Here is a 110,388-nt window from a genome sequence, read left to right as displayed (position 1 = left end):
AGGTTCATTCTCGTGCTCCACGCAAGGCGGGGCGGCGGGGCCGCCCCGGGAGAAGGCTCAGAGGGCTTTCCTGAGCTGGTCCACCGGCTGGTCGGCCAGGTAGGCCTCCAGCGAATCGTCCAGGGCCTGCAGCCAGGGCGTGTGGTGCGGCGTGGCGAGGGTGCCGGTGATCAGCGAGCGGTGGCACTTGTCGCGGTAGCCCATGATGTTTTCGTACTTGTCCTGCTTCCATTGCAGGAAGGTGTTGTTCACCTCGGCGATGTCGAAGCTGGGGTAGTCGGTGGCCTCGATCAGCTGGCGGATGTACTCGCCCTGGAACTCGAACATCTGCCGGGCGTTCTCCAGGGTTTCCTCCTCCTGGCGCCAGGCCAGGTCCTCGGCGCGCATCAGCGCCGGGCTCGGCAGGGCGATGCGCCCGAGGATCACGTCGCGGGCGTACCAGGCCTGGGCGTCGAACATGTTGAAGCTGTACCACTGGTCCTGCATGCCGAGGTAGACCAGCCGCGGGTTCTGTTCCCAGAACACGCCCTTGTAGAGGTTCAGCGGCCACAGGCGGTTGTCGGTCTTCAGCCGCAGCTCCTCGGGCAGGAAGGGGAAGTGGTGCTTGTAGCCGGTGCACAGGATGATGGCGTCGACGCGCTTGCTGCTGCCGTCGGCGAAGAAGGCGGTGCTGCCCTTGACCTGGGTGAGCAGCGGTTTCTCTTCCCAGTTCTCCGGCCACTTGTAGCCCATGGGCGCGCTGCGGTAGCAGCTGGTGATGCTGCGCGCGCCGTACTTGAAGCACTGCGAGCCGATGTCCTCGGCCGAGTAGCTGCCGCCGACGATGAGCACGTCCTTGCCCTGGAATTCCAGGGCGTCGCGGAAGTCGTGGGCGTGCAGCACGCGCCCGGCGAAGCTCTCGAAGCCGTCGAAGTAGGGCACGTTGGGCGTGGAGAAGTGGCCGCTGGCGACCACCACGTAGTCGAAGGTTTCGCTGTAGGTGCGGTCGTCGTCGTAGCTGTGGGCGGTGACTTCGAAGGTGCCGCCGGCCTCGTCCCAGGTGACGTTGCGCACCGTGGTGTTGAAGCGGATGTAGGGGCGCACGCCGGCCTTGACCACGCGGCCCTTGATGTAGTCCCAGAGCACCTCGCGCGGCGGGTAGGAGCCCATGGGCCGGCCGAAGTGCTCGTCGAAGCTGTAGTCGGCGAACTCCAGGCATTCCTTCGGCCCGTTGGACCAGAGGTAGCGGTACATGCTGCCGTGCACCGGCTCGCCGTGCTCGTCCAGGCCGGTGCGCCAGGTGTAGTTCCACATGCCGCCCCAGTCGGCCTGCTTCTCGAAGCAGACCAGTTCGGGGATGTCGGCGCCCTTGTCGCGCGCCGACTGGAAGGCCCGCAGCTGGGCCAGGCCGCTGGGGCCGGCGCCGATGATGGCGACTCTTTGCTTCATGTCCGGTGCTCCACGTTCGTAGTTGTCAGGAGAAGATCACGGTCTTGTCGCGGTTGATGAACACGCGGTGTTGCAGGTGGTACTTGAGCGCCCGCGACAGGGCCACGGTCTCGGTGTCGCGGCCGATGGCGACCAGCGCCTCGGGGCTGTAGGCGTGGTCCACGCGCTGCACTTCCTGCTCGATGATCGGGCCCTCGTCGAGATCGGAGGTCACGTAATGCGCGGTGGCGCCGATCAGCTTCACGCCGCGCTCGTAGGCCTGGTGGTAGGGCTTGGCGCCCTTGAAGCCGGGGAGGAACGAGTGGTGGATGTTGATGGCCTTGCCGGAGAGCTGTTTGCAGAGGTCGTCGGAGAGAATCTGCATGTAGCGGGCGAGCACCACCAGTTCGGTGCCGGTCTCGGCGACTATCTTCAGCAGCTCGGCTTCCTGCTGGGCCTTGGTGTCCCTGGTGACCGGCAGGTAGATGAAGCGGATGCCTTCGCGCTCGGCCATGGGGCGCAGGTCGAGGTGGTTGGAGACGATGGCGGTGATCTGCATCTCCAGCTCACCCTTGGCGTGGCGGTACAGCAGGTCGGCCAGGCAATGGTCGAACTTGCTGACCATCAGCAGCACGCGCATCGGCCGCTGGCCGTCGAACAGCTGCCAGTGCATGTCGAAGGGCACGGCGACGTCCTCGAAGCCGTCGCGCAGGGCCTGGATGTCGCCCTTGGCGTCGGCGTCGAAGCGGAACACGGCGCGCATGAAGAAGCGCCCGGTGATCTCGTCGTCGAACTGCGACAGCTCGCTGATGTAGCACTGCCGCCCGGCCAGGTAGGTGCTGACGGCGGCGACTATCCCGGAACGCGCCGGGCAGTCGATGGTGAGGATGTAGTGGGTGTCCATGTTCGGTCTCGCAGCGGGGTGGAAGGCCGCCCGGCGCGCCGGGCGGGCAGGGCTCAGCCCTTGGCGGTGCGCTTCTTCTTCTCGGGGTCGTCGAAGGGCAGGGTGTGGGCGATGGCGCCGGCCTGCAGGCTGCCGCGCACCTGCAGCGGCACGCCCTGTTCGGCGCAGTCGGTGCTCAGCCGGGCGATGGCCATGGAGCGGCCGGTCAGCCGCGAGTACATGGCGCAGGTGATGAGGCCGACCTCCTGGCCGGCGTGCCACAGGGTGTCGCCGGCCTGGGCGGCCTGCTCGCCGTCGAGCAGCACGCCGAAGATGCGGAAGCGCTCCTGGCCCTTGAGCCGGTAGTGCTCGCCGGCGCCGCGGAAGTCCTGCTTGCCGGGCGATACGGTGAAGTCCAGGCCCAGCTCCCAGAGGCTGTCGCCGGCCTTCTCGTCGGCGAAGGGGTACATCTGCGAGTTGTCGTAGGGGTAGAACAGCAGGTAGCTCTCCACCCGCAGCCAGTCCAGGGCGGTGAAGGCGCAGGGGATGATGCCCAGGTCCTCGCCCTGTTCGAGGATGCCGTCCCAGATGGCCGGGGCGTCGGCGGCCTTGCAGAAGATCTCGTAGCCGCGCTCGCCGGTGTAGCCGGTGCGCGAGATCATCACCGGATGCCCGAACAGCTTGCCCTGCAGGTGGTGGAAGTAGGGCAGCTCGCGGATGCCCGGCACGTGCCTGGCGAGGAAGTCCACCGCCAGCGGGCCCTGCAGCGACAGGTCGTGCAGGTCGTCGTCGAACAGCACCGCCACCTGCCGGCCCTGGGCCGAGCGAATGAGCATCTCGTGGCCGACGCCGGCGCCGTGCACCACCATGAAGGCGTTGGGGCCGGTGCGGTAGACGATGCAGTCGTCGGCGAACTTGCCGTCCTCGTCGAGCATGCAGGCGTACACCGACTTGCCCGGGTAGAGCTTGGAGATGTCGCGGGTGGTGGCCCAGTCCAGCAGGCTCTCGGCGTGGGGGCCGACGTAGTGCACCTTCTTCAGCCCGGACACGTCCATCAGCCCTGCGCGGGTGCGGATCGCCTCGTGGTGGTCGGCGAGGTCGCTGGCGTAGGTCCAGGCGGTGCCCATGCCGTTCCAGTCCTCGAGTTTGGAGCCAAGCGCCAGGTGGCGTTCACGCAGGGCGCTGATGCGCCAGGAATTGGCCATGGGGTAATCCTCTTGTAGTGGGTGGCGGTTCTTCAGGCTTGCGGATCGAACGGCCGCAGCCAGTCGAGCAGGGCGCCGCGGTAGCGGCTCAGGCCCTTGTAGTCGGCGATCGGCTCGGGCAGGTCGCGCAGCACGCGGTACAGGCGCCGGGCCCAGTGCGGCTGGGTGGCCAGCTCGTTCATGCTGATCAGGTAGGTGCGGATGCTGAACATCAGCGCGTGGCTGCGCGGCAGGCGCGCCATCACCTGCAGCTCCACGCGCAGGTGCACCAGCTCACCGGCGTTCTGCGCGGTGACTGTGCCGCGGTCGGCGCCCCACTCGTGGTAGGTCTCCGGCGAGGTGTCCAGGCGCGGGTTGATGGTCATGGTCCAGTTCAGCCGGCGCATCGGCTGGCCCACCTGCAGGTTCAGCAGGTACTTCAGGGCGCGGTCGAACACGCCCATCTGGTGCGCCATGGGCACCGGCGAGTGCCATTGCTTGAAGCTCATGCCGGCGTCGAAGGCCAGCGACCAGTCGGCCGGGCCGGTGACCATGCCGGCGTCCATGAACAGGTCGCCGTCGCGCTGGTCGAGCAGGGCGAAGTCGCCCTGCACCTGGCGGGTGATGTATTCCAGCGGCTCGCAGGGCAGGCTGCTGGCGTCGCCGTAGGTGAAGCGCTGGTGGATGCCCAGCACCAGGTTGCGCCACTCCCACTGCGCGCCCTCGCGGTGCAGTTGGAAGTACTGCGGGTAGTCGGTGGAAAGGCGCTCCATCAGCAGCGCCAGGGCGTCCCAGGCGGCCGGCTGCATGTGCGGCATCACCAGGCAGCGCGTCGGGTCGCGCTGCAGCACCAGGGCGCGCTCGGCCACCTCGGAGCGGTAGTGCTCGTCGATGTCGAACAGGTGCTCGAACACCGAACCCGGCTCGCGCGGCACGGCCGGCTCGATGTTCACCGAGTACTGGTACTGGTCTTCCGGGAAGGGGAACGGGAAGCGGCGGATGGCCTCCGCGCTGTTGGCGAAGCTGAAGGCCTCGCGGTAGCGCTCCACCGGCTTGAGGGTCGTGGGCATCGTGGTTCTCCTAGAGGTCGAGCAGGATCGGGCCGCAGCCGCGGGATACGCAGGGCATCAGGCTGCCGGCGCGTTCGCCGGCGTCGAGGAAGTGGTCGCGGTGTTCCACCTCGCCCTTGAGGTAGCGCGTCTGGCACTGCCCGCAGACCCCGCCGCGGCACAGGCTGGGCACCTCCACGCCGGCGCCTTCCAGGGCTTCGAGCAGGCTCTGCTCGGCGCCCACTTCCAGCTGGCGGCCGCTGCGCGCCAGTTCCACGCGGAACGGCTGGCCCGGTTCCGGCGCGGCGAAGGCTTCCCAGTGCACCCGCGAATCGCTCCAGCCCAGCGCCGCGGCCTGCTCGCGCAGGGCCAGCAGCAGGCGCTGCGGGCCGCAGGCGTAGACGTGGCTGCCCAGCGGGCGGTGGCGCAGCAGCTGGTTGAGGTCCAGCGCGCGCTGGGCGCCGTCGTATTCGTGCAGGCGCTCGCCGAGCAGCTCGCGCAACTCGCCCAGGTAGGCGTCGCTGATCCCGCTGCGGTAGGCGTAGTGCAGTTCGAAATCCGCGCCGCGGCGCAGCAGCTCGCGGCAGTGGGCGAGGAAGGGCGTGATGCCGATGCCGCCGGCCACCAGGATGTGCCGGCGCGCCTCGCCGTGCAGGGCGAACAGGTTGGCCGGGGCGCCGACGCGCAGCCGGTCGCCGACCTGCAGTTGCTCGTGCAGGTAGCGCGAGCCGCCGCGGGACTTTTCCTGGCGGCGCACGGCGATGCGGTAGTGGCTGGCGTCGGCCGGGTCGCCGAGCAGCGAGTAGGCGTTGCGCAGGCCGTTGGGCAGGCACAGCTGCACGTGGCTGCCGGCGGAGAAGCCGGGCAGCGCGCCGTCCACGGCCTCGAAGGTGAATTCGCGGATCACCGGGGTGAGGGCGCGCACGGCGCTCACCCGCACGTCGAAGAAGGCGCTCATGGGCGGGCCTCCGCATAGGGTTGGTCGGCGTCGGCGCACACGCCCAGGTAGGCGCCCAGGCGCTGGGAGAAATGCCGCCGCACTTCCAGGCGCACGCCGCACTGGCGGCAGTCGTGATGGTCGGCGGCGCCGGCGCTCTGCAAGGTGCCGCAGTGCACGCAGTACAGCGTGCGGGCGGCCCCGCCCTGGCGCAGCAGGTGGATCTCGTCGGGGCGCAGGCCGGCCTGGCGGGCCAGGGCATGCAGCGGCCAGAGGAAGGCCTCGTCGCCCCACAGCAGCAGCTGCAGGCCGACGCTGGCGCTGGCCAGGCGTTCCTGCAGGGCGCGCTGGGCGTTCTGCGCGTCGGTGGCCAGCAGTTCCAGTTCGCCGGCGGCCAGCCCGAGGCGGGCGGCCAGGGCGCGGGCCTGGTCGGCGTCGGCCTGTTGCATCACCAGCAGCGCCTGGCCGCCGGCCAGGCGCGGCGGGGCGTCGTAGCGGGGCAGGCTGGGCAGCGGCGGGGCGCTGGCGCAGAGAGCGGTATCGGTCATGGCTTCCTCGCTGGGTGGGTCGCCGCCGTGCCCGATCCTGAGGCGCGGGGCCTTGTGTTGGTGCGCATCCGGGCGCTGGCGGCGGCGAACTTTCGTGTTTCGCGTTGGGGAAAATATTTTCCTGTTGCGAATAACCGCTCAATCCGCAGGAGGTGATATCTCCAAAGGGGTAAGGGCCGCGGGGAGGCCCCGCCGAGGGCATGAAAGTTGCTGCCGCTAGCGCAATTGCGAACGAGGGCTGGGCATGGGCGCACGGCGTGCGGGGTGGCTGGATCGCTGGCGGCAACGATGGCTCGCAGGGGCCGTCGCGTCCGCGCCACGGCGCGCCGAGGCCGAGCTGCTGCGCGGGCTGCTGGAGGAACCGGGCAGCTGGGCGCCGCTGGCGCGCCTGCTCGCCGACCTGGCGGCGGCCCACCCCGCTGCCGCGCCCTGCCTGCTGCTGGACGAGCCCGGCCTGGCGGAGCCGCTGCGCCGTCCGGCGGCCTTCTGCGCCGAGCCCGACTGCCCATTGCGCGACCTGCCGGCCCTGCGCGCCGGCCCCTGCCGGCCCTGCCGGGCGCGTGGCGAGCCAAGGCAGCTGTGGCCGCTGGAGCCGGGCGGCCACGCTGCGCTGGCGCTGCAGGACTTCACCGGCCGCCAGCACCGGGCGCTGCTGGCCTGGCTGCCGCTGCTGGCCGCCAGCGCCCACGGCATCGCCCGCCAGCGCGCGCGGCTGCGCCTGGAGCGCCACGGCCAGGACACCCTGCTGGCCCGCGAACTGCACGACTCGGTGGCCCAGCAGCTGGGCTTCCTGGCCTTCCAGGCGAACCGCCTGCAGGGCCAGTTGCAGCGCCCGCAGCAGGCCGCGCCGCTGCTGGAGGAATTGCGCCACGGCCTGCAGGCGGTGCAGCGCCAGGTCCGCGAGCTGATCGGCAATGCCCGGCTGAGCCTGGACGGGCGCAGCCTGCGCCAGTCGCTGCTGGATTCGGTGGAGGAGTTCGGCCGGCGCAGCACCATCGTCTTCGAGCTGGACAACCGCCTGCCCGACGGCCTGCTCGACGACGAGCAGGCCCTGCAGGTATTGCAGATCGTCCGCGAGGCGCTGGCCAACATCGTCCGCCACTCCCACGCGCGCACCGCGCGCATCGACCTGCGCCTGGCCCGGGACGAGCTGCGGGTGACGGTCGAGGACGACGGCGTCGGCCTGCAGGCCTGCGGCGAGACCGGCCACTTCGGCCTGTCGATCATGCGCGAACGGGCCCTGGCCATTGGCGCCGGCCTGAGCGTGAAGACCATCCCGCCACGGGGCACGCGGGTCGCGTTGCGGCTGCCCGGCGTGGCCCTCGACCCGGAGGAGAAAGCCGATGCACAGCGCCACCTTGCTGCTGATCGATGACCACCCGCTGTTCCGCCGCGGCCTGGCCGAGCTGCTCAGCGAAAGCGGCGAGTTCACCGTGGTCGGCCAGGCCTCCAGCGGCCGCGAGGGCATCAGCCTGGCCTGCCAGCTGAGCCCGGAGCTGATCCTGCTGGACCTGCACATGCCCGGCCTGGGCGGTCTGCAGGTGCTCGACGAGCTGCGCCAGCTGGAGCTGGACAGCCAGGTGATAGTGCTCACCGCCTCGGCCGACCGCGCCGAGCTGGCCGCCGCCCTGCGCCTGGGCGCCGAGGGCTACCTGCTCAAGGACACCGAGCCTGAGGCGCTGCTGGACTACGTGCGCGGCTGCGGCCGCGGCTCGGTGCAGCTGGACGGCAGCCTGGTGGCGCTGCTCGCCGAGCCCGGTCCGGCCGCGCCGCCGGACGAGCTCACCGCCCGCGAGGGCCAGACCCTGGCGCTGATCGCCCAGGGCCTGAGCAACAAGCGCATCGCCCGCGAGCTGGGCATCAGCGACGGCACCGTGAAAATCTACGTGAAGAACCTGCTGCGCAAGTTCCACCTGGGCTCGCGCCTGGAACTGGCCGCCTGGGTCCACCGCGGCGGCGGCCCGCACTGAGGAGGACGGCACATGGCAACCCCTTTCGCCGATGGCCGCGACGACGGCGACCGCTACCCGGTGGCGCTGCTGCGCCTGGACGGCCGCGGCCGCATCCGCCGGGCCAACCGCGCCTGGCGCCTGTTGATGGGCGACAGCGGCCTGGGCGAGGAACTGGCCGCCTGCCTGCACCAGGAGGACCTGCCCGGCTGGCGCGCGGTGCTGCGCCAGGCCCGCCAGGGCGACGGCGCGCGGCAGTGCCTGCGCTTCATCGATGCCCACGGGCGCCTGCGCTGGTTCGACGTGCAGCTGGACGGCGACGCCGAGACGCTCTACCTGTCGCTCAGCGACGCCACCAGCCAGCGCCGCCAGGACGCCCGCCTGGAGGCCAGCCGGCGCGGCGCCGCCAGCCTGCTCGACGGCCTGCCCGGGCTGATCTACCGCGGGCGCAACAACCGCCAGTGGACCATGGAATTCGTCAGCGCCGGCTGCCTGCAGCTCACCGGCTACCCGGCGCACTACCTCACCGACACCTACGAACACAGCTACAGCACGCTGATCCTCGAGGAATACGCCGAATACGTCTGGGCCGGCGTGCAGCAGGCCCTGCTGCGCCGCGAGCCCTACGAGCTGACCTACCGCATCCGCTGCGCCGACGGGCGGATCAAGAACGTCTGGGAAAAGGGCGTGGGCATCTATGCCGACACCGGCGAGGTGCTCGGCATCGAGGGGGCCATCTTCGAGGTGGGAGCACCGCCGCCGACGTGACGATTTCGCCTGCCGCGGGCCCGTACCTGGTCGATACTCAAGCGGTCATGCCGGCGGCCGCCGGCGCGCGCGAGGACGAATGCGATGAGCGAAGACAAGCCTGTGGCGGCGGACGACGCCAGCGCCCTGATCAGCGCGCGGATCGCCGAGCTGGGCGACTGGCGCGGCGAGGTGCTGGCGCGGGTGCGGGCGCTGGTGCGCGAGGCCGAGCCGGAGGTGGTCGAGCAGTGGAAGTGGCGGGGCGTGCCGGTGTGGTCGCGGGGCGGCATCCTCTGCACCGGCGAGACCTACAAGCAGGTGGTGAAGTTGACCTTCGCCAGGGGCGCGGCGCTGGAGGACCCGGCGGGGTTGTTCAATGCCAGCCTCGAAGGTACGACGCGGCGGGCCATCGATATCCATGAGGGCGACGCGCTGGACGAGGCGGCGTTTCGCGCGCTGATCCGCGCGGCCGTGGCGGCGAACCTGGCGAAGCGCCGCGGCTAGCGGCGCGTCAGTGAGTCTTGAGGCCGGCGGCGGCCATGGCCAGGCGGATCGCCTCGGCGGCCAGCAGCACGCTGCCGACGCCGCCCAGCCACAGGGTGAGCAGCCACAGCAGTTGCTTGCGCAGGGGCTGGCTCGGCTGCTGCGGCGCGGGGTTCGGGGTAGGGCTCATGTGGGCTCCGTGGCTGGGTTTCAGTGGCTCATTCGGCCGGGCTTTCGCCGGCGAGGATGGTGCGCGCCTCGGCGAAGCATTTCTCCGCCAGGGCCGAGCGCGGCTCGGTGCGCCGCTGCAGCAGGCCGATGGGGCTGTGGATGCTGGCGCCGGCGATGGGGGTGATGCGCAGGTGCTCGCTGAGGGTTTCCAGGCCGCAGTTCAGCGGCATGATGGCGCAGCACATGCCTTCGCCGATGGCCTGGATCAGCTGGAAGGTGGAGTCGCTCTCCAGCACCGGCAGCGGGTCCATGCCGCGGCTGCGGAAGCTCAGGTCGACGGACTGGCGGTAGTGCATGCCCTTGCTCAGCAGCCCCAGGGGCAGGTCGTTGAGCTTGTCCCACTTGAGCTCGCCGTCCTCGAACTGGAAGTGCCGCACGTCGTGCAGCAGGCCCATGGTGGTGGTGGCCAGTTCCAGCACTTCGAAGTAGGTGGTGTTGACCTGGTCGAGGTAGCAGATGCCCAGGTCCAGCTGGTTGCGGCTGAGGCCGTCGATGATCTGCTCCGAGCTCATCGACGATAGCTGGAACTGCAGCTCCGGGTAGCGCTGGGACAGCGGCTTGAGCACCTGCATCGGGTTGAAGCTGGACAGCGGCACCAGGCCCAGGCGCAGGCTGCCCACCAGTTGCCCGCGGCAGCTGGCGGCCTCGGCCTGCAGGCCGTCGTAGGCGGCCAGCAGGGTGCGGGCCCAGGCCAGGATGCGCTCGCCGGCCTCGGTGAAGCCCTCGAAGCGCTGGCCGCGGGTCACCAGCATCAGGTCCAGCTCGTCTTCGAGATTGCGCAGGCGCATGGACAGCGTGGGCTGGGTGATGTGGCAGAGCGCGGCAGCCTGCCCGAAGTGGCGGGTCTGGTCCAGGGCGATGAGGAACTTGAGCTGCTTGATGTCCATGGGAGCTGCCTGTCGGGTAGTGGGGGCCAAGGCCTGGCCGGCGTCATTTATCAGTATGTAGCCGAACGTGCGGCGCGGCGCCGTCGGTCTTGTCGTGGGAACGCGGATGAGCGGCACGTTACCGGGCGCGGCGGGCGGCGTCCAATCGTTGCTGCCGACCGCCCGATAGGCCGGCCTTATCGCGCCGCGAAAGGTCGCCGGCGCCGATAGAGGGCGTCGATCACCCGGTCTGCCATATCGATTGGACGGGGTAGGGGTTTGTCTCTAGCGTGGCTGCGAGTTCAATTTCGCGGAGACAAGGGCGTGAGCGTCAAACCCAATGCGGAATTCGTTCCGCTGAATATTGCCGTGCTGACCGTCAGCGATACCCGGACCTTCGACAACGACACGTCCGGCGAACTGCTGGCCAGCCGCAGCGTGGAGATCGGCCACCGCCTGGCGGCCCGCGTGCTGCTCAAGGACGACCTCTACAGGATCCGCGCCCAGGTCGCCGCCTGGATCGCCGACGACGACGTCCAGGTGGTGCTGGTGACCGGCGGCACCGGCTTCACCGCCCGCGACAGCACCCCCGAGGCGGTCGCCTGCCTGCTGGACAAGCAGGTCGAGGGCTTCGGCGAGCTGTTCCGCGCCCTCTCGATCCTCGACATCGGCACCTCCACCGTGCAGACCCGCGCCCTGGCCGGCCTGGCCAACGGCACCCTGGTGTGCTGCCTGCCGGGCTCCACCAACGCCTGCCGCACCGCCTGGGAAGGCATCCTCGCCGAACAGCTCGACGCCCGCCACCGCCCCTGCAACTTCGTCGCCCACCTCAAGCCCGGCCAGCGCTGCGAATCGCGGCAGTGAGCCCTCGTCGCCCGGCGCACTCTGCGCCGGGCGCCGCCGTCTTCAGCTGAGGATGCAGTCCACAGGCTCCAGCGGCCGCGGCAGCGCGCGCTCGCCGAGGGCGCCGAGGATGTCGCGCTCGATGACGCGGACCACGGCGTCCAGGGGCAGGTCGTTCTCGTCGCGGCCGAAGGGGTCTTCCAGCTCGTTGCCGATGGCGTCCAGGCCGAAGAAGGTGTAGCTGACGATGGTGGTGAACAGCGGCGCCATCCAGCCCAGCGGCTCGGCCATGGCGAAGGGCAGCAGGATGCAGAAGATGTAGATGGTGCGGTGCAGCAGCAGGGTGTAGGGGAAGGGCAGCGGCGTGCTCTTGATCCGCTCGCACACCGCCTGCGCCTCGCTGAGCCCGACCAGGCGCTGCTCCAGGGTGACGTAGCGCCACTCGCCCAGGGCGTTGCGCCGGGCCTGCGCCGAGCAGGCCGCGCCGATCTGCTGGAGGATGCCGTCGCTGACGTTGTGCAGCGCCACCGGCGCATCGGCCGCCAGCCAGGGCCGCGCCGCCTGCAGTTCGTCCTCGTTGCGCAGCCGCGCGTTGAGCGCGTGGGCATAGCCGCAGAGCGCCCGCAGCAGGCGTTCGCGCAGGGCGGCGTCGGTGATGGCGACGCTTTCTCGGATGAACGAGCGCATCTCGACGACCACCTGGCCCCAGGCCTTGCGGCCCTCCCACCAGCGGTCGTAGCAGGCGTTGTTGCGGAAGCTCATGAAGATCGACAGCGACAGCCCCAGCAGGGTGAAGGGCGTGGCGCTGACCCGCGCGAAGAGTGCCGGATGGCGGCTTTCGACCAGCACGATCAGCGAGGCCAGCAGGGTGACCAGCAGGCTGCGCCAGGCGATGCGTTTGGCGATGGAGCCCTTGAGCGTGAACAGCACGCTGAACACGTTGGGCTGGGGGTGAACGATCATGGTACTTCCGTGGACAGGGGGCGGTCGGCCGCCGGGTTCATGCAGCGTCGCCGGCCGCGCGGCGGTGGCGTTCGCCTTCGCGCCCGGGCATGGCCGGTCGAGGGCTTGCGGCGTATTCGGAGGAGCTGTCTTCACAGCCTTGCGCCGAGGCTAGAGAGACGCCCCGGGAGCGTCAAATCGCTTTTGGTTACCAGCCGATAAGTGTGCTCTATCGGCCTCTTGCGACCAGGCTCCGGGCGCTTTGCCACGGGCTTTTCAGGACGATGGCCGACAGGGGGGGCGTGGTCGGAAGTTCCGCGGATGACGGCGTTCTTTCAATTGCAGCGGGCCCTGGAAAGTTCGCCTGGAATAACGTTTAGCGAACTATCCCGGCGGGACTTTCCCGGCCCGGGAACTGGCAGCGGCGGCTAGTCGCCGGCCAGGCACACGCGGTCGCGGCCCTGTTGCTTGGCCTGGTAGAGCAGGCGGTCGCAGCGGTCGAGCAGCTCGCCCGCTTCGGCGGCGCCGTCGGACAGCCCGCCGCCCAGGCTGATGGTCAGGTGGCAGAGGCGGTCGGGGCGCTTCAGGTGCTCGATGTCCAGTTCCGCCACGCGCTCGCGCAGGCGCTCGGCGACCTGGCGCAGCTCCAGCGGGCTGGCCACCTGCAGGAGGATGACGAATTCCTCGCCGCCGTAGCGGAACACCCGGGCCTGGCCGCTGCGCAGGGTGTCGGCCATGCAGTTCGCCACCTCGCACAGGCAGCGGTCGCCGGCGGGGTGGCCGTAGTGGTCGTTGAACGGCTTGAAGTAGTCGATGTCGGCCAGCAGCAGGGCGAAGGGCCGGCCGTGGCTGCGCATCTGCCGCCAGCTCTGTTCCAGGTGCAGGTCGAAGGCGCGGCGGTTGCCCACGCCGGTCAGCGCGTCGGTGGCGGCCAGGGCCTGCAGGCGCTGGTTCAGCTCGGCCAGTTCGGCGCGCTGGCGCTGGCCTTCCAGGTCGGCGAGGAAGGCCCGGCGCACGCCGTTGATGTTGGTCCAGCTGATGAACAGGCTGAAGGCCAGCACCGGCAGGTAGACCAGGGTGAACACCAGCAGCGCCTTGGGTTCGCCGGCGTGGATCAGCGCCACGTTGCCGAGGATCACCGCCGAGATGGCGATGGAGCAGGCCAGGATGCCGGCGAAGGAATAGCGCACGCCGAGGTTGCCCAGGACGATGAACACCACCGAGGCGTAGAGGAAGGTGGGCACCTCCGGCGAGGCGCTGCGCTTGAGCAGTTCGAACCAGGCGATGGCCGAGACGATGTCGTGCAGCGGCATCAGCAGGTCCATCAGCAGCACGCTGCGGCTGTGGCGGAACACCAGGTAGATGTTCAGCAGGCCGACCAGGCTGAGCGCCCCGCGCAGCAGCAGCGACTGCAGGGCCATGTCCGGGATCAGCGCGGCGTCGGCGAGGACATAGGCGTCGTAGGCCGCCATGGCGATGAAGTTGATCGCCAGCAGGAAGCCGCGGTAGTGCTGCAGCACGTAGGCGCGCAGGGCCGGCTGCAGGTGCGCGGGGATGTGCCGCTCGCTGCTGGCCAGGGGGTGCTCGGGTAAGCTCATGACGCCCGCCTCATCGGGATGCCGCGCGCAGGCCCACGCCAGGCACGCTACTGCAGGAGTGTGTCGGCAACATGTCCGCCGGCTTGAGCGGACGCCGGCCATGCCCGCCGCGCGGCTCACAGCTCATCGAGCATCTCCCGGCCCACCTGCAGCGCGCCCTTGAAGTCCAGGGCCTGGACCAGGTCGTTGAAGCGCAGGAACTGCCGCGGCCAGGCGTGCTGGTGGCGGGCCAGCGCGTCCAGGCGGTCGAGGGCGTCGAGGTTGCCCGACTCCAGCAGGGCGAGGATTTCCCCCACCCGCTCGCGCACCTGCGGGCGGCTGAGCTGCGTGGCCGTGCCCGGGGCCAGGCTGGGCGGTTCGGCGAACAGCGTCTGCAGCTCGGCCAGTGTCACCGCCAGCAATTGACGCAGTTCGTCCACCGGCAGCGCGGCGAGGGCATCGGCCTGCGCCTCGGCCGGGGTGCGCAGCAGCTCGGCTTCCAGGGCCGCGCAGCGCGCGGCCAGGGCACGGGCGCCCATGGTGCCGGCGCTGCCCTTGAGGGTGTGCAGCAGGCCGGCGCTGGCGCTCACGTCGCCGCTGCCGCGCAGGCTGTCGAGGCGCCCCAGCAGCTTGTCCATCTCCGGCTCGAAGCTGCGCAGCACGCGGTGGATCAGCTTCTCGTCGCCGCCGAAGCGGCCCAGCACGCTGTCGCGGCTCTCGACGATGGCGTCCTCCTCCGGCAGCTGCGGCGGCGCTTCGCGGGTGCGCTGCGGCGATTCCAGGTGGGCCAGCAGGCGGTTGACCATGTGCTCCTTGTCGATCGGCTTGGCGATGTGGTCGTTCATCCCCGCCAGCAGGCAGGCCTCGCGGTCGGCCTGGGCGGCGTTGGCGGTCATGGCGAGGATCGGCAGGGCGGCGAAGCGGCCGTCGGCGCGGATCCGCCGGGTGGCCTCCAGGCCGTCGATGTCCGGCATCTGTACGTCCATCAGCACGGCGTCCAGGGGCACGCCGCCGTGGCACACCTGCTCGACGCCTTCCAGGCCGCCCTCGGCCAGCAGCACCTCGGCGCCCTCGCTGGCCAGCAGTTCGGCGGCCACCTGGCGGTTCAGCGCGTTGTCCTCCACCACCAGCAGGCGCCGCCCGGCCAGGCGCCGGGGGCCGGCGGCGGGCGTCGCGGCCGGCTCGGCTGGTTCGCCGGCTAGGGCCTGCTGCACGCTGTCGGCCAGTTGCCGCGGGGTGACCGGCTTGGTCAGGAAGTCGATGAAGGGCGGGGTGTCGCCGTCGCGCACGTCGGCCAGCACCTCGCGGCCGTAGGCGGTGATCATGATGATGGTCGGCGGCGTGTGCGCCCCGGCCTCGCGCTGGATCAGCCGCGCGGCGCGCAGGCCGTCGAGGTCGGGCATGCGCCAGTCCATCAGCACCACGTCGTAGCTCAGGCCCTGGCCTGTGGCCTCGCGGTAGCGCGCCACCGCCTGCATGCCGCCGCTGACCTGGTCGGCCTGCCAGCCCAGGGACTCGCAGGTGCGCAGCAGCAGTTCGGCGGCGCTGGGGTTGTCGTCCACCACCAGCAGCCGCAGCGGCCGGTCGATGACGGCGCAGCCGGCCTTCAGCGGACGCTCGCCGACCACCGCCAGGTCCAGGTCGAACCAGAAGCGGCTGCCGAAGCCCAACTGGCTTTCCACCTGCAACCGGCCGCCCATCAACTCCACCAGGCGCTTGCAGATGAACAGGCCCAGGCCGGTGCCGCCGAAGCGCCGGGTGGTGGAGGCCTCGGCCTGGGTGAAGCTGTCGAAGATGCTCTGCAGCTGCGCCGGGCCGATGCCGATGCCGCTGTCGCGCACGCCGATGCGCAGGCGCAGGCGGTCGCCCTCGCGGCCCAGCTGTTTGACGCTGACCACCACCTGGCCGTGGTCGGTGAACTTGATGGCGTTGCCGGCCAGGTTGATGAGGATCTGCTGCAGGCGCAGGGCGTCGCCCAGCAGGCTGCCGGGCAGGTTGGGGTCGATGTCGAAGAGCATCTCGACGTCCTTGCTGCCGAGGTTGCCGGAGAGCACCACGGCGAGGTCGCGCATCAGCGTCTCCAGCTCGAAGGGGTGTTCCTCCAGCAGCAGCTTGCCGGCCTCGATCTTGGAGTAGTCGAGGATGTCGTTGAGCAGGCCGAGCAGGGCGGTGGCGGCGGAATGGGCCTTGTCGACGTAGTCGCGCTGGCGCGGGTTCAGCTCGGTCTGGCGGGCCAGGAAGAGCATGCCCAGCACGGCGTTCATCGGCGTGCGGATCTCGTGGCTCATGTTGGCCAGGAAGCTGGACTTGGCCGCGTTGGCGGCGTCGGCCTGCTCCTTGGCCTGGCGCAGCGAGGCCTGCATCTCGCGCTCGCGGGTGATGTCCAGGTTGATGCCGGTGACGCGCAGCGGCGTGCCGTCGGCGTCGCGCTCGACGCGGGCGGCGGCCTGGATGTAGCGCACCTGGCCGTCGGGGCGGACGATGCGGAAGGTCGGCTCGTAGTTGCCCTGGCCCTGCACCGCGGAGTTCAGGCTGGCGAGGGTGGCCGGGGCGTCGTCCGGGTGCAGGCGCTCGCGCCAGTGGCCGATGTTCAGGCCGTTGCCGTTGAGTTCCGGCGGCTGCTGGTAGAGCTCGAACATGCGCTCGTTCCAGTGCAGGGTGTCGTCGGCCGGGCGCCACCACCAGATGCCCAGACCGGCCGCCTCGGCGGCCAGGGCCAGTTGGTCGTGGGCCAGGCGCAGGCGGTCCTCGGCGGCCTTGCGCTCGGTGATGTCGACGGCGATGCCCAGGTAGCCGCTGACCTGGCCGGCCTCGTCGCGCATGGCGGTGACCACCAGGCTCATCGGCACGCGGCTGCCGTCCTTGCGCAGGTAGGTCCATTCGCGGGTCTCGGCGCCTTCGTCCTCGGCCTTCTGCACCAGGGCGCGGAAGCCCGGCACCGGGCGGCCGTATTCCTCGCTCAGCTGGACGGCGCGGGCGGCCACTTCGTCCTCCGGGTGCAGGCGTTGCGGGGTGGCCTGGCCGACCAGTTCCTCGGCGCGGTAGCCCAGCAGGCGCTCGGCGCCGCGGTTGAAGATGCGGATGATGCCGCCGGCGTCGGTGGCGATGATCGACACTTCCGAGGCCGAATGCAGCACGCCGGTCAGCAGGCGGTTGGCCGCGGCGAGTTCGGCGGTGCGCTCGGCCACCTGGCGCTCCAGGCCGCTGTTGAGCTCGTGGATGCGCGCCTCGGCGGCCTTCTGCGCGGAGATGTCGCGCACCGTGGTCGAGGTGCCCACCACTTCGCCATGGGGGCCGAGGATGGGCGAGGCGCTCAGCGACACGTCGATCAGCCGGCCGTCCTTGTGCCGGCGCTGGGTGTCGAAGGGCGGCAGGCGCTCGCCCTGGGCCACGCGGCGCAGCAGCGGTTCCTCTTCGACCACCCGTTCGGCGGGCACCAGCAGCCCGTTGGCCTGGCGCCCGAGGACTTCCTCGGCGGCGTAGCCGAGCAGCTTCTGCGCGCCGGCGTTCCAGCTGGTGATCTCGCCCTGCAGGTTCTTGCCGGCGATGGCGTCGGCGGAGGACTCGACGATCGCCGCCAGCCGCGCCTGCTGCTCCAGCACCTGGGCGCGACGCTGGCGGCTGACCGCGGTGGCCGCGAGCAGGGCGGCCAGCAGCAGGCTGCCCAGGCAGCCGGCGCCGAACACCAGGGGCGGGGAGAGCGGGTGCAGGCGCTGGACGAACGCCGGGTGGGCGCTGAAGTCGATCTGCCAGCGGCGGCCGAACACGTCGCGCTGCAGGCTCTGCGGGTACAGCCGCGGTGCCTTGGAGTCGTCGGCGCTGCTGTAGAAGGTGTCGCCGGGCTCGCCGTCGGTCACGTCGGCGAGCTGGAAGTGCACGGCGGCGTCGTCCAGGCGCAGGTCGTCGAGCACCTCGCCCATCAGCAGCGGCGCGTAGCTCAGGCCGATGGCCTGGGCCTCGCGCTGTTCGATGCTGGCCGGGGTGACGCCGCCGCGGTAGATGGGCAGCAGCATCAGGAAGGACTGCTGGGATGCGCCGGAAGCCTGCACCAGGGTGATGGGCGCGGAGAGCCGCGGCAGCCCGGTGCGCAGCGCCGCCTGGGCGGCCTGCTGGCGGCGCGGCTCGGAGGCCACGTCCAGGCCGATGGCGGCCAGGTTGGGCTGTTCCGGTTCGATGTACTGGATGACGTAGCGCTCGCCGGGGTTGGGCCTCACCTCGTGCACGGCGAAGTCCGGCCGGCCTTCGGCGCGGGCGTTGCGCAGGAAGTCGTCGAGCGCCCCGGCCGGCACCCGGCGGACGAAGCCGAAGCCGCGGGCGCCGGGAAACTCCCGGGCGACGTCGCGGGTCTGGCTGTAGCGGTGGAAGACCTCGCGGCTGATGTGCGCCTCGCCGGCGGTCAGCACCGCGCCGCGGGCGCCGCGCAGGCCGTACTGGTACAGCTCGATGCGCGCCAGCACGGTGTCGGCCAGGCGGTTGGCCTCCTGGGCCACGGCGGCGCGCGCCTGCTGTTCGTTGCCGCGCTGCACCAGGGCGGCGCCGAGGGCCGAGCAGAGCACGCCCAGGGCCAGGACGGCCCAGGACCAGCGGTTGAACCTGAGGTTGCCCGGTGTCGTCTTCACCCGATCCTTCCCGTTGCGGTGGTGCCCGTGGCACGGAGGGTCATGCTTGCAGGCCGTCGGCCAGCAGGCGGCTCATGTCGTCGCGCGGCACCGGGCGGCAGTAGAGGTAGCCCTGCATCACCGGGCAGCCCAGCGCCGCCAGCGCGCTTTCCTGGTTCGGGCATTCCACCCCTTCGGCCACCAGCTCCAGGCCCAGGGCCTGGGCGAGCTTGATGATGGCCTCGATGATCGCCGCGTCGCTGCGGTCCTGGAGCATGTCGCGGACGAAGCTCTGGTCGATCTTCAACACGTCCACCGGGAAGCGCTTGAGGTAGGCCAGGCTGGAGTAGCCGGTGCCGAAGTCGTCGATGGCGATGCGCACCCCCAGTTCGCGCAGCGCCGCCAGGGTCTGGCGCGAGGCGTAGCGGTCGCTGGCCAGCACGCCCTCGGTGATCTCCAGTTCCAGGTTGCCCGGCTGCATGCCGGTCTGGGCGAGGATCTCGGCCACCTGGTCGACGAAGCTCTCGCTGCGGAACTGCACCGCCGAGATGTTCACGCTGACCGTCAGCGCGTGCCCGGCATCGTTCCAGGCGCGGGCGTCCTGGCAGGCGCGCAGGAGGATCTGCTGGCCGATGGGCACGATCAGCCCGGTTTCCTCGGCCAGCGGGATGAACTCCGCCGGCGGCACCAGGCGGCCCTCGCCGTCGCGCCAGCGGATCAGCGCCTCGACGCCGACGATGGCGCGCGTGGCGGCGTGCACCTTGGCCTGGTAGAACACCTCGAACACACCCAGCTCCAGGGCCAGGCGCATGTGCCGTTCGAGCAGGTGGCGGGCGCGCATGCGCGCCTCGATGTCCGCCGAGAAGAAGCTGTAGCCGTTGCGCCCGGCGGCCTTGGCCTGGTACATGGCGGCGTCGGCGTGGCGGTAGAGGTCCTCGGCGCCGTCGCTGTCGTCGGGGTAGAGGCTGATGCCGATGCTGGCGGTGAGGTGGTAGCTGGTGCCGCGGATGACGTAGGGCTCGCCCAGGGCCGCCTGCACCCGCGCGGCGAAGTCGCCGATGGCCTCCAGGCTGTGCACCTCCGGCAGCAGCACGGCGAACTCGTCGCCGCCCGGCCGGCACACGGTGTCCATGGCCCGGCACTGCCGGCTGAGGCGCAGGGCGGTCTCCTGCAGGATGGCGTCGCCCAGGGAGTGGCCCTCGGCGTCGTTGACCGCCTTGAAGTTGTCCAGGTCCAGCAGCAACAGGCCGACGCGCTGCTGGTTGCGCCGCGCGCCCTCGATGGCCTGGGCCATGCGGTCGCCGAGCAGGGCGCGGTTGGGCAGGTTGGTCAGCGGGTCCTGGTTGGCGAGGATCTTCGCCATGTGCCGCAGGCGCGCGTGGGTGCGGATGCGCGCGCGGGCCACCGGCAGGTTCATCGGCTTGGTGATGAAGTCCACGCCGCCCATCTGCAGGGCGCGCAGCTCGTGGGCCACCTGGTCGTAGGCGGTGACGAAGATCACCGCGGCGTCGTTGAGCTTGGCGTCGGCCATCAGCGCCTGGCACACCGCGAAGCCATCCATGCCGGGCATCTCGATGTCCAGCAGGACCACGTCCGGGCGGATGCGCCGGGCCAGTTCCAGGGCCTGGCGGCCGTCCGAGGCGAAGTGCGTCACGCCCAGCCCCCTGGCCGCCTCGCCCAGCAGCTGTATGTCGCTGACCTGGTCGTCGACGATCAGGATGACCGAGTCGAAATTGCGCGGATCTTCCGGCATTCCCTTGCTCCAGCGGAAAACTTCTGTAGGAGAATTCTGGCATGAGGCTAGCCTAGATCATGAGGGTCTACCCCTGCATGATGTCAAACTGACATGTTTTTGTCGGGAATGCCGTGCGGCCGGCGGGCGATGAGCTGTGGCTGCCAGCCGATGGGCAGCCATGACGTCAGAACGCCATTATGGATAGACTCGGGGCAATGTCCGACTTTCCTGGCGGCATCCCTGGATGCCTGAGCGAGCAGTGTGCAGATGCAGTCCGTGAGTACTGGGTGCGCGATGGAGAGTGTGGGCGAGCGACATCATGCCGGGCTGTTGCGCCTGGCGCTGGGGCACCTGGCCCTGGACGCGGCAGCGCTGACCTGCGATGACGGCGGCGCCTGGCGGCTGTGCGCCTGCCTGGGGCTGAGCGCCGACGAAAGAACCTGGCTCGAGCGCCTGGGCGGGCCCTTCGAGGCCTGCGTGGCGGCGCTGGCCGCGCGCTGGGTGTTCCAGCGCATCTGCCCGGTGCGCTCGGCCGACGGCCAATTGCTGGGGCAGCTCTGGCTGCTGGGCGAACGCCCGCGCGAACTGGACGCCCGCCAGGGCGAGGTCCTCGCCGAGTACGCCGGCATGGCCGCCGCGCTGCTGGAGCTGGAGCGCGGCGCCGAGCGCACCCGCATCACCGAGCGGCGCCTGGCGCTGGCGGTGGAGGGCAGCGGCACGGGCATCTGGGACCGCCACGTGCCCAGCGGCGTCATCCATTACTCCTCCGGCTGGAAGGCCCTGTTGGGCTACACCGAGGACGAGATCGGCGAGCGCATCGAGGAAAGCTACGCCCGCGTGCACCCGGACGACCTGGCCTACGTCAGGGCGACCATGGAGGCGCACTTCGCCGGGCAGACCCTGGCCTACGAGGTGGAGCACCGCATCCGCCGCAAGGACGGCAGCTACATGTGGGTGTGCAGCCGCGGCAAGGTGGTCGAGCGCGACGAGCAGGGGCGGGCGTTGCGCATGCTCGGCACCACCACCGACATCACCGCCCAGCGCGTGCTGGCCGAGAAGCTGCGGCAGAACCTCGAACTGCTCACCGACCTGACCAACGAGATTCCCGGCATGGTCTTCCAGTACCGCCGCCTGCCCGACGGCTCGGCGCGCTTCCCCTACGTCAGCGCCGGCAGCCGGGAAATCTACGGCATGGCCCCGGAGGAACTGGCCGACGGCCCCACCGAGCGCATCCGCGCGATCATCCACGACGAGGACATGCCGCGCTACCTGGCCGCGCTGGAGGCCTCGGCGCGGACCCTGGTGCCCTGGGAGCTGGAGTACCGCGTGCAACTGCCGGAGCAGGGCGTGCGCTGGCGCCAGGGCCACGCCCACCCGCGCCGCCAGGCCGATGGCAGCGTGCTCTGGCACGGTTTCATCACCGACATCACCGAGCGCAAGCGCATCGAGGCCGAGCTGCAGGTGCTGGCCACCACCGACTTCCTCACCCAGTTGCCCAACCGGCGCTGCTTCATGCACCAGCTGCAGGCCGAGCTGGGCCGCGTGCAGCGCGGCGGCGAGCGCAGCGCCGCGGTGCTGATGTGCGACCTGGACCACTTCAAGGCGATCAACGACCGCTGGGGCCACGCGGTGGGCGACCTGGCGCTGCGCCACTTCGCCGACGTCCTCGCCGGCCTGGTGCGGCGCAGCGACTGCGTCGGGCGCATGGGCGGCGAGGAGTTCGCCGTGCTGCTCAGCGACGCCAGCCGCGACAACGCCGTGGCCTTCGCCCAGCGCCTGCAGGAGCACCTGGCGCAGACCCCGCTGGTGCACGCCGGCGAGCGCATCCCGCTGACGCTGAGCATCGGCGTCGCCGACATGCTCGCCGGCGACGCCACGGCCGAGGCGGTGCTGTCGCGCAGCGACCTGGCGCTGTACCGCGCCAAGCAGGCCGGGCGCAACCGCATCGAGTACCTCTGAACGGGCCGGATGGCCTGCCTTGGGCTATGGTGCAGGGAGCACCGCCCAAGGGAGGCCACCGTGAACCCGCAAGTCGAAGTGCAGGTCGCCGGCCCGGACGAGGAGCCGCTGCTGGCGGCCATGCTGCCGGGCTACCTGCGCGAGCTCGGCGTCGAGTCGGACCTGTACCCGTACCTGGCGCTGTACTGGCTGGAGCCCGGGCGCCGGCCCTACCTGATCCGCGTCGGCGGCCAGGTGGCCGGCTTCGCCCTGGTGCGCGCCCTGGAGCGGCCGGGGCTGCACGAGCTGGCCGAGTTCTACGTCGGCCAGGCGTTCCGCCGCCAGGGCGTGGGCCGCGCCGCGGCCTGGGCGTTGTTCGAAGGGCAGCCCGGCGACTGGCAGCTCAACGTGCTGACCGGCAATTGCAACGCCCTGGCGTTCTGGCTGCGGGTGGTGCCGCGCGGCACCGTGCCGCTGCCGGTGGACGATCCCGAGGCCTGGCCGCACCTGCGCTTTCGCTTTCACGTCGGCTGACCCTTGCCAGGCGCCGCCGCGCCGGGCAGATTGGCGCCCGCATTCATTCCCCCAAGCCCTGGAGCACCCCCATGCCGCACTTCACCGCCATCGTCACCGTCAGCGCCGAGCACCGGGGGCGCGAAACCGAGGCCGTGGACAATCCGGCCATTGCCGTCGAGCTGCGTACCCTGGAGCCGGGTGTGATGGAGCTGCTGTTCCAGGGGCAGCTGGATGCGCCGGACGAGCCGAGTCACGTTTGCGTGAGTCTGGACAACGGCCTCAACTACTACGGGCCGATCACTGGCGGCAGTGCGGACGAGAAGGGTGGGCGGATCAGTTTCGAATGCGACATGGTCGAGCCGGAATTGCTGGTCTGATCGCCCGGCCCCTGTAGGAGCGAGCTTGCTCGCGAACGGAGTTTCCTGGCGGAGTAGGTGCTGGGTTCAAGAGCGCCCTCTCCCCAACCCTCTCCCTGAAGGGAGAGGGGGCTGTCCTGAGCGGCTTGTCGGTCAGGCGCCATCCTCACACCTTCGTCATTCCCGCGAACGCGGGAACCCAGTGGCTTGGGGGCTTGGTGTAGCGCGCCGCACCGAGTCTGCGGAGGTTTTTTGTTTCGCCCCCTCGGGCGAGTCCCTTTTGTCAAACGGTGGAAGGCCACCCCCGCAAAAAGGAACCAAAAAGGCTTGCCCCAACATACGGGCCCGATAAAGCCGGGCTACCCTCGCGAACTCCCCCGCCACGGAGGCCCGCCCCGAGGGTACGTCCCTGTAGCCCGCGGGGCTCTCGCGACATCCATGTCGCATGACCTACTGAGCGCCGGTTTCGCTCGGCCTTCTGAAGGGGCGTTTCGGTGCGCTCGGAGGTTTCTCTGGAAGTCCGAATCGCGGACAGAGTCCGCTCCTACAGTTACAGGGAAGCACGGGCGTAGGAGCGGACTCCGTCCGCGATTGGACTCAACGCCCCCGCTGGACATCCCGGTGGCACGAATGGCCCCCTCTCCCGCTTGCGGGAGAGGGCTGGGGAGAGGGCGCTCTTAACCCCAGGTGCATAGGGCTCCGGTGCCTCCGACGAACGGCCGAAAAACCGTCGCGCGCACCGAATAACGCCCCACCCTTGGGTGTTCACTCCTGGCCACCCCCGCCGTTGCCAGGAGATTCCGCCATGACCCCGCGCCCCGCCTTCCGCCTCCCGTCGCTGCTGTTGCTGGCCTGCCTGGGCGCCGTGCTTTCCGGCGGCCCGCTGCGGGCCGACGGGGGCGGCGGCAACGATGACGACCGCTCCCAGGCCGCGCCCGACTGCCCGGCCGGACAGGTCCGCGAGCGCGCCGAGCAGCGCTGCGTCGAGCAGACCAGCGCCAGCCTGGGCGACGCCGACCGCACCGCCTACGCCTACCGCCTGGCCAAGGCCGGGCGCTACCAGGAGGCCCTGGCGCTGCTGGACAGCCTGCGCCAGCCGAACACCGCCGAGGCGCTCAACTACCGCGGCTATGCCACGCGCAAGCTGGGTCGCGTGGATGAAGGCATCGGCTACTATCTGCAATCAGTACGCCTCGATCCGCAGTACGCCAAGGTGCGCGAGTACCTGGGCGAAGCCTACGTGACCCAGGGGCGCCTGGACCTGGCCCGCGAGCAGTTGCGCAGCATCCAGGGGCTCTGCGGCACGGGCTGCGAGGAATACCGTGACCTGGCGCAGGCGATAGCCGCGTCCGCGACCCTATGAACGAGCGCAGCCAGACGCTGTGGCCGCCGGCATGGGAGCACTCGCGGACGCCGGCCGTGGTGCCCGAGCGTCATCCACCCGGCCCGCCGTCGCGGCGGCCGCGCAGCCCAGCGGAGGCGGCCATCGCACAACCTGCGGATATTCGCGCCGAGATCGGCCAGTACCTGGCGCGCCTGTGGCGCTACGCCCTGGTTCTGGCGCACCAGCCCCACGTCGCCGACGACCTGGTGCAGGCCACCTGCGTGAGGGCGCTGGAACGCGCCGCCCAGTTCAGCGCCGGTAGCCGCCTGGACCGCTGGCTGTTCTCCATCCTGCGCTCCATCTGGCTCAACGAGGTGCGCGCGCAGCGGGTGCGCAGCGGCCACGGGGTGGTGGACGCGGAAAGCGAACTGGTCTTCGACGGCGAGCGCCAGGCCCAGGCCGAGGTGCTCGCCAGCCAGGTGCTGCGGCGCGTGGCGGCGCTGCCGGAGGCGCAGCGCGAGACGCTGTTCCTGGCCTATGTCGAGGGGCTCAGCTACCGCGAGGTGGCGGACATCCTCGGGGTGCCGCTGGGCACGGTGATGAGCCGCCTGGCGGCGGCCCGCTTGAAACTGGCCGAAGCCGCGGCGCCGGACGACGCGGAAGCGGCCAGGGGAGGACGGCGATGAACGAACATGGCACAGGCCCGCGGGTTTCCGACGAGACCCTGGTCGCCTTCATCGACGGCGAACTGGACGCCGCGCAGGCCCGCGAAGTGGAGGCGCGGATCGCCGCCGACGCCGAGTTGGCCCAGCGTTTCGACACCCTCTGCTGCGGCGGCCAGGGCCTGGGCGAGGCCTTCGACGCGCTGCTCGACCAAGCCCCGCTGCAGCGCCTGGGCGCCGGCCTGGCCAGCCTGCCCCTGGCGCAACCGCGGGCCCCGCGCCGGCGTGCCCTGGCGCTGGCCGCGGCGGCCTGCCTGGTGCTGGGCATGGCCCTGGACCGCCTGCTGCTCGGCGGCCTGCCGCTGCACCACGAAGAGGACTTCAACTGGCGCCAGCGGGTGGCCGACTACATGTCGCTGTACACCGTGCAGACCCTCGACCACCTGCCGGGCGATGTGGCCATCCACCAGGCCCAGCTGGCCACGGTGGGCGAGCGCCTGGGCTTGGCCCTGCCGGCACCGGACCTGGCCCTGGAAGGCGCCCAGCTGCGCCGCGCGCAGATCCTCGAATACGACGGCATCCCCATCGCCCAGCTCACCTACCTGGACGAGCGCTACGGCCCCATGGCGCTGTGCATCACCCGCAGCGACGGCCGCGCCGCCGCGCCGCAGCAGGAGCGCCGCGAGGGCATGAACCTGGTGTACTGGCAGGACGCCGGCCACGCCTACCTGCTGATCGGCCACAACCCGCCGCAGGACCTGCAGTCCATGGCCGCCGGCCTGCGCCAGCGCCTGGGAGGCGGGGGTGGGGTGTGAAGGCCTGGCTGGCGGGGTTGCTGCTGGCCACCGCCGCGTCGTTGCAGGCGGCGCCCCAGGAACACTGGCGCCTGGCCCGTGACGAGGATGGCATCCGCGTCTACCTGACCGCGGTGCCCGGCTCGCGCTACCAGAGCTACCGCGGCGTGGCCGACATGCGCGCCGACGTGGCCACCCTGGCCGACCTGCAGGAGAACCTGCGGGTGGCCTGCAAGTGGCTGTACGCCTGCGCCGAACTGCGCCTGCTGAAGGCCAGCGGCGACGACGTGTGGCTGTACATGAGCACCCAGCTGCCCTGGCCGGTGCAGCCGCGTGACATGGTGCTGCTGGTGACTACCCGGCGCACTGCCGATGGTGGCCTGCTGCGGGATATCCGCGCGTTGCCGGACTACCTGCCGGTGGTGCCGGGGCAGATTCGCGTGCGTGAGTTGAGCGGTATCTGGAGCCTGGCGCCGTTGGGGGATGGGCGTACAAGGGTGACTTACCAGATGCGTGCGGAGCCTGGCGGGAGTGTGCCGTCCTGGTTGGCGGATAGTTTTGTTGTCGATGCGCCGTTGGATACCCTGAGGACCCTGCGGGCGGTGGCGGAACGGCAGGCGCCGCGGCGGCCGTAGTTTTTAGCTTTGGCTTTTCGTAGGAGCGAGCTTGCTCGCGAATGGGGAGCTGTTCGTGCCACCGGAGCATCCGGCGTGGCCAGTGAGTCCAATCGCGGACGGAGTCCGCTCCTACGCCCGTGCTTCCCGCAACTGTCTACCGGCTGCGCCGAGGTGCTTTTCGTAGGATGGGTTGAGCTTGCGATACCCATGCTGCCGGGGTGATGGGTATCGCTCCGCTCAACGCCATCCTACGAAAAGCCGTGCTTCCTGGAACCGTAGGAGCGGACTCTATCCGCCCTACGATGAAACATCCGATCAGGATGACCCCGAACTCCCCATTCACTCCGAACGGCTCCCTCTCCCTCCGGGAGAGGGCTGGGGTGAGGGGGCTCTGCACGAACGCAAAAAAAGACCGGCCCTAGGGCCGGTCGAGGGTGACACCGGAGTAGGAGAGATCAACCGCGCTTGAGCACCAACGTCAGGATGTCGTAGCTGGCCACCAGCTCGCCATTCTGGTTGGTGACTTCCACGTCCCAGGCCACCACGCCTTGCGGCTCGCCCTTGGGGCTCTTCTTGCCCTGGTCGATCTTGCGCTTGCAGGTCAGGCGGGCCTGGATGGTGTCGCCGATGCCCACCGGGTTGATGAAACGCAGGGTGTCCAGGCCGTAGTTGGCCAGCACCGGGCCGACGCCGGGGGAGACGAACAGGCCGGCGGCCGCCGAGAGCACGAAGTAGCCGTGGGCGATGCGCTTGCCGAACTGCGAGTCTTTCGCCGCCAGCTCGTCGAAGTGCATGTAGAAGTGGTCGCCGGACAGGCAGCCGAAGTTCACCAGGTCGGCCTCGGTGACGGTGCGCCGGTGGGTCAGCAGCGACTCGCCGATCTTCAGCTCGTCGAAGTAGCGGCGGAACGGGTGCACGTCGGTCTCGTAGACCTTGGCGCCGCGCACGTATTCGCCGGTGACCGCCATCAGCATGGTCGGCGAGCCCTGTACCGCGGTGCGCTGCAGGTAGTGCTTGACCGCGCGCACGCCGCCCAGCTCTTCGCCGCCGCCGGCGCGGCCCGGGCCGCCGTGCTTGAGCACCGGCAGCGGCGAGCCGTGGCCGGTGGATTCGGCCGCCGACTCGCGGTCGAGGATGTGCAGGCGGCCGTGCAGGGCGCCCATCACCGGCACCACCTTGGCCGCGACCTGCGGATCACGGGTGATCAGGCTGGCCACCAGGCTGCCCTTGCCGCGGGCGGCCAGGGCGATGGCTTCGTCGAGGTCGTCGTAGGCCATCAGGGTGCTGACCGGACCGAAGGCCTCGATGTCGTGGGCGCCACCTTCGGCGTGCGGGTCGCGGCTGCGCAGCAGGGTCGGGGCGAAGAACGCGCCTTCGTCGACACCTTCGCCGCGCGGGGCGAAGCCGTCCTTCGCGCCGAAGACCAACTCGCTGGATTTCAGCAGCGCTTCCACGCGCTCGGCCACGTCGGCCTGCTGGGCGTGGGAGGCGAGGGCGCCCATCTTCACGCCTTCCACCGACGGGTCGCCGACCACGACTTTGGCCAGGCGTTCGCGCAGGCGTTCGGCCACGGCGTCGATGTGCTTGGCGGGGACGATGGCGCGGCGGATGGCGGTGCATTTCTGCCCGGCCTTGACGGTCATCTCGCGGGCCACTTCCTTGACGAAGAGGTCGAATTCCTCGTCGTCCGGGGTGACGTCCGGGGCCAGGATGGCGCAGTTCAGCGAGTCGGCCTCGGCGTTGAAGGGCACCGAGTTGCGGATCAGGTTGGGGTTCACCCGCAGCTTGGCGGCGGTGTCGGCGGAGCCGGTGAAGGTGACGATGTCCTGGCCCAGCAGGCGGTCGAGCAGGTCGCCGGTGCCGCCGATGATCAGTTGCAGGCTGCCGGCCGGCAGCAGGCCGGATTCGTGCATCAGGCGCACGGCGGCTTCGGTCACGTAGCTGGTGGCGGTGGCCGGCTTGACGATGCACGGCATGCCCGCGAGGAAGCTGGGCGCGAACTTTTCCAGCATGCCCCAGATCGGGAAGTTGAAGGCGTTGATGTGCACGGCGATGCCGCCGCGCGGCACCAGGATGTGGCTGCCGGCGAACTTGCCGGTCTTGCCCAGGGGGATCGCCGGGCCTTCGTGGACCACGTTGCCCGAAGGCAGCTCGCGGCCGCCGACGCCGGCGTAGGCGAACAGGGTGCCGGCGCCGCCCTCGATGTCGATCCAGCTGTCGGCGCGGGTGGCGCCGGTGTGGCGGGAAATCTCGTAGAGCTGTTCCTTGCGCTCGGTCAGGTACAGGGCCAGGGCCTTCAGGCGCTGGGCGCGCTGCTGGAAGTCCATGGCCATGAGTGCGGTCAGGCCGCTCTGACGGGCGTGGGCCACGGCTTCGGCGAAGTCCGGGGCCTCTTCGTGGGTGCGTGCCACGAGCTGGCCGTTCAGTGCGCTACGCAGCGCCTGGGCGCCATGCTGGCCGATCCAGCGGCCGCCGATGAAACTCTGCAGGGTGGGCTCTTGGGCCATCACTCTATCCTCTAAAAGGTACGCAAGGGTTCCGGCCGCGGCCGGTGACCGCCGTAGCCGGGTGGGCTGCGGCGGCGCGTTGGAACGGTGGCGGGGAAAGGCCGCCGGGTCAGGGACGCCAGGGGCCTTTTGGGCCCGGGGCGGTGAAACCTGGCTCTTTGTAGGAGCGGGCCCTGCCCGCGATTCGCGCGCAGGGCGCGCTCCTACATGGAGACCGCGTAGGATGGGTTGAGCGAAGCGATACCCATCATCGTGGCCTACGAAGAGCAGTCAGAGCTGGTCGAAGTCGAGGACCACCTTGTCGCTCAGCGGGAAGGCCTGGCAGCTCAGCACGTAACCGGCGGCCACTTCGTAGTCTTCCAGGGCGAAGTTGCTGTCCATCTCCACTTCGCCTTCGATCACCTTGCACTTGCAGGTCGAGCACACGCCGGCCTTGCAGGAGTAGGGCAGCTCGGCGCCCTGGGCGTTGCCGGCGTCGAGCACGCTGACGCTGTTGCGCGCCAGTTCGAAGGACAGTTCGCGGCCGTCGCTGATCACCGTGACCTGGCTCTTGCCGCTGTCGCTCGCGGCGGCGGCCTGGCGGGCTTCGCGCCTGCTTTCGCTGCCGGTGGCGGCGAACAGCTCGAAGTGGATGCGCTCGGTCGGCATGCCGTTGGCCTTGAGCTGGTCGCGCACGGTCTCGGTCATCGCCTGCGGGCCGCAGATGAAGGCGGCGTCGAGGTTCTTCACGTCCAGCCAGCGGCTGAACAGCTGGCCGCACTTGTCGGCGTCGATGCGGCCGTTGTACAGGTCCACGTCCTGCTGCTCGCGGCTGAACACGAAGATCAGGTTGAGGCGCTGCAGGTAGCGGTTCTTCAGGTCTTCCAGCTGTTCGCGGAACATCGCGGCGTTGCTGGAGCGGTTGCCGTAGAGCACGGTGACGCGGCTGTGCGGCTCGCTTTCCAGGGTGGTCTTGACGATCGACAGGATAGGCGTGATGCCGCTGCCGGCGGCCACCGCCAGGTAGTTGCCGTGGCGCGTGGCGTCCAGCTGCACGTTGAAGTGGCCGGCCGGCGGCATCACTTCCAGGCTGGCGCCGGCCTTCAGCGCCTCGTTGGCGTAGGCCGAGAAGCGCCCGCCGGGCACGCGCTTGATCGCCACGCGCAGCTCGCCGTCGTTGACGCCGCTGCAGATGGAGTAGGAGCGGCGCACTTCCTCGCCGTCCAGCTGGGCGCGCACCACCAGGTGCTGGCCCTGCTCGAAGCGGAAGCTGTCCTGCAGGTCCTGGGGGATGTCGAAGGCGATGGACACGGCGTCGCGGGTCTCCGGGCGCACTTCGCGGATCTTCAGGCTGTGGAATTTGCTCATTGTTCTTCTCCGGCGGCGGCGCCGCTCAGATGCACTTGAAATAGTCGAAGGGTTCGCGGCAATCGACGCAGCGGTACAGCGCCTTGCAGGCCGTGGAGCCGAACTGGCTGAGCTGCTCGGTGTGCAGGCTGCCGCACTGCGGGCAGCGCACTTCCGGGGTCTCGCCGAGCAGGCTGCGCTTGCTGGTGCTGCCGGCCGGCGGGGCGATGCCGTATTCGCGCAGCGCCTGGCGGCCGGCGTCGCTGATCCAGTCGGTGGTCCAGGCCGGGTCCAGGCGCCGCTCCAGTTGCGGCGCGGCGAAGCCGGCGTGTTCCAGGGCGTGCTGGATGTCCTGCTCGATGACCTCGGTGGCCGGGCAGCCGGAGTAGGTGGGGGTGACCACTACGTGCAGGTGCCCGCCGTGCCAGTCCAGGCCGCGGACGATGCCCAGGTCGACCACGCTGACCACTGGCACTTCCGGGTCCATCACCTGGCCCAGCACGTTCCAGGCATGGCTGAGGTCGTCGGCGGAGCCTGCGCGCGCGCCGCGGTCGCTGGCGATCAGTTCACCAGGTCGCATCGGGGTAGGCCCGCTGGAGGAACTGCATCTCGGCCAGGAGGATGCCCAGGTGCTCGGTGTGCAGGCCGCGGCGGCCGCTGAGGTAGAAGTTCACCGCGGGCTCGGGCAGCGGCAGGGTGGCGCTGGCGAAGATGTCGGCGACCTTGGCGCGCCAGGCGGCGGCCAGCTCTTCCGGGTTGGGCGCCACGCCTTCGGCGAACAGGCGCTGCTCGATGTCATCGGCGTTGCACAGTTCGACGGTGAAGCGCCATACCTGCGGAATCGCCGCCAGCATGCGCGCATGGCTTTCCTCGGTGCCGTCGCCCAGGCGCTCGACCCACTCGCCGGAGCGGCGCAGGTGGTAGGTGACTTCCTTTAGGCCCTTGGCGGCGATGGCGGCGATGCGCGCGTCGCTGGAGTCGCTTAGTTGGCGCAGCGCGTGGAAGTGCCAGGCGTCGTAGAGGAACTGCTTGGCCATGGTCACGGCGAAGTCGCCGTTGGGCTGCTCGACCAGCAGCAGGTTGCGGAAGGCGCGCTCGTCGCGGCGGAACGCCAGGTGGTCGGCGTCGCGGCCGTCGTCCAGCAGTTCGGCTGCATACTCGTACCAGTTGCGTGCCTGGCCGACCAGGTCGAGGCCGACGTTCATCAGCGCCAGCTCTTCTTCCAGCGCCGGGGCGCGGCCGCACCATTCGCACAGGCGCTGGCCCTGGATCAGGGCGCTGTCGGCGAGGCGCAGCAGGTATTCGATCTTGTCGTTGTTCGGGTTCATGCAGGCGATCTCACATGTGGCCGACTTCGGGCGGCAGCTCGTAGAAGCTGGCGTGGCGGTAGACCTTGTCCTGCGCCGGGTCGAACAGCGGGTCCTTCTCGTCGGGCGAGGAGGCGGTGATCAGCGCCGAGGGCACTACCCAGAGGCTCACGCCTTCGTTGCGGCGGGTGTAGAGCTCGCGGGCGTTCTCGATGGCCATCGCGGCATCGGCGGCATGCACGCTGCCGACGTGCTTGTGGTTGAGGCCGTGCTTGCTGCGCACGAAGACTTCAAAAAGGGTCCATTCGCTCATGGTGTTCTCCTCGCGGCTCAGGCGGCGTCGCGTTTGCGTTGTTGTTTTTTACGGGCATGGGCGACCGCGGCTTCGCGGACCCAGGCGCCGCTCTCGATGGCGTTGCGGCGGGTGGCGACGCGCTCGGCGTTGCACGGGCCGTTGCCCTTGAGCACTTCGTAGAACTCTTCCCACTGGATTTCGCCGAAGTCGTAGTGGCCGCGCTCCTCGTTCCACTTCAGGTGCGGGTCGGGGGCGGTGCAGCCGAGCAGTTCCAGCTGCGGCACGGTCTGGTCGACGAAGCGCTGGCGCAGTTCGTCGTTGCTCTGCCGCTTGATCTTCCAGGCCATGGACTGGGCGCTGTTGGGCGAGTGTTCGTCGCTGGGGCCGAACATCATCAGCGCCGGCCACCAGAGGCGGTCGATGGCGTCCTGGACCATGTCCTTCTGCGCCTGGGTGCCGTGGCGCATCATGGTCAGGAGGATTTCGTAGCCCTGGCGCTGGTGGAAGCTCTCTTCCTTGCAGATGCGGATCATCGCGCGCGAATAGGGGCCGTAGGAGGTGCGCTGCAGCACCACCTGGTTGACGATGGCGGCGCCGTCCACCAGCCAGCCCACCGCGCCCATGTCGGCCCAGTTCAGCGTCGGGTAGTTGAAGATGCTGGAGTACTTGGCGCGGCCGGAATGCAGCTTGGCGACTTCCTCGTCACGGTCGGCGCCGAGGGTTTCCATGGCGCTGTACAGGTACAGGCCGTGGCCGGCTTCGTCCTGGATCTTCGCCATCAGCTGCAGCTTGCGCTTGAGCGTCGGCGCGCGGGTCACCCAGTTGCCCTCCGGCAGCATGCCGACGATTTCCGAGTGGGCGTGCTGGGAAATCTGCCGGATCAGGGTCTGGCGGTAGGCGTCGGGCATCCAGTTCTTCGCCTCGATCTTGATCTCGGCGTCGATCTTCTCCTGGAAGGCACGCTCCTCGGGGGACATGTCCTCGAGCGACTTGACGCGCTTTACGCCAGTCTCGACCAGTTGTGCATACATGCTGTGTCTCCAGCCTTTGTTCTGTTGTGGGGAGGCCTTGGCCATGGCGCTATTTTTAAATGATACAGAAAGCAATGTCTAACACTAAATAGTGTGTCGTATGTGTTTTTTGTATCGCTTTGGGGGTAGGCGCGGGTGGGGCGTTGGGCGCCAGTGGAAGACTTGTGGTGCCTGGTTGCGGGAGTTTGCGGCTATCTGGCGGTGAACGTGATGATAAAGGAGGGGGTGGATCAGGCGGATGGTCGCGGCTCCGGCGCGATACCGGAGTGACGAATGGAGGGGTTAAAGCGATACGTAAAATTATAGTGTGGCTGGTGTGCGTGTTTCTGATGTGGCGCCCGCCGGGGCGGGCGCCGGTATCGGTTCAGGCGTCGACGATCACCTGGAAGCCGCCGAAGATCATGCGCTGGCCGTCGAAGGGCATGGACTGGAAGTTGTCCTTCAGGCGTGGGTCCTCCATGACCTTCTTCATTCCGGCGTCGCGTACCTCGCGGGACGGCCAGGTGATCCAGGAGAACACCACGGCCTCGTCCTCCTTGCGTTTCACGGCCATGGGGAAGGAGGTCACCTTGCCTTCGGGGACGTCGTCGCCCCAGCACTCGACCACGCTGAGCGCGCCGTGCTCCTTGAAGACCACCGCCGCCTTGCTGGCCAGCTCGGTGTAGGCCTCGCGGTTGGCGGTGGGGACGGGGACGATGAAGCCGTCGATGTAGTTCATGGTGGGGCTCCCTTTGCTGTTTTGGGGGGGGGAGTGGGTCTCCCGTGGGGTCGATTGCTAGTCGTTCAGGGTGGGGGAGGATCGACAGGGGTGAGGCGGAAGGTGATGGGCGGTCGGGGAATGGGCTGGATGTTTTTGGTGTGGGGGTGAGTTGGGTTCCCTCTCCCCAGCCCTCTCCCTGAAGGGAGAGGGGGCTTGTCCGTGCCGAGAAAGGTGATGGTTTCCGCCGGCAGCCACTGCGCTAGCCGGCTAACGCCATAACACCAAACCCTGCCCAACGGTCCCCTCTCCCTTCAGGGAGAGGGTTAGGGAGAGGGAGCGGAGGTCCGCTTGACGATGAAGCCAAGCCTTACCTCTCAATGCCGACTGGCCACAGCCGCCCCAATCCCCGTCATCGACCGGATGAACTGCCCCAGGTACCGCCCACGCTCCGCCTCCGCCCTCGCCGAGCGGTCGCTCACCGAGAACCCCCAGGCCGCCAGGAAGGCCGCGCTCATGGAGAACAGCGCCGGGTTGCTGTAGGGGAACACCGCCTCGGCGTTGCCCAGCACCGCCACCCACACCGGCGGGCCGAGCACCAGCAGGGCGATGGCGGTCAGCAGCCCGGCCAGGCTGCCGGCCACCGCGCCGCGGGTGGTCAGGCCGCGCCAGAACATCGAGAGGAACAGCACCGGGAAGTTCACCGAGGCGGCGATGGCCAGCACCAGGCCGGAGAGGAAGGCGATGTTCTGCGACTCGAAGAGCACGCCGAGGATCACCGCCAGCACGCCGATGCCCAGGGTGGCCAGGCGCGATACGCGCATTTCCTCGGCTTCGCTGGCCTGGCCCTTGCGCAGCACGCAGGCGTAGAGGTCGTGGGATACCGCCGAGGCGGCCGACAGCGCCAGGCCCGCCACCACCGCGAGGATGGTGGCGAAGGTCACCGCGCAGATGAAGCCGAGGAACAGGTTGCCGCCCACCGCCTGGGCCAGGTGCACGGCGACCATGTTGCCGCCGCCGATCAGCGCGCCCTCGGCGGTGCGGAAGGCCGGGTCGTTGCCGACCATGACGATGGCGCCGAAGCCCACGGCGATCAGCAGCAGGTAGAAGTAGCCGATGAAGCCGGTGGCGTAGAACACGCTCTTGCGCGCCTCGCGGGCGTCGCTGACGGTGAAGAAGCGCATCAGGATGTGCGGCAGGCCGGCGGTGCCGAACATCATGCCCAGGGCCAGGGAGATGGCGTCTACCGGGTTCGCCAGCAGGCCGCCGGGGGCCATGATCGCCACGCCCTTGGCGTGCACTTCGGTGGCCGCGGCGAACATCGCCTCGCTGCTGAAGCCGAAGTGGCGCAGCACCATGAAGGCCATGAAGCTGGTGCCCGAGAGCAGCAGCACGGCCTTGATGATCTGCACCCAGGTGGTGGCCAGCATGCCGCCGAAGGTCACGTAGCAGACCATCAGCGCGCCCACCACCAGCACCGCCTGCAGGTAGCTCAGGCCGAACAGCAGCTCGATCAGCTTGCCGGCGCCGACCATCTGCGCCACCAGGTACAGCAGCGCCACGATCAGCGTGCCGAGGGCCGCGGTGATGCGGATCGGCGCCTGCTCCAGGCGGTAGGAGACCACGTCGGCGAAGGTGTACTTGCCCAGGTTGCGCAGGCGCTCGGCGATCAGGAACAGGATGATCGGCCAGCCGGCGAGCACGCCCAGAGCGTAGAGCAAGCCGTCGTAGCCGCTGGCGAACATCATCGCCGAGATGCCCAGGAAGGACGCCGCGGAGATCATGTCGCCGGCGATCGCCAGGCCGTTCTGCATGCCGGTGAGGCCGCCGCCGGCGGTGTAGAAGTCCGCCGCCGAGCGGGTGCGCAGGGCGGCCCAGCGGGTGATGGCCAGGGTGGACAGGACGAAGGCCAGGAACAGGCCGATGGCGTGCCAGTTCAGCGGGCGTTCGGCGCCGGCGGCCAGGGCCGGCTCGGACAGCGCCAGGCCGGCGAGCAGGAACAGGGCCTTCATGCCTGGGCCTCCTGCTTGAGCCGGTCGTTCAGCGGGTCCAGCACCTTGTTGGTCTGGTGCACGTAGAGGCCGGTGAGCAGTACCGAGAGCAGGATCAGGCCGACACCGGCGAGCATGCCGACGCTGGTCACCCCGCCGGCGAGCGGGCGGCCCAGCAGGCCGGGGGCGAAGGCCACCAGCAGGACGAAGCCGTAGTAGGCCAGCAGCAGGGTGGCGGTGAGGGACCAGGTGAGGCGTTGCTTGCGGCGGACGAGAAGGAGGAAGTCCGGGTGTTCCCGGAGGCGTTCCAGGGGCAGGGTCATGGCGCGCTCTCTGTTGTTGTGAGGTTGTCGAGGCGGTTTGTTTGATACGTAAATGTATTTTTAGTTTGTAATTGAGTATCGGAATTGATTGTCACCCAGGAGGCACAGGCCGGGGAGGGGGATGCAGGCGAAAGTCGTGTCGGGATGTTGCCGGGAGAGGGCTTTTCGTAGGAGCGAGCTTGCTCGCGAACCGCCCAGCGCAAGAGCGTTCGCGAGCAAGCTCGCTCCTACAGGGTGTGGGGTCGCGTGCCAACGAGAAACTCCCCGTCGCAACCCATCCTACGAAAAGCAACTCGGCGCAATCGCCTGCGGGGAAAATGAAAAACCCCGCCGAGGCGGGGTTTTCGTGGCGCGGGGCGATCAGCCCTGGTTGCGCTTGTCGAACACGTGGCAGGCCTTGCCTTCGGAGCGCTTGAGGCTGTGGAACGGCTGGATCAGGATGCGCGCGCTGATGCCGATGTGCGTCTTGACCTGCTTGCTCAGCTCGTTGGCCACCTGTTTCTGCTGCTCGGCGTCCAGGTGCTGCAGTTCGTGCTTGAGCTCGACGTGCACGTCCATGCTGTCCATGTTGCCGTTGCGATACAGGTGGATTTCGTAGACTTCGGCCAGCTGTTTCACTTTCAGTACCTGCTCCTCGATCTGCGTGGGGAACACGTTCACCCCGCGGATGATCAGCATGTCGTCGCTGCGCCCGGTGATCTTGTCGATGCGCCGCATCGGCCGCGCGGTGCCCGGCAGCAGGCGGGTGAGGTCGCGGGTGCGGTAGCGGATCATCGGCAGCGCTTCCTTGGACAGCGAGGTGAACACCAGCTCGCCGTATTCGCCGTCGGGCAGCACCGCGCCGGTGGCCGGGTCGATGATCTCCGGGTAGAAGTGGTCTTCCCAGACGGTCGGGCCGTCCTTGGTCTCGGCGCATTCCATGGCCACGCCCGGGCCCATGATCTCGGACAGCCCGTAGATGTCCAGGGCGGTGATGCCCAGGCGCTCTTCCACGGCGCGGCGCAGTTCGGCGGTCCACGGCTCGGCGCCGAAGATGCCCAGGCGCAGCCTGAGGCTGTGCGGGTCGATGCCCTGGCGCTCGATCTCGTCGGCCAGGTTGAGCATGTAGGAGGGGGTAACCATGATGATGTCCGGCTGGAAGTCGCGGATCAGCTGGACCTGCTTCTCGGTCTGGCCGCCGGACATCGGGATCACCGTGCAACCCAGGCGCTCGGCGCCGTAGTGGGCGCCCAGGCCGCCGGTGAACAGGCCGTAGCCGTAGGACACGTGGACCTTGTCGCCCTTGCGCCCGCCGGCGGCGCGGATCGAGCGCGCCACCACGTTGGCCCAGGTGTCGATGTCGTTCTGCGTGTAGCCGACCACCGTGGGCTTGCCGGTGGTACCGCTGGAGGCGTGCAGGCGCACGATCTCGCTCTGCGGCACGGCGAACATGCCGTAGGGGTAGTTGTCGCGCAGGTCGTTCTTGCCGGTGAAGGGGAACTTCGCCAGGTCGTCGAGGGATTTCAGGTCGTCCGGGTGCACGCCGGCTTCGGCGAAGCGCTTGCGGTACAGCGGGACGTTGTCGTAGGCGTGCTTGAGGCTCCAGCGCAGACGGTCCAGCTGGTGCTGGCGCAGTTCATCGACGCTGGCGGTCTCCAGCGGGTCGAGCAGGGCACGTTCGGCATCATGGTACATATTCATGGGTTCACTCGATTTGTTCTTGTACGCCAGCCCGCGTGCGGGCTGCGAGTGTCATGGGGGGAGGATACGCCCCCCGCGGAATCCGGTCTTTGCGCTTCTGGCCAGGGTCTTTGGCGTCCCTGCCAGAGTTATTGCGGCAGGCGCTCGATGACCATGGCGATGCCCTGGCCGACGCCGATGCACATGGTGCACAGGGCGTAGCGGCCGCCGCGCTCTTCCAGCTCGTGCAGCGCGGTGGTGACCAGGCGCGCGCCGCTCATGCCCAGCGGGTGGCCCAGGGCGATGGCGCCGCCGTTGGGGTTGACCCGTTCGTCGTCGTCGGCCAGGCCCAGCTCGCGCAGCACGGCCAGGCCCTGGGCGGCGAAGGCTTCGTTGAGTTCGATCACGTCCATGTCGTTGAGGCTCAGGCCGGTCAGCTCCAGCACCTTGCGCGTCGCCGGCACCGGGCCGATGCCCATGATCCGCGGCTCGACGCCGGCCACCGCCATGCCGACCACCCGGCCGCGGGCCTTCAGGCCGTGGCGCTGGGCCGCTTGCGGGCTGGCCAGCAGCAGCGCGCAGGCGCCGTCGTTGACCCCCGAGGCGTTGCCGGCGGTGACGCTGCCTCCCTCGCGGAACGGCGTGCCGAGCCTGGCCAGCTGTTCCAGGGTGGTGTCGCCGCGCGGGTGCTCGTCATGCTCGACCACCTTGGCCGGGCCCTTGCGCTGGGGGATTTCCACCGGGACGATTTCCTTCGCCAGGCGGCCGCGGGCCTGGGCGGCGGCGGCCTTGTGCTGGCTGCGCAGGGCGAAGGCGTCCTGGTCGGCGCGGGAGATGCCGAACTGTTCGGCGACGTTCTCCGCGGTTTCCGGCATGGAGTCGATGCCGAACTGCGCCTTCATCAGCTTGTTGACGAAGCGCCAGCCGATGGTGGTGTCGAAGATCTCCGCCGTGCGGCCGAAGGCCTGCTCGGACTTGCCCATGACGAAGGGCGCGCGGGACATGGATTCGACGCCGCCGGCGAGCATCAGCCCGGCCTCGCCGCAGCGCAGGGCGCGGGCGGCGTTGCCGATGGCGTCCAGGCCCGAGCCGCACAGGCGGTTGATGGTGGTGCCGGGCACTTCCTGGGGCAGGCCGGCCAGCAGCGAGGCCATGTGCGCGACGTTGCGGTTGTCCTCGCCGGCCTGGTTGGCGCAGCCGAGGATGACGTCGTCGATGGCGTTCCAGTCCAGCTGCGGGTGGCGCTGCACCAGGGCCTTGAGCGGGATGGCGGCGAGGTCGTCGGCGCGCACGCTGCTGAGGGCGCCGGCGTAGCGGCCGATGGGCGTGCGCACGGCGTCGATGATCAGGGCGTCGCTGAGGGTGGCGTTGGTCATTCGGGGGTCTCCTGCGTCAGCACGGTGCCGCGCACTTTGTAGGATTTGCCGTGGAACAGGGCGATCAGCTGTCCGTGCTGGTTTTCGATGCGCACGTCGTAGTTGCCGGTGCGGCCGCTGCGGCTCTGCTCGCTGGCCGTGGCGGTCAGTTCGTCGCCCAGGCGCGCCGGGGCCACGTAGTCGATGCTGCAGCCGATGGCCACGGTGGCTTCGTCATAGCTGTTGCAGGCGAAGGCGAAGGCCGAGTCGGCCAGGGCGAAGAGGAAGCCGCCGTGGCAGGTGCCGTGGCCCTGGATCATGTCCTCGCGCACCGGCATGCTCACCTGCGCGCTGCCGGGGCCGGCGTCGAGCAGGGCGATGCCCAGGCGCTGGGTGGCCAGGTCGCGGCTGAACATGGCGTCGGCGCAGGCGCGGGCCAGTTGTTCGGGGGTGCGCTCAGTCATGCAGGCGGCTCCCTTCGGCGTGCTTGCGGCGCAGCAGCAGGGACGGGCGGTAGCGCTCCTCGCCGTAGCTGCGTTGCAGGTTGTCCAGGGTGTTCAGCACGTAGCCGACGCCGATGGCCTCGGCCCAGGCCAGCGGGCCGCGCGGGTAGTTGACGCCGGCGCGCATGGCCAGGTCGATGTCGGTGGCCGAGCCCACGCCCTGCAGCACAGCGTCTGCCGCTTCGTTGGAGAGCATGGCCACGGTGCGCAGTACGGCAAGGCCGGGCAGGTCGGCCAGCGCGGTGACCTTCAGGCCGGCGCGGCGCAGCAGGGCCACGGCCTGGTCGCGGGCTTCGGCGCTGGTGTCGGCGGACCAGCCGATGGCGATGCGCGAGGCCTTGGCGTAGTCCAGCGTCAGGTCGAACAGCACCAGGTTGCGCAGGCCGTCGTCCTTGGCGCGCTGGCTGGCCAGGCGGCCGTCGGAGAGTGCCAGTACCGCGTCGCCGACGCGCAGCAGGCCGCCGCCGGCGCGCTCGATCACTTGCACGCCGGCGTCCTTCAGGCGCTGCACCATCGGCTGGGCGACGCCCAGGTCGCCTTCGACCACGCAACCGGCCACTTCGGCTGCGCTGGTCAGCTCGGCCGCCTGCGGGCGCTCGGCGCCTTCGGCATAGTCGTAGAAGCCGCGGCCGCTCTTGCGGCCCAGGCGGCCGGCGTCCACCAGCTCCTTCTGGATCAGCGAGGGCTGGAAGCGGAAGTCGCCGTAGTAGGCGGCGAACACCGAGCAGGTCACCGCGTAGTTGACGTCGTGGCCGATCAGGTCAGTCAGCTCGAAGGCGCCCATGCGGAAGCCGCCGGCGTCGCGCAGCAGGGCGTCGAGGCTGGCGCAGTCGGCGGCGCCTTCCTGCAGCAGGCGCAGGCTTTCGGCGTAGAAGGGGCGGGCCACGCGGTTGACGATGAAGCCGGGGGTGGAGCGGGTGTACACCGGCTGCTTGCCCCAGTGCTTTGCGGTGGCGTGCAGGGCCTTGGCCAGCTCCGGGCAGGTCGCAAGGCCCGAGACGATCTCCACCAGGGCCATCAGCGGCGCCGGGTTGAAGAAGTGCATGCCGATCACCCGCTGGGGGTGCTGCAGGCCGGCGGCGAGGCTGGTGATGGACAGCGAGGAGGTGTTGCTGGCGAGGATGCAGTCGGCCGCGCACAGCGCTTCCAGCTGGTTCAGCAGGCCGCGCTTGACCTCCAGGTTCTCGACGATGGCCTCGATCACCAGGCGCGCATCGGCCAGGGCCTCGATGGCTTCCACCGGTTGCAGGCGCGCGACTATGGCGCTGCGCTGCTCGGCGTCGAGCTTGCCTTTCTCGACCAGGCGGCCGAGCTGGCGGTCGATGCCGTCGATGGCCTGGGCGGCGGCGCCCGGGCGGTTGTCGTAGAGCTTCACCGGGTGGCCGGCCTGGGCCGCCACCTGGGCGATGCCGGCGCCCATGGCGCCTGCGCCGATCACCGCGACCTGGGCATTGATATCCAGTGCTTGCATGTCAGCGGCCCTTGAAGCTGGGGGTGCGTTTTTCCATGAAGGCGCCGACGCCTTCGCGGTAGTCCTCGCTGCGCCCGGCCAGGCGCTGCAGGTCGCGCTCCAGCTCCAGCTGCTCGTCGAAGCTGTTGTTCAGGCTGGCGTTGAGGCTGCGCTTGATCAGCGCCAGGCCGTAGGTCGGCTGGGTGGCCAGGTGGCGGGCCAGCTTGAGGGCTTCCTCGCGCAGGTTGGCGTCGTCCACCACCTGGTAGATCAGGCCCCATTGCTCGGCCTGCTCGGCGGACAGGCGGTTGCCCAGCAGGGCCAGGGCCTTGGCGCGGGCCAGACCGACCAGCCGCGGCAGCGTCCAGGTGCCGCCGGAATCGGGGATCAGGCCGATCTTGCAGAAGGCCTGGATGAAGCTGGCCGAGCGCGCCGCCAGCACCAGGTCGCAGGCCAGCGGGATGTTCGCCCCGGCGCCGGCGGCCACGCCGTTGACCGCGCAGATGACCGGCAGCGGCAGGTCGCGCAGGGCGCGGATCAGCGGGTTGTAGAACTTCTCGATGGACTCGCCCAGGTCGGGCATCTCGGCGCCCGGGGCGACGTTGCGGTCGGACAGGTCCTGGCCTGCGCAGAAGCCGCGGCCTTCGCCGGTCAGCAGCAGCACGCGGGCCTCTTCGCTCTGGCGCACCTGCTTGAGCGCTTCGCGCACCTCGCCGTGCATCCTGGCGTTGAAGCTGTTCAGCTGCTCCGGGCGGTTCAGGCTGAGGAGGGCGACGCCGTCCTCGATGGAAAACAGGATGTGCTCGAAGGTCATGGGCGGGCTCGCTCCATCAATCGGTATAGAAGGAAGAAAGGGGCTTCAGCGGCCGAGGAAGCGCGCCGGGCGCTTTTCCTGGAAGGCGCGGATGCCTTCCTCGCGGTCGGCGGTGCCGGCCAGCAGGGTGAAGGCGTGGCGCTCGAAGCGCAGGCCGCTGGCCAGGTCGGTGTCCTGGGCCTTGAGCAGCGCTTCCTTGGCCATGCGCACGGCCAGCGGCGCCTTGCGCGCGATGACGCGGGCGACCTGCAGGGCGCGCTCGACGGTGAACTCGGGTTGGGTGACTTCGCTGACCAGGCCGGCGCGCAGGGCGTGGCGGGCGTCTATGGCCTCGCCGGTGAGGACCATCTGCATGGCCAGGGATTTGCCCACCGCGCGCAGCAGGCGCTGGGTGCCGCCGGCGCCGGGGATGATGCAGAGGTTGATTTCCGGCTGGCCGAAGCGGGCGTCCTCGCCGGCGATGAGGATGTCGGCGTGCATCGCCAGTTCGCAGCCGCCGCCCAGGGCGAAGCCGTTGACCGCGGCGATCAGCGGCTTGGCGAAGGCGGTGATGCGCTGCCAGTGGGCCACGCGCGGGTCGTTGAGGATGCCGACCAGGTCGCGCTCGGCCATCTCCTTGATGTCGGCGCCGGCGGCGAAGGCCTTGCGGCTGCCGGTGATGACCACCACGCGGGTCTCGGCGTCGCGCTCGGCGGCGTCCAGTTCCGCGGCCAGTTCGCCCAGCAGTTCGGTGTTCAGGGCGTTGAGCGCCTCGGGGCGCTGCAGGGTGATCAGGCGGACGCCGTCCTCGGGCGCCTGTACGGCGAGGGTACGAGGCATGTAAAGCTCCTCAGGCTGCACGCACGGCCTGAGGCCGGCTCATTGGAATTGTTCTGCGGGCCCGTCGCGCCTCTGTGGGTGCGGACGGGCCCTGGCTGGCATCCAGTATATGCCTTAAGTGATACAAAACAACAATATCAAAATTGATTTATGTGTCTCGTATGTCGAGCGAACTGCCAGGTTCGGGCTTCCGCAAGGGGCTGCGAAGCCCGTTGGACAAGGGCTGAGAGCTATAGGGTTTGCGGGTTGGCAGGCGCGTCGGTGGTCGCTCGGGAAAGCGATACAGCATCGGGTGCATTGACGATCGGATTTGTTGTGATACAAGATTTTCCAAACAACGAATCACGACGGGTCGCTTTCCCGTCCCGCCTTGCCGGCGCCCCTGGCGCCGCCGTGCCCAAGGAGCCACCCCGATGCCGTCCGTCGCCTGCGCGCTGGAACCCTTCGCCGAAGCTGGATGCCCGTTCAGGGTGCAGCGCCACCTCAACCTGCCCGAAGAGGAGGCCTGAGATGCCCTGCTACAGCCTTGAAGGTCTGACCCCGGTGGTCGATCCGACCGCCTACGTGCACCCCACGGCGGTGCTGATCGGCGACGTCATCGTCGGCCCCGGCTGCTACGTGGGGCCGCTGGCGGCGCTGCGCGGCGACTTCGGGCGGATCATCCTGGAGGAGGGCGCCAACCTGCAGGACACCTGCGTCATGCACGGCTTCCCGGACAGCGACACCGTGGTCGAGCGCAACGGCCACATCGGCCATGGCGCGGTGCTGCACGGCTGCCGCATCGGCGCCGACGCCCTGGTGGGGATGAACGCGGTGGTGATGGACAAGGCGCACATCGGCGAGCGCTGCATCGTCGCCGCCACCGCCTTCGTCAAGGCCGGTTTCGAATGCCCGCCGCAGCGCCTGGTGATGGGCTCGCCGGCCACGGTCAAGCGCGAACTGAGCGAGCAGGAAATCGCCTGGAAGCAGCGCGGCACCGCCGAATACCAGCAATTGAGCAAGCGCTGCCTGGCCAGCCTGGTGGAATGCCAGCCGCTGGCCGCGGTGGAGGCCGACCGCCCGCGTCTGGGCGATTCCGGGTTCCGCCCGAAGGGGCAGGGCGCATGAGCCTCATTGGGGTTCGCTCCAATGGCCAGGCGGCCCGGCGGGCAGGTATAGTCGGCGCTTTATCCGCGCCCGACCGAGCCATGAGCAGTCTCGCCCCGCTGAACCAACTGATCGCCCGCTTCCAGGAACAGACGCCGATCCGCGCCAGTTCGCTGATCATCACCCTCTATGGCGACGCCATCGAACCCCACGGCGGCACCGTCTGGCTGGGCAGCCTGATCGGCCTGCTGGAGCCCATGGGGATCAACGAACGGCTGATCCGCACTTCGATCTTCCGCCTGACCAAGGAAGGCTGGCTGACCGCCGAGAAGGTCGGCCGGCGCAGCTACTACAGCCTCACCGGCACCGGCCGGCGGCGTTTCGAGAAGGCCTTCAAGCGCGTGTACAGCCCCGGCCTGCCGGCCTGGGACGGCGCCTGGACGCTGGTGCTGCTGTCGCAGTTGGCGGCGGACAAGCGCAAGCAGGTGCGCGAGGAGCTGGAATGGCAGGGCTTCGGCGCCATCGCCCCGAGCGTGCTGGCCTGCCCGCGCTGCGACCGCGCCGACCTCACCGCGACCCTGCTGGACCTGGACGCGCTGGACGACAGCATCGTCTTCGAGACCCACGCCCAGGAGGTGCTCGCCTCCAAGGCCATGCGCCTGCAGGTGCGCGAGAGTTGGAAGATCGACGAGCTGGGCCAGCACTACAGCGAATTCATCCGCCTGTTCCGCCCGTTGTGGCAGGCGCTGCGCGAGCAGGGCGAGCCGGATGCCCGGGACTGTTTCCTGGCGCGCACCCTGCTGATCCACGAATATCGCAAATTGCTACTGCGCGACCCGCAACTGCCGGACGAACTGCTCCCCGGCGACTGGGAAGGGCGCGCGGCGCGGCAGCTGTGCCGCAACCTCTACCGCCTGGTGTACGCCAGGGCCGAGGTGTGGCTGAACAGCGCCCTGGAGACCGCCGACGGCCCCTTGCCGGATGCCGGCGAGAGCTTCTACCGGCGCTTCGGAGGGCTGAACTGAGCCGGTTGGCTCGAAACATGCTTCACAAGCGCCGTACCGAGGCGGCGCTGCGGGACCACCGGCCGGACGGCCGGACCATGACGGGCGCCTGCCTGAGCGTCCGCTGATAAAAACAATGCGTGCATGAGGCTTTAGGTCATGAACCCTTCATCGATTTCCAGGGATGAGGCTTTCGAAGCGTGGTTGGGCCAGGTCAACCAGGCGTGCGGGCGTTTCGACGCGCGCACCCTGGGGCCGTCCTTCCACGGGAAGCTGCGGGAGTACCAGGGCGGTGCCATCAAGCTCAGCGTGGTCGACATGTCCCAGGTGCACCTGTACCGCACCAGCAAGGAGGTGAGCGCCAGCGGCAACGGCCACTTCTACGCGGTGTTCCAGCTCGACGGGCGCTCGCGCCTGGAGCAGGACGGCAGCCGCGTGCAGCTGGCCCGCGGCGACATCACCCTGGTGGACGCCAACCGCCCCTGCGACATGACCTACGAGGAGGACTCGCGGCAGCTGTCGCTGATCCTCCCGCGCCAGGTGCTGGAGCGTGGCCTGCGCTTCTCCGGCATCGACTGCGCGCGGCGCATCCCGGCCAGCTCGCCGGTGGCGGTGCTGGCCAACACCCTGATCCTCGAGACCACCCGCCAGAACGGCCTGGGCATGCAGGAAAGCGAGGCCACCCTCGACGCCCTGGTCAGCCTGCTGCGCCCGGCGCTGGCCGGCGCGGAAGCCGAGGGCGACAGCCATGAAAGGCTGTTCCGCAAGGCGCTGGCCTTCATCGACGAGCACATCGGCGCCGAGGAACTCTGCCCGGAACTGATCGCCCGCGAAGTGGGCGTGTCGGTGCGCGGCCTGTACCGCATGTTCGCCAAGAAGGGCCTGGTGGTGGCGCAGTACATCAAGAACCGCCGCCTGGACTTCTGCGCCGAATCCCTGCGCAACGCGGCGGGCGAGCAGAAGCTGTCGGCGCTGGGGTATGCCTGGGGGTTCTCGGATTCCAGCTACTTCTCCACGGCGTTCAAGTCGCGCTTCGGGGTTTCGCCGGGGGAGTATCGGAAGCGGTATGTGCATTGAGAGCGGCTGCAGGCGGTAGGCGGCAGGCTGCAGGCAAGAGCGTGAAGAGCCCCTCACCCCAACCCTCTCCCGCAAGCGGGAGAGGGGGCTGTCCGTGCCGAGAGGAAGAATGGTTTCAGCCGGAAATCTTCGGTGCTGCCGGCTGACTCAGAAATACCCACGCACTCCGAACGGTCCCCTCTCCCTTCAGGGAGAGGGTGCTCTCAAACCCCGTACCATAGCCTCCCAGCTCCGTAGGATGGGTTGAGAGAAGCGATACCCATCACCGCAACCGCATGGGTTTCGCAAGGCTCAACCCATCCTACGAAAAGCACATCAGCACGACCGGCGAGATTGCCCCTACCGCTCTTGCTTCCAGCCTACAGCCTCCAGCGGCTCTTCTGGCACTCCTGCCAACACGACTGGCACACAGAAAAACACCCGCACTCGCGCCCCTGGCGACAATCGTCCTCGACCGGCACCTGCCTTGTGCCCGGCCGACAAGAATCGATCGAGAGTGCCCCCTGCATGCTTTTCACCGTGAAATCCCGAATCAAGACCGGCCTCTGCGGCCTGCTGCTGGCCGTGGCCGGTGCCCAGTCCGGGCTGGCCCTGGCCGATGACCTGGCCGCCAAGGGCCAGGCCGTTTTCGAGCGCGACTGCTCCGTTTGCCACACCGCCAATGCCGGCGGCGCCAACATCATGGGGCCGAACCTGCATGGGGTGATCGGCCGCAATGCCGGTTCCCTGGCCGGTTTCAGCTATTCCCAGGCGATGAAGGACAAGGGCGCGGCCTGGAGCCGCGAGAGCCTCGAAGCCTTCGTCACCCAGCCCCAGGCCGCCGTGCCGGGCACCTACATGCCCTACCAGGGCCTGGCCGACGCCGACGAGCGCAAGGCCCTGAGCCTGTGGCTGAGCCAGCAGCACTGACCTTTCCCGGCCGCTCCCGGCGAGCGGTTCCCTGCCTGGCCCGCGGGCCGCAAGAACAGGAGTCACCATGAGCATCACCGCAACCCTGCCGCAGGTCGCCGAGTTCCTCCAGCGCCGCCACGGCTGCTTCATCGACGGCGCCTGGGTGGCCTACGACGGCCCCACCAGCGACGTGCTCAACCCGGCCACCGGCGAAACCATCGCGCAGATCGCCGACATCGATACCGACATGCTCGACCGCGCCGTGAAATCCGCCCACGCTGCCTTCAAGGCGCGCGTCTGGTCCGACCTGCGCCCGGCCGACCGCGAGCGCATCCTGCTGCGCTTCGCCGACCTGGTGGAGCAGCACGCCGAGGAACTGGCCCAGCTGGAAACCCTCAGCCAGGGCAAGTCGATCAACCTGACGCGCATGCTCGACGTCGGCGCCACCGTCGAGTTCATGCGCTACATGGCCGGCTGGGCGACCAAGATCGAGGGCCAGTCCCTGGACGTGTCCATCCCGCTGCCGCCGGGCACCAAGTTCACCGCCTTCACCCGCCGCGAGCCGGTGGGCGTGGTCGCCGGCATCGTGCCCTGGAACTTCCCGCTGATGATCGCCGTGTGGAAGCTGATGCCAGCCCTGGCCACCGGCAACACCGTGGTCATCAAGCCCGCTTCGGAAACCCCGCTGACCGCCCTGCGCCTGGCCGAGCTGGCCTTCGAGGCGGGCGTGCCGGCCGGGGTGTTCAACCTGGTCACCGGCGACGGCGCGCGCATCGGCGGCGGCCTGGCTTCGCACAAGCTGATCAGCAAGGTCTCCTTCACTGGCTCCACCGCGGTGGGCCGCAGCGTCGGCATCGCCGCCATGCAGAACATGACGCGCTTCGCCCTGGAACTGGGCGGCAAGAACCCGATGATCATCCTGGCCGACGCCGATATCGACAAGGCCGTGCAGGGCGCGCTGCTGGGTGGCCTGCTCAACAGCGGCCAGGTCTGCGCCGCGGCCTCGCGCTTCTACGTGCACGAGTCGCGCTATGCCGAGTTCGTCGACAAGCTCGGCGCGGTGGTCGCCGGCATGAGCATCGGCCAGGGCATGGACGATACTGCGCAGATCACCCCGCTGGTGTCGCGCAAGCAGCAGGCCTCGGTGCTCAAGCACATCGAGACCGCCCGCCGCGAAGGCGCCCGGGTGGTCTGCGGCGGCGAGCCGATGGACTGCGACGGCTTCTTCGTGCGCCCGACCGTGCTGGCCGACGTCACCCAGGACATGGCCGTGGCCCACAATGAAGTCTTCGGCCCGGTGCTGGCGGTGCTTTCCTTCAAGGAAGAGGACCAGGCCATCGAGATGGCCAACGACAGCGAGTACGGCCTGGGCGCCAGCCTGTGGACCAACGACCTGACCCGCGCCATGAACCTGGTGCCGCGCATCGAATCCGGCACCGTATGGGTCAACGCCCACGTGCTGCTGGACCCGAGCATGCCCTTCGGCGGCGTCAAGCAGTCCGGCATGGGCCGCGAGTTCGGCCGCGCGGTGGTCGAGGCCTACACCGAGATCAAGTCGGTGTGCATCGCCCACTGAGGGCGCCTTGCGTGGCGTGCCGCGCGGCGGCACGCTACGCCGCTTTCCCGGATGGCGGCAGAGGAGGCTGATCGCATGTTCGCCCTGACCCTGCGTGTGGCGCTGGCCTGCCTGCTGCCGTTCGCCGCTATCTTCCTGCTCGACGCCATGCCCGGCGTGCACCCGGCCTGGGACTTCGCCAACGTAGCCGGCTTCGTCGCCGGGGCGCTGTTCCTGCTGCTGTTCGCCTACACCGGCAAGCCCATGGCCCGGCCGCGGCACGACGGCAAGTTCTTCATGGTGCTGCACCGCGACCTGTCGTTCGTCGCCGCCGTGCTGTTGGTCGTCCACGTGGCGGTGCTGCTGGTGGATGAGCCGCTGGTGCTCGACGAACTGCTGCCCAGCGCGCCCTGGCACATGCTCGCCGCCGATGGCGCGACGCTGCTCCTGCTGCTGATCCTGCCGCTGAGCCTGACCGCCGTGCGCCGACGCATCTGGCCCAGGCATGCGGACTTTCGCCGCTGGCATTATGGGTGGAGCGCCGCCATCGTCGCCCTGGCCGGCGTGCACATGATCGGCGCCGGCTACTACAGCGGCGCCACCTGGAAGGCCGTGCTCTGGGGCGCGCTCAGCGTCGCCGCGCTGGCCTGGCCGCTGCTGCCGCGGCCCACGCCGCACTATGCCGAGGGCGGGCGCCGGCGGCACAGCGCCTACCTGGCCAGCCGCCTGAGCCTGGGCGTGCTCTGCGCCGGCCTGGCCCTGGCCGGGCTCTATGCGCTGCTCGGCAGCGTCGACCTGCCGCTGCTATGAAGCGCTGGTACCTGCTGTTGGCCATCCCGCTGCTGGCGGCCTTCGTCCTCGGCGCGCGGCACGGCCACGACCAACTGGTGCGCCAGCACCCGCTGCTGCCGATGAACTTCGACCACACCAACCACGGCAGCATCAACTGTGTCACCTGCCACCACGACTTCGTCGACCGCTCCACCTCGGCCTCGCCCAGCGGCAGCCGCACCTGCGTGCTCTGCCACAAGGAGTCGCCGCAGCTGGCGGTGACCATCGAGCACGACTTCCACCAGTTCTGCGAAAGCTGCCACCTCAAGCGCCTGCAATCCTTCCAGCAGGCCGGCCCGGTGCGTTCCTGCAAGGGCTGCCACACGCCGCCCGCGATGGCGGGCGCGCCTTAGTTGAGGATCAGCAGGCGCGGGTATTCGCGCAGGTGCGAGGAGGTGATCTGGGCGAGGGAGCGCATGGCCCCCAGCGGGTCGTCCAGGCGGTAGTTGGCGGTGATGCTGACGTCTTCCAGGCGCTCGTCGGCATTGACGATCCAGCCCGGGTAGTAGCGCCGCAGTTCGGCCAGCACCTGGCTCAGCGGGCAGTTCTCGAACACCAGGCGGCCCTGCACCCAGGCCAGCAGGCGCTGGCTCTCGCCGTTGTGGCGGCGCTCGCCGAAGCCGCCGGGGCCGACGCGGATGCTGTCGCCGGCGCCGAGGCTGACGCGGGTGTCGTCGCCGGCGCTGCGCAGGTCCACCTCGCCGTGCTGCACGCTGACTTCCGCCTCGTTGCCCAGGTAGCGCACGGCGAAGGCGGTGCCGCGCACGCTCACCTGCACCGGGCCGGCCTCCACCTCGAAGGGGCGGCTGCGGTCGTGGGCCACGTCGAAGTAGGCTTCGCCGCGGAACAGCCGGGCGCTGCGGCGCTGCTCGTCGAGGTGGCTGGACAGGGCGGTGTCGGTGTTCAGCAGGATGCGCGAGCCGTCGGCCAGTTGCAGGCTCTGGCGCTGGCCCACGGCGGTGTAGTGGTCGGCGCGGATGTGCGTCAGCAGGTCGCCCTGCAGGGCCACGCCGAGGGCCAGCAACAGCCCGGCAGCGGCGGCGAAGGAGCGCCAGCGCCGGCGCTTGCGTTGCCGCGCCTGGTGCTGCGCCTGGGACTCCAGGCCGGTGGCGGCCAGGCCGAGCAGCGGCGAGTCCCACAGGCTGCTGGCGTGCCGGAAGGCGTTGGCGTTGGCCGGGTGCGCGGCCAGCCAGGCGTCGAAGCGCGCGCGGGTGGCGGCGTCGGCGTCTTCCAGCTGGATCAGCCAGTCCAGCGCTTGGGCCAGGTGCGGGTCCGGGGCGGTCACGCGGCGTTCCTCGAATCGGGGGCGCACATTGTGGGCCAGCCGCGGGCCGATGGGTAGCCCGTCATGCCGGCGGTTCCAGGCGCCCGAGCACGCCGATGCAGATGGCCATGATGAGCTTCAGCTCCTTCTGCACCGTGCTGGGCGATACCCCCAGCTGCTCGGCGATTTCCGCGTAGCCGCAGCCGTGCAATCGGCTGAGGATGAAGATCCGCTGCTGGCGCGGGGTGAGGCGTTCCAGGGCCGAGCCCAGGCGCTCCAGCAACTGCTCGGCGTGCAGGCCGTCCTCGGCCGAGCTCTGGCTGGAGGGCACCGCCTGGAGCACCTCCTGGGGCACGTCGTCGAGCAGGGTGCGCGATTGCATGCGCAGGTGGCGCAGGTGGTCCAGGGCGAGGTTGCGGCCGGTCTGGAAGAGGAACGGCTCCAGGTGTTCCACCGGGCGCTCGCGCAGGGTGCGGGCCACGCGCAGGTAGGTTTCCTGGACCAGTTCTTCGGCGATGCTGGGGTTCTTCACCATTCTCGCCAGGGTGCGCAGCAGCGGGGTGCGTTGGGCGAGGAACACGGTGTCGAGGTGGGAAAGGCTCACGCGACGTCCATGCAAGTCATTTTCTGATGAGAATCATTATCGTTCGACGGGCATTCTCGGCACAAGCCGGGGCGCCGAGAAAAAAAGAGCGAGGCCCGCCAGCGCGCGCCTCGCTCGTCCCTCAGCCGGCTTGTGAGGGAAAAGGGGGAGGGGCTCAGGCCTTGTCGGCCTTGCCGGCGGCCGCGGCGAACTTCGCCAGGCGCACGTCCAGGCGCCGCGGGCGGCGGCCGTGGTCCTCGGCCTGCTCCTTGCGGCGGATGGCGTTGCGCACCATCAGCGAGCCCAGGTAGCGCACCGGTTCCGGCGGGAAGTGGCCGAGCGGCCCCTGGGCCAGCGGCGAGCGCGTCCACTCGTCGTCCAGGCCCTGCACCAGCGAGGCGAGGAGCTGCCCGCCCATGTGGCAGGGGCCGACGCCGCTGCCGGAGTAGCCGAAGCCGTAGAAGATGTTGCCGCCGGCGCCGAGCCGGCCGAAGAACGGCAGGCCGGTCACCGAGCGGTCGGAGGGGCCGTTCCAGCTCGCCGCGATGGGCACCTCGGCGAAGGTCGGGAAGAACTCGCCGAGGCTGCGCCGCAGCAGGCCGAGGTAGGGCGAGGGCTGGTCGAACACCGGCAGCATGCGCCCGCCGTAGGCGAAGGTGTTGCCTCCCTTGCCAAGCATGAGCCGGCCGTCCGGGGTGTTGTGGTAGTAGTGCACGAAGATGCGCGAGTCGAGCACGGTCACCCCCGAGGTCAGGCCGATCTGCCGCAGCAGGTCCGGGCGCGGCTCGGTGATGATCATGTCGCTAGAGACGATCGCCACCGTGCGCTCGAACTGCGGGAAGGCCCGCGCCATCCAGGCGTTGATCGCCAGCACCACGCGGTCCGCCGCCACCTGGCCATTGGGCGTGTGCACGCGGGCCGGGTGGCCTTCCTCCAGGCCGGTCATCGGCGTGCCCTCGTACAGCCGCACGCCCAGCTGCAGCGCCACCCGGCGCAGGCCGCGCACCAGCTTGCCCGGCTGCACGCTGGCGGCGGCGGGGGAGAACCAGCCTTCCAGGTGCTTGTCCGAGCCGGCCATGCGCCGCACGTCCTCCAGCGGGCGCTTGGCGAAGGAGTTGATGCCGTGCTTCTCCAGTGCGGCGATCACCCCGTCGGTGGCGCCGACCTGGGCGGCATTGGTCGCGGTGTACAGGGTGCCGTCCAGGCGGTAGTCGGCATCCATCCCGTACTTCTCGCAGAATTCGCCGATGGCGTGGATGCTGCGCTCGGAGGCCTTCACCAGGCGGATCGCCTCGGCCAGGCCGAACAGCCGCTCCAGGGTGAAGAACTTCGCCGACCAGGACAGCGCGCAGCCGCCGTTGCGCCCGCTGGCGCCGGCGCCGCAGATGTCGGCTTCGACTATCACCACGTCCAGCCCGGGGTTCTGTTCCTTGAGCTGGATGGCGGTCCACAGGCCGGTGTAGCCGCCGCCGACGATGCATACGTCGGCGCGGGTGTCCTGTTGCAGCGGGGCGGCCCTGTCGCTGTCGTGCTGCAGGGCCTGGGCGAGCCAGAAGGGGCGCATGGGGAGTCTCCGTGATCGGGGCGCGGGTAGGGGCGTTCGGTGTGCGGTTTATCGGGCGGGGTGGGCACGTCCCTGTGCCCCGGGAATCAGGAGCGCGCCGGGCGCACCTTCAGGGGGCGGTTCGGCGTGGCCGGGGCGCTCTTGCGCGCGCCTTCGGGCAGGCTGTTCCAGTGCGGCACCAGGATGGCGGCGGCGATCAACGCGGTGACGGTGAAGCCGATGAACACGCTGTAGGTGTCGAAGTAGCCGGGCAGCAGGCCGCCGAGGATGGCGCCCACCGAGCCGCAGCCGTTGACGAAACCGGCGGCGGTGCCGGCGGCCTTGCCGGTGCCGAAGTCGATGGCGGCGGCGCCGCTGATCATCGAGTCCGGGCCGTAGAGGGTCAGGCCCATCATGAACAGCAGGGCGAACACCAGCATCGCGCTGCCGGTCTGCATGGCCGGGACGAACAGCGCCAGGCACGCGGTCAGGCCGATCAGGCTGATGACGCAGGCGGGCATGCGCCGGGCGCCGAACAGCTTGTCCGAGGCCAGGCCGATGAGGATGGGGCCGAGCAGCCCGGCGATCTCGAAGGAGGTCGGCAGCACCGCGGCGCCCACCTTGCCCAGGGCCGGCATGCGTTCGTAGACGATCACCGGGCCCCACAGCAGGATGGCGTAGCGCGCCGGCTTGAGCAGGAAGTAGGCCAGGCCGAGGGTCATCACGGTGCGGTTGCGCAGCACGGCGCCGAGGGTTTCCCAGAAGCCGGGGTTCTTGCCCTGCTCATGGAAGCCGGCGTAGTGCACGGCCTGCGGCTCGTCCGCCTCGATCGGCGGCAGGCCGACGTCCTGCGGGCGGTTGCGCTGCAGCAGCAGGAACAGCAGGGCGACGCCGCCGACCACCGCGGCGCAGGAGTAGAAGGCCGCGTGCCAGGTGCCGAACACGCTGTAGGCCCACCAGCCGGCGAAGGGCGAGGCGACCAGGCCGCCGAAGGCGTAGCAGGTGCTCCACAGGCCGAGGATGCGGCCGCGCTCGTGGGCGGCGAAGAAGCTGCCCATGTTCTTGCACAGCCCGGACCAGCCGGTGGACTGCGCCAGGCCCTGGATGACCATGCAGCTGGCGAAGATCGGCACGGTGGCGAAGGTGCCCATGACCAGGGCGGCGAGGGTGGAGATCGCCAGGCCGCCGAACACCACGATGCGCGGGCCGAAGCGGTCGGCGAAGACGCCCCAGGTGAACTGGCCCACGGCGTAGGCGGCCAGGTAGATGGCATCCATGTCGGCCATCATGGCCTTGTCCAGTTCGAAACTCGTGTCCTCGGCGATGCCGAGCTTGGCCACGGAGAAGGCCTTGCGGGTGAAGTAGAAGGCGGCGTACGCGAGCCAGGTGATCGCGAAGATCTGCACGCGCCAGCGCTGCATGGAACCTTTGCCCGCGTGGGCTGCGGTGCCGGTGGGGTTGCTCATCTGATCTGACCTCGTTGTTGTTGGAGTGCCGGCAGTCAGGGAAAAACTTGTTGTTGTTATATGAGCGGGCCGTACCTTTCCGGAGGTGACGGGTCAGGGCGAATGCGGGTGAGGTTGCCGTGGGCCGGGGCCCGTGGTGAAACGCATGGAAACAAGTTCGAATAAATAAATAAAATCGATTTATCAAATTTTAAAAATAAGTCTGACTTGTAAGTCACGGTGCCGGGTGACTACAGTGGCGACCTTCCCGACCCCTACGGAGCCAGGCCCATGCAGGTTTCCCACGCGCAACTGAAGGCCTTCCACGCCGTGGCGCTGACCGGCAGCTTCACCCGCGCCGCCGAGCGCCTGTTCCTCACCCAGCCGGCGGTTTCCGACCAGGTGCGCAAGCTGGAGGAGCGCTACGGTGTGCTGCTGTTCCACCGCAACAAGCGCTCGGTGCGCCTGACCGACCTGGGCGAGCGCCTGCTGGCGGTGACCCAGCGGCTGTTCGTCATCGAGGCCGAGGCCCACGAGCTGCTGGCGGCCTCCAGCGCCCTGCAGACCGGCAACCTGACCCTGGCGGTGGACGCCGCGGTGCACCTGCTGCCGCAGGTGGCGCGCTTCTGCCAGCGCTACCCCGGCATCCACGTGCGCATCGAGAGCGGCAACACCGACGAGTCGCTGCAGTCGCTGTTCAACTACCGGGCCGACCTGGCGCTGCTGGGCCGCACGGTGGAGGACGAGCGGCTGCTGTCGGTGACACTGCGCAGCGACCCCATAGTCGCTTTCGTCGCCAGCGGCCATCCCTGGGCCGGGCGCGAGTCGATCCGCCTGGCGGACCTGGACGACGCGCCACTGGTGTTGCGCGAGCAGGGCTCGGTGACGCGCCAGACGCTGGAGGAAGAAATGCACCGCGCCGGCCTGCGCATCCGCCCGGCCATCGAGGTGGAAGGCCGCGAGGCCGCGCGCGAGGCAGTGGTGGCGGGGATCGGCCTGGGCGTGGTGTCGGCTGCCGAGTTCGGCGCCGACAGCCGGGTGCATGCTTTGCCGATAGTCGATTGTGAAAGGCGGATGAGCGAGACGTTGGTGTGCCTGCGCGAGCAGAGTTCGCGGCGGATAGTGTCGACCTTTCTCGATGTGGTGCGCGAGGACCTGGGGGAGGGGGCGTGCTCTTCGTAGGAGCGAGCTTGCTCGCGAACGGGATTTGCCGGCGGTCCAGGCGCTGGGTTCAAGAGCCCCTCACCCCAGCCCTCTCCCGCAAGCGGGAGAGGGGGCTGTCCTGAGTGAGCGGTGAGTCCGGAGCCATCCTGATACTCCTGGCTACGCCGTCATTCCCTCCGTAGGGCGTATAACCGTTCGCGGTTATACGCCGGTAGGCCTACGCCCCGCCATCCTCCGCCAGCTCCAGGAACGCACTCACCACCCGCAACCCGCGGCGCCGCTCCAGGCAGCCGAGGGAATGCCGGTTCACCAGCGCCTCGCCGAGCAGCGGCACGGCGCGCACCCGCGGGTCGCGGCTGACTTCCAGCGAGGAGACGATGCCGATGCCCAGTTCCGCCGCCACCGCCTCGGTGACCGCCTCGCGGCTGCTCAGCTCCATCAGCACCCGCGGCTGTATCGGCAGGGCGCCGCAGGCGCGGTCGAAGGTGCGGCGGGTGATGGAGTCCGGCTCGCGCAGCACCATGATCTGCTGGTCCAGCTCCGCCAGCGGGATGCCCTCGCTGCGCCCGCACCAGGCGTGTTCCGCCGGCAGCAGCGCGCACAGGTGAGATTCCACCAAATCGCGCAGGTACAGCCCCGGCCGTTCGTCCACCTCGGTCACCACGGCCACGTCCACGTGCTCGCTGAGCAGCGCGTTGAGCGTCTCCTGGGCATTGCCCAGGCGCAGGTTGACGGTGATGCCGGGGTAGCGCGCGCGCAGGCGGGCGAGCAGGGGCATGACCAGGTGCGGGCCGTCGGCCGCCACCTCGATGCGCCCGCTGAGCAGCTTGCGGTTGGCGTCCAGCAGCGTCTCGGCCTCTTCCTCCAGGGCGAACAGCGTGCGGCTGATGGCCGCCAGGCGGCGGCCCTCCTCGGTCAGCTCCACGGCGCGGGCGGTGCGGCGGAACAGGTTGACCTGGTAGTGCTCTTCCAGCGCCTTGACGTGCCCGGTCACCGCCGGCTGGCTGATGAACAGGCGCTCGGCGGCGCGGGTGAAGCTGCCTTCGCGGGCCACGGCGTCGAAGGCGCGGAGCTGGAACAGGTTCATGGGGTATAGGTCCGACTTATGCCTGGGATCATGACAAACAATTTGAGCGATAACTCGTCGCTTGGCAACGTATGTCCAGGCCCGGTCGACGGGCCGCGACAAGAACCTCACCCCGCACAGGTTTTCCCCTGATAGAGGAACCGAGCATGAGCACTGCCGAGCGCGCGCCCATCCTGTTGACCCCCGGCCCCCTGACCACCTCCCCGCGGACCCGCCGCGCCATGCTGGTCGACTGGGGCTCCTGGGACAACGATTTCAACGCCCTGACCGCCGAAGTCTGTTCCCGCCTGCTGGCCATCATCCATGGCGAAGGCAGCCACACCTGCGTGCCGCTGCAGGGCAGCGGCACCTTCTCCGTCGAGGCCGCGGTGGGCACCCTGGTGCCGCGCGACGGCAAGGTGCTGGTGCTGATCAACGGCGCCTACGGCAAGCGCCTGGCGAAGATCTGCCAGGTGATCGGCCGGCAGTTCAGCACCTTCGAAACCGAAGAGGACGTGCCTACTACCGCCGAGGACGTCGACCGCCTGCTCGCCGCCGACCCGGCCGTGACCCATGTGGCGCTGATCCACTGCGAGACCAGCACCGGCATCCTCAACCCGCTGGAAGCCATCGCCAAGGTCGTCGAGGCCCACGGCAAGCGCCTGATCATCGACGCCATGAGCTCCTTCGGCGCCCTCGACATCGACGCCCGCAAGGTGCCCTTCGACGCGCTGATCGCCGCTTCCGGCAAGTGCCTGGAAGGCGTGCCCGGCATGGGCTTCGTCTTCGCCCGCAACGAGTCGCTGGCGGCCAGCGCCGGCAACTGCCACTCCCTGGCCATGGACCTGCAGGACCAGCAGGCCTACATGGCCAAGACCGGCCAGTGGCGCTTCACCCCGCCCACCCACGTGGTCGCCGCACTGCACGAGGCGCTGAGCCAGTACGAGGAGGAGGGCGGCCTGGCGGCCCGTCACAATCGTTACGCAGACAACTGCCAGACTCTGCTGGGCGAGATGGCCAAACTCGGATTCCGCAGCTTCCTCCCTGCCGCGATCCAGGCGCCGATCATCGTCACCTTCCACGCCCCGCGCGATGCCCGCTACAGCTTCACCGAGTTCTACAACCGGGTGCGCGAGAAGGGCTACATCCTCTACCCGGGCAAGCTGACCCAGGTGGAAACCTTCCGCGTCGGCTGCATCGGCCAGGTCGATGCCCAGGGCATGCGCGAAGCGGTGGCGGCCATCGCCCAGACGCTGCGCGAGATGGAAGTCTTCGAGATCTGAACCCCTTTCCCGGCGCAGGCCCGGCCTGCGCCCGACAACAGGATGGAAGCGATGAACTACGAACAACCCAAGCAACTGCAAGCCGTGGTACTGGACTGGGCCGGCACCGTGGTCGACTTCGGCTCCTTCGCGCCGACGCAGATCTTCGTCGAGGCCTTCGCCGAGTTCGGCGTGCAGGTCAGCCTGGAAGAAGCCCGCGGCCCCATGGGCATGGGCAAGTGGGACCACATCCGCACCCTGTGCGACATCCCGGCCATCGCCGAGCGCTACCAGGCCAAGTTCGGCCGCACGCCCACCGACGACGACGTCACTGCCATCTACGAACGCTTCATGCCGCTGCAGATCGAGAAGATCGCCGAGCACTCGGCGCTGATCCCCGGCGCCCTCGACGCCATCGCCCAACTGCGCGAACAGGGCCTGAAGATCGGCTCCTGCTCCGGCTACCCGGCGGTGGTGATGGAAAAGGTGGTCAAGCTGGCCGCCAGCAACGGCTACGTCGCCGACCACGTGGTGGCCACCGACGAAGTGCCCAACGGCCGCCCGCACCCGGCCCAGGCCCTGGCCAACGTGATCGCCCTGGGCATCGACGACGTGGCCGCCTGCGTGAAGGTCGACGACACCTGGCCGGGCATCCTCGAAGGCCGCCGCGCCGGCATGTGGACCGTGGCGCTGACCTGCTCGGGCAACGCCCTGGGCCTGACCTACGAGCAGTACAAGGCGCTGCCGCAGGACAAGCTGGAACAGGAGCGCCGGCGGATCGGGCAGATGTTCGAAGGCTCGCGCCCGCATTACCTGATCGACACCATTGCGGAGCTGCCGGCGGTGGTGGCCGATATCAACGCCCGCCTGGCGCGGGGGGAGATGCCGCAGAGCTTCTGAGGTTTTCCGGCATGAGAGAAAGGCCCGCCTCGGCGGGTCTTTTTCGTTGCTGGGTGGGGGCTTTTCGTAGGAGCGAGGGGGACGCCTAGTCCTTGCTCGCGAACGGTGCTCACCGGCGGTTATGGCGTATTGGGTTGGCCCCGCAACCCTCTCCCCAGCCCTCGGCTGCGCGCCCCGCCCTGAAGGGAGAGGGGGCTAGTCCGTGCCGAGAGAGGATTTGATGCCAGCCGGCAACTCCAGAGTTGCCGGCTGACTCTGGAAAACCCAACCGCTCCGAACGGTCCCCTCTCCCTTCAGGGAGAGGGTTAGGGAGAGGGCGCTCTCAACCCCAGCACCTGCAGTCCCCAGCCAACTCTGCTCGCGAGCAAGGACTAGGCGTCCCCCTCGCTCCTACGAAAGCCCCCTCAATTCACCACATTGCGCACAAAACGCAGCAACCCATCCCCCAGGTTCCGATAGGAAAACCGCTGGTTGCTCTTGAACACATGGAACCCCCCGCAAGCCACCTCCCAACGCTGGTCACCGATCTCCAGCGTCAGCTGACCCTCGATGACGTAAACCATGTCATACCACCCCTCGGCATCGGGCTCTGCGTCGTAGCTGTCCCCCGGCGCCAGAGACCAGTGCCACAGCTCGGCCTGGCCCCGGGCCGGGGTGCTGGCCAGCAGGGTGCCGCGGCTCTCTGCCTGGCGGCCGACCCAGGCCACCACGTCGACGCGTGAGAGGTCGCCGGTCTGCGGGGCGCGCACCAGGTCGGCGAAGGTCACCGAGAGGGCCGCGGCGATGCGGTCGAGGGTGGCCAGGCTGACGTTGGTGTCGCCGCCTTCGATGCCGACCAGCATGCGCCGGCTGACGCCGCTGGCCTTGGCCAGGGCGTCCTGGCTCAGGCCCGCGGCGCGGCGCAGGGTCTTGACGTTGTCGGCGACGTGGACGAGCACGCTGGGGCGTTCGTTGGTGTTGGGCAATATATTGCTCATTCGACCGATTTTGCGCATTATGTTGCGCATAAGCATACGCCAGGTCCCTGGCTGCATTTCAACCTTTTCGGTCTGCCTCCATGCCGCGTTCCCGTTTCGCCACGCTGTTCTTCCCGGTCGCCGTGCTGCTCGTCTCCATGGCCTCGATCCAGGGCGGGGCGGCCCTGGCCAAGAGCCTGTTCCCGGTGCTCGGCGCCCAGGGCGTGACGGCCATGCGCCTGCTGTTCGCGGCGATCATCCTGCTCGCCGTGCTGCGCCCCTGGCGCAAGCCCGTCGCGCGCAGTTCCTGGGGGCCGCTGCTGGCCTACGGCATTACCCTGGGCGGCATGAACCTGATGTTCTACATGGCCCTGCGCACGATCCCGCTGGGCGTCGGCGTGGCCCTGGAGTTCACCGGGCCGCTGGCGGTGGCGCTGTATTTCTCGCGCAAGCCCATCGACTTCCTGTGGATCGCCATCGCCGTGTGCGGCCTCTGGCTGCTGCTGCCCATCGGCGAGCTCGGCCATGGCGTCGACCCGCTGGGCGCCGCGCTGGCCCTGGGCGCGGGCGCCTGCTGGGCGATGTACATCCTGTTCGGCCAGCGCGCCGGCAACGACCACGGCACCCAGACGGCGGCCATGGGCGTGACCATCGCGGCGATATGCATCTTCCCCGTGGGCCTGGTGCATTCCGGCGCCGCGCTGTTCGACCTGCAGCTGATCCCGGCGCTGCTGGGCGTGGCGGTGCTCTCCAGCGCCTTGCCCTACACCCTGGAGATGATCGCCCTGACACGCCTGCCGGCGCGCACCTTCGGCACCCTGATGAGCATCGAGCCGGCTTTCGCCGCGCTGTCCGGCCTGGTGTTCCTCGGCGAGCAGCTGACCGTGCTGCAGTGGCTGGCCATCGCCGCGATCATGCTCGCCTCGGTGGGCACCACCCTGACCAGCCAGCCGAAGCAGCCCGCCGCGAGCGTGGTGGCGGCGGACTGATCAGCCGCCGAGGGTGGTCGCCAGCCGTTCCTGGATGAAGTCCAGGAAGCACTGGATGCGCAGGGCCAGCTGCGAGTTGCGGTAGTACACCGCGTTGATCGGCTGGCGCGTCTCGCGCACCAGTTCCGGCAGCACCTTGACCAGGCGCCCGGCGGCGATGTCGTGGCAGGTCATGAAACCCGCCAGGCAGACGATGCCCTGGCCGGCCAGGGCCAGCTGGCGCAGCGTCTCGCCGCTGGAGGCGGAAAGGTTGGGGGTGATCGCCAGGCTTTCCCCGCCGGCATGGGGCAGCGGCCAGACGTTCAGGCTTTCCGGCTGGGTGAAGCCGAGCAGGCTGTGCCGGGCCAGGTCTTCCACGCTTTGCGGCGCGCCGTGCTTTTCCAGGTAGGCCGGGCTGGCCAGCAGGTTCAGCCGGCTGCTGCCCAGGGGCCGGGCGTGCAGCGTCGAATCGCTGAGGGTGCCGATGCGGATGGCGACGTCGGTGCTCTGTTCCAGCAGGTCGATGTTCAGGTCGTTGGTGTTCAGCTGCAGCTCGATGTCCGGGTACTGCGCGCGGAAGGCGTCGATGTGCGGCACCACGGCGTGCAGCATGAAGGGCGAGGCGGCGTTGATCCGCAGACGCCCGGCCGGCCGTTGTTGGCGCAGCGCCAGGCGTTCTTCCAGCTCGTCCATCTGCGCCAGGATGTGCCGCGCGCTATCGAGGAAGAACTGGCCTTCCTCGGTGAGCTTCATGCGCCGCGTGGTGCGGTTGAGCAGGGTGGTGCCGAGTTTGTCCTCCAGGCGCGCCAGGGTGCGGCTGACGGCCGAGGCGGTGAGGCCCAGTTGCTCGGCGGCGGCGGTGATGGAGCCGCTGTCGATGACGGTGGTGAAGGTGCGGAGTTCGTCGGATTGGACTTTCATCGGGGGCCCTGGAGGCAGCTTTTCGTAGGAGCGAGCTTGCTCGCGAATGGTACTTTCCGGTGGGCGTGGTGCGTTGGGTTGACTCCTTTCCCTCTCCCCAGCCCTCTCCCTGAAGGGAGAGGGGGCTAGATCGTGCCGAGAGAGGATTTGATGTCGGCCGGCAACTCCAGAGCTGCCGGCTGACTCTGGAAAACCCAACCGCTCCGAACGGTCCCCTCTCCCTTCAGGGAGAGGGTTAGGGAGAGGGCGTTCTTCAGGCCAAGCACCGAGAATGCCGGCGAAGCCCCGTTCGCGAGCAAGCTCGCTCCTACAAGTAAAGCCGCCACTCAAAACGTCCCCGGATAAGCCCCACCATCCAGCAACAGATTCTGCCCGGTGAGATACCCCGCATGGGCACTGCAAACAAAGGCACAGAACGCCCCGAACTCCTCCGGTGTTCCAAAGCGCCCGGCAGGGATCGCCTGCAGCCACTGCTCGACCTTGCCCTGGTCGTCGCCCAGGCCCTTGCGCAGGCGGTCGGTGTCGAAGGAGCCGGGCAGCAGCGCGTTGAGCGTGACGTTGCGCGAGGCCAGGCGGCTCTGGCGGGCCAGGCCGGCGACGAAACCGGTGAGGCCGCTGCGCGCGCCGTTGGACAGGCCGAGGATGTCGATCGGCGCCTTCACCGCCGAGGAGGTGATGTTCACCACCCGGCCGAAGCCGCGCTCGGCCATGCCGTCCACCGTGGCCTTGATCAGCTCGATGGGGGTGAGCATATTCAGCTCCAGGGCGCTCAGCCATTGCTCGCGGCCCCAGTCGCGGAAGTCGCCGGGCGGCGGGCCGCCGGCGTTGTTGATCAGGATGTCCACCTGCGGGCAGGCCGCCAGCAGGGCCGCGCGGACCTCCGCCTGGCCCACGTCGCCGGGCACGCAGCGCACCTCGATGCCCGGCGCGTGCCGGCGCAGTTCCGCGGCGGTGGCTTCCAGCGCCTCGGCGCCGCGGGCGTTGATCACCAGGTTCACGCCTTCGCCGGCCAGCGCCTTGGCGCAGCCCTTGCCCAGGCCCTTGCTGGCGGCGCAGACCAGCGCCCAGCGTCCAGCTATTCCGAGATCCATGGCGTTCTCCTGTTCATGGCGAAAGTGGCGGCCACGACATTTACCCGCGCCGTGGCCGCAGCGCAAGCCGCCGGCTTCAGTCCCAGGCCGGAGCCAGGCTGGCCGGGCTGGTGATACGCTCGTTGCGCTCCAGGGCGGCGATGGCGGCCATGTCCGCGTCGCTCAGGCGCAGCTCGCGGGCGGCGAGGTTGCTCGCCAGGTTGGCGCGCTTGGTGGAGGAGGGGATCACCGCGTAGCCTAGCTGCATGGCCCAGGCCAGCACCACCTGCGCCGGGGTGGCGCCGTGGCGCTGGGCGATCTCGCCGATCACCGCGTCGCCCAGCACCTTGCCGTAGCCCAGCGTCATGTAGGAAGTGATGCGGATGCCGTGGCGTTCGGCGAACCCGGCGACCTTGCGGTTCTGCAGGTAGGGGTGCAGCTCCACCTGGTTGGTGGCGATCTCGCCGGCGCCGACCACGTCGATGGCCTGCTGCATCAGCGCCAGGGTGAAGTTGGACACGCCGATCTCGCGGGCCAGGCCACGCGCCTTGGCCTCGGCCAGGGCCGCCATGTATTCGGCGACCGGCACCGCGCCGCCCGGCGAGGGCCAGTGGATCAGGCAGAGGTCGACGTAGTCGGTCTTCAGCTTGTCCAGGCTCTCTTCCAGGCTGGGGATCAGCCGGTCGCGGGAGAGGTTCTCGGTCCACACCTTGGTGGTCAGGTACAGCTCGCCGCGCGGCACGCCGCTGGCCGCCACGGCCTGGCCGACCTCGGCCTCGTTGCCGTAGATCTGCGCGGTGTCGATGGCGCGGTAGCCCAGCTCCAGGGCGGTGGATACCGAGTCGATGACCACCTGGTCCTTGAGGCGGAAGGTGCCGAGGCCGAGGGCGGGAATGCTCATGGGAATCTCCTGTGGGGGATGGGTTGCACTGGAGCTTAGTATCCGGGGATGCACTGCTGAGAAAAACGCAGGTAGCGGCAAAGGATATTTGCCGTGAAGTCACGAATTGCAGGAGCGGGCCCTGCCCGCGATTTCGCGCGCAGGGCGCGCTCCTACAGGGGAATCGCGCCGGTGATTCCGGCTATCGCACGGTTTTTCGTAGGAGCGAGCTTGCTCGCGAACTGCATGGCACCGCGTTTATTCGCGAGCAAGCTCGCTCCTACGAAGAGCGCGCAAAAGAAAAGCCCCGCCAAGGCGGGGCTTTTCCATTCAGCGCGAGGCTCAGTTGCCAGCGGCAGCTGCTGCGGCCTGCTCGGTCAGCGTCTCGGTGTGGTCGCCGTGGTTCTTGCTGAACTGCGGGGCCAGGGAGCCGATGATCATGCCGAAGGCGCTGCAGATCAGGCCCACCAGTTGCGGCGGCCAGAAGTCGCCTTCCTGGTGGCCCATCTCCAGCGAGATCCAGCCGATCAGCCCGCAGGCGATGGCGGTCAGGGCGCCCTGGGTGGTAGCGCGCTTCCAGAACAGGCCGAAGAACAGCGGCACCACGGCGGCGACCAGGGTCACCTTGTACGCGTTGCCGACCATCTCGTAGATGCTGGCGTTGGAGTAGAAGGCGAACAGGCAGGTGGCGATGGTCATGGCCAGCACGCTGGCGCGCATCAGCTTCAGCGCCTGGTGGTCGTTCAGGTGCGGCAGCATGGGCTTGAGGATGTTCTCGGTGAGGGTCACCGACGGGGCCAGCAGGGCGCCGGAGGCCGAGGACATGATCGCCGAGAGCAGGGCGCCGAAGAACATGATCTGGGCGAACATCGGGGTGCGCTCCATGATCAGGTGCGGCAGGATCTGCTGGGCGTCCTCGTTCAGCCAGTGCTTGACCATCTGCGGGTCGATCATCGACGCGGCGTAGGTCAGGAAGATCGGCAGCATGCAGAACACCAGGTAGCAGGCGGCGCCGGTCATGGTGGCGCGCGAGGCGATCTTCTCGGTCTTGGCCGACATCACCCGGGCGTACACGTCCTGCTGCGGGATGGAGCCGAACATCATGGTCACCGCCGCGCCGAGGAAGGCGACTATGTCCTTGGCCGAGGTGCCCTGCAGGAAGTGGAACTTGCCTTCGGCCGCGGCGTGGCTTATCACCACCTGCGGGCCGCCGGCCATGTCGCCGATCAGCCAGACCAGGTAGCACAGGCCGCAGACGATGATGATCATCTGCAGGAAGTCGGTCAGGGCCACGGACCACATGCCGCCGAACAGGGTGTGCAGCAGCACGATCACGGTGCCGATGAGCATGCCCTGGGTGGTGGTGATGGCGCCGTCGGAAAGCACGCTGAAGCACACGCCGAGCGCGGTCAGCTGGGCGGCTACCCAGCCCATGTAGGAGATGATGATCACCAGGCTGGTGAAGATTTCCACGTGCTGGCCGAAGCGCTTGCGGAAGAAGTCACCGATGGTCATCAGGTTCAGGCGGTACAGCGGGCGGGCGAAGACCAGGCCCACCAGCATCAGGCAGCCGAAGGAGCCGAAGGGGTCTTCGATGATCCCGGCGAAGCCTTCCTGGAGGAAGGTGGCGGGAATGCCCAGAACGGCCTCGGAGCCGAACCAGGTGGCGAACACCATGGTCACGACCAGGGGGAAGGACATGCTGCGGCCGGCCGCTGCGTAGTCCGAGGAGTTGTGCACGCGGGTCGCGGCGTAGAAGCCGACGATGACCGTAATCAGCAGGTAGATCCCGACAAACCAGATCAGCATTTGTTCGTTCTTTCCATTGGCTGGCCAGGTGCGCTTGGCGGGTAGGGGAGGCGCAGACTGGCGGTTTTTGTTTTTGGACTTGGCGGCCCCGGCGGGTGCCGGGCCGGTCGGCAGGAGGGACTGCCGGCCGGAACGCAACGGGCGAGCAGTCTGCCAAAGACGTAAAATATGTCAAACAATTACAGAGCGATTGAATGAAAAAAATGACAGGCGAGCAGACTTGATTCGTCCAACTGTTTGATTTAGCGCGGTTGGACTGCGCCGGTAGTCAGAAATATTTGACAGTTGGTGTTCGATAAGAACAACGCGTGGTCCGCTCCGGGCTGACCTGCAAGGCGTTTCGTGACCGCACGTCCGCGCCGGCCGGGCAAGGGCAGGGGGCCGGAACGGGCGCCGCGCATTGACGCGGAGCCGCCGCCAGCCAGTAGAATCGCGCCTTTTCGCCCAAGGACGCCCCATGAGCCTCTACCAGCCCGGCATTCTCGCCACCCCGGTTCCCGCCCAGGCCCGCCACCTGTTCTTCGACCTGCAGGCCGCGGAACACCTGCCGGCCGCCCTCGACCGCCTGCTGCAGCTGGCCGACGGAGCGAGCGCGGTGGTCGGCTTCGGCGAATCGCTGGTGCGCGTGCTGGGCCGCCAGGTCGAGGGGCTGCGCGAGTTCCCGGCGCTGTCCGGCGCCGGCGTCGACAACCCGTCCACTCAGCACGCCCTGTGGGTGTGGCTGCGCGGCGAGGACCGTGGCGACCTGCTGTTGCGCACCCATGCGCTGGAGCGCGAACTGGCGCCGGCGTTGACGCTGGTGGAGCAGGTCGAGGCCTTCCGCCACGGCGCCGGCCTGGACCTGACCGGCTACGAGGACGGCACCGAGAACCCGCAGGATGAAGACGCGGTGGATGCGGCGGTCGTCGCTGGCACCGGCGCCGGCCTGGACGGCGGCAGCTTCGCCGCCATCCAGCAGTGGCGCCACCAGCTGCAGGCCTTCGCCGCGCTGCCCCTGGCCGAGCAGGACGACATCATCGGCCGGCGCAAGCGCGACAACGAGGAACTGGACGAGGCGCCCGAGTCCGCCCACGTCAAGCGCACCGCCCAGGAGAGCTTCGAGCCCGAGGCCTTCGTGGTGCGCCGCTCGATGCCCTGGACCGCGGGCGCCGAGGCCGGCCTGATGTTCCTGGCCTTCGGCCGCAGCCTGGACGCCTTCGAGGCGCAGTTGCGGCGCATGAGCGGCCTGGACGACGGCATAGTCGACGCCCTGTACCGCTTCAGCCGCCCGCTCAGCGGCGGCTACTACTGGTGCCCGCCGCGCCGCGACGGCCTGCTCGACCTGGGCGCGCTGCTCGGCTGACGCGGGGCGGGCGCTCTCAGCGGCTGAGGTGAATGCGCATCTGCGTATAGCCGTTGACGAAGCGCCCGGTGCTGCCGAAGGCCGCATAGCGGAAGGCCCGGTGCATGGCGGTGAGGCCGCTGCAATGCAGGTTGCGCAGCTTGCGGTAGGCGGTCTGGTAGTGGTGAAGGAAGTTCTGCACGAAGGACGTCTCCCTGTTCGCGGTTGGGCGATCCCTGCATCGAGCGGTATCGACAGTATGGTTGGGCCTGGGAAATCTGCCGCTTTCCTGGCCTGTCGCTGACAGACCGCTGAAGATCGTCACCGTTCCCGAGCGGGCCGAAATGAAATGGTCCATGTCTGTCAGGCAATGCCTACGCTTGACGGCCGCCCCCGGCTTCGCCTAAGTTGGCCGGCATGACCCGCACAACCCTGAACTTCGGCCGAATCATTATTACCGCCATTACGCAATTGGCGGGTTAGCCGACGTCCACCGAACCCGCCTTGGAGGCGGGTTTTTTCTGACTGTCTCCCGGGCCCCGTGAAAAAGCCCAGCAGGAGACAGGCCCAATGAGCCCCCACCGCGTCACCCAGGCCATCGAACAGGCGGATCGGCTGATCAACGCCCGGCAGTTCGAGCCCCTCATGGATTTCCACACCGACGACGCCTGCGGCGCCGACCTGCTCGACAAGCTGCCGGCCGGCGGCCGAACCCGGGAGGCGCGCGTATGAGCCAGGACGCGCTGCTCAAGGAATACGTGCGCAAGATCCTCGCCGCGCCGGTCTACGACGTGGCCATCGAAACCCCGCTGCAACCGGCCCGCCAGCTCTCCGAGCGCCTGGGCTGCCAGGTGCTGCTCAAGCGCGAGGACCTGCAGCCGGTGTTCTCCTTCAAGATCCGCGGCGCCTACAACAAGCTGGCGCAGTTGAGCACGGCAGAGCGCTCGCGCGGGGTGATCGCCGCCTCCGCCGGCAACCACGCCCAGGGCCTGGCGCTGGCGGCGAAGGAACTGGGCGTGAGCGCGACCATCGTCATGCCGCGCACCACGCCGGAGCTGAAGGTGCAGGGCGTGCTCTCCCGCGGCGGCAAGGTGCTGCTGCACGGCGACGCCTTCCCCGAGGCCCTGGCCCACGCCCTGCAACTGGCCGAGGCCCACGGCTACACCTTCGTGCCGCCCTACGACGACCCGGACGTGATCGCAGGGCAAGGCACCGTGGCCATGGAAGTCCTCCGCCAGCACCCCGGGCGCCTGGACGCCATCTTCGTGCCGGTGGGCGGCGGCAGCCTGGTCGCCGGCATCGCCGCCTACGTGAAATACCTGCGCCCGGAAGTGAAGGTCATCGGCGTCGAGCCGGACGATTCCAACTGCCTGCAGGCCGCCCTGGCCGCCGGCGAGCGCGTGGTGCTGCCACAGGTGGGCCTGTTCGCCGACGGCGTGGCGGTGGCGCAGATAGGCGCGCACAATTTCGAGGTGTGCCGCCATTACGTGGACGAGGTGATCACCGTCAGCAGCGACGAAATCTGCGCGGCGATCAAGGACATCTACGACGACACCCGCTCCATCACCGAGCCCGCCGGGGCCCTGGCCGTGGCCGGGATCAAGAAGTACGTCGAGCGCGACGACGCGGCGGGGCAGACCCTGGTGGCCATCGATTCGGGCGCCAACATCAACTTCGACCGCCTGCGCCACGTCGCCGAGCGCGCCGAACTGGGCGAGAAGCGCGAGGCCATCCTGGCGGTGACCATCCCCGAGCGCCCGGGCAGCTTCAAGGCCTTCTGCGAGGCGGTGGGCAAGCGCCAGATCACCGAGTTCAACTACCGCTACGACCGCAGCGAGGAAGCGCAGATCTTCGTCGGCATCCAGACCCACCCGCAGAACGACCCGCGCCCGGCGCTGGTGGAGCAACTGCGCGAGCGGGGCTTCCCGGTGCTGGACCTGACCGACAACGAGGCCGCCAAGCTGCACATCCGCCACATGGTCGGCGGCCGCGCGCCGCAGGTGGAGCAGGAGCGGCTGTTCCGCTTCGAATTCCCCGAGCGGCCGGGGGCGCTGTTCAACTTCCTCGAACGTCTCGGCGGGCGCTGGAACATCAGCCTGTTCCACTACCGCAACCACGGCGCCGCCGACGGCCGTGTGCTGGCCGGCCTGCAGGTGCCCGAGCACGAGCGCGGCGAACTGGGCGCGGTGCTCGACGCCATCGGCTACCGCTACTGGGACGAGAGCGAGAACCCGGCGTACCGGCTGTTCATCGGCTAGGGCAGGGCAGTGGACTGGCGAACTTCGCCGCGATTGGCTATTGGGCCCGCCCCGGGGTCGGCGTAGCTTGGGGCAACCGCCCTTCAACCCGCTGGGCCCCTGGCCCGAGGAGCCGTCCGATGTCCCTTCGCAATCTGCTGTTCGCCGGCCTGGTGCTGGCGCTGCCCGCACTGGCCCACGGGGCCGAGCACGAGAAGATCGCCACCCTGCAGGAACACGCGCTGCCCGACGCCCCCGGCAAGAAGGGCCTGCTGATCGAGGTCAGCTACAAGCCTGGCGAGGCCTCGGCGCCCCACGTCCACGCCGGCGCGGTGTTCGCCTACGTGCTGGAAGGCGCGGTGGTGTCGCAACTGCAGGGCCAGCCGCCGGTGACCTACAAGGCCGGCCAGTCCTGGTACGAGGCGGCCAACACGCCGCACCTGGTCTCGCGCAACGCCAGCGCGACGCAGCCGGCCAAGCTGCTGGTGTGGATGCTGCTGGACGAAAAGGCCCCGGTGCTGACGCCGCTGAAGCAGTGAGATTGCCGCCGCCGGCCATTTCTGCTGGGATGCCCTGATCGACCGACAAACGAGGGAACCCGCCATGGCCAGCTACCAGGAACTCTTCGCCATCGGCGAAGGCTTCGACGCCTTCGTCGCCCGCGGCCTGCCGGCGGAAATCGCCGCGGTGCGCGCGGTGCAGCAAAGGCTCGAAGAGCCGGGCCTGATCAGCGCCGCCACCCGCGAACGCCTGGCCGCGGTGCAAGGCCGCTACCACCTGCTGGTGGCCGGCGAGATGTGGTGCCCGGATTGCCAACTCAACGTCACGGCCCTGGACTGGATGTGTCGCCAGCAGCCGCGCATCGGCCTGGCGGTGATCTCCAAGGGGCGTGCCGAGAATGAACTGCAGGAGCGCCTGGGGTTGGAGCGCGTGGCCATTCCGCTGGTGGTAGTGCTGGATGCCGGGTTCGAGGTGGTCGGGCGCTTCATCGAACGGCCGCAGGTGGTGGTGGCGGGGTGGGACGGGGTGAAGCCGGCGTATCGGGCGGGGGATTATCTGGAGAGTACGGTGCTCGATCTGGTGGCGGTGTTTGAGGGGGTGGAGGGGAGGGTGTTTGCTGGTGGGTGAGGTGTTTGGGGTTGATGCTGTTCCCTCTCCCCAGCCCTCGGCTGCGCGCCCCGCCCTGAAGGGAGAGGGGGCCAGTCCGTGCCGAGAGAAGGCCTGGTTTCAGCCGGCAATCTCAGTGCTAGCCGGCTGACTCCAGAACACCAGCGTCTGCCCAACGGTCCCCTCTCCCTTCAGGGAGAGGGTTAGGGAGAGGGGCGGGCTCGAACTCCCGTACCAGAGCCTCCGGTAAGCGTCCTCCGTACCCTATGCATCCGACCAGATCAGCCAAGTGATCCAGGCGATTAAGGGCGACAGCAGCACCAATGCTCCGACCAGTACCACCAGGCCGTCCCAGTAGCTGCTCTTGCCCTGGAAGCGACCGAAGGTGAGGCCCTTGAGGACGAAGAAGCCGACCTTGTAACAGACGACCTCAGACAGCATGTTGAAAAGCTCTTCCACGCCTCGTTTCCTCCCTGGTGCAGTCTGGCTCCGCTTACCCCACCAACCGCTTCTTCAGATAAAACCGCTGATGCCCCGGCGGGCAATCCTCCAGCACACCCATCAGCTCGAACCCCTGCTTCCGATAGAACCCCGGCGCCTGGAAGCTGTAGGTATAAAGGAACACCCCCACACACCCACGACGCCGCGCTTCCTCCTCGGCCAGCGCCAGCAACTGCGCCCCCAACCCCGCACCGCGCTGCCTCGCATCCAGCCACAGATAGTCCACGTACAACCACCCCATCCCCGAATGGCCGAACAACCCGCCCACCACCTGCCCCTGGGCATCACGGGCATACAGCTCGAAACCCTCGTAGCCATACGCCGTACCCATCCGCTCGACGTTATAGGCGCGCAGGCCTTCCTCCACGACGGCCCGGGCCTGGGGATCGGCACCGGGGGTGAACTGGTAGCGGGCTTGCGACATGGCGCCTCCTGGGCGTGGGAAAGCGCCTAGTCTAGAGGGTAAGCGGGGCCTGTGTCCGGTGCCCCGCGCTGGCACCGGCGCGCGCTTTGGTGAAGAATGCGCGCCCGCGCCAGACACCGAGCACCCCATGACCGCCACCCGCGAGCACCGCCCATGAGCACCACCACCGTCGAGCTGCTGCGGACCGGCCCCGAGCACAGCGAGCTGATCCGCAACCTCTACCAGTTCTATGCCTACGAGTCCTCGGACTGGGAGCAGGAAGACGTCGAGGCCGACGGCCGCTTCTACATCCACGAGGAACACCTGGCGCGCTACTGGCAGGCGCCGCAGTGGAGCGCCGAGCTGGTGCTGGTCGACGGCTTCATCGCCGGCTTCGTGCTCATCGAACGCAGCGAGCTGCCGGGCATCGATGCCCTGGAGCTGGCCGACCTGTTCATCCTGAAGAAGTACCGCCGCCAGGGCATCGGCCGCGCTGTGGCGACCCAGGTGCTGACGCGCGGGGAGGGCGCCTGGCTGGTGCGCTTCTACCGCCAGGACGAGGCGGCGCGGGCCTTCTGGCAGGCGGTGCTGGAGGTGCTGCCGCGGCCGGCGCTGTCCGTCGAGCCGGGCGACGACGAGCAACTGCTGAGCTACCTGGTGACGCCGGCCATCCACTGAGCCGCTGCGCGCGCGGGTCATAGGTCTGTCATTTGCGATCATTGAGCCGCGCCGGGGCCGGTCTTATGGTTCCTCTGACCACAGCGTCCGGCGCTGCCGGATGGCCCTGCATTACAAGAACGACGAGACAGAGGAACCGATGATGAGCGAATTGCAACTGCAACCCCGGGCTGCCGCCTCCCTCCAGCACTGGCACCGCATGATCGCGCAGCGTGACTTCAGCGCGTTGCCCGAGCTGCTGGCCGAGGACGTGGTGTTCCGCTCGCCCATGGCGCACACGCCCTACCCGGGCGCGAAGGTGGCGGCGACCATCCTCAACACCGTGCTGCAGGTCTTCGCCGACTTCACCTACCACCGCGAGCTGGCCAGCGCCGACGGCCTGAGCGTGGTGCTGGAGTTCAGCGCCAAGGTCAACGGCCGCGACCTCAAAGGCATCGACATGATCCGCTTCGACGAGCAGGGCCGCATCGTCGAGTTCGAAGTCATGGTGCGCCCCATGAGCGGCCTGCAGGCCCTGGGCGAGGAAATGGGCCGGCGCGTGGGCGCCTACCTGGCGACGGCCAAGGCCTGACCGGAAACCCCATCGGCCCGGCATACGCGCCGGGCCGAACCCCGGGTGCGGCGGCGCCCTGTGCTAGGCTGAGGCGGTTGTCCCCCCAGCCGAGTGAACACGGATGCTCGCTGCACTCAAGCGTTACCCGCGGTCGGTGAACCTGCTGTTCTGCGCCACCTTCGTCCTGACCCTGGGGCGAGCCATCAGCCTGCCGTTCCTGGTCGTCTACCTGTCCTCGGCCTTCGCCCTGCCGATCGCCCGCATCGGCGCCATCGTCGGCGGCGCGCTGATCGCCGGCTCCGTGCTGAGCCTATACGGCGGCTACCTGACCGACCGCCTGTCCAGCCGCGGACTGATCCTGGGATACACGGCGTGCTTCATCGCCGGCTTCGTCGGCATGTGCCTCACCGCCAACCTCTGGCTGTTCTTCGGCTTCCTGGTGGCCTTCAACTTCGCCTATTCGGCGGTGGACGTGGTGGTGAAGGCGAGCTTCGGCCGCCTGCTGCCGGCGCAGGAGCAGGGCCGCGCCTTCTCCATCCGCTACACCTTTATCAACATCGGCTATGCCGTCGGCCCCTTCCTCGGCGCCGGGCTGGCCCACTGGGCGCCGAAGCTGCCGTTCGTGGTCTCCGCACTGCTCGGCGCCGGCTTCCTGCTGCTGTACCTGGGCTACGGCGAGCGCAGCCAGCGCCCGGCCCCAGCGGGGCAGGCGCCGGTGTCCTTCCTGGCCCTGGGCCGCGTGCTGCTGGATGACCGGCGCCTGGTCTGCTTCACCCTCGGCGGCGTGCTCAGCGCGGTGGTGTTCGGCCAGTTCACCGCCTACCTCTCGCAGTACCTGGTCACCACCCGCAGCGCCGAGGTGGCCTACCAGGTCATCAGCACCGTGGTGGCGGTCAACGCCCTGGTGGTGATCGCCCTGCAGTACCCGCTGGGCCGGCGCATCGACGAAAACCGCCTGGAAACCTGGCTGCTGGCCGGGCTGGCGCTGTTCCTGGCCGGGGTGATCGGCTTCGCGCTGTCCACCAGCGTGCTGCACTGGGTGCTGGCGATGGCGGTGTTCACCTTGGGCGAGATCATCGTGTTCCCCGCCGAATACATGTTCATCGACCGCATCGCCCCGCCGCAGCTGCGTGGCATGTATTACGGCGCGCAGAACCTCTGCAACCTCGGCGGCGCCCTGGGGCCGGTGCTCTGCGGCTGGGTGCTGGCGAGCCTGCCGGCGCACTGGATGTTCGTGATGCTGGGCGCCTTCGTCGTCGCCGGCGGGGTGTTCTACCGCCTGGGCGCGGCGCTGCCGGCCGCCCGGCAGGCCTGAATGCCGGAACCGCCGCCTTCCGGGCCCGCCGGCACGGGTTGCCGCTTGCACCACCTTCGCCGCCATTGATAGCCTTCGCGGCCTAAAGAAGAACACAGGCCCCGGGTATGGTGATCAGGGTTGTCGAAGCGCAGGAAGTCGATCAGCAGCGGATAGCCATTCCGGGTTGGGAGCAGCAGTACACGCAGATGTCCGCCGGGCGCTTCGCCGGGCGCATCCTGCATGCCGAGGTCGAGGGCATCGAGCTCTACGAGGAGCAGATGAACCTGCGCGTGGAGCAGGAGTTCCATGCGCCGCCCGGCGCGCTGGTGTTCAGCTTCGACATGTCGGAGAACACCCTCTACCTGCTCGATGGCGAGACGCGCAACGCCTGGGTCACGCCGGAGAACTACCGCGAGGTGGCGGTGGTGATCAAGCAGGCGGGGCAGTGGGGCCAGGCGCTGGACGACTTCGCCGACCTGGTGCTGACGCCCCTGCGCTCCGACGGCTGCCGCTCGCTGGCGGCTTCGCTGAGCGATCTGCTCGTCGGCGCAGGCGCCGGGCGGTACCCGGTGGAGGCCCCCGGCGTGGCGCAGGCCATCGTCGCCAATTGCTTCTCCCTGCTCTGCGAGGCGCCGGCCGGCGACGAGCAGCGTTCGCGCTCCATCGTCCAGGCCAAGCGCGTGGTGCAGCGGGTCAAGGACGTGGTGAACGATTGCCCCGAAGAGAACTTCGCGATGGCCGAGCTGGCGGCGAAGGCGGGCGTTTCGCCGCGCACCCTGCAGCAATCCTTCCTGCGTTACGCCGGCATGCCGCCCATCGTCTGGCTGCGCAACCGCCGCCTGAACGCCGCCCGCCGCGACCTGCTGGGCGCCGCCGAGTCGGGCATGACCGTCGCCGAGGTGGCGATGAAGTGGTCGTTCTGGCACCTGGGGCGCTTCTCCCAGTCCTACCATGCGCTGTTCGGTGAGTATCCCAAGGCTACTGTCAGGCAGGGTGCCCGGCCTTAGCGCCGTTACCTTCGGCCAGCGGCGGATAACCGCGAACGGTTATCCGCCCTACGGTGTTCGCCGGAAAGGCGGGGTGCGAGGATGGCGCCGGACTACCAGCGCACTCAGGACAGCTCCCTCTCCCTTCAGGGAGAGGGTTGGGGAGAGGGGCTCTTGTGCCCAGCACCTGCGCCGCCGGCAACACCGTTCGCGAGCAAGCTCGCTCCTACGAAGAGCTCTTCGCGCCACGCAAAGGAATGATGGGTATCGCTTCGCTCAACCCATCCTACGGGTGTTGTGTTTGCCGGAGGGTGTACGGCTTCTCGTAGGAGCGAGCTTGCTCGCGAATGAGCCCCGCAGCGGAGTCTGTTCGCGAGCAAGCTCGCTCCTACGAAGAGCATTTCGGCGCGAGCCTCAGCCCAGCTTCTCGCGTATCCGGTACCAGGCCATGCCCAGGGCCAGCAGTGGCGAGCGCAGCAGCTTGCCGCCGGGGAAGGTCAGGTGCGGCACCGCGCTGAACAGGTCCAGGCCCTGGCTGTGGCCGCTGTGGATGGCCTCAGCCAGCAGCTTCGCCGACCAGTGCGTGACGTTCAGCCCGTGGCCGGAATAGCCCTGGGCGAAGAACACGTTCGGCTGCGCCTTGAGCCGCCCCACCTGGGGGAAGCGGTTGGCGGTGATGCCGATCATGCCGCCCCACTGGTAGTCCAGCCTTACGTCCGCCAGTTGCGGGAACACCTTGAGCACCTTCGGCCGCATGTAGGCGCCGATGTCCTTCGGGTCGCGCCCGGAATAGTGGCAGGCGCCGCCGAACAGCAGGCGGCGGTCGGCCGTCAGGCGGTAGTAGTCCAGCCCCACCTTCTGGTCGCACAGCGCCATGTTCTGCGGGATCAGCTGCGCCGCCAGCGCCTCGGGCAGCGGCTCGCTGGCCACCACGTAGCTGCCGGCGGGCAGCACCTTGCCGGTCAGCCGCGGTTCCAGTTCTTCCAGGTGCGCGTTGCAGCCGAGCACCAGGTTGTCGGCCAGCACCCGGCCCCGCGCGCAGTGCACCACCACCTGGCGGCCGTGCTCGATGCGCAGGGCGGGGCTGCGCTCGAACACCCTGGCGCCCAGGGCGGCCGCCGCGCGGGCCTCAGCGCGCACCAGGTCGAGCGGGTGCAGGTGCCCCGAGCCCATGTCCACCAGGCCGCCGGCGTACTGGTCGCTGGCCACCACCTCGCGGATGCGCTCCGGCGCCACCAGACGCGTTTCGTGCGGGTAGCCCTGGGTGCTCAGCTGGGCGTGCTCCTCCACCAGGCCGGCATACTGCGCCGGGGTGTTGGCCAGCTCGCAGAAGCCCCAGCGCAGGTCGCATTCGATGGCCAGGTCGCGGATGCGCTGCGCCACCAGCTCCACCGACTCGGTGCCGGCCCGCTCCAGGTAGCGCACGCCTTCCTCGCCGACGTACTTGGCGAAGCCGCTGACGTCGTGGCCGATGCCGCGGATCAGCTGGCCGCCGTTGCGCCCGCTGGCGCCCCAGCCGATGCAGCGGGCCTCCAGCAGCACCACGCTGAGGCCGCGCTGGGCCAGCTCCAGCGCGGTGTTGACGCCGGTGAGCCCGCCGCCGACGACGCAGACGTCCGCGCGAACCTCGCCCTCCAGCGCAGGGTAGGGCTGTTTGTCCCGGGCGCTGGCGGCGTAGTAGGACGCGACCTGCTCGTCGGTGTGGCTCATGGCTCGCTCTCGCTTCATTGGTTGAACTTGATCTTGCTCCAGCTGCGGGTCATCAGGCGCATGATCTTGGGCGGCGGCGCCTTGGCGATGTACAGCTTGTCCAGCACCTGCTGGCTCGGGTAGACCTCGGGGTCGTTCTGCATCTGGGCGGGCAGCAGCGTCTTGGCGTCGGCGTTGGCGCTGGGGTAGCCGACGTACTCGCTGATGCCGGCGATCACCTGCGGATCGAGAACGTAGTTGATGAAGGCCAGGGCCTGCTCGGGGTGCGTCGCGTCCGAGGGAATGGCCATCAGGTCGAACCACAGGTTCGCGCCTTCCTTGGGAATGGCGTAGGCGATCTCGATGCCGTTCTTCGCTTCCCGGGCCCGCGCGGCGGCCTGGAACACGTCGCCGGAGTAGCCGAAGGCCACGCAGATGTTGCCGTTGGCCAGGTCCGAGATGTACTTCGAGGAATGGAAGTAGGTGACGTAGGGGCGCACCGCCACCAGCTTGGCCTCGGCCTTCGGGTAGTCCGCCGGGTTGGTGCTGTTGGGGTCCAGGCCCAGGTAGTTGAGCACCGAGGGGATCATCTCGTCGGGCGAGTCCATGAAGGCCACCCCGCAGGCGCTGAGCTTCTTGATGTTCTCCGGCTCGAACAGCACCGCCCAGGAATCGATGTGGTCCACGCCCAGCACCTGCTTGACCTTCGCCACGTTGTAGCCGATGCCGTTGGTGCCCCACAGGTAGGGCACCGAGTGCTTGTTGCCCGGGTCGTTCTGCTCCAGCAGCTTGAGCAGCCGCGGGTCCAGGTGCTTCCAGTTCGGCAGCTTGCTGCGGTCCAGCTCCAGGAACACCCCGGCCTGCACCTGGCGGGTGAGGAAGTGGTTGGAGGGCACCACCACGTCGTAGCCGGTGCGGCCGGCCAGCAGCTTGCCTTCCAGGGTCTCGTTGGAATCGAAGACGTCGTAGACCGGCTTGATGCCGGTGGCCTTCTGGAAGCCGCCGAGGGTGTCCGGGGCGATGTAGTCGGTCCAGTTGTAGACGCTGACGGTCGGTTCGGCGTGGGCGCCCGCGGCCAGCGTGGCCAGGGCGAAGGGCGCAAGGTAGCGCAGCAGTCTCATGACGACTCCTGAATTGTTGTTGTGGTTGAGGCGAAAAGGGCGGATCAGACGCTCAGCAGCAGGAACTCGCGCTCCCAGGAACTGATCACCCGCTTGTAGTTCTCGTGCTCGGTGCGCTTCACCGCGACGTAGCCCTGCACGAACTTGCGGCCCAGGTATTCGCCGAGCACCTCGCACTCTTCCATCTGCGCCAGGGCGTCCTCGATGGTGATCGGCAGGCGCAGGTTGCGGCGCTCGTAGGCGCGGCCCTGTACCGGGGCGCTGGGGTTCAGTTGCTCGATCATGCCCAGGTAGCCGCACAGCAGGCTGGCGGCCAGCGCCAGGTAGGGGTTGGCGTCGGCGCCGGGCAGGCGGTTCTCCACGCGCATGGCCGCGGGCGGGGCGGCCGGCACGCGCAGGCCCACGGTGCGGTTCTCTTCGCCCCACTCGACGTTCACCGGCGCGGAGGTGTCCGGCAGGAAGCGGCGGAAGGAGTTCACGTTCGGCGCGAACATCGGCAGCACTTTCGGGATGTACTTCTGCAGGCCGCCGATGAAGTGCAGGAACAGCTCGCTCATGGAGCCGTCCTCGTTGGCGAAGACGTTTTTGCCGGTGGCGATGTCCAGCACGCTCTGGTGGATGTGCATGGCGCTGCCCGGCTCGTCGGTGATCGGCTTGGCCATGAAGGTGGCGCTCACGTCGTGCTTGAGCGCGGCCTCGCGCATGGTGCGCTTGAACACGGTGATCTGGTCGGCCAGGCTCAGCGCGTCGCCGTGGCGGAAGTTGATCTCCATCTGCGCCGGGCCGTCCTCGTGGATCAGCGTGTCCAGGTCCAGGCCCTGCAGTTCGCACCAGTCGTAGACGTCTTCGAACAGCGGGTCGAACTCGTTGGCGGCATCGATGGAGAAGCTCTGCCGGCCGCTCTCGGCGCGGCCCGAGCGGCCCACCGGGGCTTCCAGGGGGAAGTCCGGGTCGCTGCTGCGCTTGGTCAGGTAGAACTCCATCTCCGGCGCCACCACCGGGCTCCAGCCCTTGTCGGCGTACAGCTTCAGCACGCGCTTGAGCACGTTGCGCGGCGACAGCTCGATGGGGTTGCCGTATTTGTCGAAGGTGTCGTGGATGACCATCGCGGTCGGCTCCAGCGCCCAGGGCACCAGGAAGATGGCGTCCGGGTCGGGCTTGCAGACCATGTCGATGTCGGCTTCGTCCAGCAGTTCGTAATAGACGTCGTCATCGACGAAATCGCCGGTGACGGTCTGCAGCAGCACACTTTCCGGGAGCCGCATGCCCCCTTCGCCGAGGAACTTGTTGGTGGGGGAAATCTTGCCGCGGGCGATGCCGGTCAGGTCGCTGACCACGCATTCGACTTCGGTGATTTTCTGTTGCTTCAGCCGTTGCTCCAGTTGCTCGGCGGGGGTGCTCATACAAGCCTCGGATGGTTCATGGGTTCTGGGTGGGGGCGCCGGCAGCGTGGCGCTGCCTGGCCGCGGGGCTAGTTTCGTCCGCCGGGCGGGGGCGTTCTATCCACTTTCCGCACGCTTGAGGCCGCGGGCGGCGCAGGGCGGGGGACTTGTGGCGATTCTTCGGGCGGAATCAGGGGAAGTTTCCGTCGCGGCAACTGCCTTGAGCCCTTACAAGGCGCATCCGTAGATTCCGTCTGCCACGGTTCGTCCGTGGCGGGGCGTAGGAACCCCGGAACGACAACAGAGCACGGCGGCGCCATAGCCGCAGGGAAAGGCAGCTTCTTGTGTCTGACTCCCTGCGTTTCCATGGCGGGCCGTGCGAGGAGGCTTCGGCCTGCCGGTTTCTCTGTTGTCCGGTATTCCTACCCTGGCACGGTCCGCCTCTCCCTTCCAGGAGGCGGCTCCCTTATCCCATAGAGGAGCAAGATGGAACATGCACTGCCTTGTCGTTCAGTCCAAGCAACACCCCCGCAGCACCCTCCAGGAGGTCCGTCATGGCTGACCTCGTTCCCCTCATCCCCCTAAGCCCGGCCACCGAGCCCCACGACGACGTGCTGTACGTCAACCCCAACGCCCCCGCCGACCACCTCCACGAAGCCGCCGTCCGCCGCCTGAGCGCGCTGGAAGACCTGCTGCACATGCTGGAGGACAGCGCCGACGAAATGCCCCTGACCCACCTCCAGGCCCGCATGGCTGCCGCGCTTGCGCCGCTGGCGGCGGAAGCGCGGCAGCTGTACGAGCTGGCGCAGGTCAAGCGAGGGTAATGCCCCGGCCCCGGGCGCGCCGGGGCCATGACGGGGCGGCGCTGGCGGCGTACCGTTCGACCGCCGGCAGCGTCGTCCTCCCCGTGATTTGATCGTGGTCAAACTTCCGTTCGCCCCGCGGCGTACAAGTGACCCGGCGGTTCCTTCCCACGCCGGCGCCACGCCAGGAGGTTTCCATGCCCACCACCCAGCCTTCACAGCCCACCACCGAAGCCCCCGACGAGCATTGGGTCGAGGCCCTGCCCGACGGCAGCCATGTTCTGATCCGGCCGTTGCGCGCGGAAGACCGCCAGCGCGAGGCGGACTTCATCGCCCGGCTGTCGCCGGAGGCGCGGCATTTCCGCTTCCTGTGCAGCATGCGCGAGGTCAGCCCGGCACTGCTCGACCAGTTGATGACGGTGGACTTCCACGACAGCGCCGCCTACATCGCCCTGGTGCACCAGGACGGCGAGCTGGTGGAAGTGGGCGTCAGCCGCTACGCCCGCGGCGCCGACACCGGCCATTGCGAGTGCGCGGTGACGGTGGCCGATGACTGGCGGCACCGCGGCCTGGGGGTGGCCCTCATGCGCCATCTGATCGAAACCGCCCGGCGCAACGGCATGACGCAGATGTATTCGATCGATTCGGCGGCCAACGCGCCGATGCACGAGCTGGTGCGCTTCCTCGGCTTCAGCAGCCACCAGGACCCCGAAGACCCCACGCAGACCATCCATACCCTGCAGCTGCAACCGGCGACCTGAAGCGGGGGAGGCAGCCATGCACATCCAACTGCTGTGCACCGGCGACGGGCGCTGCTACGTCCAGCTCGACCAGTTCCGCGTGCCTTTCCGCAACGCGGAGCAGGCCAACGCCTACCTTGAGCGCCTGCAGCAGCGCATCGCCGCGCCCCACGTGCTGGCCGAGGCGCAGCGCCGCGACGCCGAGAAGCGCCAGGCCCAGCGCCGCGCGGGCTGAGCCTTCCACGGGCCGCGGTCACGGCCGGCGCACCGTGGGCCCTCCTGGCCGCCCATAAGGGGCGGCCGCTCACCGGCCGTTCAGGGGCGTATCGCCAGGATGCTGGAGTGCACCCGGTACAGCGCCTGCTCGGTGGTGCTGCCGACGATCTTCGCCAGCCCGGCGTGGTAGAGGGTGCCCATGACCACCACGTCCATCCGGTAGTCGTCGACGAATTCGGCGATGACGCGGTTGGCCGCGCCCTTGATAAGGTGCAGGCACTTCTGCTCGATGCCGAAGCGTTCGCCCAGGCGCTGCATGCGCTCGGTGGCGCGGCCGCTCATCTGCTCCTGGATTTCGCTGGTCCAGGCCACCGGCCCCACGGCATAGGCGAGGAAGCTGCTGCTCAGGTCGTAGGCCTGCAGCAGGTGCAGCTCGGCGTCGCATTGCAGCGCGAGCTGCTGGGCCGATTCGACGATGCGTTCGTTCAGTTCGTCGACGCGGGTGTCGTCCTGGGACAGGTCCAGCGCCGCCACCACCTTGCGCGGCAGGGGATGCTCCGCGTGGCTCACCAGGTGCAGCGGCACCGCGCACTGGCGCAGCAGTTGCCAGTCCAGCGGCGTCATCAGCGCCCGGCTCACGGCCGTTTCGTAGTGGACGTCCTTGATCAGCAGGTCGAAGCCGCGTTCGCGCACCCGGCGCAGGACTTCCTGCAGCGGGTCGTCGCTCCACACCGCCTCGGCGCTGGCCTCGATGCCGCGCCCGCGCAGCAGCTCCACCTGGTCGTCGAGCCAGGCCTGGTGCCGCTCCTGGATGGTGTTGCGGGCGCGTTGCTGCAGGTCGTAGTCGAGGGTGTTCAGGGCTGGCGCCAGGCTGTCGATCATCAGCATGTGCAGGCTGGCGCCGGCGGAGTCGGCCAGGGCCTGGGCGCGGGCCATGGCGGCGGAATAGTGCTGGTGGGTGTCGCAGATCAGGAGCAGGCGCGAGTAGGCGTTCATGGCGGTCTCCGCAGCGGCGCCCGCGCCACGGGCGGCGCGGGCTGGGTGGCTGTGAGCCTGGGCCGGGGCGCGTGCGGGCACTTTGATGCGCATCAAGAACGCTGGTGGAGAGGGGGCGGCAGGCGATCGAAGCGGACCACCGGTCCTTCGGCCGGGGGCGGCGACTGCAGGCGCTCGTTGCGCAGCCAGATGCTCGCCGCCGGCACCCCGCTGCGCAGGCACGCCTGGGCCGCGCTGCGGCCGAGAAAATCCGGGGTGGCGCAGAACACCACGTCGGGCAGCCGCTCCAGCAGTTGCCGGTGCAGGCGTTCCAGCAGGCAGGCGCCGTGGACCCTTTCGTCGAGCAGGCCCAGCGAGTGCAGCCAGCGCCGGCATTCCTCGGGCAGGCCCGCCAGGCTGGCGGCATCGGCGATCAGGTCCAGGCGCAGCGCGGGCATCCAGCAGGCCAGTTCGTCGATCGCCGCCGCCACCGACAGCAGGCCGTTGCCGCTGGCCACCACCAGCAGCCGGCCGGCGCGCAGCGGCAGGGGCCAGCCGACGCCCAGGGGGCCGCGGTAGTCCAGCCAGCCGTCCGTGGCCGCGAACCGGCCGGGGTGGCTGGCGCTGACGATGAACGGCCCGTGGTGCTCCGGCAGGCTGATGTAGCTGCACGGCTGCAGGGCCCCGCCATGCACGCCCAGCAGGCAATACTGGCCGGGTATGACGGCGCTGCCCGCGTCGTCCTCCAGCAGCAGGCGCAGGCATTGCCCGGTGCCCGGCAGGCAAAGCACTTCCAGTAGCCGTACCCGTTCCATTGCGCGCCCCCTTGGCGAGGTCGACCAGACGCGTCGTTTCGGGTCAGGCTAGGCGCCGCGGGCCGGGCCGCCTTGACCGCCATCAAGTTCTGCGCCGCGGGGACCGAGGCCGGCGTTTTGACCGGGATCAAGGACAGCCGCCATGGCCGTCGCAGAATCGATTCGCCCCATTTCCGAGGCGGTTCATCCAGCGGAGGAATTCCCCATGTCCGACCCCGCAAAGCAAGTCCCCGTCACGCCGTCCCCCAGCCAACCGGCCAAGGCGCCAACCCCCGGCGCCAGCCCCTTCGATACGCTGCGACGGCAGATCGACAGCCTGTTCGACGACTTCGGCCGCACGCCGCTGCGCCTGCCCTTCGGCCACAGCGCCTTCGACGTGGAGCCGTTCTGGCGGCGCGAGCCGTTCAGCCGCGGCCTGCCCGCGGTGGACGTCAGCGAGCAGGCCGAGGAGTACCGCATCAGCGCCGAGCTGCCCGGCATGGATGAGAAGGACATCGAGGTGAAGCTGGCCAACGGCAACCTGGTCATCAAGGGCGAGAAGAAGGAAGAGAAGGACGAGAAGCGCAAGGAGTACCACCTGTCGGAACGCCACTACGGCAGCTTCGAGCGGGTGTTCCGGCTGCCCAAGGAAGTGGACGCGGAGAAGGTCCACGCGCAGTTCTCCAAGGGCGTGCTGCAGGTGCATCTGCCCAAGCGTGCCGAGGCGGTGCACCCGGAGAAGGTCATCCCGGTGAAGAACGGCGATTGATGCGGGGGGCGCGCCTGGCGGCAGGCGCGCCCCTTCGTCGAATGGGGCGGCGCGGCCAAGCGCAGCGGCTATAGTGGGAAAATTCCCTTATTGCCGGAGGCGCCGCCATGTCCGACGCTTACCGCTCCCCGCCGCGCCCGCAGGTCAACTGCCAGGCGTGTTCGTTGAGCCGCCTGTGCCTGCCGGCGAGCCTCAGCGACGGCGAGGTCGAAGAGCTGGACCGCATCGTCCGGCGCAGCCGCCCCCTGCAGAAGGGTGAGTACCTGTTCCGCGCCGACGAGCCGATGCAGCACGTGTTCGCCGTGCGCTCCGGGGCGCTGAAGAGCTACCTGCTCGACGCCAACGGCGGCGAACAGGTGACCGGCTTCGTGCTGCCGGGCGAGATGCTGGGGCTGGACGCCATCGGCTCGCCGCGCTTCCCGGGCTATGCGGTGGCGCTGGAGGTTTCCATGGTGTGCAGCATCGGCCTGGAACAGCTGGAGGACCTGTCCGGGCGCATCCCCGGCCTGCGCCACCAACTGCTGCACATCCTCAGCCAGGGCATCCAGGGCGAGTACGCGCACATCCGTTGCAGCCGCGAGCGCGCCGAGCAGCGCCTGGCCGGCTTCCTCCTCGGCCTGTCGGCCCGCTACCAGCAGCGCGGCTTGTCGCAGGACCGCTTTACCCTGCCGATGAGCCGCGGCGACATCGGCAACTACCTGGACCTCACCATGGAGACGGTCAGCCGGCTGTTCACCCGTTTCGTGCAGACCGGCCTGATCGACTGCCACGGGCGCGAGGTGCGCCTGGTCGACCGCCAGGGCCTGTGCCGGCTGAGCGGCGTGGAGGCGCAGCAGGAGCGCCCGTGAGCCGCTGAGCGGGCCGTTCATCCGCTGGCCGCGGCGCGGGCGCCGGGCGCGCCGCCAATCTGATCGAGATCAAAGTCGGGCCGTGGCGTCGCGCCCATCGTGCAAGGCGAGCGAATGTCCGCTTGCCCGCACAGGAGATGAGCCATGGCCATCGGCGAATACTGCAACCGCGACGTCGTCATCGCGGCGCCTACCGTATCCATCCTGACCGCCGCCCGGTTGATGAGCGAATACCACGTCGGCGACCTGGTGCTCGCCGAGCAGGTGGAGCGCGAGCGCTACCGGCCCGTGGGCATCATCACCGACCGCGACATCGTGCTGGAGGTGGTGGCCAACAACGAGCCCGAGCCGGGCAACATCCAGGCCGGCGACATCCAGCTGCGCAACCTGATCACCGCGAAGGAAAGCGACGACCTGTTCGACGTCATCACCCGCATGCGCCAGGCCGGCGTGCGGCGGATGCCGGTGGTCGACGAGGAGGGGATACTGGTGGGCATCGTCTCGGCGGACGACCTGCTCGGCGTGCTGGCCGACAACCTGCGCGACCTCTCGCGGCTGGTGGGCTTCCAGAACCTGCGCGAAGAGGGCGAGCGCGAAGAGGATTACTAGGCCCTGCCGGGCGAGGTGGCTGCCATGCATGACGTAACGCTTCCCTTCGTCGACCGCGTCGCCGCCGGCAAGGCCCTGGCGCGGTTGCTGCTGGCGTACCGGGGCCGCCCCGAGGTGATCGTGCTCGCCCTGCCGCGCGGCGGGGTGCCGGTCGGTTATGAGGTGGCCAGCGAACTGGGCGTGGAACTGGACCTGATGATCGTGCGCAAGCTCGGCGTGCCTTCGTACCCGGAGCTGGCCATGGGCGCCATCGCCAGCGGCGGCGTGCGGGTGCTGAATGACGACGTGCTGCGGATGCATGGCGTCGATGCCCGCGCCCTGGAGGCGGTGGAGCGCAGGGAAAGCGCCGAGCTGCACCGGCGCGAGCTTGCCTACCGTGGGCAGCGGCCCGTGCCGCAGCTGGCTGGCCGGCAGGTGATATTGGTCGACGACGGTCTGGCCACCGGCGCCACCATGCTGGCCGCCGTGCGCGCGGTACGCCAGCAGGCGCCGGCGGCCATCGTCGTCGCCGTGCCGGTGGCGCCGGCGGAGGTGCTGGAAGAGCTGCGTAACGAGGTCGACGAGGTGGTCTGCCCGTTCACCCCGGAGCCGTTCAGCGCCATCGGCCGCTGGTACCTGGACTTCTCCCAGACTTCCGACGCCGAGGTGGTGGAACTGCTGCAACGGGCCTGGCGGCGGGAGGCGGGCGAAGCCTAGCCTCAGGTGCAGCGCCGGCCGTGGCGCAGCACGTCGATGCGCAGCTCCGGCTCGTAGGGCGGCACGTTGCATTCGACGATGTCGTCCGGCGCCACCTGCAGGCGCAACCCCACTACGTCGGCGTGCACCGGTTGGCGGCTCACGCAGCGGTCCACCAGTACGCCGGCCAGCACGTGCCGCGCCCCGAGCTGGGCCAGGTAGGCGCAGGCGCGCAGCAGCGAGTGGCCTTCGTAGAGCACGTCGTCCACCACCAGCAGCGTGGTGCGGCTGAGGTCCATGCCGGCCAGTTGCGGGTTCTCCGTCAGTTCCGTCTCGGGGTGCAGCAGGCTCAGGTCGTCGGCGTAGCGCTTCACCTTCAGGGCGTGGACGGGCAGAGGCGGGTGGCCGCATTGCACCAGGTGTTCCTGCAGCCGGTGCGCCAGGGGTTCGCCACGCCGGACTATGCCGACCAGCGCGCTTTCGCCCGGGGGCAGCAGCGGGGCGGCCTTTTGCGCCATGGCCTGGAGCACGGCATCCAACTCCCGGGCGTCGTACAGGGTCAGGCGTTGCGGAGCGTTCGGGGTCGCCATGGTGGGCCTCCAGGCCGTTGCCGGGCATGGCTTTCACCATCGCGCGTCGGGCGAGGGGCGAATTTGATCCAACGCAAATCCGGCGCAGGCCAGGGGGCTGAAACTCGTCCGTAGTTACCCCATCGAGCCCGATGCGGGCCCCTGCCTTCCGGCGCGCTGGCGGCGTGGCCGGATACCCACGAGGTGCGCTATGAGCCAGCCACGCAAGCTCCTGTTCCTGACCCACCCCGAGCAGCACGATTCCCCCGGCCTGCAGCGCGCGCTCGCCCTGGCATCGGCCTGCAATGCGGCCTTGCACGTGCTCGTCTACGTGGGGCCCTTCGCGACCTTCCTGCTGGACCGCAAGGTCATGGAACAGGCGCGCGAAAGCCTGGTGCAGGCGCAGCGCAAGGCCTGGGAACGCGAATGCGCGGCCCTGCGCGGGCGGGGGCTGGAGGTCACGGCCTCGGTAGTGGCGGCGGACAACCTGCGCGAGGAGATGCTCCAGGACATCCGCGAACTGCAGCCGGACATGGTGATCAAGGACGTGCGGCACGAACCGGCGCTCAAGCGTTCCTTCGTCACCCCGCTGGACTGGCACCTGCTGCGGGAGTGCCCGGCGCCCCTGCTGCTGGTCAACGACATCCGCCAGCCGATGCCGCGCAAGATAGTCGCGGCGGTGGACCCGTCCGACCCGCAGACCCAGCTCAGCGGCATCAACGACAGGATCATCGCGGCCGCCAACGGCCTGGCCCTGCAATGCGACGCGGAGCTGCACCTGCTGTTCGTCTACGACTGCATGCCGGCCTACATGGCCAATGGCGGCGAGGGCGGCGTGGCCTGGGTCGACCTGGTCGAGGAGATGCGCGGCGCGCTGCACAAGCCCTTCGTCGCCCTGGCGGACAAGTACGGCGTGCCCGAGGAGCGCCGCCACTTCCTGATGGGTACGGCGGTGCGCGGCATCGCCAACTTCGTCCAGCAGAACGCCATCGACGTGACCGTGATGGGCCGCATCCACCGCAGGGCCGTGGACAGGCTGATCGGCAGCACCACCGAGCACCTGATCGAGCATGTGCAGGGCAGCGTGCTGGCGCTGCAGCCGGGCGAGCAGGGCGCCTAGCGCAGCAGCTCGGCCACCCGCAGCGCCGTGGCTTTCGCCGACTGCGGGTTCTGGCCGGTCACCAGGCGGCCATCCACCACCACCTTGGGCACGAACGGCAGCAGGGCCTTTTCGTAGCGCGCGCCGCGCCGCTTCATTTGCTCTTCGGCGTTGTAGGGCATCTTCTTCGCCACGCCGGCGAGGATTTCCTCGCGCCAGGAGAAGCCGGTGAGCCTGCGCCCCGCCACCAGCAGGCTGCCGTCCGACAGCGTTGTGTTCAGCAGGCCGCAGTAGCCGTGGCAGACCGACGCGACTATGCCCCCGCGTTCGTAGATGTCGCGGGTGAGGCGCTGCAGACCGGCGTCGTCCGGGAAGTCCCACATCACTGCGTGCCCGCCGGTGAAATAGATGGCGTCGAAGTCCGCCGGGTCGATGTCCTCGGGCTTGGCGGTGTTGGCGAGCAGCGCCCGGTGGGCGTCGTCGGCCAGCCAGGCCTTGGCCGAGGCATCCCGGTTCGGCCATTTGAGCGAGCGCGGCTCCAGCGGCGTGACGCCGCCCTTGGGGCTGACGATCCGCTGCACATAGCCCTTGGCGGCGAACACGTCGTAGGCGTGGGTCAGCTCCGACAGCCACAGGCCGGTGGGGTCGGCCGGGTCGGCATAGTGCGCGACGTTGCTGACGACGTGGAGAATGCGCTTGCTCATTTGCCCTTCCTTCCCGGTGGTTGACCTTGCCGGCCTGCATCAGCGGCGTGGGGGAACTCTAAGCTTGAATATAACTTTAAGGTCAAGGGGCCTGGGGATGGGAGATGAAGGGGCTGATCTGGCCACCAGCGCCAGGGCAGGGTAAAAGAGCGGGTTCATTGCCGCAGGATGCCATGCCTTGAAACGCGCAAGCCCATTGCTGATCGCCACGCTACTGGCCGCCGCCGGCCAGGCGGGGGCCATGGACGGAAAAGGCAACTCGTCCGATCACTTCACCGTCGCCACCAGCCTGGGCACCGCGGCGCTCAGCGAGTCCACCAGCCAGCCGCTGCGGACCTACCAGGCTGCTCGCGACGATGCCCTGGCGTACATCGCCTCCGATGGGCGCATCCATGGCGCGCAGCTGGAACAGGCGCTGCGCTTCTACCGGGAGGCGCATCCGCGCTCCGGCCTGAGCGACATGCAGCTGGCCCGGGCCATCGCCAGCCTGGGGTGAGCCCTGCTCGCCGAGAAGCGGGGCCGGCGAGGCCCGCATTGTGGAAAGGCACGGCATTGAAATAAAATGAGACGCTTTCTCATTTTCACTCTTTTGGCTTTCCCGCCAAGGATGCCTGCGCATGTTTTCCGCTTCGTCCCACGCTTCGCCGGCCGTCGCGCTGGAGCGCCTGTATGGCGACCACCACGGCTGGCTGTTCGGCTGGCTGCGCCAGCGCCTGGGCAATGCCCCGGACGCGGCGGACATCGCCCATGACACCTACCTGCGCATCCTCAGCTCCGGGCGCACGCCGCCGCTGGCGGACTCGCGGCGCTACCTGGTGCAGGTGGCCAAGGGCCTGGTCATCGACCTGTGGCGCCGCCAGGACGTGGAACGGGCCTACCGCGAGGCCATCGCGCACCTGCCCGAAGCGCAGGTGCCGGCGCCGGAAACCCACTGGCTGATCGTCGAGTCGCTGCTGCGCATCGACGCGATGCTCGACGGCCTGCCGCGCCAGACGCGCGAGGTGTTCCTGCTGGCGCAGTTCCACGAGCTCACCCTGCAGCAGATCGCCGAGCGCACCGGCATGGCGCTGATCACCGTGCGCCGGCACATCCACAAGGCGCTGGTGGCCTGCATGACGGCCTGCGAGCCATGAGCCGCGGAGAGGCCTGCGCCGCGCCGGCGGCCAGGCTGCTGGAGGAGGCCGCCGAGTGGGTCATGACGCTGCGCTTCGACGCCCCCGGCGAGGCGCAGTGGCAGGCCTTCGAGCGCTGGCGCGGGCAGAGCGATGCGCACCGCGAGGCCTGGGCGCGCGCCGAGCGGGTGTTCGGCACCTTCGATGCGGTGCCCACGGAACTGGGCCGCCAGGCGCTGCATGGCCTGGAAGGGCTCAAGGGCCTGAGCCGCCGCCGCGCACTGCGTCTGCTGAGCGCGCTGCTGATGGCCGCGCCGGCCGGCTGGCTGGTGGCGCGCAGCGCCCCCTGGGACAGCTGGATGGCCGACGCCAGCACCGCCACCGGCGAGCGCAAGGCGCTGACGCTGGCCGACGGCAGCCAAGTGGTGCTCAACACCGTGTCGGCGCTGGACGTTCACTTCGATGCCACGGCGCGCCGCCTGCGCCTGCGCACCGGCGAGGTGCTGGTGACCACCCATGCCTACCCGCTGGCGCCGCGGCGGCCGTTCCTGGTCGCTGTGCAGCAGGGCGTGGTCGAGGCGCTGGGCACGCGCTTCAGCGTTCGCCAGTTGGGCGAGCAGTGCCAGGTGGCTGTGTTCGAGCATCAGGTGGAGATTCGCCCGCGCGCCGGTGCTGCGGTGCGCCTGTCCGCCGGCCAACAGGCCTGGTTCGATGCGCGCGGCGTGTTGCGCAGCGCGCCGGTGGACGACAGCGCCGCGCTCTGGGAGCAGGGCATGCTGGTGGCCCGCGACCAGCCGCTGGCGGAGGTGCTGGCGGAGCTGGCGCGCTATCGCCACGGCCTGCTGCGCTGCGACCCAGAGGTGGCCGGGCTGCGTGTTTCCGGCGCGCTGTCGGTGGCGGACACGGACCAGGCGCTGAACGCCCTGGAGCTGACGCTGCCGGTGCGGGTGTCGCGCCTGAGCCGCTACTGGGTGACGGTTTCGGCCCGCTAGCGAAAAAAATTTCGCGCCCCCCCTGAGCACTTTTTCCGTCTCGTCCGGGATAGAGGGTGAACACGCCTCATGGGGAGGGGTGGGCAGCCCGCGCGAGGCGCGGCTTGAAGGATGGCAAAGCACATGGCTTCGAAGCACCGACGGCATTCCGGCACTCGTCGATTCACCCACCTGGCCCTGGCGGCGGCGATCCATGGCGTGGCCCTGGGCTGCGCCGGGCTGGCCCTGGCCCCGTCCGTGGCCATGGCCGCCGAGGCCGCGCGCGACTATGCCATCGGCGCCGGCGCCCTGAGCGACGTGCTGGCCCGCTTCGCCGCCAGTGCCGGCGTGCAACTGGTGTTCGACCCGGCCAGGCTCGCCGGGCGCAACAGCCCGGGCCTGAAGGGCCGCTACACGGTCGAGCAGGGCTTCCAGCAACTGCTGCGCGGCAGCGGCCTGCAACTGGTGCAGCGCGGCGCGGGCATCTACGCCCTGCAGGACGCCGGCGCCGCACTGCAGATGCCGGCCGAAACCGTGGTCGGCAAGGGCGGCGATACCCTGGCCATGTCCGCGACCGTGATCCAGGCGAACGCCAACGGCGCCGGCACCCCCACCGGCTACCAGCAACTGAGCGACAGCAGCACCACGCGCCTGGGCCTGACGCCGCGGGAAACGCCCCAGGGCGTCACCACGCTGTCGCGCCAGCAGCTGGACGACTTCAACATGAACAGCGTGAAGGACGCGCTGCGCAGCGCGCCCTCGGTGACGGTGGAGCAGTACGAGACCGACCGCACCAACTTCACCTCGCGCGGCTTCGACATCAACAACTTCGAGTACGACGGCATCGGCTCGCCGTTCAGCGCCGGCCTGCTCAGCGGCGACCTGGACCTGGCCGAGTACGAGCAGGTGGACATCCTGCACGGCGCCAATGGCCTGATGAGCGGCACCGGCAACCCCTCGGCCACCGTCAACTTCATCCGCAAGCGCCCGACCTACACGCCGCAGGCGCAGGTGAAGCTGTCGGTGGGCTCCTGGGGCACCCGCCGCATCGACCTCGACGCCTCCGGCCCGCTGACCGACTCGGGCAACGTGCGCGGCCGCTTCATCTACGCCAACGAGACCGGCAATTCCTACCTGGACCGCTACTCTCACGAGAAGAACGTGCTCAGCGGCATGCTGGCCTTCGACCTCACCGAGGCAGACACCCTGACGGTCGGCTTCTCCGACAACAAGAGCAACTCCAACGGCAGCAGCTGGGGCGCGCTGCCGCTGACCGACCAGGCCGGCAACCTGATCCACTACAGCCGCCGCGGCGCCAACATCGGCCAGGACTGGACCTACTGGGACGTGCACACCCAGCGCGCCTTCGTCGAGCTGGCCCACGACTTCGGCGGCGGCTGGAAGGGCAAGCTCAACGTCACCGGCGTGGACCAGAGCCAGCAGGCCGACATGTACTACCTGATGGCCAACGACGCCGACACGCCCTGGCTGGCCGACCCCAGCCACAGCCATTCCGGCGAGAAGCAGCTGCTGGGCGAGGCCCAGCTGAGCGGCCCGTTCAGCCTCGGCGGGCGCCAGCACGACCTGACCCTGGGCGTGGACTACGGCCGCTCGCGGCACAGCGACCGCGGCTACTACAACAACGAAGACGAGTTCATGGACGCCGACCTGGGCCAGACCCTCAGCGGCGCGGTGCCCAGGCCGAGCCTGACCTACACCAACGACACCATCGAGATGGCGCGCTTCACCGACCGGCAGAAGAGCGTCTACGCCGGCACGCGCCTGAACCTCACCGACCAGCTGCACTGGATCCTCGGCGCGCGCATGCTCAGCGTCGACAGCGACGGCACCGACTACGGCAGCGCCCGCGACGTGCGCATCCACGGCGAGGTGACGCCCTACACCGGCGTGGTCTACGACCTCGACGAGCAGTATTCGCTGTACGCCAGCTACACCAAGATCTTCAACCCGCAGTACGTGATGGACGCCCAGGGCAAGGTGCTCGACCCGCTGGAGGGCAAGAGCTACGAGGCCGGCATCAAGGGCAGCCTGCTCGACGACCAGTTGAGCGTGTCGGCCGCGCTGTTCAAGACCGACCAGCGCAACGTCGCCGAGGCCACCGACCAGAGCCTGCCCGGCGGCGAGACCATCTACAACGGCGAGGACTTCAAGAGCCGCGGCGCGGAGCTGGAGGCCAGCGGCCAACTGGCCCCCGGCCTGCAGCTGCAGGGTGGCTACACCTACGTGCATATCGAGGACCCGGACGGCCACAAGGCGCGCCAGTACGTGCCCACCCACAGCCTGCGCAGCAGCCTGACCTACCAGTTGCCTGGCCTGCCCCAGGCCAAGGTCGGCACCCGGGTGAGCTGGCAGAGTGCGATTCAGCTCGATGATGACAGCCGTGTGCGGCAGAACGCTTATGCGCTGGTGGATTTGATGGGGAGCTATGACATCGACAAGCACTGGAGTGCGTCGTTGAACCTGAACAACCTGACCAATCGCAAGTATCTGATGAGTTTGTATAGCGGTGGGTCTGGTTTCTATGGGCCGTCGCGCAATGTGACGGCTTCGGTGAGTTACAACTTCTGAGGTTGGGGTTTTGTGGGGGAGGGGCTGCCCGTGCCACCGGGATGTCCGGCGTGGCCGGTGAATCCAATCGCGGACAAAGTCCGCTCCTACGCCCGTGTTTCCCTGGAACCGTGGGCGCAACTGTCTTGCCGACTGCACCGAGGCGCTTTTCGTAGGATGGGTTGAGCCTTGGCGAAACCCATGCGGCCAGGCGATGGGTGTCATATTTGCCGGTGATGTAGGAGCGGACTCTGTCCGCGATTCGGCGGATAACCGCGAGCGGTTATTCGCCCTACGAACCTCCCGGCTGACGCCGTGTTATCCACCCACGCCGAACGGCCCCCTCTCCCTCCGGGAGAGGGCTGGGGTGAGGGGCTCTTGAACCCAGCCCCTACGTCACCAGCAAACTCCACACTTCTCTGCTGTATCCCAATGTATCCAACCCACCCCTCCACACGGCACGCATACAAACCCAACCCCCCTCCGATACGCCACCGATACATGGCGCGGGCCAAATGGCCACACCCGGACGCGACACCCGGCGGGCTCCGAAAGCCAGCCCCTCGCGCATCCCGGTCCGACCAAGCCCCTTGAGCCGCGCACCACGCGCCCAGCATCGGAGAACCACCCATGTCCCGTAACCCGATCCAGACCAAGACCCGCATCGGCCTGCTCGCCATCGCCCTGGTGGGCGGCGCCAACCTGGCCACCTCGGCCTTCGCCGTCGAGGCGCTGCCGCAGGGCTACCAGCTCGCCGCCGCCGAGAAGGCCGGGGAGGGCAAGTGTGGCGAAGGCAAGTGCGGCGCCAGCAAGGCCAAGGCGACCCAGGCCGAAGGCAAGTGCGGGGAGGGCAAGTGCGGCGACGCTTCCTTCACGCGCACCGACAGCGACCACGACGGCAAGGTCTCGCGCGACGAGTTCCTGGCCGTGGCCAGGGACCGCGCCGGCGACTTCGACAGGATCGACGCCGACCACGACGGCTTCATCTCCGAAGCCGAGGCCTACCAGCACCTGAAGAACGTCTTCGAATCCAACGGCAGGCCGATGCCGGCCGGGCTGTTCGCCAGGTTCCAGGGCGACCGCCACTAAGCCGGACGCGCCACCCAGCCCTCCCTGCCGGGAGGGCATTTCTCCCCCGCGGAGCCTTGCCATGAATGCCCATTCCCTACCGCGCGGGGCCGGCCTCGGCCTGCGTCGCGCGCTGCTGCCCGAGCTGCTGGCGATGCCTGCCGCAGCCGTGGACTTCCTCGAATGCGCGCCGGACAACTGGATCGGCGTCGGCGGTGCCTACGGCGACGGCCTGGCGCAGCTCGCCGAACGCTTCCCGCTGGCCTGCCACGGCCTGTCGCTGTCCCTCGGCGGCCCCGGGCCGCTGGACCTGGAACTGCTGCGGCGCACCCGGCAATTCCTCGACCGCCATCGCGTCGGCCTGTTCAGCGAGCACCTGAGCTACTGCTCCGATGACGGCCAGCTCTACGACCTGCTGCCGCTGCCCTTCACCGACGAGGCGGTGCATCACGTCGCCGCGCGCATTCGCCAGGTTCAGGACGTGCTGGGGCGGCGCATCGCGGTGGAGAACATTTCCTACTACGCCGCGCCCTACCAGGCGCTGAGCGAGATCGATTTCCTGCGGGCCGTGCTGGCGGAAGCCGACTGCAACCTGCTGCTGGACGTCAACAACCTGGTGGTCAACGCCTGCAACCACGGCTACGACGCAGCCGCCTTCCTCGCCCGGGTGCCCGTCGAGCGGGTGGCCTGCATCCACGTGGCGGGGCACTACGACGAGGCGCCGGACCTGAAGATCGACACCCACGGCGCCAGCGTGCAACCGCCAGTGTGGAGCCTGCTGGAGCAGGCCTATGCCCACTGTGGCCTGATGCCAACGCTGCTGGAGCGTGACTTCAACTTCCCGCCGCTGGCCGAGCTGCTGACGGAAGTGGACTGCATCCGCGCCCTGCAGCAGGCCGCCGCCACGTGGGAGGTGCGCCATGGCTGACACCTTGCGCGAGCAGCAACTGCAATTGGCCCGGCACATCCGCGACCCGCAGCGCAACGCGCCACCGCCAGGCATCGAGGCGCGGCGCCTGGCGGTGTATCGCCAGCTGTTCCTGGGCAACGTGCAGGCGCTGCTGGCCGGCAGCTTCCCGGTGCTGCGCGCCAGCCTGGCCGAGGCCCACTGGCAGGCGCTGACGGAAGCCTTCTATGCCGATTACCGCTGCCAGACGCCGCTGTTCACCGAGCTGGCCGGCGAGTTCGTCGCCTTCCTCGAACAGAACGGGATAGACGCGCCGGCCTGGGCCACCGAGCTGGCGCACTACGAGTGGGTGGAGACCGCCCTGTTGCTCAGCGACAGCCGGGAACCGGCCCACGATCCGCAGGGCGACCTGTTGCACGGCGTGCCGCTGCTGTCGTCCCTGGCCTGGCCGCTGGCCTACGCCTGGCCGGTGAGCGAGCTGGGCCCCGGCCACCTGCCCGAGCAGCCGCCGGAGCAGCCGACCCTGCTACTGGCCCACCGCAGCGACGACCAGCAGGTGCATTTCGCCCGCTTGGCGCCGCTGGCCCATGCGCTGCTGGAGTCCGTGCGCGACCGCCAACTGAGCGGCCGCGAGCACCTGCAGGCGCTGGCCGAGGCCATCGGCGCCGACCCCGAACCCATCCTGCGGCAGGGCCTGGCCCTGTTGCGGGACCTTCACGCACGAGGCGTGGTGCTCGGCACGCGCAACCTGTGCGCCATCCACCGCCGACAGCATTCCCCAGCCCCCAAGGAGACACCCTGATGACCGACATCCTGGACAGCATCCTCTACACCGCCCACACCCGCACCACCGGCGGCCGCGACGGCCGCGGCAGCTCCAGCGACGGCGAACTGGACGTGCGCCTGAGCCCACCCGGCTCCGGCCGCCCCGGCAGCAACCCCGAGCAGCTGTTCGGCGTGGGCTGGTCCGCCTGCTTCATCGGCGCCCTGCGCCGCGCCGGGCAGAAACTGGAGATCCGCCTGCCGGCCGACGTGGCGGTGGCCGCCGACGTGACCCTGGGCACCACCGACAACGGCAGCGGCTTCGCCCTGGCGGCCAGGCTGACGGTGGAACTGCCGGGTCTGGCCGCCGGGGACAAGGCGCAGCTGGTGGAGACGGCGCACCGGATCTGCCCGTATTCCCGGGCTACCCGGGGGAATATCGAGGTGACTTTCGAAGTTCCGTGATACTGAGGAGCAACTGTAAAAGCCCGCGCACCTGAACGGTCCGCGGGCTTTTTGTTGGCCTTGATCCTCGATTGAACATTACTTGTCCTTGTCTTTTTTCTGACAGATTAATATTTCAGAGTGGGGTTTTTCTTGTTTGAATTTGGCGAAATTCCTGGCCTTTCCTGGCGTAAAGAATTCCAGTTGGCGGACGCTATATTTTCCAGATCTTGAAGGAGAGGAATTCTTCAGGGTTTGGGACTCGGCACTCCAATTTCGGGTCAAGAGATTCTGGAAATAAGGATTTTCTGTTTATGGAAATGAAAGCGATATATAAGGGGCTTCTTTGTGGGCTGGTTGTGGCTAGTTGTTCTTTGAACTCGATGTCTGCTTCTGCAGAAGTCATCGTCACCCTTCATAACAACACTCCCAAGGAAATACGCAAGGTATCTGGCTCCTATGAGCTTCCCAGTACTCTGGGGCCGGGAAAGCGAGTAGTGGTCAAGGTGCCGGCATCATTCACCAGTAGTGATGTGCAGGCGACCTATGCGAGTGGACAGTCGAATGGTGGCTGCAAGTTCAGGGCCGGGCACAAAGAAAATTCAACTGGCCCGGTCTACTCGAGTAACAGTTCAGGTTATGGTCAGGTCGCTAATGGTGCATGTTTTATTTATGTAACCAAGAAGTGGGCCAAGCCATACAATTATGAAGTTCTCTTCATGATGTCGCAGTAATGGTCACGCATGGAGTCTCCATGAGGGAGGCTCCATGCGCAGGGAGGATGTATGTTCGATATTACTCGGGCGGAATATATCTTGGGAGCAAGAGAGATTCAGCCTGGAAATCTGAGAAAAATCATCAATGGTCCGATTTACGACAATTTGACCAGTGCTCAAGAGCGTGTCCGAAAAAATGATAGTGGAGTCTCTGTAACCTTATCGGACAGGGGCCGGCTTATTGCCTCGGCGCTACAGCTTCAGAACCGAGGTGGTACAACAGCGGCTGCGGGGTTCGATGATTTTCTGGAGAGCATGCATCGGGAAATCCTCGCGGACGGCGAGCAGGCCGCCGTGCTGTCGGAGTTGCCAGAAAGTGGCGATACGCTTCGCACCAGCGTGGCCAAACAGGCAGCTAATTATATTTTGACCTCTCTGTACGGAAAGAAAAGTATATACGAAGGTGTTTCATCGGAGAGTCCCTTTGTCGGATTGGACAGAAAATCTTTGTCGAAAATAGCATTCGATGATTCTGGTTCATTCACTTCGATCGAGCGGTTCGTGGCATTCCTGGATATGACGAGTCGTGATGTTGAATTTCAGAACAGAGCTTTCGATTTGCAATCATCCATGCAGAGCAAGACGCCTGGGGGGCCATGGCATCAGGTGTTGAGCATGAAGGCACATGCGGAAATGGCATCACAAATGAGTGAGGCGGAAAAAGCCTGGCGTAACTGGGGGAGCCCGGAAGATATGCGCGTTCTGGCGGAGCAATTGGCGAGTCAGAGCAAGATTGAGGTCCCTGATCTACCGAGTTACTCGGATGTGGGTGGAGATGATGAGTTACTTTTTATCGCCGCAGTGAAGGATCGTGATGTTTTGGGTTGGCTGGGTTTACAGCCCGACAGGTCGAAGTCGGACAGTGTCCAGGAGTCACTCGTCTACTTTATTCCACGTAAAGGGCTGTCGCGAGAATAAGGGTTTTGCATTGATGGCGATGTGCAGTCCTCCGGTAAGTTGTATAGATGCTGGGCAGTGCATGGCTTTGGAGTGCTCTTATTCTTGCGTGATTGATTATTGTTGTAGACCTTTCAGCAGAGGACCTGTGCATATCGCCATGAGTCTTCGGTGGCCGGAAGTTCTGAAGGATTGATTTTGATAGAGCTCGATAGAGTGTGCCAGAGCTATTATCGGAACGGTATACAGCAGCAGATATTGCAGGAGGTCTCTTTATCCGTCGCTCGAGGGGAAAGCTGTGCCATCGTTGGTTCCTCGGGGTCGGGCAAGAGCACGTTGCTCAATATTCTCGGTCTGCTGGACCGGCCCCTATCCGGGCGCTTTCTGCTTGACGGTTTCGATATCTCCCATTCCACCGCCGATGCGTGCGCTGATCTTCGCAATCGGCTAATCGGGTTTGTTTTCCAGGGATTCAATCTGCTGCCTCGTCTTAGCGTATTGGACAATGTTGCACTACCGCTGTTGTATCGCGGCTGTCCCCGTGTCGAAGCCCGGCAGCGTGCCATTTGCCAACTCGAGCGGATTGGGTTGGCCGAGCGTTTCGCGTACCGGCCCACGGAGCTTTCCGGTGGCCAGTGCCAGCGCGTCGCCATTGCTCGCGCGTTGGTGGGCGAACCTGCGCTGATCCTCGCTGATGAACCAACTGGCAACCTCGACAATACAACCGCTCAGGACATCATGGACTTGCTGCTGCAACTCAACGAATGCGATGGCGTTACCTTGATCATGGTGACCCATGACAAGGGGCTAGCAAGCCAACTCGGTCGCCAATTGCTGGTGCGAGATGGCCGCGTCGTGGAGCTCGAGCTCTGCAGACAAGGGGCTACTTCCAATGCCTGACGGAAAGGGTACGTGTCGACCAGGCCTTTCTTTCCGTGGCGCGGTGTTCGAGTCGCTCGATAGCCTGCGCCAATCAGGGCATCGTTCGTTGTTTGCGCTGCTGGGCATCGCAGTCGGTTGTGCGGCAGTCACCGCCCTGCTCAACATCGGTCATAGCGCAGCTAACGAGGCTACCGACACATTCAAGAGATTGGGCACGAACACTCTGGTGGTCAGCTTTTCACCACTGTCGGGCTCTGTAGGCCCCAGCGCCGTCGCACCGGACTGGAAAGCACTTACCGTGGAACTAACCGAGATCGAGTACGTTGCACCTGTTGTCATGCATTCTGCACGCATTCGCCATGCCGGACGGGACACTGATGTCAGTATTGTCGGTACCACGCAGGACCTCGCTCCGGTTATGGGTTTGCGGGCGGATAGGGGGCGCTTGCTCTCCGACTTCGATCGTTGCAGCACTTATGTCGTCGTTGGCGCTGGAGTCGCGCGTGGCTTGGCCCTGGAGCTTGGCAGTCGATTACAGGTCGCAGGCTACCTGTTGGAGGTTATCGGCATTCTTGCGAACCAACCGTTCAACCCATTGCTGCCCGTTGACGTGGACGAATCGGTTTTCTTGCCGATTGAAGGCATTCGCCGGATGCGTCCGGCTCCCGGAATTGGCAATGTCATTGTTCAGGCGCACGACACTGCTGATCTTGCCCAGGCCGCCAGCACTTTGAAGCGCTATCTGGATCACGCTTCCCGAGGGTATCAGGTCGACGTGCAGGTTCCACGACAGCTGCTCGAGGCCCTTAGCCGCCAGGCCAATACGTTCGCTTATCTGCTGGCGGGAGTGGGAGGCATTGCGCTGCTCGTAGGCGGCGTAGGCGTAATGAATGTCATGCTGATGGGCGTGCGTGAGCGACGTCGGGAGATTGGCGTACGCATGGCGCTTGGGGCCCGTGCCAGTGACATTCGCAACTTGTTTCTCGCCGAGGCGGCTGGCCTTTGTCTCTCAGGATCTACCCTGGGTGCCATCGGTGGATTGCTCTTCGCCTACGCTTTCGTCTGTTTCTCGGGCTGGACCTTCAGAATGTCCCCCGTGTCCCTTCCTCTGGGTATATCCAGTTCTCTGGCGATAGGCTTGTTCTTCGGCTCGTACCCTGCCTTGCTTGCCGCCCGTCTGCGCCCCGTACAGGCTCTACGCGATGACTGACACTCGTCGCACCTTCGCTCCAGCGCTGGCGCTTTGCGTTGCCTTGTCGTTATCGACATCGATTCAGGCCACCACGCTCCTCAACCCTTCCCGAGCCAGCATGCCTCTGCGCGGCGAGACGGTGTCTCTGCTGGAACAGCGTGTCGAGTTGACCCTGAGCGATGTTGTCTATCTCGGCTTGCGCAACAATCGTTCGATCCGCAGCGCCTATCTCGAGCGTATCGCGCAGAGGTTCGAACTGCGAGTGGAAGCAGACCGCTTCAACCCCAGGCTGGTACTCACCAGCCGCTACTTGGCCAACCGTAACCATGCGGATCGCTACCGTCAGACCGAGATCTTCCCGCAAACCAGTGTGCTGACCGAGTACGGCACCCGCTTCAGCCTCGCCTGGCGGAACCAGCTGACCCTGGCTGACCAAGCTGGACGTACTGCAAACGACGGCGCCGACTTCAGTTTCATTCAGCCTCTGTTGCGCGGGGCTGGCCGCGACATAGTCGGTGCACCGCTACGTATGGCCAGACTTGGTGAACAACTCAACAAGCTGAACCTGAAGGCCACGGTTTCGGACACCGTTACCCAGATGATCATGGCCTATCGGGAGATTCTCCGGGCTCAGGAGCAATTGGAGATTGCCAAGGATGCGCTGGAACGTTCACGCCAATTGATGCACGCCAACAGAGCGTTGATTGCAGCAGGTCGTATGGCAGAGTTCGAGATCGTGCAGGCTGAAGCGGATGCGGCTACCCAGGAGTTGGCAGTAGAAGACGTGGCCAACCAACTGGAGACTAACCGGCTGGAACTGCTGCGTTTGCTTGCCCTGGATCTGAACCTGCAGATCCGAGCCGTCGATACGCTCGATGCGCAACCTGTCACCATCGGCCTGGCTGAGGCTCTTGTCATCGCCCAGCGACAACAGCCTGCCTACCTTTCCCAATTGATTGCCAGTGAGCAGGCAGCTATTCAATTGAACGTCTCTCGCAACCAGCGTTTGTGGGATCTCTCGCTGGTTGGTGGCGCGACGCAGGTTCGCGATCACTATCCGACACCCCATGGCCGTGCTATCGACCGGACTTGGGAAGGCTATGCAGGCATCCAGATCGAGATTCCTATCGGCGATCTGTCGCGACGCCAAGCGGAAGTACGCGCGCAAGTGGCCGTCGAGAACCAGGCTATCCGTTTGACCGAGGCTCGTCAGATGCTCGAGCGTGATGTCGGGGATGCCGTGCGCAACCTTGGTACACGTTGGCGCCAGTACGAGATTGCGCAGCGGGCTCGCGATCTTTCGCGGCGCAAGCTGGATATCGAACGCGAAAAGTTCCAGGCCGGGCGTTCCAGCAATTTCCAGGTACTGAGCTTCGAGGCCGACTTGCGTAGCGCCGAGAGTGCCAGCCTGAATGCACTGATCGCGTACCTCAACACTCAGACCACCCTGGATCAGATGCTGGGCACTACATTGGAGAGCTGGGACATTGCCCTCAACGATTGAGCATTTCGCGACATCCCCGGCAACTCGTTGGCCATGGGTTGCCGCCAGCCTGTGTGTGCTGATCCTTGTTGGCTGCCTGGCCTTCATATTCGCTCGTCCAGGAGAGTATTTGCCCGACGCGGATAGCTTACGCTGGGTCCAGGTACAACCCCGGCTCCTGGAAAGCCGTCTGGGTTTGATCGGGCGCATCGAGGCGTCAACTCGACAGACCATGGTCGCCCCGTTCGACGGTGTCGTTCAGCATCTGGCTGTCAGGGAAGGACAGAGTGTAGAACGGGGTCAACTGTTGCTGCGCCTGGATACCGCGCAACTGGACATCCAGTTACGCCGAGCCTTGGCCGAACTGCTCAAAGCCAAGCGTGACGCACAGGACCTGCAGGGTTGGGAAAGCAACGATGAGGTTGCACGTGCGCGCCGGGCGGTTACCAGCGCAGAGTTGAGCCTCAACGATACGGTTTCCAGATTGTCCGATACCCGACGATTGTTCGAGCGGGGCATTGTCCCACGCATGGAAGTCGACGCATTGGAGCAGCAGCTGCGACTTCAACAAGTCGATTTGGCTGCCTCGCAGTCGGAGCTGCGCACTGTCAGGAGCAAAGGCCGAGGGGAGTCACTTCAAATGGTGGAAATGGAGCTGGTCAATGCTCAGGCTCACTATGACGGACTCTTGGCCCTGCGGGCTCAAGGCAATTTGCACGCGCCTTTTGCTGGCATCGCCATGTTGCCGCAACGCGCTGACGAGACCGGTAGAGTGCCACCCCTCCAGGTGGGGCAGCGCGTCACCCAGGGCATGCCGTTACTTGAGCTTGTCACACTCGAAAACCTCAATGCCGTCGGGCGCATAGATGAGTCGGACCTGCATCTTCTGCAGGAAGAGATGCCTGTAGAGGTTACCGGAGACGGGTTCAGTGGGCTCATGCTACAGGGGCGTGTTCTGGCTATCGGTGCTCAGGCCCTTGTGTCGGAGGTTTACGGTGGCGGAAGCAGTTATGAGGTCGTGGTCGGTATTGACCCGCTTTCTCCCGACTTGCAGCAACGTATGCGCCTGGGAATGAGCACCAGGCTTACCGTCGTGACTTATCGTGCAGAGAATGGTCTGGCTGTTCCGGTTGATGCGGTGCGTTATGGCGAGGATGGCGATTGCTTCGTCATCTACCGTCGCGAACTGGACGAGCCTTCCCAGAGGGTCGCGGTTGTTACCGGTCGTGCCGTTCCGCATGGTGTGGAGGTATTTGGGCTGATGTCAGGGTATGTTGAACTTCCTCCGACTTGAGGGTGCACCTTGCTTCTTTCGAAGCACTGACACAATTGCAAGAACGCGGTGGAGCCGAGCACGTCGTCGGTGCTCGCCTGGGGAGATCGATGTGAAATGGCAGCCTCTGGTCACTCCCCTCATTCCAACCCATTGTGGCCAGGCTTCCCAAGCCTGACCGTTGAATGGTCAGGCTCTTGAAACCCTGGCTGGATACGGCGTAGGGGGCTGAGGCAGTAAGGCGGATGTAGGATCAGCCACGCCGCCGCAACCACGCATCCAGGCTCAACCGCCCAGCCCCCTTGAGCAGCAACGGCACCAGCGCCACCAGGTAGATCAACGGCAGCTTGTAGTTGCCATAGCCGTTATCGCTGATCGAATACCCCATGGCCAGTTCGCCCAGGCTGGACCAGTGCGCCGGCCAGTGCACGGCGGCGATGGCCACCAGCGTCAGCACCATCAGCACCGCCGAGGCGAAGCGGGTGCCCAGGCCCAGCAGCAGGAGCGCCGGGGCTATCAGTTCGGCCCACAGGGAGATTTGCCAGTCCAGGCTCACCGGCAGTCGGTCGAAGGGGTAGGGGAAGGCGTCGTGGATCTGCGCGAACCAGTTTTCGCCGTTCCACTTCTCCAGGCCGGATTCGAGGAATTCCCAGGCCAGGAACAGCCGCAGGGGGATGTCGGCGCTCCAGGCGCCGAGGCGGTCGAGGGGGCGCAGGGTGGTGGCGAGGGTGCTTTGCATGGCGATGTCTCCTTGGGCCGGGGAGTCGGCGGGTGGAGCCATGCTGGCAAGGCGGCTTGTCCCGGATGTGTCCCGCCGGGGGCCGCCTTGTATCGGCTTGTACGGTCGCTCAGGCCGGGAGCGGCAATTCCAGTTGCGCGCACAGGCCGCCGCCGTCGCGGTTGGCCAGGGTCAGGCGGCCGCCCAGGGCCTGGCTCAGTTGGTGGGCGATGGCCAGGCCCAGGCCGGTGCCGCCGGTGCTGCGGTTGCGCGAGCTTTCCACGCGGTAGAAGGGTTTGAGGACTTCTTCCAGTTCTTCCTCGGCGATGCCCGGGCCGCGGTCGAGTACGCGGATGCACAGCTTGCCGTCTTCGCGGCCCACCTCCAGTTGCGCGGCGCCGGAGAATTTCACGGCGTTGTCCAGCAGGTTGCCCAGCACTCGGCGCAGGGCGTGGGGGCGGGTTTCCAGGGGTACGCCGGCGCGGCCTTGCAGGCTGACCTGCTGGCCGGCGTCCTGGTAGTCGAGCACCAGGCTGTCGAGGAAGGCGTCGAGGTCGACGCGGCGCTGCGCCTCGCTGGCGCCGTCCATGCTGCGGGCGTAGGCCACGCCTTCGCGGACCAGGTGCTGCATTTCTTCCAGGTCGCTCCACAGGCGTTCGCTTTCCGGCGATGGGTCCATCTGCTCGACGCGCAGTTTCATGCGGGTGATGGGCGTCTGCAGGTCGTGGGAGATGGCCGCCAGCAGCTGCATGCGTTCCTTCAGGTAGTCGCCGATGCGGCCTTGCAGGGCGTTGAAGGCGCGGGCGGCGTAGGCCACTTCGTTGGGGCCGTTCTCGTCCAGCGGCGCGGCCGGGGTGTCCGGGTCGAGATGGTCGACGGCCTGGGCCAGGCGCGTCAGCGGGCGGATCGCGGTGCGCACCGCCAGCCAGGTGCAGATCAGCAGCACGGCCAGCTGCAGCATCAGCACCACCGGCAGCCAGCGCGCCACCGCCGCCACCCCGCGCGGGGTGACGTCTATGCTCAGCGGGCTGCCGTCGGCCAGGCGCAGGTGCGCCTGGAAGTGCGCGGCCGGGCCGGGGAGGGTTTCGAAGCGCAGGGCGTAGCGCGAGCCGATGGCGCTCTCGATGCTGGTCGCGGCCATGGGCGCCTGGGCCATGTCCATGGCCTGGCCGGGTTCGCCTTCGTCCAGTCGGTAGCGGTAGTTGGGCCGGTCGACCATGGGCAGCCACTGCTCGCGCTCGTTCGCCGGCAGGCGGTCGAGCAGGGCCACGGCGGTGCTCACGTCGCTTTCCAGGTTGCCGAGCATCATGCTCCGCGCGCTGACGTAGCGTTCGTAGAACTGCGAGCTGAAGGACAGGCCGTAGGCCAGCACCAGCCCGGTGAGGAAGATCAGCGCCAGGCGCGCTGCCAGGGTGCGGGGCATGGCGGTCACTCGGCGGGTTCGATGAGCTGCACCGGCAGCGAGAAGACGTAGCCTTCGTTGCGCACCGTCTTGATGCAGTCCGGCTCGCGGGCGTCGTCGCGCAGGCGCTGGCGCAGGCGGCTGACCAGCAGGTCGATGGAGCGGTCGAAGACGTCCGCCTCGCGGCCCTGGGTCAGGTTCAGCAACTGCTCGCGGCTGAGCACCCGCTGCGGGTGGTCGAGGAACACCCGCAGCAGGCGGTACTCGGCGCCGCTCAGGGCGACCAGGGTGCCCTCGGCGTCCAGCAGGTGGCGCGCGCTGGTGTCTAGGCGCCATTGGCCGAAGCCGATCAGCCGGCTGCTCTCGGTGATCGACAGGTTCGGCGGCAGCATGCGCGTGCGGCGCAGCACGGCGTTGATCCGCGCCAGCAGCTCGCGGGCGGAGAAGGGCTTGGTCAGGTAGTCGTCGGCGCCCATTTCCAGGCCGATGATGCGGTCGGTCTCGTCGTTGCGCGCGGTGAGCATCAGCACCGGGGTGGCCTTGTGCTTGCCCACGCGCAGCTCGCGGCACAGCTTCAGGCCGTCGTCGCCGGGCATCATGATGTCCAGCACTATCAGGTCCACGGCGTTGGCTTCGAGGAAGGCGCGCATCTGCCGGCCGTCCGCGGCCAGGCTGACGCGCAGGCCGTTCTTCTTCAGGTAGTTGCCGACCAGCTCGCGGATCTCGCGGTCGTCGTCGACGATCAGGACGTGATCGACGTGTTCCATGGTGGTTCCCCAATCGGTTCGTTCGTTGGGGCAAGTGTATAGAGCAAGGCGGCGCATTCCCGCCAGGGTTTGTATACCAGTGTATCTATTCGCCACGCCGATACCTGGGGCGGCATTCGCGGGCGGCGGCGGACACAGGCGGGATACCCGCGGCGGGTGAAATGGGCACCAAGCGGAAGGCACACGGCCTCCGCGCCACGAACCCACACCCGAGGACTCCGCCATGAAAACCCTGACCCTTGCCGCCGCCCTGTTCGCCTTCGCCGCGCCCCTGGCCAGCTTTGCCGCCAGCGCTCCCGCGCCGGTGGAGCAGTACCACTACGGTCAGCACCTGGACGTGAAGAAGGTCCTGGCCCTGCATGAGGACCCCGGCAGCTGCCAGGTGGTGCAGGCGCGCATGGACTACCTGGACTCCAACGGCCAGCCCCATAGCCTGGCCTACCAGAAGTTCTCCAGCGACTGCAACGAAGGCGGTTGATGCACGCCGCCCCGGCCAGGGATGGCCCTGCCGCTCCAGCCCCCTTCAAAAGGAGATTCCCATGCTGATCGTCGCCTTTCTCGGCGGGGTGCTGACCCTGCTCAGCCCCTGCATCCTTCCCGTATTGCCGTTGTTGCTGCAGCGCGCTGGTGGCCCGGTTTGGTCGCCGCTGCTGACCCTGGCGGGCCTGGCCAGCGGCTTCGCCGTGCTGGCCAGCCTGGCGGCGGTGTCCAGCGCCTGGGTGGTGGAGGCCAGCGAGGTCGGCCGCTACCTGGCCCTGGGGCTGCTCGGGCTTTCCGCCCTGGCCTTGCTGTCGCCACGCTTCGGCACCTGGATTTCGCGGCCCTGGGCCTGGCTCGGCGACCGCCTGCACGGCCAGGCACGTGGCCTGCCGCCAGCGCTTTCCGCCTGGCTGCTGGGCTTCGCCGCCGGCCTGCTGTGGGCGCCCTGCGCAGGGCCCATTCTCGGGCTGATCCTCTCCGGGGCCATGCTCCAGGGGCCCAATGCGTCCACCAGCCTGCTGCTGTTCGCCTATGGGCTGGGCAGCGCCGTCGCCCTGGGCGCCGCGCTGTTCCTCGGTCGTGGCTTGTACCAGCGCCTGCGCCCGTCGCTGGGTGCGCTGGAATGGCTACGGCGTGGGGCAGGGGCCTTGGCCCTGCTGGCGGTGGTGGTCATCGGTAGCGGCGCCAGCGCGCAACTGCTGGGCTCCGGCGCCTCGCGCACCCTGGCCGGCCTGGAGCACAAGGTGCTGGATGGCGTGCCCAAGCTGCTCGACAAACTGATGCCCAGTGCCAGCGCCGCCGACCTGGCCGACCTGGGCGCCATGCCCAGCCTGGATGGCGCCGTGCAGTGGCTCAACAGCGCACCGCTGACCAGCGAAGAGCTGCGCGGCAAGGTGGTGCTGGTGGATTTCTGGACCTATGACTGCATCAACTGCCAGCACACGCTGCCGTACGTCAACCAGTGGGCGAAGCGGTATGCCGACCAGGGCCTGGTGGTGATCGGCGTGCACACCCCGGAGTATCCCTACGAGCGCATCCCGGCGAACGTGGCGAAGGCCGTGGCGCGCAACGACATCCACTACCCGGTGGCGCTGGACAACCAGTACCGCATCTGGAACGCCTTCGCCAACCAGTACTGGCCGGCGCACTACTTCATCGACGCCAAGGGCCACGTGCGCTACCAGCACGTGGGCGAGGGCGACTACCAGGGGCAGGAGGCGATCATCCGCCAGTTGCTCAAGGAGCGCGAGCAGCCGGCGGGTTGAGCGGCGGCGGGGCGGTCATGGGGCCGCCCCGCGTCGTCTTGGCGGCGCCTCAGTGCGGCGCGCGGCGGATGGTCTTGAGCAGGTCTTCCGGGCTGATCTGGCCGACCACCTGGCTGACCGCGCTGCCCGGTTGCGGCAGGTCGAGGATGTGGCCCTTCATCTTGCCGATCACGTGCATCTCGCAGGGCTTGCAGTCGAACTTCAGCGTCAGCACCTCGTCGCCGTGCACCAGTTGCATGGGCGCGACCTTGGTGCGCACGCCGGTGACGCCCTTGGCCTGCTTCGGGCACAGGTTGAAGGAGAAGCGCAGGCAATGCTTGGTGATCATCACCGGTACCTCGCCGGCTTCCTCGTGGGCCTCGTAGGCCGCGTCGATCAGCTGCACGCCGTGGCGGTGGTAGAACTCGCGGGCCTTGTGGTTGTACACGTTGGCCAGGAACGACAGGTGCGCCTCGGGGTACACCGGCGGCGGGGTGCTCTCGGCCTTGCGGCTGCCGCGCGGGTGGGCGGCGACGCGGGCGGCGGTGAGCGCCTCGATGGCCTCGCGGCGCAGGGCCTTGAGCTGCGAGTTGGGGATGAAGTACGCCTGCGGCGCGTCCAGCTCGATGCGCTCGGCGTGGTACTGGGTGGTGCCCAGCTGGCCGAGCAGGTCGTGCAGTTGCTCCAGGGCCTGCTCCGGCTTGTTGGCCGCGCCGAAGGGGCCGTCCAGGGCGACGCTGACGCTCACGCCTTCCTCGCTGGTGGCGGTCAGCTCCAGGCGTTCCTCGCGCAGGCGGGCCTGCCAGTCCAGGCCCACGCGGCGCTCGGCGGAGGTCTTCAGCAGGGCCTGCTGCCAGTTGTGGTCGAGGTTGCGCGACAGCGGGTGGTTGGGGCGCAGGCGGTACAGGCCCTCGGGCATCTCGTTGGGCTCGACGCGGTAGCGGTAGCGCTTCTGCCCGTCCTCCTCGAATTCACCCTTCGGTTCTGCGATGTTGGCGCGGAAGCCCACGACTTCGCGCTTGACCAGCACGTTGAGGCCGTCGCCGTTGGACAGCGGCTGCTCGGTGGCGACGATCAGGTCGCGCTTGCCGACCTTCTCCACCACGCCCACCGGCAGGCCGGTGAAGGTCGGCGAGTCGAAGGCGCCGATGTCGATCTTGCGTTCGCTGACGAAGTAGTCGGTGCTGCCGCGGTGGAAGGTCTTGTCCGGGTCGGGCAGGAAGAAGTGCTCGGTGCGGCCGCTGGAGGCGCGGGCCAGGTCCGGGCGCTCGGCGAGGATGCCGTCCAGGCGCTGGCGGTAGTAGGCGGTGATGTTCTTCACGTAGCCCATGTCCTTGTAGCGCCCTTCGATCTTGAACGAGCGCACGCCGGCGTCGACCAGGGCGCTGAGGTTGGCGCTCTGGTTGTTGTCCTTCATCGACAGCAGGTGTTTCTCGAAGGCCACCACGCGGCCCTGGTCGTCCTTGAGGGTGTAGGGCAGGCGGCAGGCCTGGGAGCAGTCGCCGCGGTTGGCGCTGCGCCCGGTCTGCGCGTGGGAGATGTTGCACTGGCCGGAGAAGGCCACGCACAGCGCGCCGTGGATGAAGAACTCGATGGCCGCGTCGGTTTCGTCGGCGATGGCGCGGATTTCCTTCAGGTTCAGCTCGCGGGCCAGCACCAGCTGGGAGAAGCCGGCCTGGTCGAGGAACCTGGCCCGGCCCAGGGTGCGGATGTCGGTCTGGGTGCTGGCGTGCAGTTCGATCGGCGGGATGTCCAGGTCGAGCACGCCCAGGTCCTGCACGATCAGCGCGTCGACGCCGGCGTCGTAGAGCTGGTGGATCAGCGCGCGGGCCGGTTCCAGCTCGTCGTCGTGGAGGATGGTGTTGATGGTGACGAAGATGCGCGCGTGGTAGCGGTGGGCGAATTCCACCAGCCGGGCGATGTCGCTCACCTCGTTGCAGGCGTTGTGCCGGGCGCCGAAGCTCGGGCCGCCGATGTACACGGCATCGGCTCCATGCAGGATGGCCTCGCGGGCGATGCTCACATCGCGGGCAGGGCTGAGCAGTTCCAGATGGTTCTTGGGCAGGGACATGGTTTCTTCTTCATCAGGCGTGACACGGCAAGGCGCGCATTGTAGCGGCGAAACGCCCGCCGAGCACCCGTGCGCTGCCCGGTGGTGGCGCCGCCCGGCAGGGCGCCGGGCGGCGAAGGGGCCCGGTCAGGCCTTGGCGGCCAGCGCGGTGACTTCCACGCGCATGCCTTCCACGGCCAGGGCGGCCACGCCGACGGCGGCGCGCACCGGCCAGGGTTTGGCGAAGAAGCGCTGGTAGACCTCGTTGAAGGCGGCGCGGTCGGCCATGTCGGTGAGGTAGATGGTCAGGTGCAGGACGCGCTCCATGGAGCTGCCGGCGCGCTCCAGGGCGGTTTTCAGCGCGCGCAGGGTGCACTCGCTCTGCTCGACGATGCCGCCCAGCTCCAGGCTGCCGTCCTCGCGGGTGGGGATCTGGGTGGAGACCAGCAGGCCGCCGAAGCCGGCGACGTCGGAGGAGATCGACTGCGGGTCGGCGTCGGGGAGGAAGCTGAGGTCGTTGTTAGCCATGGGGGCCTCTTTCTGCGGGTGGGACGAGGGGCGGCAGCTTACCCGCCGAGGCCGGTGGCGTCACCCGCGCGGGTCCGCACATCGGGCAACGCCGGTGCCGGGGCGTAGGGCGCATAACGCCTACGGCGTTATCCGCCGTTTGGCCTTGATTCCCGTCGGCTCCGGGGTTGACCTGGGCGTTGGCTGTGGCCGCGGTGTATCGGCGCATAACCGCGAACGGTTATGCGCCCTACGTCCAGGCGCTCAGCGGTAGAACGCCGAGGGCGCCACGCCGAACTGCCGGCGGAAGGCCGCGGCGAAGGCGCTCTGGCTGTCGTAGCCGTGCTGCAGCGCCACTTCCAGCACCGGCAGGCCCTGGGCCAGGGCTTCCAGGGAGAGCAGCAGGCGCGCCTGCTGGCGCCAGCGGCCGAAGGTGATGCCGGTGCTGCGCTGGAAGCGGCGGTGGAAGGTCTTCGGGCTCATGGCCAGCTGTTCGGCCCAGTGCTCGGCGCTGCTGCCTTGCGCCGGGTTTTCCGCCAGGGCGCGGCAGACCCGGGCGATGCGTTCGTCGTCCGGCCAGGGCAGGTGGAAGGGCAGCACCGGCAGGCTGCGCAGTTCGTCGAGCAGGAAGCGCATCAGGCGGCCGTCGCGGCTGTCGCCTTCGTAGCGCCCGGGCACCTGGGTGGCGGCCTGGATGAGTTCGCGCAGCAGCGACGACACGTCGATCACGCAGTCGCCGACCGGCAGGCCGTCGATGGCGTCGGGGTTGACGAACAGGCTGCGCACCCGCGTCACGCCACGCATGCGCAGCGAGTGTTCGACGCCCGCCTGCAGCCAGACGCCGCGGGTCGGTGGCGTCACCCAGCGCCCGGCCGGGGTCTCCACCACCAGCACGCCTTCGATGGCGTAGATCAGCTGCGCCCGCGGGTGGCTGTGGGGCGGCACCATGTGGCCGCTGGGGTAGTCGATGGCGACGCCGGTGACCGGCATCTCCAGGGATTCGTAGGGCAGGCTGGCGTGGTCGACCATGGGGCGCGTCCGTTGCGGGGGAAGGGCGAGCTTAGCGCAGGATGACCCTTTCGCGACAACGATGGACCCTTTGGCGCGAGTTGGACGGCTGTGCCCTGCCTATGCTGGGCCCGAACACCCGTTCGAGGCCAGACCATGCAAGCGAACCCGCAAACCAAGTACCGCCCGTTCCCCGCCATCGACCTGCCCAACCGCCGCTGGCCGTCGCAAACCATCGCCCAGGCCCCGGTGTGGCTGTCCACCGACCTGCGCGACGGCAACCAGGCGCTGTTCGAACCCATGAACCGCGAGCGCAAGCTGCGCCTGTTCGCCGAGCTGGTGCGGCTGGGCTTCAAGGAGATCGAGGTGGGCTTCCCGGCCGCCTCGCGCACCGACTTCGAGATCATCCGCCAGCTGATCGACGAGGGCGGCATCCCCGACGACGTCACGCCCATGGTGATGACCCAGCTGCGCGAGGACCTGATCGACGAGACCGTGCGCGCCGTGGCCGGCGCGCGGCGGGTGATCGTGCACCTGTACAACGCCATCGCCCCGGTGTGGCGGCGCGTGGTGTTCGGCCTTTCGGTGGAGGAGGTGGAGCAACTGGTGGTGCGCCATGTGCAGCTGTTGAAGGAGAAGGTGGCGGCGCACCCGCAGACCGAATGGGTGCTGCAGTACTCGCCGGAGACCTTCTGCATGGCCGAGCTGGAGGTGTCGCTGCGCATGTGCAACGCCGCCATCCGCACCTGGGACGCCGGCCCTGGAAGGCCGATCATCATCAACCTGCCGACCACCGTGGAAGTGGCCACGCCCAACGTCTTCGCCGACCAGATCGAGTGGATGCACCAGCGCCTGGAGCGCCGCGAGCACGTGGTGCTGTCGGTGCACCCGCACAACGACCGCGGCACCGGCGTGGCCTGCGCCGAGCAGGCGCTGCTGGCCGGCGCGCAGCGGGTGGAGGGCTGCCTGTTCGGCAACGGCGAGCGCAGCGGCAACCTCGACCTGGTGACCCTGGCGCTGAACCTCTACACCCAGGGCATCCACCCGGGCCTGGACTTTTCCGACATCGCCGGCGTGGCGCGGGTGGCCGAGGCCTGCACGGGGCTGCCGATCCACCCACGGCATCCCTACGTCGGCGACCTGGTGTTCACCGCCTTCTCCGGCTCGCACCAGGACGCCATCGCCAAGGGCTTCGCCGCCCAGGCCGCGGACGGCTTCTGGGAGGTGCCCTACCTGCCGATCGACCCCCGGGACCTGGGGCGC

Annotated in this window: 111 protein-coding genes (2 of these 111 only partly in view); 57 read left to right on the top strand and 54 right to left on the bottom strand. The window is 68.4% G+C overall.

Annotated elements, in window-relative coordinates; all coding sequences use genetic code 11:
- The 7 genes in view from M8R19_RS02020 to M8R19_RS01990 are tightly spaced (at most 53 nt apart) and all read right to left on the bottom strand, a layout consistent with a single transcriptional unit that may run on beyond the window.
- A protein-coding gene (locus M8R19_RS02020; protein WP_249916868.1) for a trimethylamine N-oxide demethylase crosses the window boundary here: on the bottom strand, window positions 1-8 show its 5' portion. The gene continues 2,338 nt to the left of window position 1, outside the view; the window shows 8 of its 2,346 coding nt (coding positions 1-8); its start codon is at window positions 6-8; the stop codon falls past the left edge of the window.
- 49 nt (window positions 9-57) lie between these two features.
- A complete protein-coding gene (locus tag M8R19_RS02015; RefSeq protein WP_249916867.1) occupies window positions 58-1,428 on the bottom strand; it encodes a trimethylamine monooxygenase in 1,371 nt (456 codons plus the stop codon).
- A gap of 25 nt (window positions 1,429-1,453) precedes the next feature.
- Window positions 1,454-2,311 carry a formyltetrahydrofolate deformylase gene (gene purU, locus M8R19_RS02010; protein WP_043313401.1) on the bottom strand — a complete coding sequence of 286 codons (858 nt, stop codon included), beginning with the start codon at window positions 2,309-2,311 and terminating at the stop codon, window positions 1,454-1,456.
- Between the two features lie 53 nt (window positions 2,312-2,364).
- The gene (locus tag M8R19_RS02005) at window positions 2,365-3,495 is read right to left on the bottom strand and encodes an aminomethyl transferase family protein (protein WP_249916866.1); all 1,131 of its coding nucleotides are present in this window, start codon (window positions 3,493-3,495) and stop codon (window positions 2,365-2,367) included.
- A gap of 32 nt (window positions 3,496-3,527) precedes the next feature.
- On the bottom strand, window positions 3,528-4,544 hold the full coding sequence (locus M8R19_RS02000) for a heme-dependent oxidative N-demethylase family protein (RefSeq protein WP_249916865.1): 1,017 nt from the start codon (window positions 4,542-4,544) through the stop codon (window positions 3,528-3,530).
- A gap of 10 nt (window positions 4,545-4,554) precedes the next feature.
- Window positions 4,555-5,481, bottom strand: a complete 927-nt coding sequence (locus tag M8R19_RS01995; RefSeq protein ID WP_249916864.1) for a PDR/VanB family oxidoreductase — start codon at window positions 5,479-5,481, stop codon at window positions 4,555-4,557.
- A complete protein-coding gene (locus M8R19_RS01990) occupies window positions 5,478-6,008 on the bottom strand; it encodes a dimethylamine monooxygenase subunit DmmA family protein (RefSeq protein ID WP_249916863.1) in 531 nt (176 codons plus the stop codon). The genes M8R19_RS01995 and M8R19_RS01990 overlap by 4 nt, the downstream gene beginning before the upstream one ends.
- 244 nt (window positions 6,009-6,252) lie before the next feature.
- Between M8R19_RS01990 and M8R19_RS01985 the strand changes: the two genes are divergently transcribed.
- The 4 genes from M8R19_RS01985 (at window position 6,253) to M8R19_RS01970 (ending at window position 9,208) form a co-directional block, all read left to right on the top strand.
- The gene (locus M8R19_RS01985) at window positions 6,253-7,383 is read left to right on the top strand and encodes a sensor histidine kinase (protein WP_249916862.1); all 1,131 of its coding nucleotides are present in this window, start codon (window positions 6,253-6,255) and stop codon (window positions 7,381-7,383) included.
- Window positions 7,352-7,978: a response regulator gene (locus M8R19_RS01980; protein WP_009622532.1), complete on the top strand. Its 627-nt coding sequence runs from the start codon at window positions 7,352-7,354 to the stop codon at window positions 7,976-7,978. Before M8R19_RS01985 ends, M8R19_RS01980 begins: the two co-directional genes overlap by 32 nt.
- A 12-nt stretch (window positions 7,979-7,990) precedes the next feature.
- Window positions 7,991-8,725 carry a PAS domain-containing protein gene (locus M8R19_RS01975; protein ID WP_009622530.1) on the top strand — a complete coding sequence of 245 codons (735 nt, stop codon included), beginning with the start codon at window positions 7,991-7,993 and terminating at the stop codon, window positions 8,723-8,725.
- A gap of 84 nt (window positions 8,726-8,809) precedes the next feature.
- On the top strand, window positions 8,810-9,208 hold the full coding sequence (locus M8R19_RS01970; protein ID WP_249916861.1) for a DUF1801 domain-containing protein: 399 nt from the start codon (window positions 8,810-8,812) through the stop codon (window positions 9,206-9,208).
- Between the two features lie 7 nt (window positions 9,209-9,215).
- Here M8R19_RS01970 and M8R19_RS01965 read toward each other — a convergent pair whose 3' ends face one another.
- Both M8R19_RS01965 and M8R19_RS01960 read right to left on the bottom strand, forming a co-directional pair.
- Window positions 9,216-9,377, bottom strand: a complete 162-nt coding sequence (locus M8R19_RS01965) for a DUF2474 family protein (protein WP_116423301.1) — start codon at window positions 9,375-9,377, stop codon at window positions 9,216-9,218.
- A gap of 28 nt (window positions 9,378-9,405) precedes the next feature.
- Window positions 9,406-10,305, bottom strand: coding sequence for a LysR family transcriptional regulator (locus M8R19_RS01960; protein WP_249916860.1), 900 nt, complete (start codon window positions 10,303-10,305; stop codon window positions 9,406-9,408).
- 303 nt (window positions 10,306-10,608) lie between these two features.
- Between M8R19_RS01960 and moaB the strand changes: the two genes are divergently transcribed.
- A complete protein-coding gene (gene moaB, locus M8R19_RS01955; protein ID WP_116423302.1) occupies window positions 10,609-11,148 on the top strand; it encodes a molybdenum cofactor biosynthesis protein B in 540 nt (179 codons plus the stop codon).
- 42 nt (window positions 11,149-11,190) lie between these two features.
- On the opposite strand, the gene M8R19_RS01950 is transcribed toward moaB, so the two are convergent.
- From M8R19_RS01950 to M8R19_RS01935, 4 genes are all read right to left on the bottom strand, one after another.
- Window positions 11,191-12,090, bottom strand: a complete 900-nt coding sequence (locus M8R19_RS01950) for a bestrophin family protein (RefSeq protein ID WP_043271761.1) — start codon at window positions 12,088-12,090, stop codon at window positions 11,191-11,193.
- A gap of 407 nt (window positions 12,091-12,497) precedes the next feature.
- Window positions 12,498-13,667, bottom strand: a complete 1,170-nt coding sequence (locus M8R19_RS01945) for a GGDEF domain-containing protein (RefSeq protein WP_249916859.1) — start codon at window positions 13,665-13,667, stop codon at window positions 12,498-12,500.
- A gap of 116 nt (window positions 13,668-13,783) precedes the next feature.
- Window positions 13,784-18,265: a PAS domain S-box protein gene (locus M8R19_RS01940; protein ID WP_249916858.1), complete on the bottom strand. Its 4,482-nt coding sequence runs from the start codon at window positions 18,263-18,265 to the stop codon at window positions 13,784-13,786.
- 40 nt (window positions 18,266-18,305) lie between these two features.
- Window positions 18,306-19,997, bottom strand: coding sequence for a putative bifunctional diguanylate cyclase/phosphodiesterase (locus tag M8R19_RS01935; RefSeq protein WP_249916857.1), 1,692 nt, complete (start codon window positions 19,995-19,997; stop codon window positions 18,306-18,308).
- 249 nt (window positions 19,998-20,246) lie between these two features.
- On the opposite strand from M8R19_RS01935, the gene M8R19_RS01930 reads away from it, so the two are divergent.
- The 7 genes from M8R19_RS01930 to M8R19_RS01900 all read left to right on the top strand — a co-directional run bounded on the left by M8R19_RS01930 (window position 20,247) and on the right by M8R19_RS01900 (window position 26,204).
- Entirely contained in the window at window positions 20,247-21,938 is a 1,692-nt protein-coding gene (locus M8R19_RS01930; RefSeq protein ID WP_502942779.1) for a sensor domain-containing diguanylate cyclase, read from the top strand.
- A 60-nt stretch (window positions 21,939-21,998) separates the two neighbouring features.
- Window positions 21,999-22,451: a GNAT family N-acetyltransferase gene (locus M8R19_RS01925; protein WP_249916856.1), complete on the top strand. Its 453-nt coding sequence runs from the start codon at window positions 21,999-22,001 to the stop codon at window positions 22,449-22,451.
- Window positions 22,452-22,522: 71 nt separating this feature from the next.
- Entirely contained in the window at window positions 22,523-22,810 is a 288-nt protein-coding gene (locus tag M8R19_RS01920) for a hypothetical protein (protein WP_249916855.1), read from the top strand.
- Between the two features lie 784 nt (window positions 22,811-23,594).
- Window positions 23,595-24,152 (top strand): tetratricopeptide repeat protein, encoded by a 558-nt coding sequence (locus tag M8R19_RS01915; protein ID WP_116423309.1) that lies wholly within the window; start codon window positions 23,595-23,597, stop codon window positions 24,150-24,152.
- Between the two features lie 152 nt (window positions 24,153-24,304).
- Window positions 24,305-24,799, top strand: coding sequence for an RNA polymerase sigma factor (locus M8R19_RS01910; RefSeq protein ID WP_249920121.1), 495 nt, complete (start codon window positions 24,305-24,307; stop codon window positions 24,797-24,799).
- Window positions 24,796-25,590 (top strand): anti-sigma factor family protein, encoded by a 795-nt coding sequence (locus M8R19_RS01905; RefSeq protein ID WP_249916854.1) that lies wholly within the window; start codon window positions 24,796-24,798, stop codon window positions 25,588-25,590. Before M8R19_RS01910 ends, M8R19_RS01905 begins: the two co-directional genes overlap by 4 nt.
- Complete coding sequence (locus M8R19_RS01900) at window positions 25,587-26,204, top strand: START domain-containing protein (RefSeq protein ID WP_436278297.1); 618 nt, start codon at window positions 25,587-25,589, stop codon at window positions 26,202-26,204. Before M8R19_RS01905 ends, M8R19_RS01900 begins: the two co-directional genes overlap by 4 nt.
- Window positions 26,205-26,641: 437 nt before the next feature.
- On the opposite strand, the gene paaZ is transcribed toward M8R19_RS01900, so the two are convergent.
- From paaZ to paaF, 15 genes are all read right to left on the bottom strand, one after another.
- Window positions 26,642-28,693, bottom strand: coding sequence for a phenylacetic acid degradation bifunctional protein PaaZ (gene paaZ, locus M8R19_RS01895; RefSeq protein WP_249916853.1), 2,052 nt, complete (start codon window positions 28,691-28,693; stop codon window positions 26,642-26,644).
- A gap of 270 nt (window positions 28,694-28,963) precedes the next feature.
- Entirely contained in the window at window positions 28,964-30,040 is a 1,077-nt protein-coding gene (gene paaE, locus M8R19_RS01890) for a 1,2-phenylacetyl-CoA epoxidase subunit PaaE (protein WP_249916852.1), read from the bottom strand.
- 25 nt (window positions 30,041-30,065) lie between these two features.
- Window positions 30,066-30,599, bottom strand: a complete 534-nt coding sequence (gene paaD, locus M8R19_RS01885; RefSeq protein ID WP_074978557.1) for a 1,2-phenylacetyl-CoA epoxidase subunit PaaD — start codon at window positions 30,597-30,599, stop codon at window positions 30,066-30,068.
- Window positions 30,586-31,347 carry a 1,2-phenylacetyl-CoA epoxidase subunit PaaC gene (gene paaC / locus M8R19_RS01880; protein ID WP_249916851.1) on the bottom strand — a complete coding sequence of 254 codons (762 nt, stop codon included), beginning with the start codon at window positions 31,345-31,347 and terminating at the stop codon, window positions 30,586-30,588. The genes paaD and paaC overlap by 14 nt, the downstream gene beginning before the upstream one ends.
- A gap of 10 nt (window positions 31,348-31,357) precedes the next feature.
- The gene (gene paaB / locus M8R19_RS01875; protein WP_024764426.1) at window positions 31,358-31,639 is read right to left on the bottom strand and encodes a 1,2-phenylacetyl-CoA epoxidase subunit PaaB; all 282 of its coding nucleotides are present in this window, start codon (window positions 31,637-31,639) and stop codon (window positions 31,358-31,360) included.
- Between the two features lie 17 nt (window positions 31,640-31,656).
- Window positions 31,657-32,652, bottom strand: coding sequence for a 1,2-phenylacetyl-CoA epoxidase subunit PaaA (gene paaA, locus M8R19_RS01870; RefSeq protein WP_249916850.1), 996 nt, complete (start codon window positions 32,650-32,652; stop codon window positions 31,657-31,659).
- A gap of 364 nt (window positions 32,653-33,016) precedes the next feature.
- A complete protein-coding gene (locus tag M8R19_RS01865) occupies window positions 33,017-33,370 on the bottom strand; it encodes a DUF1428 domain-containing protein (protein WP_249916849.1) in 354 nt (117 codons plus the stop codon).
- Window positions 33,371-33,726: 356 nt separating this feature from the next.
- Window positions 33,727-35,361, bottom strand: a complete 1,635-nt coding sequence (locus M8R19_RS01860) for a cation acetate symporter (RefSeq protein WP_116423316.1) — start codon at window positions 35,359-35,361, stop codon at window positions 33,727-33,729.
- The gene (locus M8R19_RS01855) at window positions 35,358-35,663 is read right to left on the bottom strand and encodes a DUF485 domain-containing protein (protein WP_043271749.1); all 306 of its coding nucleotides are present in this window, start codon (window positions 35,661-35,663) and stop codon (window positions 35,358-35,360) included. The genes M8R19_RS01860 and M8R19_RS01855 overlap by 4 nt, the downstream gene beginning before the upstream one ends.
- Window positions 35,664-36,023: 360 nt before the next feature.
- Window positions 36,024-37,343, bottom strand: a complete 1,320-nt coding sequence (paaK, locus tag M8R19_RS01850) for a phenylacetate--CoA ligase PaaK (protein ID WP_249916848.1) — start codon at window positions 37,341-37,343, stop codon at window positions 36,024-36,026.
- A 128-nt stretch (window positions 37,344-37,471) separates the two neighbouring features.
- Window positions 37,472-38,698, bottom strand: a complete 1,227-nt coding sequence (gene pcaF, locus M8R19_RS01845; protein ID WP_249916847.1) for a 3-oxoadipyl-CoA thiolase — start codon at window positions 38,696-38,698, stop codon at window positions 37,472-37,474.
- On the bottom strand, window positions 38,695-39,141 hold the full coding sequence (gene paaI, locus M8R19_RS01840) for a hydroxyphenylacetyl-CoA thioesterase PaaI (protein WP_009622469.1): 447 nt from the start codon (window positions 39,139-39,141) through the stop codon (window positions 38,695-38,697). The genes pcaF and paaI overlap by 4 nt, the downstream gene beginning before the upstream one ends.
- The gene (gene paaH / locus M8R19_RS01835) at window positions 39,134-40,651 is read right to left on the bottom strand and encodes a 3-hydroxyacyl-CoA dehydrogenase PaaH (RefSeq protein WP_249916846.1); all 1,518 of its coding nucleotides are present in this window, start codon (window positions 40,649-40,651) and stop codon (window positions 39,134-39,136) included. The genes paaI and paaH overlap by 8 nt, the downstream gene beginning before the upstream one ends.
- A 1-nt stretch (window position 40,652) precedes the next feature.
- Window positions 40,653-41,444, bottom strand: a complete 792-nt coding sequence (gene paaG / locus M8R19_RS01830) for a 2-(1,2-epoxy-1,2-dihydrophenyl)acetyl-CoA isomerase PaaG (protein WP_043314348.1) — start codon at window positions 41,442-41,444, stop codon at window positions 40,653-40,655.
- 45 nt (window positions 41,445-41,489) lie between these two features.
- On the bottom strand, window positions 41,490-42,263 hold the full coding sequence (paaF, locus tag M8R19_RS01825; protein WP_249916845.1) for a 2,3-dehydroadipyl-CoA hydratase PaaF: 774 nt from the start codon (window positions 42,261-42,263) through the stop codon (window positions 41,490-41,492).
- A 510-nt stretch (window positions 42,264-42,773) separates the two neighbouring features.
- Here paaF and paaY point away from each other — a divergent pair.
- The 7 genes from paaY to M8R19_RS01790 all read left to right on the top strand — a co-directional run bounded on the left by paaY (window position 42,774) and on the right by M8R19_RS01790 (window position 49,060).
- Window positions 42,774-43,370 carry a phenylacetic acid degradation protein PaaY gene (paaY, locus tag M8R19_RS01820; RefSeq protein WP_074978580.1) on the top strand — a complete coding sequence of 199 codons (597 nt, stop codon included), beginning with the start codon at window positions 42,774-42,776 and terminating at the stop codon, window positions 43,368-43,370.
- A gap of 80 nt (window positions 43,371-43,450) precedes the next feature.
- Entirely contained in the window at window positions 43,451-44,374 is a 924-nt protein-coding gene (paaX, locus tag M8R19_RS01815; protein ID WP_074978581.1) for a phenylacetic acid degradation operon negative regulatory protein PaaX, read from the top strand.
- A gap of 138 nt (window positions 44,375-44,512) precedes the next feature.
- Entirely contained in the window at window positions 44,513-45,430 is a 918-nt protein-coding gene (gene feaR, locus M8R19_RS01810) for a transcriptional regulator FeaR (RefSeq protein WP_074978584.1), read from the top strand.
- A 507-nt stretch (window positions 45,431-45,937) separates the two neighbouring features.
- Window positions 45,938-46,339: a c-type cytochrome gene (locus tag M8R19_RS01805; protein ID WP_249916844.1), complete on the top strand. Its 402-nt coding sequence runs from the start codon at window positions 45,938-45,940 to the stop codon at window positions 46,337-46,339.
- A gap of 67 nt (window positions 46,340-46,406) precedes the next feature.
- Complete coding sequence (locus M8R19_RS01800; RefSeq protein WP_249916843.1) at window positions 46,407-47,897, top strand: aldehyde dehydrogenase family protein; 1,491 nt, start codon at window positions 46,407-46,409, stop codon at window positions 47,895-47,897.
- Window positions 47,898-47,972: 75 nt separating this feature from the next.
- Complete coding sequence (locus M8R19_RS01795; protein WP_249916842.1) at window positions 47,973-48,686, top strand: ferric reductase-like transmembrane domain-containing protein; 714 nt, start codon at window positions 47,973-47,975, stop codon at window positions 48,684-48,686.
- Window positions 48,683-49,060, top strand: coding sequence for a cytochrome c3 family protein (locus M8R19_RS01790; RefSeq protein ID WP_009622446.1), 378 nt, complete (start codon window positions 48,683-48,685; stop codon window positions 49,058-49,060). Before M8R19_RS01795 ends, M8R19_RS01790 begins: the two co-directional genes overlap by 4 nt.
- Here the strand turns inward: M8R19_RS01790 and M8R19_RS01785 are convergent.
- From M8R19_RS01785 to M8R19_RS01770, 4 genes are all read right to left on the bottom strand, one after another.
- Complete coding sequence (locus M8R19_RS01785) at window positions 49,057-49,992, bottom strand: FecR family protein (RefSeq protein WP_083280398.1); 936 nt, start codon at window positions 49,990-49,992, stop codon at window positions 49,057-49,059. The two genes, M8R19_RS01790 and M8R19_RS01785, sit on opposite strands and share 4 nt — an antisense overlap.
- Window positions 49,993-50,053: 61 nt before the next feature.
- Window positions 50,054-50,575 carry an RNA polymerase sigma factor gene (locus M8R19_RS01780; protein WP_043271738.1) on the bottom strand — a complete coding sequence of 174 codons (522 nt, stop codon included), beginning with the start codon at window positions 50,573-50,575 and terminating at the stop codon, window positions 50,054-50,056.
- 154 nt (window positions 50,576-50,729) lie between these two features.
- On the bottom strand, window positions 50,730-52,118 hold the full coding sequence (locus tag M8R19_RS01775) for an FAD-dependent oxidoreductase (protein ID WP_074978595.1): 1,389 nt from the start codon (window positions 52,116-52,118) through the stop codon (window positions 50,730-50,732).
- Window positions 52,119-52,204: 86 nt separating this feature from the next.
- Window positions 52,205-53,563 carry an MFS transporter gene (locus M8R19_RS01770; protein WP_249916841.1) on the bottom strand — a complete coding sequence of 453 codons (1,359 nt, stop codon included), beginning with the start codon at window positions 53,561-53,563 and terminating at the stop codon, window positions 52,205-52,207.
- A gap of 270 nt (window positions 53,564-53,833) precedes the next feature.
- On the opposite strand from M8R19_RS01770, the gene M8R19_RS01765 reads away from it, so the two are divergent.
- Entirely contained in the window at window positions 53,834-54,724 is an 891-nt protein-coding gene (locus tag M8R19_RS01765; RefSeq protein ID WP_074978599.1) for a LysR substrate-binding domain-containing protein, read from the top strand.
- A 199-nt stretch (window positions 54,725-54,923) separates the two neighbouring features.
- Here M8R19_RS01765 and M8R19_RS01760 read toward each other — a convergent pair whose 3' ends face one another.
- Entirely contained in the window at window positions 54,924-55,793 is an 870-nt protein-coding gene (locus tag M8R19_RS01760) for a LysR substrate-binding domain-containing protein (RefSeq protein ID WP_043271735.1), read from the bottom strand.
- Between the two features lie 146 nt (window positions 55,794-55,939).
- On the opposite strand from M8R19_RS01760, the gene M8R19_RS01755 reads away from it, so the two are divergent.
- Both M8R19_RS01755 and phnX read left to right on the top strand, forming a co-directional pair.
- The gene (locus M8R19_RS01755; protein ID WP_249916840.1) at window positions 55,940-57,055 is read left to right on the top strand and encodes a 2-aminoethylphosphonate--pyruvate transaminase; all 1,116 of its coding nucleotides are present in this window, start codon (window positions 55,940-55,942) and stop codon (window positions 57,053-57,055) included.
- 51 nt (window positions 57,056-57,106) lie between these two features.
- Window positions 57,107-57,934, top strand: a complete 828-nt coding sequence (phnX, locus tag M8R19_RS01750; RefSeq protein WP_009622432.1) for a phosphonoacetaldehyde hydrolase — start codon at window positions 57,107-57,109, stop codon at window positions 57,932-57,934.
- 404 nt (window positions 57,935-58,338) lie between these two features.
- Here phnX and M8R19_RS01745 read toward each other — a convergent pair whose 3' ends face one another.
- Entirely contained in the window at window positions 58,339-58,941 is a 603-nt protein-coding gene (locus M8R19_RS01745; RefSeq protein WP_249916839.1) for a helix-turn-helix domain-containing protein, read from the bottom strand.
- Window positions 58,942-58,991: 50 nt separating this feature from the next.
- On the opposite strand from M8R19_RS01745, the gene rhtA reads away from it, so the two are divergent.
- Window positions 58,992-59,879, top strand: coding sequence for a threonine/homoserine exporter RhtA (gene rhtA, locus M8R19_RS01740; RefSeq protein WP_043271732.1), 888 nt, complete (start codon window positions 58,992-58,994; stop codon window positions 59,877-59,879).
- Here rhtA and M8R19_RS01735 read toward each other — a convergent pair whose 3' ends face one another.
- The 4 genes from M8R19_RS01735 to M8R19_RS01720 all read right to left on the bottom strand — a co-directional run bounded on the left by M8R19_RS01735 (window position 59,880) and on the right by M8R19_RS01720 (window position 64,538).
- Window positions 59,880-60,779: a LysR family transcriptional regulator gene (locus tag M8R19_RS01735; protein WP_116423333.1), complete on the bottom strand. Its 900-nt coding sequence runs from the start codon at window positions 60,777-60,779 to the stop codon at window positions 59,880-59,882.
- 326 nt (window positions 60,780-61,105) lie between these two features.
- Window positions 61,106-61,870, bottom strand: a complete 765-nt coding sequence (locus tag M8R19_RS01730; RefSeq protein ID WP_249916838.1) for an SDR family oxidoreductase — start codon at window positions 61,868-61,870, stop codon at window positions 61,106-61,108.
- A gap of 76 nt (window positions 61,871-61,946) precedes the next feature.
- Entirely contained in the window at window positions 61,947-62,750 is an 804-nt protein-coding gene (gene dkgB, locus M8R19_RS01725) for a 2,5-didehydrogluconate reductase DkgB (RefSeq protein ID WP_249916837.1), read from the bottom strand.
- A 321-nt stretch (window positions 62,751-63,071) separates the two neighbouring features.
- Window positions 63,072-64,538 (bottom strand): high affinity choline transporter 1, encoded by a 1,467-nt coding sequence (locus M8R19_RS01720; protein ID WP_249916836.1) that lies wholly within the window; start codon window positions 64,536-64,538, stop codon window positions 63,072-63,074.
- A gap of 457 nt (window positions 64,539-64,995) precedes the next feature.
- On the opposite strand from M8R19_RS01720, the gene M8R19_RS01715 reads away from it, so the two are divergent.
- A complete protein-coding gene (locus M8R19_RS01715; protein ID WP_249916835.1) occupies window positions 64,996-65,880 on the top strand; it encodes a Dyp-type peroxidase in 885 nt (294 codons plus the stop codon).
- A 16-nt stretch (window positions 65,881-65,896) separates the two neighbouring features.
- Here M8R19_RS01715 and M8R19_RS01710 read toward each other — a convergent pair whose 3' ends face one another.
- Window positions 65,897-66,061, bottom strand: a complete 165-nt coding sequence (locus tag M8R19_RS01710) for a hypothetical protein (RefSeq protein ID WP_167543644.1) — start codon at window positions 66,059-66,061, stop codon at window positions 65,897-65,899.
- Between the two features lie 368 nt (window positions 66,062-66,429).
- Between M8R19_RS01710 and M8R19_RS01705 the strand changes: the two genes are divergently transcribed.
- The 4 genes from M8R19_RS01705 (at window position 66,430) to M8R19_RS01690 (ending at window position 69,224) form a co-directional block, all read left to right on the top strand.
- Window positions 66,430-66,591 carry a hypothetical protein gene (locus M8R19_RS01705; RefSeq protein ID WP_159458822.1) on the top strand — a complete coding sequence of 54 codons (162 nt, stop codon included), beginning with the start codon at window positions 66,430-66,432 and terminating at the stop codon, window positions 66,589-66,591.
- An 11-nt stretch (window positions 66,592-66,602) separates the two neighbouring features.
- Window positions 66,603-68,117: a threonine ammonia-lyase, biosynthetic gene (ilvA, locus tag M8R19_RS01700; RefSeq protein WP_249920119.1), complete on the top strand. Its 1,515-nt coding sequence runs from the start codon at window positions 66,603-66,605 to the stop codon at window positions 68,115-68,117.
- 119 nt (window positions 68,118-68,236) lie between these two features.
- Entirely contained in the window at window positions 68,237-68,635 is a 399-nt protein-coding gene (locus tag M8R19_RS01695) for a cupin domain-containing protein (RefSeq protein ID WP_009622411.1), read from the top strand.
- A 64-nt stretch (window positions 68,636-68,699) separates the two neighbouring features.
- Window positions 68,700-69,224 carry a thioredoxin family protein gene (locus M8R19_RS01690; RefSeq protein ID WP_249916834.1) on the top strand — a complete coding sequence of 175 codons (525 nt, stop codon included), beginning with the start codon at window positions 68,700-68,702 and terminating at the stop codon, window positions 69,222-69,224.
- A gap of 243 nt (window positions 69,225-69,467) precedes the next feature.
- On the opposite strand, the gene M8R19_RS01685 is transcribed toward M8R19_RS01690, so the two are convergent.
- On the bottom strand, window positions 69,468-69,644 hold the full coding sequence (locus M8R19_RS01685; protein ID WP_249916833.1) for a hypothetical protein: 177 nt from the start codon (window positions 69,642-69,644) through the stop codon (window positions 69,468-69,470).
- 52 nt (window positions 69,645-69,696) lie between these two features.
- On the bottom strand, window positions 69,697-70,128 hold the full coding sequence (locus M8R19_RS01680) for a GNAT family N-acetyltransferase (protein WP_249916832.1): 432 nt from the start codon (window positions 70,126-70,128) through the stop codon (window positions 69,697-69,699).
- A gap of 96 nt (window positions 70,129-70,224) precedes the next feature.
- On the opposite strand from M8R19_RS01680, the gene M8R19_RS01675 reads away from it, so the two are divergent.
- The 4 genes from M8R19_RS01675 (at window position 70,225) to M8R19_RS01660 (ending at window position 73,642) form a co-directional block, all read left to right on the top strand.
- Window positions 70,225-70,785, top strand: a complete 561-nt coding sequence (locus M8R19_RS01675) for a GNAT family N-acetyltransferase (RefSeq protein WP_502942777.1) — start codon at window positions 70,225-70,227, stop codon at window positions 70,783-70,785.
- 142 nt (window positions 70,786-70,927) lie between these two features.
- A complete protein-coding gene (locus tag M8R19_RS01670) occupies window positions 70,928-71,356 on the top strand; it encodes a nuclear transport factor 2 family protein (protein ID WP_249916830.1) in 429 nt (142 codons plus the stop codon).
- 103 nt (window positions 71,357-71,459) lie between these two features.
- Complete coding sequence (locus M8R19_RS01665) at window positions 71,460-72,653, top strand: MFS transporter (protein ID WP_249916829.1); 1,194 nt, start codon at window positions 71,460-71,462, stop codon at window positions 72,651-72,653.
- Between the two features lie 107 nt (window positions 72,654-72,760).
- A complete protein-coding gene (locus M8R19_RS01660; protein ID WP_249916828.1) occupies window positions 72,761-73,642 on the top strand; it encodes a helix-turn-helix domain-containing protein in 882 nt (293 codons plus the stop codon).
- 393 nt (window positions 73,643-74,035) lie between these two features.
- On the opposite strand, the gene M8R19_RS01655 is transcribed toward M8R19_RS01660, so the two are convergent.
- The 3 genes from M8R19_RS01655 to M8R19_RS01645 are packed head-to-tail and all read right to left on the bottom strand — an operon-like array spanning window position 74,036 to window position 77,834.
- Window positions 74,036-75,331, bottom strand: coding sequence for an NAD(P)/FAD-dependent oxidoreductase (locus M8R19_RS01655; protein WP_074978639.1), 1,296 nt, complete (start codon window positions 75,329-75,331; stop codon window positions 74,036-74,038).
- Window positions 75,332-75,345: 14 nt separating this feature from the next.
- The gene (locus M8R19_RS01650) at window positions 75,346-76,431 is read right to left on the bottom strand and encodes a polyamine ABC transporter substrate-binding protein (RefSeq protein WP_249916827.1); all 1,086 of its coding nucleotides are present in this window, start codon (window positions 76,429-76,431) and stop codon (window positions 75,346-75,348) included.
- A gap of 44 nt (window positions 76,432-76,475) precedes the next feature.
- A complete protein-coding gene (locus tag M8R19_RS01645; protein ID WP_116423346.1) occupies window positions 76,476-77,834 on the bottom strand; it encodes a glutamine synthetase family protein in 1,359 nt (452 codons plus the stop codon).
- A 533-nt stretch (window positions 77,835-78,367) separates the two neighbouring features.
- On the opposite strand from M8R19_RS01645, the gene M8R19_RS01640 reads away from it, so the two are divergent.
- The 3 genes from M8R19_RS01640 to M8R19_RS01630 all read left to right on the top strand — a co-directional run bounded on the left by M8R19_RS01640 (window position 78,368) and on the right by M8R19_RS01630 (window position 79,591).
- Window positions 78,368-78,637 (top strand): hypothetical protein, encoded by a 270-nt coding sequence (locus tag M8R19_RS01640; protein ID WP_051879039.1) that lies wholly within the window; start codon window positions 78,368-78,370, stop codon window positions 78,635-78,637.
- A 176-nt stretch (window positions 78,638-78,813) separates the two neighbouring features.
- The gene (locus tag M8R19_RS01635) at window positions 78,814-79,377 is read left to right on the top strand and encodes a GNAT family N-acetyltransferase (RefSeq protein ID WP_249916826.1); all 564 of its coding nucleotides are present in this window, start codon (window positions 78,814-78,816) and stop codon (window positions 79,375-79,377) included.
- A gap of 16 nt (window positions 79,378-79,393) precedes the next feature.
- Window positions 79,394-79,591 carry a hypothetical protein gene (locus tag M8R19_RS01630; RefSeq protein WP_074978648.1) on the top strand — a complete coding sequence of 66 codons (198 nt, stop codon included), beginning with the start codon at window positions 79,394-79,396 and terminating at the stop codon, window positions 79,589-79,591.
- A gap of 80 nt (window positions 79,592-79,671) precedes the next feature.
- On the opposite strand, the gene M8R19_RS01625 is transcribed toward M8R19_RS01630, so the two are convergent.
- Window positions 79,672-80,568, bottom strand: coding sequence for a universal stress protein (locus M8R19_RS01625; protein ID WP_074978650.1), 897 nt, complete (start codon window positions 80,566-80,568; stop codon window positions 79,672-79,674).
- A gap of 92 nt (window positions 80,569-80,660) precedes the next feature.
- Complete coding sequence (locus M8R19_RS01620; protein ID WP_135499896.1) at window positions 80,661-81,362, bottom strand: ferredoxin reductase domain-containing protein; 702 nt, start codon at window positions 81,360-81,362, stop codon at window positions 80,661-80,663.
- Between the two features lie 205 nt (window positions 81,363-81,567).
- On the opposite strand from M8R19_RS01620, the gene M8R19_RS01615 reads away from it, so the two are divergent.
- The 4 genes from M8R19_RS01615 to M8R19_RS01600 all read left to right on the top strand — a co-directional run bounded on the left by M8R19_RS01615 (window position 81,568) and on the right by M8R19_RS01600 (window position 84,263).
- A complete protein-coding gene (locus tag M8R19_RS01615) occupies window positions 81,568-82,110 on the top strand; it encodes an Hsp20/alpha crystallin family protein (protein ID WP_043271710.1) in 543 nt (180 codons plus the stop codon).
- Window positions 82,111-82,217: 107 nt separating this feature from the next.
- Window positions 82,218-82,958 (top strand): fumarate/nitrate reduction transcriptional regulator Fnr, encoded by a 741-nt coding sequence (gene fnr, locus M8R19_RS01610; protein ID WP_249916825.1) that lies wholly within the window; start codon window positions 82,218-82,220, stop codon window positions 82,956-82,958.
- A gap of 144 nt (window positions 82,959-83,102) precedes the next feature.
- A complete protein-coding gene (locus M8R19_RS01605) occupies window positions 83,103-83,567 on the top strand; it encodes a CBS domain-containing protein (protein WP_249916824.1) in 465 nt (154 codons plus the stop codon).
- Window positions 83,568-83,591: 24 nt separating this feature from the next.
- Window positions 83,592-84,263, top strand: coding sequence for a phosphoribosyltransferase (locus M8R19_RS01600; RefSeq protein ID WP_249916823.1), 672 nt, complete (start codon window positions 83,592-83,594; stop codon window positions 84,261-84,263).
- A gap of 2 nt (window positions 84,264-84,265) precedes the next feature.
- Here the strand turns inward: M8R19_RS01600 and M8R19_RS01595 are convergent, their stop codons facing one another.
- Window positions 84,266-84,832: a phosphoribosyltransferase family protein gene (locus M8R19_RS01595; RefSeq protein ID WP_009622377.1), complete on the bottom strand. Its 567-nt coding sequence runs from the start codon at window positions 84,830-84,832 to the stop codon at window positions 84,266-84,268.
- A gap of 190 nt (window positions 84,833-85,022) precedes the next feature.
- On the opposite strand from M8R19_RS01595, the gene M8R19_RS01590 reads away from it, so the two are divergent.
- Window positions 85,023-85,931, top strand: a complete 909-nt coding sequence (locus M8R19_RS01590) for a universal stress protein (protein WP_249916822.1) — start codon at window positions 85,023-85,025, stop codon at window positions 85,929-85,931.
- On the opposite strand, the gene M8R19_RS01585 is transcribed toward M8R19_RS01590, so the two are convergent.
- Window positions 85,928-86,614 (bottom strand): type 1 glutamine amidotransferase domain-containing protein, encoded by a 687-nt coding sequence (locus M8R19_RS01585; RefSeq protein ID WP_249916821.1) that lies wholly within the window; start codon window positions 86,612-86,614, stop codon window positions 85,928-85,930. The two genes, M8R19_RS01590 and M8R19_RS01585, sit on opposite strands and share 4 nt — an antisense overlap.
- A gap of 178 nt (window positions 86,615-86,792) precedes the next feature.
- Here M8R19_RS01585 and M8R19_RS01580 point away from each other — a divergent pair, with 178 nt between their 5' ends.
- From M8R19_RS01580 to M8R19_RS01515, 14 genes are all read left to right on the top strand, one after another.
- Window positions 86,793-87,110, top strand: coding sequence for a DUF2388 domain-containing protein (locus M8R19_RS01580; protein ID WP_116423353.1), 318 nt, complete (start codon window positions 86,793-86,795; stop codon window positions 87,108-87,110).
- Window positions 87,111-87,231: 121 nt separating this feature from the next.
- A complete protein-coding gene (locus M8R19_RS01575) occupies window positions 87,232-87,747 on the top strand; it encodes a sigma-70 family RNA polymerase sigma factor (RefSeq protein WP_074978668.1) in 516 nt (171 codons plus the stop codon).
- Entirely contained in the window at window positions 87,744-88,718 is a 975-nt protein-coding gene (locus M8R19_RS01570) for a FecR domain-containing protein (RefSeq protein WP_249916820.1), read from the top strand. Before M8R19_RS01575 ends, M8R19_RS01570 begins: the two co-directional genes overlap by 4 nt.
- Before the next feature lie 123 nt (window positions 88,719-88,841).
- Window positions 88,842-91,286: a TonB-dependent siderophore receptor gene (locus M8R19_RS01565; RefSeq protein ID WP_249916819.1), complete on the top strand. Its 2,445-nt coding sequence runs from the start codon at window positions 88,842-88,844 to the stop codon at window positions 91,284-91,286.
- A gap of 609 nt (window positions 91,287-91,895) precedes the next feature.
- Window positions 91,896-92,354, top strand: a complete 459-nt coding sequence (locus M8R19_RS01560) for an HvfA family oxazolone/thioamide-modified RiPP metallophore (protein WP_074978678.1) — start codon at window positions 91,896-91,898, stop codon at window positions 92,352-92,354.
- Between the two features lie 61 nt (window positions 92,355-92,415).
- Window positions 92,416-93,261, top strand: coding sequence for an HvfB family MNIO-type RiPP peptide maturase (locus tag M8R19_RS01555; protein ID WP_249916818.1), 846 nt, complete (start codon window positions 92,416-92,418; stop codon window positions 93,259-93,261).
- Window positions 93,254-94,042, top strand: a complete 789-nt coding sequence (locus M8R19_RS01550; protein WP_249916817.1) for an HvfC family RiPP maturation protein — start codon at window positions 93,254-93,256, stop codon at window positions 94,040-94,042. Before M8R19_RS01555 ends, M8R19_RS01550 begins: the two co-directional genes overlap by 8 nt.
- Complete coding sequence (locus M8R19_RS01545; protein ID WP_249916816.1) at window positions 94,042-94,467, top strand: organic hydroperoxide resistance protein; 426 nt, start codon at window positions 94,042-94,044, stop codon at window positions 94,465-94,467. Before M8R19_RS01550 ends, M8R19_RS01545 begins: the two co-directional genes overlap by 1 nt.
- A gap of 293 nt (window positions 94,468-94,760) precedes the next feature.
- On the top strand, window positions 94,761-95,180 hold the full coding sequence (locus M8R19_RS01540; RefSeq protein ID WP_249916815.1) for a hypothetical protein: 420 nt from the start codon (window positions 94,761-94,763) through the stop codon (window positions 95,178-95,180).
- 51 nt (window positions 95,181-95,231) lie between these two features.
- Window positions 95,232-96,140 (top strand): hypothetical protein, encoded by a 909-nt coding sequence (locus M8R19_RS01535; RefSeq protein ID WP_249916814.1) that lies wholly within the window; start codon window positions 95,232-95,234, stop codon window positions 96,138-96,140.
- 177 nt (window positions 96,141-96,317) lie between these two features.
- On the top strand, window positions 96,318-97,019 hold the full coding sequence (locus M8R19_RS01530) for an ABC transporter ATP-binding protein (protein WP_074978690.1): 702 nt from the start codon (window positions 96,318-96,320) through the stop codon (window positions 97,017-97,019).
- Window positions 97,012-98,211, top strand: coding sequence for an ABC transporter permease (locus tag M8R19_RS01525; RefSeq protein WP_249916813.1), 1,200 nt, complete (start codon window positions 97,012-97,014; stop codon window positions 98,209-98,211). Before M8R19_RS01530 ends, M8R19_RS01525 begins: the two co-directional genes overlap by 8 nt.
- A complete protein-coding gene (locus M8R19_RS01520) occupies window positions 98,204-99,697 on the top strand; it encodes a TolC family protein (RefSeq protein WP_249916812.1) in 1,494 nt (497 codons plus the stop codon). Before M8R19_RS01525 ends, M8R19_RS01520 begins: the two co-directional genes overlap by 8 nt.
- A 109-nt stretch (window positions 99,698-99,806) precedes the next feature.
- Entirely contained in the window at window positions 99,807-100,970 is a 1,164-nt protein-coding gene (locus tag M8R19_RS01515; RefSeq protein ID WP_249916811.1) for an efflux RND transporter periplasmic adaptor subunit, read from the top strand.
- A gap of 232 nt (window positions 100,971-101,202) precedes the next feature.
- Here M8R19_RS01515 and M8R19_RS01510 read toward each other — a convergent pair whose 3' ends face one another.
- The 3 genes from M8R19_RS01510 to M8R19_RS01500 form a co-directional block, all read right to left on the bottom strand.
- The gene (locus M8R19_RS01510) at window positions 101,203-101,688 is read right to left on the bottom strand and encodes an HvfX family Cu-binding RiPP maturation protein (RefSeq protein WP_249916810.1); all 486 of its coding nucleotides are present in this window, start codon (window positions 101,686-101,688) and stop codon (window positions 101,203-101,205) included.
- A 109-nt stretch (window positions 101,689-101,797) separates the two neighbouring features.
- Window positions 101,798-103,090, bottom strand: a complete 1,293-nt coding sequence (locus M8R19_RS01505; RefSeq protein WP_249916809.1) for a sensor histidine kinase — start codon at window positions 103,088-103,090, stop codon at window positions 101,798-101,800.
- 5 nt (window positions 103,091-103,095) lie between these two features.
- The gene (locus M8R19_RS01500) at window positions 103,096-103,836 is read right to left on the bottom strand and encodes a response regulator (protein WP_116423366.1); all 741 of its coding nucleotides are present in this window, start codon (window positions 103,834-103,836) and stop codon (window positions 103,096-103,098) included.
- A 223-nt stretch (window positions 103,837-104,059) separates the two neighbouring features.
- On the opposite strand from M8R19_RS01500, the gene M8R19_RS01495 reads away from it, so the two are divergent.
- Complete coding sequence (locus M8R19_RS01495; RefSeq protein ID WP_074978701.1) at window positions 104,060-104,314, top strand: DUF2790 domain-containing protein; 255 nt, start codon at window positions 104,060-104,062, stop codon at window positions 104,312-104,314.
- Between the two features lie 61 nt (window positions 104,315-104,375).
- On the top strand, window positions 104,376-105,581 hold the full coding sequence (locus tag M8R19_RS01490) for a cytochrome c biogenesis protein DipZ (protein ID WP_249916808.1): 1,206 nt from the start codon (window positions 104,376-104,378) through the stop codon (window positions 105,579-105,581).
- Between the two features lie 49 nt (window positions 105,582-105,630).
- Here the strand turns inward: M8R19_RS01490 and M8R19_RS01485 are convergent, their stop codons facing one another.
- The 3 genes from M8R19_RS01485 to M8R19_RS01475 form a co-directional block, all read right to left on the bottom strand.
- Window positions 105,631-107,631 (bottom strand): peptidase U32 family protein, encoded by a 2,001-nt coding sequence (locus M8R19_RS01485; RefSeq protein WP_249916807.1) that lies wholly within the window; start codon window positions 107,629-107,631, stop codon window positions 105,631-105,633.
- 126 nt (window positions 107,632-107,757) lie between these two features.
- A complete protein-coding gene (locus M8R19_RS01480; RefSeq protein ID WP_074978711.1) occupies window positions 107,758-108,138 on the bottom strand; it encodes a RidA family protein in 381 nt (126 codons plus the stop codon).
- Window positions 108,139-108,381: 243 nt separating this feature from the next.
- Window positions 108,382-109,146: an AraC family transcriptional regulator gene (locus M8R19_RS01475; RefSeq protein WP_249916806.1), complete on the bottom strand. Its 765-nt coding sequence runs from the start codon at window positions 109,144-109,146 to the stop codon at window positions 108,382-108,384.
- 135 nt (window positions 109,147-109,281) lie between these two features.
- Here M8R19_RS01475 and M8R19_RS01470 point away from each other — a divergent pair, with 135 nt between their 5' ends.
- Window positions 109,282-110,388, top strand: the 5' portion of a protein-coding gene (locus M8R19_RS01470; RefSeq protein WP_249916805.1) for a 2-isopropylmalate synthase. Its footprint extends 576 nt past the window's final position; only the first 1,107 of its 1,683 coding nucleotides appear in the window; the start codon lies at window positions 109,282-109,284; its stop codon lies off the right edge, out of view.

The organism is Pseudomonas sp. R3.Fl, from assembly GCF_023516765.1.
Classification (GTDB): domain Bacteria; phylum Pseudomonadota; class Gammaproteobacteria; order Pseudomonadales; family Pseudomonadaceae; genus Pseudomonas; species Pseudomonas citronellolis.
Note: the sequence above shows the minus strand (reverse complement) of the source record. Positions and strands in the feature narration are given on the sequence as shown.

Coding starts and splice junctions, on each gene's coding strand:
- M8R19_RS02015 (WP_249916867.1), bottom strand. CDS start 1,428: ATGAAGCAAAGAGTCGCCATCATCGGCGCCGGCCCCAGCGGCCTGGCC.
- purU (WP_043313401.1), bottom strand. CDS start 2,311: ATGGACACCCACTACATCCTCACCATCGACTGCCCGGCGCGTTCCGGG.
- M8R19_RS02005 (WP_249916866.1), bottom strand. CDS start 3,495: ATGGCCAATTCCTGGCGCATCAGCGCCCTGCGTGAACGCCACCTGGCG.
- M8R19_RS02000 (WP_249916865.1), bottom strand. CDS start 4,544: ATGCCCACGACCCTCAAGCCGGTGGAGCGCTACCGCGAGGCCTTCAGC.
- M8R19_RS01995 (WP_249916864.1), bottom strand. CDS start 5,481: ATGAGCGCCTTCTTCGACGTGCGGGTGAGCGCCGTGCGCGCCCTCACC.
- M8R19_RS01990 (WP_249916863.1), bottom strand. CDS start 6,008: ATGACCGATACCGCTCTCTGCGCCAGCGCCCCGCCGCTGCCCAGCCTG.
- M8R19_RS01985 (WP_249916862.1), top strand. CDS start 6,253: ATGGGCGCACGGCGTGCGGGGTGGCTGGATCGCTGGCGGCAACGATGG.
- M8R19_RS01980 (WP_009622532.1), top strand. CDS start 7,352: ATGCACAGCGCCACCTTGCTGCTGATCGATGACCACCCGCTGTTCCGC.
- M8R19_RS01975 (WP_009622530.1), top strand. CDS start 7,991: ATGGCAACCCCTTTCGCCGATGGCCGCGACGACGGCGACCGCTACCCG.
- M8R19_RS01970 (WP_249916861.1), top strand. CDS start 8,810: ATGAGCGAAGACAAGCCTGTGGCGGCGGACGACGCCAGCGCCCTGATC.
- M8R19_RS01965 (WP_116423301.1), bottom strand. CDS start 9,377: ATGAGCCCTACCCCGAACCCCGCGCCGCAGCAGCCGAGCCAGCCCCTG.
- M8R19_RS01960 (WP_249916860.1), bottom strand. CDS start 10,305: ATGGACATCAAGCAGCTCAAGTTCCTCATCGCCCTGGACCAGACCCGC.
- M8R19_RS01950 (WP_043271761.1), bottom strand. CDS start 12,090: ATGATCGTTCACCCCCAGCCCAACGTGTTCAGCGTGCTGTTCACGCTC.
- M8R19_RS01945 (WP_249916859.1), bottom strand. CDS start 13,667: ATGAGCTTACCCGAGCACCCCCTGGCCAGCAGCGAGCGGCACATCCCC.
- M8R19_RS01935 (WP_249916857.1), bottom strand. CDS start 19,997: ATGCCGGAAGATCCGCGCAATTTCGACTCGGTCATCCTGATCGTCGAC.
- M8R19_RS01930 (WP_502942779.1), top strand. CDS start 20,247: ATGCAGTCCGTGAGTACTGGGTGCGCGATGGAGAGTGTGGGCGAGCGA.
- M8R19_RS01920 (WP_249916855.1), top strand. CDS start 22,523: ATGCCGCACTTCACCGCCATCGTCACCGTCAGCGCCGAGCACCGGGGG.
- M8R19_RS01915 (WP_116423309.1), top strand. CDS start 23,595: ATGACCCCGCGCCCCGCCTTCCGCCTCCCGTCGCTGCTGTTGCTGGCC.
- M8R19_RS01905 (WP_249916854.1), top strand. CDS start 24,796: ATGAACGAACATGGCACAGGCCCGCGGGTTTCCGACGAGACCCTGGTC.
- paaZ (WP_249916853.1), bottom strand. CDS start 28,693: ATGGCCCAAGAGCCCACCCTGCAGAGTTTCATCGGCGGCCGCTGGATC.
- paaE (WP_249916852.1), bottom strand. CDS start 30,040: ATGAGCAAATTCCACAGCCTGAAGATCCGCGAAGTGCGCCCGGAGACC.
- paaD (WP_074978557.1), bottom strand. CDS start 30,599: ATGCGACCTGGTGAACTGATCGCCAGCGACCGCGGCGCGCGCGCAGGC.
- paaC (WP_249916851.1), bottom strand. CDS start 31,347: ATGAACCCGAACAACGACAAGATCGAATACCTGCTGCGCCTCGCCGAC.
- paaB (WP_024764426.1), bottom strand. CDS start 31,639: ATGAGCGAATGGACCCTTTTTGAAGTCTTCGTGCGCAGCAAGCACGGC.
- paaA (WP_249916850.1), bottom strand. CDS start 32,652: ATGTATGCACAACTGGTCGAGACTGGCGTAAAGCGCGTCAAGTCGCTC.
- M8R19_RS01865 (WP_249916849.1), bottom strand. CDS start 33,370: ATGAACTACATCGACGGCTTCATCGTCCCCGTCCCCACCGCCAACCGC.
- M8R19_RS01860 (WP_116423316.1), bottom strand. CDS start 35,361: ATGAAGGCCCTGTTCCTGCTCGCCGGCCTGGCGCTGTCCGAGCCGGCC.
- M8R19_RS01855 (WP_043271749.1), bottom strand. CDS start 35,663: ATGACCCTGCCCCTGGAACGCCTCCGGGAACACCCGGACTTCCTCCTT.
- paaK (WP_249916848.1), bottom strand. CDS start 37,343: ATGAATATGTACCATGATGCCGAACGTGCCCTGCTCGACCCGCTGGAG.
- pcaF (WP_249916847.1), bottom strand. CDS start 38,698: ATGACCAACGCCACCCTCAGCGACGCCCTGATCATCGACGCCGTGCGC.
- paaI (WP_009622469.1), bottom strand. CDS start 39,141: ATGACTGAGCGCACCCCCGAACAACTGGCCCGCGCCTGCGCCGACGCC.
- paaH (WP_249916846.1), bottom strand. CDS start 40,651: ATGCAAGCACTGGATATCAATGCCCAGGTCGCGGTGATCGGCGCAGGC.
- paaG (WP_043314348.1), bottom strand. CDS start 41,444: ATGACCTTCGAGCACATCCTGTTTTCCATCGAGGACGGCGTCGCCCTC.
- paaF (WP_249916845.1), bottom strand. CDS start 42,263: ATGCCTCGTACCCTCGCCGTACAGGCGCCCGAGGACGGCGTCCGCCTG.
- paaY (WP_074978580.1), top strand. CDS start 42,774: ATGCCCTGCTACAGCCTTGAAGGTCTGACCCCGGTGGTCGATCCGACC.
- paaX (WP_074978581.1), top strand. CDS start 43,451: ATGAGCAGTCTCGCCCCGCTGAACCAACTGATCGCCCGCTTCCAGGAA.
- feaR (WP_074978584.1), top strand. CDS start 44,513: ATGAACCCTTCATCGATTTCCAGGGATGAGGCTTTCGAAGCGTGGTTG.
- M8R19_RS01805 (WP_249916844.1), top strand. CDS start 45,938: ATGCTTTTCACCGTGAAATCCCGAATCAAGACCGGCCTCTGCGGCCTG.
- M8R19_RS01800 (WP_249916843.1), top strand. CDS start 46,407: ATGAGCATCACCGCAACCCTGCCGCAGGTCGCCGAGTTCCTCCAGCGC.
- M8R19_RS01795 (WP_249916842.1), top strand. CDS start 47,973: ATGTTCGCCCTGACCCTGCGTGTGGCGCTGGCCTGCCTGCTGCCGTTC.
- M8R19_RS01790 (WP_009622446.1), top strand. CDS start 48,683: ATGAAGCGCTGGTACCTGCTGTTGGCCATCCCGCTGCTGGCGGCCTTC.
- M8R19_RS01775 (WP_074978595.1), bottom strand. CDS start 52,118: ATGCGCCCCTTCTGGCTCGCCCAGGCCCTGCAGCACGACAGCGACAGG.
- M8R19_RS01770 (WP_249916841.1), bottom strand. CDS start 53,563: ATGAGCAACCCCACCGGCACCGCAGCCCACGCGGGCAAAGGTTCCATG.
- M8R19_RS01765 (WP_074978599.1), top strand. CDS start 53,834: ATGCAGGTTTCCCACGCGCAACTGAAGGCCTTCCACGCCGTGGCGCTG.
- M8R19_RS01760 (WP_043271735.1), bottom strand. CDS start 55,793: ATGAACCTGTTCCAGCTCCGCGCCTTCGACGCCGTGGCCCGCGAAGGC.
- M8R19_RS01755 (WP_249916840.1), top strand. CDS start 55,940: ATGAGCACTGCCGAGCGCGCGCCCATCCTGTTGACCCCCGGCCCCCTG.
- phnX (WP_009622432.1), top strand. CDS start 57,107: ATGAACTACGAACAACCCAAGCAACTGCAAGCCGTGGTACTGGACTGG.
- M8R19_RS01745 (WP_249916839.1), bottom strand. CDS start 58,941: ATGCGCAACATAATGCGCAAAATCGGTCGAATGAGCAATATATTGCCC.
- rhtA (WP_043271732.1), top strand. CDS start 58,992: ATGCCGCGTTCCCGTTTCGCCACGCTGTTCTTCCCGGTCGCCGTGCTG.
- M8R19_RS01735 (WP_116423333.1), bottom strand. CDS start 60,779: ATGAAAGTCCAATCCGACGAACTCCGCACCTTCACCACCGTCATCGAC.
- M8R19_RS01730 (WP_249916838.1), bottom strand. CDS start 61,870: ATGGATCTCGGAATAGCTGGACGCTGGGCGCTGGTCTGCGCCGCCAGC.
- dkgB (WP_249916837.1), bottom strand. CDS start 62,750: ATGAGCATTCCCGCCCTCGGCCTCGGCACCTTCCGCCTCAAGGACCAG.
- M8R19_RS01720 (WP_249916836.1), bottom strand. CDS start 64,538: ATGCTGATCTGGTTTGTCGGGATCTACCTGCTGATTACGGTCATCGTC.
- M8R19_RS01715 (WP_249916835.1), top strand. CDS start 64,996: ATGAGCCTCTACCAGCCCGGCATTCTCGCCACCCCGGTTCCCGCCCAG.
- M8R19_RS01705 (WP_159458822.1), top strand. CDS start 66,430: ATGAGCCCCCACCGCGTCACCCAGGCCATCGAACAGGCGGATCGGCTG.
- M8R19_RS01695 (WP_009622411.1), top strand. CDS start 68,237: ATGTCCCTTCGCAATCTGCTGTTCGCCGGCCTGGTGCTGGCGCTGCCC.
- M8R19_RS01690 (WP_249916834.1), top strand. CDS start 68,700: ATGGCCAGCTACCAGGAACTCTTCGCCATCGGCGAAGGCTTCGACGCC.
- M8R19_RS01685 (WP_249916833.1), bottom strand. CDS start 69,644: ATGCTGTCTGAGGTCGTCTGTTACAAGGTCGGCTTCTTCGTCCTCAAG.
- M8R19_RS01680 (WP_249916832.1), bottom strand. CDS start 70,128: ATGTCGCAAGCCCGCTACCAGTTCACCCCCGGTGCCGATCCCCAGGCC.
- M8R19_RS01675 (WP_502942777.1), top strand. CDS start 70,225: ATGCGCGCCCGCGCCAGACACCGAGCACCCCATGACCGCCACCCGCGA.
- M8R19_RS01670 (WP_249916830.1), top strand. CDS start 70,928: ATGAGCGAATTGCAACTGCAACCCCGGGCTGCCGCCTCCCTCCAGCAC.
- M8R19_RS01665 (WP_249916829.1), top strand. CDS start 71,460: ATGCTCGCTGCACTCAAGCGTTACCCGCGGTCGGTGAACCTGCTGTTC.
- M8R19_RS01660 (WP_249916828.1), top strand. CDS start 72,761: ATGGTGATCAGGGTTGTCGAAGCGCAGGAAGTCGATCAGCAGCGGATA.
- M8R19_RS01655 (WP_074978639.1), bottom strand. CDS start 75,331: ATGAGCCACACCGACGAGCAGGTCGCGTCCTACTACGCCGCCAGCGCC.
- M8R19_RS01650 (WP_249916827.1), bottom strand. CDS start 76,431: ATGAGACTGCTGCGCTACCTTGCGCCCTTCGCCCTGGCCACGCTGGCC.
- M8R19_RS01645 (WP_116423346.1), bottom strand. CDS start 77,834: ATGAGCACCCCCGCCGAGCAACTGGAGCAACGGCTGAAGCAACAGAAA.
- M8R19_RS01640 (WP_051879039.1), top strand. CDS start 78,368: ATGGCTGACCTCGTTCCCCTCATCCCCCTAAGCCCGGCCACCGAGCCC.
- M8R19_RS01635 (WP_249916826.1), top strand. CDS start 78,814: ATGCCCACCACCCAGCCTTCACAGCCCACCACCGAAGCCCCCGACGAG.
- M8R19_RS01630 (WP_074978648.1), top strand. CDS start 79,394: ATGCACATCCAACTGCTGTGCACCGGCGACGGGCGCTGCTACGTCCAG.
- M8R19_RS01625 (WP_074978650.1), bottom strand. CDS start 80,568: ATGAACGCCTACTCGCGCCTGCTCCTGATCTGCGACACCCACCAGCAC.
- M8R19_RS01620 (WP_135499896.1), bottom strand. CDS start 81,362: ATGGAACGGGTACGGCTACTGGAAGTGCTTTGCCTGCCGGGCACCGGG.
- M8R19_RS01615 (WP_043271710.1), top strand. CDS start 81,568: ATGTCCGACCCCGCAAAGCAAGTCCCCGTCACGCCGTCCCCCAGCCAA.
- fnr (WP_249916825.1), top strand. CDS start 82,218: ATGTCCGACGCTTACCGCTCCCCGCCGCGCCCGCAGGTCAACTGCCAG.
- M8R19_RS01605 (WP_249916824.1), top strand. CDS start 83,103: ATGGCCATCGGCGAATACTGCAACCGCGACGTCGTCATCGCGGCGCCT.
- M8R19_RS01600 (WP_249916823.1), top strand. CDS start 83,592: ATGCATGACGTAACGCTTCCCTTCGTCGACCGCGTCGCCGCCGGCAAG.
- M8R19_RS01595 (WP_009622377.1), bottom strand. CDS start 84,832: ATGGCGACCCCGAACGCTCCGCAACGCCTGACCCTGTACGACGCCCGG.
- M8R19_RS01590 (WP_249916822.1), top strand. CDS start 85,023: ATGAGCCAGCCACGCAAGCTCCTGTTCCTGACCCACCCCGAGCAGCAC.
- M8R19_RS01585 (WP_249916821.1), bottom strand. CDS start 86,614: ATGAGCAAGCGCATTCTCCACGTCGTCAGCAACGTCGCGCACTATGCC.
- M8R19_RS01575 (WP_074978668.1), top strand. CDS start 87,232: ATGTTTTCCGCTTCGTCCCACGCTTCGCCGGCCGTCGCGCTGGAGCGC.
- M8R19_RS01570 (WP_249916820.1), top strand. CDS start 87,744: ATGAGCCGCGGAGAGGCCTGCGCCGCGCCGGCGGCCAGGCTGCTGGAG.
- M8R19_RS01565 (WP_249916819.1), top strand. CDS start 88,842: ATGGCTTCGAAGCACCGACGGCATTCCGGCACTCGTCGATTCACCCAC.
- M8R19_RS01560 (WP_074978678.1), top strand. CDS start 91,896: ATGTCCCGTAACCCGATCCAGACCAAGACCCGCATCGGCCTGCTCGCC.
- M8R19_RS01555 (WP_249916818.1), top strand. CDS start 92,416: ATGAATGCCCATTCCCTACCGCGCGGGGCCGGCCTCGGCCTGCGTCGC.
- M8R19_RS01550 (WP_249916817.1), top strand. CDS start 93,254: ATGGCTGACACCTTGCGCGAGCAGCAACTGCAATTGGCCCGGCACATC.
- M8R19_RS01545 (WP_249916816.1), top strand. CDS start 94,042: ATGACCGACATCCTGGACAGCATCCTCTACACCGCCCACACCCGCACC.
- M8R19_RS01540 (WP_249916815.1), top strand. CDS start 94,761: ATGGAAATGAAAGCGATATATAAGGGGCTTCTTTGTGGGCTGGTTGTG.
- M8R19_RS01535 (WP_249916814.1), top strand. CDS start 95,232: ATGTTCGATATTACTCGGGCGGAATATATCTTGGGAGCAAGAGAGATT.
- M8R19_RS01525 (WP_249916813.1), top strand. CDS start 97,012: ATGCCTGACGGAAAGGGTACGTGTCGACCAGGCCTTTCTTTCCGTGGC.
- M8R19_RS01520 (WP_249916812.1), top strand. CDS start 98,204: ATGACTGACACTCGTCGCACCTTCGCTCCAGCGCTGGCGCTTTGCGTT.
- M8R19_RS01510 (WP_249916810.1), bottom strand. CDS start 101,688: ATGCAAAGCACCCTCGCCACCACCCTGCGCCCCCTCGACCGCCTCGGC.
- M8R19_RS01505 (WP_249916809.1), bottom strand. CDS start 103,090: ATGCCCCGCACCCTGGCAGCGCGCCTGGCGCTGATCTTCCTCACCGGG.
- M8R19_RS01500 (WP_116423366.1), bottom strand. CDS start 103,836: ATGGAACACGTCGATCACGTCCTGATCGTCGACGACGACCGCGAGATC.
- M8R19_RS01495 (WP_074978701.1), top strand. CDS start 104,060: ATGAAAACCCTGACCCTTGCCGCCGCCCTGTTCGCCTTCGCCGCGCCC.
- M8R19_RS01490 (WP_249916808.1), top strand. CDS start 104,376: ATGCTGATCGTCGCCTTTCTCGGCGGGGTGCTGACCCTGCTCAGCCCC.
- M8R19_RS01485 (WP_249916807.1), bottom strand. CDS start 107,631: ATGTCCCTGCCCAAGAACCATCTGGAACTGCTCAGCCCTGCCCGCGAT.
- M8R19_RS01480 (WP_074978711.1), bottom strand. CDS start 108,138: ATGGCTAACAACGACCTCAGCTTCCTCCCCGACGCCGACCCGCAGTCG.
- M8R19_RS01475 (WP_249916806.1), bottom strand. CDS start 109,146: ATGGTCGACCACGCCAGCCTGCCCTACGAATCCCTGGAGATGCCGGTC.